The organism is Duganella sp. CF458, from assembly GCF_900113115.1.
Lineage (GTDB): Bacteria > Pseudomonadota > Gammaproteobacteria > Burkholderiales > Burkholderiaceae_D > Rugamonas.
The window spans coordinates 220461-335145 of sequence record NZ_FOOF01000002.1 but is presented as its reverse complement, the minus strand read 5'-3'; the positions used below and the strand labels follow the sequence as shown (position 1 = coordinate 335145).

Genomic DNA, 114685 nt, shown 5'->3' with positions numbered 1-114685 from the left:
TTTCAGCAGGGCCTTGTCTTCCTCGCTGTTGGCCGTGACGTCGGCTTGCAGCAGTACCGCGCCTTCCAGCGCGGCCTTCACCGGCGCAGCGCTGAAGGTGAACTTCTCCATCTCCTTGCATGACACGCACCAGTCGGCGTAGAAGTCGAGCATGACGGGACGGCCTTTTGCCAGTTCGGCTTCGAGCTGCTGCACATTGGCGACGCGCTTGAACGGTAGCGCGGAGACGTGGCGGTTCGGCAGCAGCGGCAACGCCATCCACGCGGCCAGCGCCAGCAGCACGGCGCCGAATCCACGCTTGACCCACACCATCCAAGCGCCTGCCCGCGGCAGCAGACTGCCTGCGGATACACCGACCAGCACCAACGGTACGCTCATGCCGGCCGCCATCGCGAACAGGGCGCTGCCGCCGACCAGCACGTCGCGCGTCTGGCTGAGGTAGACCAGCGCACCCGCCAGCGGCGCGGCCACGCAGGGGCCAACCATCAATGCGGAAATGGCACCCATGCCGAACACGCCAGCCAGCCTGCCGGCTTTGCGGCGGTTGGCGCTGCCGGCCAGGCGCGATTGCAGGGCTGCCGGCAATTGCAGTTCATAGAGGCCGAACATCGAGAACGCCAGCGCGGAAAGCAGCAATGCAAACGCGCCGATCACCCACGGTTTTTGCAGTGAAGCGGCCAGCCCTTCGCCTGCCAGTCCGGCTGCAATGCCGAAAGCGGTGTACACCAGTGCCATGCCGAGAGAATAGGTGCCCGACAGCAGCAGGCCGCGCTTGCGGCTTGGCTTCGCACTGTCGCCGACGATGATCGAAGACAGGATGGGAACCATCGGCAGTACGCAGGGCGTGAAGGCCAGGCCGAGGCCGAGCAGCAGGAACAAGGGCACGATCGTGAGCAAACGGCCGCCCTGCAGCGCTTGCGCCAGCGGAGCTGCCGCTTCCAGCGTGATTCCCGAATCCATCGGCGCGTAGCACAGGCCCGCATCGGCGCAGCCCTGGCTCGTCACGCGCAGCACGAACGGACCTTCTCCCTGCACCGGCACGCGCACGGTAACGCGGCGGCGGTAGGTCTCCATTTCCTTGCCGAAGGCTTGGTCGAACTTCACTTTTCCCGGCGCCAGTTCGGGCGCACCCAGCCTGGCCCCGTCCGCGCTGAAGCGAAAACGGTCGCGATACATGTAATAGCCGTCGGCGATCTCGAAACTGACTTCCGCAGTGCCGCCATCTGCCATTCGCGCGGAGAAGCGGAAGGCCGCTTCCGGCTCGAGGAAGTCTTGCGCCACCGCCCGCGCCAGCCCGAGCGCTGCGAGCAGCAGCGCCAGCAACAGGCGCCGCATCATTGCACCTGCAAGGCTTGCACGGCCTGCGCCAGGCCGCGTTCTTCGGGGCCCATCACGCGTGCCACGCGGCCTTGCCGGTCGAGCAGGACGATGCTGGGAATCTGGCGGATGCCGAAGGCATTGAACAGCGCGCCGTCCTGGTCCAGCCGCATGGCCATGCGCGACTTCTTGCTGCGCGCGAATTCGGCGACTTCCTTGTCCGACGACCATACCGGCGAGGCCACCGCCATCCATTCGATGCCCGGCGTTGCGGCCAATGCTTGAGCTTCTTCGCGCACGCGTTGGCAGGCCTGTGCAATCGCTGGACGGCTTTCGCGCAGGTAGGATTCGCACCAGGGCGAGAAGAACATCAGGGCGCGTGGTTTGCCCTGCGCCGCGGGCAGCGGCAGGCCTTGCGCGAGGTCGCCGACTTTCAGGGGCGCCCGCGCAGCCGCTGCGGCGGGCGCCAGCGCCAGGGGAGCCGCGACCGCGCGTTCGTTCACGGCGTTGTACAGCGCTTTCTCGAGTTCCTTGTCATGCAAATGGCCGACGTGCCGGATGCGGCCGTCGCGGCCAATCACAATGTGCTGGGGCGTGACGCGCAGGTTCAGGCTGGCCGCCAGCGCACCGTCATCGATGACGATGGGCATGTGCAGGCCGGACCGGGCGCGGTAATTCTTCACTTCCGCCTCCGTGTCGCTGTAGCCGGCATTGACCGCGACCACGGCCAGCTTGTCGCCGTACTGCTGGAAGGACTTCTCGAACGCGGGCATCTGCTCGCGGCAGGGCACGCACCATGTGGCCCAGAATTTGAGGTAGACCGGCTTTTTGCCGTAGAACGAGGCGAGGTCGATGCGTTGTCCGTCAATCGTTTGCAGTACGGCGGCGGGACCTGGCTGGCCTACCAGCGCCTTGCCGGCCAGCCTGGCGCGGCTGGCGCCGCTGCCTGCTTCGTCGGCATGGGCGGGGACGGTGGAAAGGCTCATTAGCAGTGCGGCGATCAGGGGCTTGAACATGATGACTTTCGTGGATTGGTATGAAAACCATGGTACCTTTGCCTTGGTTCACCCAAAAGACGCAAGAATGCACTGGATTTATGTACCATTCGCTTGACCTCTCCATCGACCGCAAGGCCGCCGCCACGCTGGCGGACCAGATCTTCCTCGGCCTGCGCGGCGCGATCGGCGATGGGCGGCTGGCCCCTCAAGCGCGGCTGCCATCCTGGCACGACCTGGCGGCGCAATTGGGCGTGGCGCGAGGCACGGTGCGGCAAGCTTATGAGCGGCTGCGCGATGAGCAACTGGTCTACACCGCCGGCGCGGCCGGCACCTTCGTCTACGCGGGCGCTCCGGCGGCAGTCGCGGGCCGGCAAGGCAGCGAGGCCGCCCGTACGGCGCACGGCGCGGCGGCGCTGGAAGTCGTGCAAGCCTTCCCCGGCCGGGCCGTCGGCACCAGTCCTTTCCAGGTCGGGGTCCCGGCGCAGGATGCCTTTCCCTTCAAGACCTGGTCGCGCGTGATGGGCAGGGCGGCGCGCACGGCAGCGGCGCTGCCGCTCTCCTATCCCGATCCGCGTGGCGAGTATGCCTTGCGCGCAGAGATCGCCGCTTACCTGTGCGTGGCGCGCGGGCTTGATTGCACGCCCGGGCAGGTGTTGGTCTGCAACGGCTACGCCGGGGCGCTCGGCCTGGTCCTGCGGGCGCTAGGATTGAAAGGCGAACAGGCGTGGATCGAACAACCGGGGTATATGGCCACCCGCGATGCGCTCGCGGCGGCAGGCCTCCATCTCGTTCCTGTGCCAGTCGATCCCGAGGGGTTGGACGTGGCGGCCGGCATGCGGCAAGCGCCGCACGCCAAGCTGGCGGTGGTCACGCCGGGCCAGCAGGCGCCGCTCGGCGTGACCTTGTCGCTGCGCAGGCGCCAGGCTTTGCTGGAGTGGGCGATGCAGGCCGGCGCCTGGGTCATCGAGGACGATTACCTGGGCGAATTGCAGCCGCAGGGCCGCGCTGCACCGGCGCTGGCCTCGCAGGACCGCTACGGCCGCGTGCTTCACCTTGGCACGTTCAGCAAGACGCTGACGCCGTCACTGCGGGTGGGTTTCCTGGTGGCGCCGCCGGAGCTGGCGGACTTGCTGGCGCAAACTGCTTCCACCTGCGGCAGCGCTCCGCCGCCGGTGGTGCAACTGGCGGTCGCGGAATTCCTGCATAGCGGCGCCTACCTGCGCCATTTGCGCCATATGAAGCGGCTGTACCAGGAACGCAGGAGCGCATTGGGTGCTGCGCTCGATCGTTTGGGTGCGGTCCATGCGCCGGCGGCGCTGGGCGTGCTGCTGCAATTGCCGCAGCACGCCAGTGATGTGGAAGTGGCGGCGCGGGCGCGCAGCCTGGGCATGGCGCCATCCGCCTTGTCGGGATGGTATGCCGGGGCAGAGCCCGCCAACGGCGGGCTGCTGCTTGGGGTGACCAATGTGCCCGAAGACACGGCCCCGGGCTATTGCGAACGCCTGCTGGCGCTCACGCGGACGTAGCGCGGCCTTAGGCTTTCGCTTCGCCACCGAGGGCGTCAACCACGTCCTGCAGCAGCTTGGACAGCTCGCCGGTCATCAGCATGAAGTCGCCGTCGAAGCGTTCGTCGTCGTTACGGGTAACGGCGTCGTTTTCCTTCATCACGTCCAATGGCTTGACGCCCTTGATGGCCAGCGCTTCGGTCAGCACGAAGCTGATCTTGCTGTCCCAGGTCATCGCCAGGCGGGTGCACTGCTTGCCGGCCGCGATGTGGCGGCGCACTTCTTCCGGCTCCAGGGTGTGGCGCACGTAACGCACGGCCGCCTTGCTCTCGCCGGTGGCGCGCAGCTCGGTGTCCATGTCGACGGTGAAGCCGGCCGGCGCTTCGTCATCCTGCAGCCAGGCGGTCATCACGCCGACCGGGGAACGCTGCACGCGCAAGCTTTCGATCGGCATGCGGTCGACGGCTTTCAGCAGCATCTTGATGATGTCGTCGGCCTTGGCCGGGCTGGCGGCATCGACCACCAGCCAGCCATTGACCGGGTCGATCCAGCACCAGGTGTTGCTGCGGATGGTGAAGGCGCGCGGCAGCAGTTCGTCGTGCACGCGCTCCTTGAGTTCCTTCATGGCTTTCTTGCCAGGCGCGAAACCTTGCTGCTCTTCCAGCTCGGCGGCGCGCGCCTTGGCAACCTGGTTGACCACGGTCGATGGCAGCAGCTTTTTCTCGGTGCCCAGCACCATCAGCATCTGCTTGTTGACGACGTGCACCAGGCCGCCGTTCGGACGCGGTTTGTCCCAGCCCTGGCGCATCAGCTCATTGCTGCTGGCAGGCGAGAAGGCTTGCGACTGGAGGGCTTCTTCGAGTTGTTCTGGAGTAAATGCCCAAGGGGCAGGCAGGCGGTAAACCTGGAGATTCTTGAACCACATAAACGTTATCGACCTTGATCAGCTTTTTCCACGGGAACGACATTTTACATGGCTACTCATGGGCAAGTCATGACCTTTGTTTTGTTGTTGTCGCGGAACGGATCCTGCCCCCGTGCGCCGACCAGGTTGGTGTATTCGCAATACTCCTGGTTACCCCTGCGGTAGCGCTTCATGGTGACCCCATCGCTATTCTGCACCGTCTGCTCGAGCACCCACTCCTTCTTCTGCGCCTTGGCGATCGCCATTCCCAACTTCGTGTCCGGCAGGATGTAGGTGGTGAACTTGTTCAGGCTTTCCTTGCGTAGCTGGCGGTCGATGCCGGCGACCGATGAACGCGCCTTGTCCAGCAGGGTGTCCGGCGCCGGGGCAGGCTTGGCAAATGGGTCGGCGGGGTCGCCCGCCACGGGCGCCTGCAAGGTAATACTCTGGGCCGTCGATGCAGTCGAGGCGGCGGGCGCTTCGGGATGGGCAATGTCGGTGGCGACTGGCGGTGGCGCCGGACGGACGGCTAGCGTGGCTGGTTCGGCCGCGCGTGGTGGCCGCGCCACCTTCGGCGGATCCGGCAGGGGTTCGGCGGGGCGGGGCCGGGCAACAGCGGGTAGTGTCAGGAAAACAAGTTCACCGCCGGGCCGGACCACCGGTTCGGCAGCGTTGCGCAGCATGGGACGCCAGGCCATCAGCAGCGCCACGTGGCCGAGCGCGATAAGCACCAGCCAGGCGCGCCGCGCCGGGCGGAAATCTGCTTGGGCTTGCATAGGTATTCCGGGTTTGCAGCCGGACTCGGTTTGCCGGCTCGCGCGGGAAAGTTATCACAAATTGGTAAAAAGATCACCCTGCGCCGGCTGGGCTTTGGCGGCCTCTTCAAGCGTGCACAGGGCCGACATGCGCACGCCGAGCAAGCGCAGCCGGTCATCCAGCGGCACCCGGCGCAGGCATTCGCCGGCCGCGCGGCGGATGGCCGCGGCATCGGCCGTGGGCGACGGCAGGGTCAGGTCGCGCGTCACCGTGCGGAAGTCCGCATAGCGCAGCTTGATGCCCACGGTGCGGCCGGCGTAGCGCTTGCGCGCCAGGTCGTCCGCGACCTTCTGGCACAGGCGGGTGAAGATCTCGGACAGCTCGGCGCGGTCGCGCTTGACGTGCAAGTCGCGCGAAAACGTGGTTTCGCGGCTGACGCCTTTGGGTTCGCTGCGGGTGGCTACGGCACGCTCGTCGCGGCCATGGGAAATGCGTTGCAGCCATTCCGCATAGTTGAGGCCGAAATGCTCCTGCAGCAGGGCTGGATCGGCGGCGGCCAGTTGGCCGACGCTGTCGATGCCCAGCGCGACCAGCTTTTTTTCGGCCTTGGGGCCGATGCCGTTCACCTTGCGCACCGCCAGCGGCCAGATGCGTGCCGCCACGTCGTCGTAGCCGACCACCGTCAGGCCATTGGGTTTTTCCAGGTCGGAGCAGATTTTGGCCAACAGCTTGTTGGGTGCAACGCCGATCGAGCACGACAACCCGGTGGCGGCGCGCACCGCGTCCTTGATGCGCTGGGCCAATTCCTGCGTTTCGCCTGCCACCTCGGTCAGGTCAATATAGATTTCGTCGATGCCGCGGTCTTCGATCTGCGGGGCGATACTGGCCACGGCCGCCTTGAACAGGCGCGAATACTTGCGGTAGGAATCGAAATCCACCGGCAGCAGGATGGCGTCCGGCGCCAGGGCCGCCGCCTTCATGGTGCCCATGGCGGAAAATACGCCCAGCGCCCGGGCTTCATAGGTGGAGGTGGTGATCACGCCGCGTCCCACATAATCGCGCAGGCGGGAGAATTCGCGGCTGCCGTCCGGCAGCTGGCGCGGCTGGTGCCGCCCGCCGCCGCCGATCACCACCGGCAGGCCGCGCAATTCCGGATAGCGCAACAGCTCCACGGACGCGTAAAAGGCGTCCATGTCGAGGTGGGCAATGCGGCGCGGCCAGTCCATAACAAATTGTCGAGTTCGCTTGTGATACTGTAATTATATACAGCATTTCGAGCCAGGTGCCTGGCGGATATACTGCTGGGCATGCGCCTCCTTCCCCTGCTGTTCGCCCTGGCCGCCGCCCCGGCAATCGGCGGCCCGATTTGTCCCGCGCCCTTGCATGCCGGCGCCAGCGACCTGGGCTTGGCGTCGTTCCGCGAAAACGACAAGGTCAGGGGCGCCGCCATCGACGTATTGCGGGAACTGGCGCGCCGCACCAATTGTTCACTCAATATCAGTTGGTACCCGCGGGCGCGCCTGTGGGCCGAGTATGCCAACGGCCGCATCAACCTGACCGCCAGCTCCGCTCGCAGCGCCGAACGCGACCGCCTTGGCCAGTTCGTGCCTTTTGTGACGACGCGCTTTGACCTGGTGCTGTCGCGCCGTGTGCCAGGCAGTTTCACATCGCTGGCCCAGTTCGTCGATCAGGGCAGTGCCCGCCTGAACCTGGTGCGCGGCATCCTGTATCCCCCCGAAGTACTGGCCCAGGTCGAACGCCTGCGCCAGCAGGGCCGGGTGGAAATGGTGAACGACTTCGATATCGCCTTCAGGAAAATGGCTTCGCAGCGCGCCGAGGCGACACTGGCGCCGATGACCATCTACTCGCGCTACCTGCAAAGCAGCGGCCTGCAAGGGTTCGTCGCTGTGATGCCGGTAACGGAATCGGCGCCCGTGCTGGCCGGCGCCTACCTGTCGCGCGACGGCCTGGCGCCGGCGGTACGCAAGGTGTTCGCGGATGCCTTGCTCGGCATGGTGGCCGACGGCAGCGTGGCACGGATCTATGGCAAGTATGTTGGCGGGGCGCATGCCCGCGCCCTGGTGCCCGCCCCCCGCCGCGCCATCATTTCAGCCTACCAGCCACTACCCTGACGTTGCTGTGGCGTTGAGCGCCGCGCCGCGTTACCATGCCAGTGCGATCATCGAACAAAAACCACAACTTCTGGCGAGGCTGGCATGAGCTTTTCGAACATGAATATCGGTGTGAAGCTGGCGATCGGGTTTGCGCTGGCAATTGCAATCCAGCTTGCAATGTCGCTGACAGGGATCAGCCGCTTGAGCCACAACGCGGGCCTGACCGACCGCCTGATCAGCGATCGTTACCTCAAGGTGCAGTTGACCAACGAAATGCGCAGCTATTCCAACCGCTCGGCGCAGGCCTTGCGCAATGCCATGCTGGCACCGGACAAGATCAGCAGCGATGGCTTCCTGGCCAGCATGGCAGAGGCCGACAAGGCCGGCGCAGCTGCGGCGGAAAAGCTGCAGAAAGTCCTGGTCCTGGACGAGGCCAAGAAACTGTTTGCCGATGAAACCCAGGCCTTCGAAGCCTTCCGCGTCAAACGCGACGAAGTGCTCAAGCTGCTCAAGGACGGCGACCAGGACAGCGCCGTGCAAACGCTGTTCAAGCAAGCGATTCCTTTGCAGAACGCTTACTTCGGCAAGCTGGATGCCATCCTTGCGCAACAGAACAAGCTGATGACCGAGGACGGGGAGGAAGCGACCAAGTCCGCTTCCAATGCGACCATGCTGATGGTTGGCCTGCTGGTATTGGCAACGCTGCTGTCGATTGTGGCAGGCTACCTGATCACCCGTTCGGTGACGGGCCCCTTGCTCCAGGCCGTGGAGGTGGCGGAGACCGTGGCCCAGGGTGACCTGACCGCCGACATCGACACCAGCCGCCAGGATGAAACCGGGCGCTTGCTGCATGCACTGAAAGACATGGTGGCTTCGCTCAAAACCACGGTCGGCTCGGTGCGCGCTTCCACCGACACGATCAATACCGCCGCGGCGGAAATCGCGGCGGGCAACCTGGACCTGTCGCGCCGCACCGAACAGCAAGCCGCCAGCCTGGAGGAAACCGCATCCTCGATGGAGGAATTGACATCGACGGTCCGGCAGAATGCGGACAATGCGCGCCAGGCGAACCAGCTGGTGGTGTCGGCGGCCAGCCACGCCAGCGAAGGTGGTCAGGTGGTGGGCGAAGTGGTCGACACCATGGGGGGAATCAAAGCCAGCTCGGCGCGCATGGCCGACATCATCAGCGTGATCGACGGCATTGCGTTCCAGACCAATATCCTGGCGCTGAATGCAGCTGTCGAAGCGGCGCGCGCCGGCGAGCAGGGTCGCGGTTTCGCGGTGGTGGCGTCGGAGGTGCGCAACCTCGCGCAGCGCAGCGCGGCGGCGGCCAAGGAGATCAAGGAGCTGATCGACGATTCGATCGCCAAGGTCGACGCGGGTGGCGCGCTGGTGGATCGCGCCGGAGCGACCATGCAGCAGATCGTCGCTTCGGTGCAGCAGGTGGCGGACATCATGAACGAGATCACGTCGGCCAGCCAGGAGCAGTCTTCCGGGATCGAGCAGGTGAATACGGCGATCGTGGAAATGGATAACGCGACGCAGCAGAACGCGGCGCTGGTGGAGCAGGCGGCGGCGGCGGCGCGCAGCATGCAGGAGCAGTCGGAGCGGCTGGTCGAGGCAGTGGCGGTATTCAGGATGGAAGGTTCGGCAGGCGCGTATGCGGCTGCGCGGGCGCCGGCGGCCAGTACGTCCACCGCGGTCAGCGTACCGGTGCGGGCTACCGTGCCGCCATTGCGGGCAGCCCGTGGCACGGCGAGCGGCAGTGGCGGGCGGAACGCCGCTTCCCCAACGCGCAGGCCAGCGGCGGCCAGCAAGGAGGCGGCGGCCCGGGACGCGGTGGCGGAAGACATCGTGGAGGCGCAAGTTGCGGACACGCCAAGCGTTTCCACCGCGGCAGCGCGGTCGCGGGCCAGCGCAGCGGGTGCAGGCGGACGCGCAAGCGCCGCGCGGAGCGCCTCGGCCAAACCGGCGCCGGCACCGGCGCGCGCGACGCCGCCTGGCGACGACTGGGAAGAGTTTTAAGCCGACTGTTTGCGGAACCACGCCGCCGTCGCTTCGTCGGCGGGGAAAAACGCCTCCATGCGCAGCTCATGCACCGTCACGTCGTGCGGCGTGCCGAGCGTGGTGATGGTGGTGAACAGGTTGAGCTCCACGCCATCCTTGCGTACCGTGAACGGCAGGAAGGGTAGCGCGCGGCGATCCAGGTTGGCCGTCTGCGAAGCGGCCCGGATGCCGGGGATCGCCAGCAATTGCTCCAGCAGCAGCGTGGCCTCGCTGCCCGGACCATCGCCCATTGCCTCGCGCTGGATCCACTGCAGCAGGTCGACGCTGACATCCTCCCAGTTGACGATATATTTGCGCAAGCCATCCGGGTCCAGCGTCAGCTTGATGACGTTGCCGGTGGCGGGCGGGCCACCGAGCAGCCATTCGATCATCGTGCCGGCCGGGCCATTGCTCATCACCAGGTTCCATAAGCGGTCCACCACCAGCGCAGGATACGGCGCCTGTTGCCGCAGCATGAAGTCCAGCGCCTGCTTCACCGCCTTCATCTCGGGATCGGACAGCTTGCGCTCCTGGTAGGCCGGCGCATAGCCGGCTGCCAGCAGCATCACATTGCGCTCCCGTAGCGGGATGTCGAGCACGATGCCAAGCTTCAGGATCATTTCACGGCTGGGCTGCGAGCGCCCGCTTTCCAGGAAGCTGATATGGCGCTGCGAGATGCCGCTCTCGGTCGACAGCCGCAATTGGCTGAAACCGCGCTTGCCGCGCCAATAGCGCATCGCCGCCGCGTAGTCGCTGAAATACTGCCCTGGTGCTGACGCTCCCATATCGTTCCTCATCGCCCCTCATCGCTCCTCTCAAGACGAATCGGAAACATACCATGTTGCCACGGTTGGCTCCCATCCCTACTGTGCGAAGTAGTCGATGAAACCGGTGACGCTGCGCAGCCGGCCGTCCGCCGCGACGACGGCGAAGTCGGTGCCTTTGGCCACCGCCTCACTGCCCGGCTCCGCCAGCGTCCACGAGAAGCGCAGCACGTCGCCATGACTGTCCGGGGTGCCGGCCAATTCGAAACGGTGGCCGGGGAAGTGGCCTTGCGCGCCGGCGATCATCGCATCGATTGCTGCGTGGCCGGCGCCCTGCATCAAGGGATCCTGGTAGCTGGCTTCCGGGGCGAATGCGGCGACGACCCGGGTCAGGCGGGCTTCGGCGTTGCGTTCGTTCCAGGCGGCGAGGTATTGTTCGACGATCTGCATGGTGTTCTCCTTTCGTTGGTTGGTGAAGCCATTGTCAACAATTGCGCGCCGTGCGACGATTACCTCCCAGGTAATCAAACAGGAATCCACATGATGTTTCATCGCGGTCTCGCCTTGCTTTCCCTGCTGGCGGCCTGCGCCGCTGCGCAAGCGGACTGCCCGACGGCATTGCCGTTGAAAGGCGTGGTCAATATTGATAACTGCCATCCGATGCGCGAAGGCTGCGTGCCTGCCGCGGAGGCCCTATACCAATACACCAAAGCCATGCCGGACGTGGGCGACGAGGTGCTCCAGATCAGCATGCATGGCAGCCCGTGGCACCTGTACGGTCCCGACTCCCGCATCATCACCATCGAAGCCCTGGCCGGGATCGTCAAGCAACAAGGCAGCAAGATTCGCGAAGTGATCCTGTTGTCGTCGTGGAGCGGTGCCTCGCCCGGCAAGAAGCACGAGCCGCTGGCGCAGCAGCTATCCAATGCACTGGGTACCATGAAGGTGAGCGGCCCCGATGGTTTCCTGTGGTACGACAAGGACGGCAAGACTGCCGTCACGCAGCAAGCATTCACCGTCTTCGCCACGGGCCCCTACGCCGTCAAAAAAGACGAAAAAGTGATGGCGTCGCTGGTTGCGGGCTGGCATGCGCAGTTTGCGGATGCCTATGCGAAGCAAGGCAACGCCGACGGCTTGCTGCGCGCCGGTGTCGGCCACGAAGCGTTCAGCCTTTGTCCCGAGCGTGCCTGGAAGGCATTTGACGCCGCTGCCGCCCTGGGCAACCAGGTGGCGGCCTATAACGCCGCCATCCTGAGGCTTGAGCGCGGCGCCAGCGGGGATCGCGAGGCAGCGCTGGGACTTCTCAGGAAAGCGGCTGCCGCCGGCGACCAGCCGTCTGCCGTCCTGCTTGAACAAACAGCATTGCGCCGCAATGGGAAGCCGTGAGAGGATTACCGTCCCGGAAGTAGAAATGACAAACAGGAGTTCCAGTTGAAATCGATTTTGTTTGCGGCCAGCCTGGCCATCACCAGCGCCACCGCTGCGCCATCGGCAGCGGCCGCCGCACCATCACCATCGGCATCGGCGAAGGCGGCCAAGCCTGCCGCCGCCCCGGCCCCAGCCGCGGTGCAGGTACAGACGCGCGACGTGCCGGTCAATGACTTCATGCAGGGGCGCTTGCCGTTCCAGATCGCCCTGAACGTGCCGGTGCCTACGGAATTCCAGCAATCCAAGGTCAAGAAGATCGGCTACTCATACTGGATGCGTCCTGAGGATGCGGCAACAGCCACGGCAGCCAACCTGCCGACCCGCAACGGCTACATGTACGGCTCGACCGCCACCAACGTCACGTACGACGCGGCCCACCATGTGTTCTACGGCATTAACGATCCGGGCTCGCTGAACAAACTGCGCGGCGCGGCCACCAATATCCAGGTCCAGGAGTTCAAGGAAGCGAAGAACCCGGCCGTGATGATCTCCATGATCAGCGGCACCACGGGACAGCCGGCCTACTTCATGTACATGGCAACCGGCAAAAAGAAAGAGACGTTCTTCCTGTCCTATCGCGCACCGGACGGACGCAAGGACATTGGCGATGCGGTGTGGGCCAAGATGGCCGCCGCCATCAAATAAGCAGGATCGCCCGGAAATCGTTCACGTTGGTGCGCGTGGGGCCGGTGACCACCAGGTCGCCCAACGCTGAGAAGAAGCTGTAGCCGTCGTTGTTGTCGAGCAGGGCCTGGGCGTCGAGTCCCAGCGCGGCGGCGCGCTGCAGCGTTTCCGGCCCCAGCACGGCGCCGGCATTGTCTTCGGTGCCGTCGATGCCGTCGGTATCGCAGGCGATGGCGTGCACGCCCGGCGTGCCTTGCAGTGCGACGGCCAGCGCCAGCAGGTATTCCGCATTGCGTCCGCCACGCCCGGTGCCGCGCACAGTGACGCTGGTTTCCCCGCCTGACAGGATGACGCATGGCGGCCGCAACGGGCTGCCGTGATCGATCACGCCTTGCGCCAGCGCCGCGTGCGACACAGCCACGGTGCGCGACTCACCTTCCAGCCGGTCGCTCAAGATGAGCGGCCGCAGTCCCTCGGCGCGGGCGACATCGGCCGCTGCCTGCAAGGCGTGCCTGGCTGACGCAATCACGGCCACGCTATTGTTCGCCAGGCGCGGGTCGCCGGGCTTGGGCGTTTCCTGAGCCGGGTCTTCCAGCACGGCGCGCACGGCAGGCGCAATTCCGATGCCGTATTGCTGCAGGACGCGCAGCGCGTCCTGGGCCGTCGACGCGTCGGCCAGGGTTGGGCCGCTGGCCACCACGGCCGGATCGTCGCCCGGCACGTCCGACAGCACCAGCGTCACCACGCGCGCCGCGCCGCAGGCCAGCGCCAGCCGGCCGCCCTTGATGGCCGACAGGTGCTTGCGCACAATATTGATGTCGCCGATCGGCGCGCCGCTGCGCAGCAGGGCCTTGTTGATGTCGCGCTTCTGCTCCAGCGTAATGCCGGGCGCCGGCAGCGACATCAGCGCCGACCCGCCACCGGACATCAGGCACAGCACCATATCGTCCGGCCCCAGTCCGCGCACGGCGGCCAGCATGCGGCGCGCGGCAGCCTGGCTGGCGTCGTCCGGCACCGGATGCCCGGCCTCGATCACTTCCACCTGCTTGGTCGGCGCGCCATGCCCGTAGCGGGTCACCACCACGCCGCTGAGAGGACCTTGCCAGCGCCGCTCCACACCCTGCGCCATGCGCGCGGCAGCCTTGCCGGCGCCGACGATCACGGTGCGGCCTTGGGGAGGCGGCGGCAGGTGGGCGGCGATGGTTTCCAGCGGATCGGCCGCGCGCAGCGCCGCATTGAACAGTTCGGACAGCAGCTCGCGGCCGGTCTTCACAGCATTTCTCCTTTGCGGCCTACGCACAGCAGCACCAGCACACCGCCGGCCGCCAGGCTGGCAGCCACCAGCAGCATGCCGTTGGCCGTGCTGTGCGTTGCATCCTTGATCGCGCCCACCAGGTAAGGACTGACAAAGCCGGCCAGGTTGCCCAGCGAATTGATCATGGCGATGCCCGCTGCCGCTGCGGATCCGCCCAGCATGGCGGTCGGGATGCTCCAGAATACCGGGAAGGTGCTGAGAATGCCCGCTGTCGCCACGCTCAGCGCGGCCAGCGCCAGCACCGGGTTGTTGGCATAGTGCGTCGACGCCAGCAGCGCCGCGGCGCCGACCAAGGCCGCCAGCGCGACGTGCCAGCGCCGCTCACCCGTGTGATCCGAATGGCGCGCGGTCAGGATCATCGCCACCGCAGCGATGCCATACGGGATAGCCGTCAGCAGGCCGATAGTGAACACATCCTGCACGCCGCTGTTGCGGATCAGTTGCGGCAGCCAGAAGCCCACGCCGTACAAGCCCATCACGAGCAGGAAGTACACCAGCGCCAGTATCCACACCCGGCTGCTGCCGAAGACATGGCGCAGGCCCCACTGCGCGCGCGGCGCGCCGTCGCTTGCCAGCTCGTGTTTCAGCAGTGCCTTTTCCTCGTCGCTCAGCCAGTTGGCATCGTCGATGCCATCGTCCAGCAGTGCCAGTGTCAGCACGCCCAGCAGCACCGCCGGCAAGCCTTCCAGCAGGAACAGCCACTGCCACCCGGCCAAGCCGCCGTGCCCCGCGAAATGCGACATGATCCAGCCCGACAGTGGGCCGCCCACCACGCCGGCCACCGCCACACCGCTCATGAAGATGGCGACGATGCGGGCACGCCGCTGCGCGGGGTACCAGTAGGTCAGGTACAGGATCACGCCGGGGAAGAAGCCTGCTTCGGCCACGCCAAGCAGGAAGCGCATCACGTAGAAGCTGGTCGGGCTGGTGGTGAACAGCATGGCCGCCGACAGCAGACCCCAGCTGGCCATGATGCGCGCGATCCAGCGCCGCGCGCCAACGCGCAGCATGAGCAGGTTGGACGGCACCTCGCACAGGAAGTAGCCGACGAAGAAGATGCCTGCGCCCAGGCCGTACACGGTGTCGGAGAACTGCAAATCGGCCTGCATCTGCAGCTTGGCAAAGCCGACGTTGACCCGGTCCAGGTATGCCACCACGTAGCACAGGAACAGGAAGGGCAGCAGGCGCTGGCCGACGCGCGCATACAGCTTTTCGATAGTGATCATTCTTGTTGTATTTCTAACTATGGCACCCTAGAATCATTGCACATTTTCCCTCTTGGAGCTGAAGAAGTGAGCAAACGCCTTATTAGCAGCCTGCTGCTGCCCCTGATGGCCGCGCCGGCCTTTGCTGCGGACCTGCCGCAGCCGCCGCTTGCCGAAAAAACGCAGTGGATGGAAACCCGCCACGGCGAACCGGTGACCGACGATTACCGCTGGCTGCAGGAAAAATCCAATCCTGCCGTCATTGAATACCTGAACGCTGAAAATAGCTATACCGCCGCCATGACCGAAGGTATCAAGCCCTTCGCCGATGCCTTGTACAAGGAATTCAAGGACCGCACCATGCCGGCCGACCTGTCGGTGCCCGCACGCCGCGGTGAGTACTACTATTACAGCCGCGTGGAAGCGGGCAAACAGTACCCGCTGAACTGCCGCCGCCTGGCAGCCAAGGACGGCAGCTACGATGCCTCCGCTGCGGAAGAAATCATGCTGGACCAGAATGCGATGGCCGAGGGCCTCAAGTTCTTCCACGTGGGGATGATGGTCGCCAGCCCGGACGCCAGGCTGCTGGCCTACACCACGGACAACAACGGCTTCCGCCAATATGAACTGCACGTGAAGGAGCTGGCTAGCGGCAAAGTGCTGTCGATCAGCATGCCGCGCGTGACCAGCGTAGCCTGGGCCGCCGACAACAAAACCCTGTTCGTGGTGCAGGAAGATGCCACCACCAAGCGCGCCGACCGCTTGTTCCGCGTTGCGCTGGACGGCCAGCCGGAGCAGGTCTACCACGAGCCGGTGGAACAGTTCTCGCTGGACGTGATGGGCAGCCTGGATCGTAAACATATCTTCCTGGTGTCTGGTGCGACCGACACCACCGAAGTGTTCATGCTGCCGGCCAGCCAGCCGAAGGGCAGCTTCAAGTCCGTGCTGGGCCGCACCAAGGGCCACCGCTACTTCGTCAGCCACCGCGACGGCCAGCTGTACATCCGCACCAACAAGGATGCCAAGAATTTCCGCCTGGTCAGCGCTCCGGTCGCCAATCCGAAGAAGTGGACCGAGGTCGTCCCGCATGACAAGGACACGCTGCTGCAAGGCGTCACCTTGTTCAAAGGCTTCCTGGCGGTGAACGAGAAATCGCGCGCCCTGGGCCGCACCCGCATTTATGACTTCGGCAGCAAGAAGTGGCTGACCGTGAAGTTCGACGACGAGGTGTACGTGTCCATGCCGTCCACCAACCTGGAATACGGCCTGACCAAGTACCGCATCAGCTACCAGTCGCCGCTGGCTCCGCCTTCCACCATCGACGTGGACATGAAGACCGGCGAACGCACCGTGCTGAAAAAGCAGGAAGTAGCGGGCGGCTTCGACTTCAGCCAATACGAATCCAAGCGCCTGTGGGCAACCGCGCGCGATGGCGTGAAAGTTCCGCTGTGGGTGGCATACAAGAAAGGCGTGAAACTCGACGGCTCGGCGCCGCTGGTGCTGTACTCCTACGGCTCGTACGGCATTCCGCAGGAAGCAAACTTCTCGCTGACCCGATTGAGCATGCTGGAACGCGGCGTCATCTACGCGGCGGCGCACATCCGCGGCGGTAACGACCTGGGCGAGAAGTGGCATGACGACGGCATGCTGATGAAGAAGATGAACACCTTCAATGACTTCATCGACAGCGCCGAATACCTGGTCAAGGAGAAGTGGACTTCGCGCGATCGCCTGGCGATCCAGGGCGGCAGCGCCGGCGGCCTGTTGATGGGGGCGGTGGTGAATATGCGTCCGGACCTGTTCAAGGCGGTGCACGCGGCCGTGCCGTTCGTGGACGTGATGAACACGATGATGGACGCCAGCCTGCCCCTGACCACCGGCGAATACCTGGAGTGGGGCAACCCGAACGAGAAACCGGCTTACGACTATATGCGCAGCTATTCCCCGTATGACAACATCTTGTTGAAAGACTATCCGGCCATGCTGGTGACCACCGGACTGAATGACAGCCAGGTGATGTACTGGGAACCGGCCAAGTACGTGGCCAAGCTGCGCCGCAACAAGACCGACGGCAATCCGCTGCTGCTGAAGGTGAACATGGGGGCGGGACATGGCGGCTCGTCGGGGCGTTATAACGCGCTGGGCGAGAAGGCCTTCGAGATGGCTTGGCTGCTGTCGCAGATCGGGGTTTCCAGATAATTTTGAGGTTTTTTGGAAAAACCCTTGCGCGGCTTTCAAAATCCATCCTATAATGCGGCCTCTTCTGAACGTTGTGACAAACGTTCGACAGTGAAGGCAGGGGCGCTTAGCTCAGTTGGTAGAGCGGATCCCTTACAAGGATTAGGTCGGGAGTTCGAGCCTCTCAGCGCCCACCACTCACTGCAGAAGAATTGGAGCGGTAGTTCAGTTGGTTAGAATACCGGCCTGTCACGCCGGGGGTCGCGGGTTCGAGCCCCGTCCGCTCCGCCAATATTCAGAAAAAAGCCCCGAAGAAATTCGGGGCTTTTTTCATTTCCGTCGGCGAAAACCGGTAGACCAGTGTCAGGCACTTGTGCCTGACACTGGCTGCTCGGTGGCTAAAGGTTTCGATTGTGCGCTGTTGATCTTCGACGAAAGTCAAAAGCCTCGAACCAACGCCCGAGGCCTTCGCACACCCGGGGTCTGACCCTTGGGTCAGACCCCGCCTTACCGGTTTCAGGCCGCGATCGCCGCCGGCTCATCATCCGCCGACGAGCGGATCAGGTAATCGAAGGAGCCGAGAGCCGCTTTCGCGCCTTCACCCACCGCAATCACGATCTGCTTGTACGGCACCGTGGTCACGTCACCCGCCGCAAACACGCCGGTCTCCGACGTCTGCCCCTTGGCATCGACCTCGATCTCGCCATGCTTGGACAGGTCGATGGTGCCCTTCAGCCACTCGGTATTCGGCACCAGGCCGATCTGCACGAACACGCCTTCCAGGTCCACGCGGTGCGACTGGCCGGACTCACGGTCGGTGTAGCTCAAGCCGTTGACCTTCTTGCCGTCGCCATGGATCTCGTTGGTCTGCGCCGACTTGATCACCTTCACATTGCGCAGCGTGGCCAGCTTGCGCTGCAACACCGCATCCGCGCGCAGTTCGGCGCCGAATTCGATCAGGGTCACATGTTCAACGATGCCCGCCAGGTCGATCGCCGCTTCCACGCCGGAGTTGCCGCCGCCAACCACCGCCACGCGCTTGCCCTTGAACAGCGGGCCATCGCAATGCGGGCAGTAGGCAACGCCGTGGTTACGGTACTCCTTCTCGCCCGGCACATTGATTTCGCGCCAGCGGGCGCCGGTCGAAATGATCACGGACTTGGCTTTCAGCACAGCGCCGCTTTCAGTGTGGACTTCCTTGATCTTGCCCGGCACGATCTTCGACGCGCGCTGGGTGTTCATGATGTCCACCTCGTATTCCTTGACGTGCTGTTCCAGCGCGACCGCGAATTTCTGGCCGTCGGTTTCCTTGACCGAGACGAAGTTCTCGATCGACAGCGTATCGAGCACCTGGCCGCCGAAGCGGTCGGCGATCACGCCGGTGCGGATGCCTTTGCGCGCCGTGTAGATGGCCGCGGCAGCGCCTGCAGGGCCGCCGCCGACGATCAGCACGTCGAACACGTCCTTCTTGCTCAATTCAGCTGCAGCGCGGGCCGAAGCGCCGGTATCCAGCTTGGCGAGGATTTCCTCGACATTGGTGCGGCCCTGGCCGAAGTGCTGGCCATTCAGGTACATCATCGGCACGGCCATCACCTGGCGTTCCTCGACTTCTTTCGGGAACACGCCGCCGTCCACCGCCACCACCTTGATGCGCGGGTTGATCACGGACATGGCATTGAGCGCCTGCACCACTTCCGGGCAGTTGTGGCAGCTCAGGGAGATGAAGGTCTCGAAGACGTAATCGCCGTCCAGGTTGCGGATCTGCTCGATGACTTTTTCATCCAGCTTGATCGGATGGCCGCCGACTTGCAGCAGTGCCAGCACCAGGGAGGTGAACTCGTGGCCCATCGGGATGCCGGCGAAACTCACGCCGATATCGGAGCCTTTGCGGGTGATGTCGAAGGAAGGCTTGCGCGCCTTGTCGTCGCTGCCTGCCACCACGCTGATCTTGCCATGGCCGGCGGATACGATGTCCTGCAGCAGTGCGGACATTTCCTGCGATTTGGCGGAGGCGTCGGTGTGCGCCACGATCTCGATCGGGTGTACAACGCGCTCCAGGTAGGAGGAGAGTTGGGCTTTCAGGTCTGCGTCCAGCATGGCTATTCCTTTCTGATTAGTCGCTTGCGGTGGGTACCGCTTCAACGCCTCAAGGCGGCCCCGAAGGGCCGCCGGTTGCCTTCAGCAGTGCTGAATGCTTAGATCTTGCCGACCAGGTCCAGCGATGGCTTCAGGGTTGCCGCGCCTTCGGTCCACTTGGCTGGGCAGACTTCGCCTGGGTGGGAAGCCACGTACTGGGCTGCCTTCACTTTGCGCAGCAGTTCAGCAGCGTCGCGGCCGATGCCGTTGTCGTGCACTTCCATCACTTTGATGAAGCCTTCCGGGTTGATCACGAAGGTGCCGCGCAGTGCCAGGCCTTCTTCTTCGATCATCACTTCGAAGTTACGGGACAGGGTGCCGGTTGGGTCGCCGATCAGGGCGTATTGCACTTTCTTGATCGCGTCGGAGGTGTCGTGCCATGCCTTGTGGGCGAAGTGGGTGTCGGTCGAAATGCCGTACACGTCCACGCCCAGCTTGGCGAATTCTGCGTGGTGGTCTGCCAGGTCTTCCAGTTCGGTTGGGCACACGAAGGTGAAGTCGGCTGGGTAGAACACGAAAACGGACCACTTGCCTTTCAGGGATTCTTCGCTCAGGTCAACGAATTTGCCGTTGTGGTATGCGGTGGCCTTGAAGGGTTTTACTTGGGTGTTAATCAGGGACATTGTGGTTTCCTCGTGGGTTTGTGAATCAATGAGACGCCAGTGTAAGGCCTTCCCGGAGATTTGAAAATTTGATTGTTCAAATAGACTCAATAGTCTTTGCCTATGAGAACCGCGAAACGCGATCATTATTATCACCTTTTGCAGGCGAAATGGTTGCCTCATCACCAGCTTTGGCCGATTGTCTTGCGAAATTTTTAATAAGAGGAAATTAACGAGGAAACAAGTACGGTCACGCTGTCCTACCTCATCGATGTGGACGCGCCATCCTGGACAGCAAAATCGTTCGCTCTTCCGGCTTCCGCGAGCGGGACATGGCTGCCTATGCTGGCATCGCTAAATGCGGGTTCAAGTTGCCGGCGGATGCGAAGGAACCTCGCTGGATGCAGTTGCAGTATGTTTGGACACTAGACTAAGCGACCTGAGTGCGACGGCGTTGGCCAGTTGGACCGCGCTGCTGCAGCCGGAGCATGAATACACCAGCGGCAGCGTGTGTCAGCCATGGCGGGCTCTGGGCGGGGTCGGGATTTTAGGCAGAAGCTTGTGCCAGTCGAAGGCGCTGGCATCCAGGCCGTCCAGCGTATTCTTGAACAGCAGGCCCAGTTCCGTGTCGCCTTCCAGGATCAGGCGGCGGCCGAAGAACAGGGTGTCCGGGTCTTCCTGACGGCGCGCCATCAGCACCAGGTCGTGCGCGCAGGCGCCGATGGTCAGGTCGGGCTGGTCGCCGTGGCGGGCCATTTCAAAGCCCCTGCCCTGCCAGCTGAAGTCGATCGCCAGCCCGGCGTCTTCGACGCGCAGGCGCAGGCGGCGGGCAAATAGGGCCTGGCGCACGTCTTCAGGCAATTGCGGCGCCAGGATTCGGTTCAGCCCTTGCACGAAGAGCCAGGCGGGCGGCTGCGGCGGCAAGCGGCCCAGCAGGCGGCCGATGGCGGGCGGGATGCGGAATGGGGCGGTGCTCATTGCGGTATTCATGCTACGCGCTCCATGCCGGGTTGGCCGTACCAGAAACCGTCGCAGCTGCCGCCGGGAGCCAGCGGCTCCAGCATCACGGCCGCATGCGGCGCCTGCCATGCGCCGCGGCGCACCTTGTCGAAGGCCGCCACTACTTCCAGCGTATCGCGCGACTGCGGCGATATGCGCAGCACATGGATGCCCATGTCTGCCATCTCCGGCATCGCGCGCACCAGGTTGCAGCACAGTGCTGATTGGGTCTGGATGCCGTTCAGCACCAGGAAAGCTTTCTGTTCGCGGGTATCCATGATCAGGCCATCCGGATAGTCGATGCAGCTGAACTGGCAATCGTCTTTCGGCAGGTTGCGGTTGCGGGCGGTCATGCAGCGGGCAGAGAAGGCCAACGGCATGCGGCCCCAGGCAAACACCTCGCTTTCCATGCCGGCCGGCTGCGCCTTGACCAGCGTGCCGATGGCGCTGCGGTCCATCTCGAGCGGCGCTACCCAGCGGCGCGCACCCTGGCGGGCCAGTACGGCCAGCGTCGGTTCACTGTAGATGTTCAGGTGCGGCCCGGCGATGAAGCCGGCGCCTTCCAGGTTGCGCACGGCGCCAAAGTCATTGGCCTCCACCAGGAAGTCGCGGTGTTCACAGAGCTTGCGCATGGTGCCCAGTTCGGCCCCCGATTCGATCAGGGCCTGCGTGGACAGCACCACTTCCTTGCCCGCATCGCGCAGTAGTGCAGCGATATCGAGCCAGTCCGGCAGGCGCAATTCGTGGCGGCGCGAGCAGACGACCTCGCCGAGGTAGACGATATCGACCGGACTTTCGGCTACCTGCTGGTAAAACTCGAACATGGTCAAGCGCGGCCAGTAATACAACACCGGGCCAAGGGCTAGTTTCAACATATTCATTTCCATTTTCGGTGATAGGCGCCCAGGGTGTGCTGCTGGCCTTCCGCCACGCGGTCCAACGCTGCACTCCAGCTTGGATGGACGGCGAAGCGGCGCTTGCCGTCGCCGCAGGCGTCGATGGCGGAACGCCAGGCCTGCGTCACTTGCGCCACGTACGCCGGGCTGCGCTGGCGGCCTTCGATCTTGATCGCCTTGACGCCCATCTGCACCAGCTGCGGCAGCAGTTCCATGGTGTTCAGGCTGGCCGGCTCTTCGATGGCGTAATAGGTCTCCCCCGCCACCTCGAAGCGGCCCTTGCACAGCGTTGGATAACTGGCGTTCTCGTCCGGCTGGTAGCGGTCGATCAGCACGCCGTTCAGGCGCGACTCAAGGCCTTTCGGCGTTTGCTGCCAGCGTACCGCCTTGGCGGGCGAACAGACACCGGCCGTGTTGGGCGACTCGCCGGTGGCGTAGGAGGACAGTGCACAGCGCCCTTCCACCATCACACACAGGCTGCCGAAGCCGAATACTTCGATCTCGGTTTTTACGTGGCGCATCAGGTGCTCGACCTGCTGCATCGACAGCACGCGCGGCAGCACGGCGCGCGAAATGCCGAATTGTTCGTGGTAGAAGTTGATCGCTTCGTAGTTGGTGGCCGAGCCTTGCACGGACAGGTGCAGGCGCAGGCCGGGATGCTTGCTGCGTGCGTACGCCATCAGGCCGGGGTCGGCCAGGATAATGGCGTCGATGCCAGCGCCGGCGGCGCGGTCAACTGCTTCGCGCCAGAGCTGCCAGTTGCCGGCTTGCGGATAAGTATTCAGCGCCAGCAGGACTTTGCGGCCGCGCTGGTGGGCGTAGCGGATGCCTTCTGCGATTGCGGCTTCATCGAAATTGAGGCCGGCGAAGTTGCGGGCATTGGTGGCGTCGCGGAAGCCGAGGTAGACGCTGTCGGCGCCATTGTCGACGGCAGCTTTCAACGCCGGCAGGCTGCCGGCGGGGCAGACGAGTTCGATCATGCTTTGATTCCCTGCAGGCGGCGTACGCCGCTCACGAAGCGCGCCAGGGTGTCGGACTGGCCGCCGCGCGGCAGCATCACTTCCACCAACTGGAAGCGGCCGCGCTGCCGCACGGCGCTTTCCAGTGCCGCCGCCAGTTCGGCGCGCTTGCTGACGCGGTAGCCGTCGCCGCCCAGCGCTTGCGCCATGTCGGCAAAGCGCCAGTCGCTCAGGTCGCAGAAGCCGGATTGCGGCTGGAAGGCGCGCAGCATCTCCCAGCTGCAGTTGTTGAAGATGACCACGATAGGATCCAGGCCATAGCGCTGGCAGTTGCCCAGTTCCCAGCCGGTCATCTGGAAGGCGCCGTCGCCCACCAGCACCAGCGGGCGTTCGCCGCCGGCAGCCTGCAGGCCGAGGGCCGCTGGAACAGCGTAACCCATGGTGGCGTAGTAGCCGGGCGCCAGCAGGTCGGTATTCTCGATATCGAGCGCGGTGAACAGGCAGTCGCCGATGTCGGATGCGATGGTCATGCGGCCGTGCGTGCGCATCATGTCGTTGATGGCGCTTGCCACGTCGCGCGGCACCAGGGGGCTGTCGTCCGCAGGCAAGTCGCATGGATAGGCGGTCCGTTCGCCGCGCAGGGCGGCATCGGCGCGCAGCGGCTTGGCGCGGGCCAGCAGGCCGTCCACCAATGCCTCCAGCGGGACGTCGTGATAAGTGTGGTAGCCCAGGGTGACGTCGCCGTCCAGCGCCAGCATGCACTTGCGCAGGTCGATGCGCTCACGTTGCACGCCAAAGTTCGTATCGGACAGGATCACGCCCAGCATCAGCAGCGCGTCCGAGCCTTCCACGGCTTCGGTGACTTCCGGCGCGCCGGCAACACCGAGATAAGTGCCAAGCAGCGGTGCCTCCGGTTCGCTGGCCAGCAGGCCGCGCCCCATGAAACAAGTCACCACCGGCACCTGCAGCTTGGCAGCCAGCTGCGCGACCTTGCGCTCCAGGCTGAAGCGACGGATTTCGATGTCGACCATCAGCACCGGGCGCTCTGCACGCTCCAGCCGAGACAGCACCTCGTCCACGCAGGCGGCGAGTGCATCCTGGTCGTGTTTGGGCGGCGGCAACGCGCGCACCCGGCCGCAAGGCAGGTGCACCATATCGCGCGGTAGCTCGATGTAGACCGGCCGTGAATGCGTGATTGCGCTACGCAGTACGCGGGCGATATCTTCCGGCGCGCGCTGCGGGTCGTCCAGCACGCATTGGTCGCAGGTGATTTCCCGGAAGATCGCCATCTGGGAATCCAGGTGCTTGACCTGGTGGTGCAGCAGGAAGCCGTTGCGGCGCTCATTGGTGCCCGGCGCGCCGGAGATCACCACCAACGGTACTTTTTCCGCGTAAGCGCCCGCGACGGCGTTGACCATATTGAGTGCCCCCGCACCATAGGTCACCGCCGCCGCGCTAATGCGCCCGTGATAGCGTGCCGCCCCATCGGCTGCAAAGCCTACACCCGGCTCGTGGCTCAGCGTGTAGAGGGGCAGGACGCCAGACTTTTCAATTTGTTCGAAGAAGGCAAGGACGAAGTCTCCGGGGATACCAAAGACTTCCCGCGCGCCGTGATCAGCCAGCGCGTGCAACAGGGAGTTTGCTAGATTCATGCCCCGCATCTTGCGCGGGCGCGACTAAAAAATCCTTGAGCCAAGTCAAGTTTTGTCCACTTGGGGTCAGGAACAAGTCGGACAAAATTTGCTACGCGATAAAAAATGTCCGCTTCTGTTCCTGACCCCTAGGCGGACAATTAATTCCGCGCGGAATTCAGGCGGCAGTGGCGTGCGGGGTTGCTGCGGTGGGGATCGATTGCTGGCGCAGCATCACATCGAAGTCGGCGGCCGGCAGGGGACGGGCGAACAGGTAGCCCTGGCCGTAGTCGCAGCCGGCGCCGGCCAGCAGGTCGCGCTGTTCGGTGGTCTCTACACCTTCGGCAATCACGCTCAGGCCAAGCTTGTGCGCCATCACGATGATGGCGTCGGACAAGGCCATGTCGCTCGAATCGGGCGCCAGGTTGCGGGTGAAGCTGCGGTCGATCTTGAGGTAGTCGATGTCGAACTTCTTCAGGTAGGACAAGGAGGAGTAGCCGGTGCCGAAATCGTCCAGCGCGACCTGGATGCCGGCGTCGCGCAGTTGCAGCAGCTTGTCGGTGACGTTGGCGTTTGCGTCGAGCAGCAGGCCTTCCGTGATTTCCACCACGATGCTTTCGCCCGGCACGCCGAGCTGCTGCAGGTGGGCCAGCCAGTCGGCATAGCTGCCGCGCTCGCGCTGGAACTCCAGCGGTGACTGGTTCAGGCTGACCTGGAAGCCCGAGTGCACTTCCTCGCGCCAGCGCTTGACCCATTGCGCGGATTCGCGGAACACCCATTCGCCGATATCGACAATCAGGCCGCTTGATTCGGCCAGCGGGATGAACTCCAGCGGGCTGACCATGCCGCGCTGCGGGTGCTCCCAGCGGATCAGCGCTTCGGCCTTGTGTATCGCGCCGGTCGGGAGATGCACGATCGGCTGGAAGTACAGCTTGAGCTGGTTGCCTTTCAGGGCGCCGCGCAAGTCATTGGTCAGGCGCATGCGGTTCAACGCTGCCACCTGCAAGGCCGGCGTAAAGTAGCTGAAGCGGTTGCGGCCCGCGCCCTTGGCGGCGTACATGGCCTGGTCGGCGTGCTTCAGCAAGTCTTCCATATTGCCGGCATCGTCCGGGTAGATGGTGATGCCGATCGAGGCCGAGACGAAAGCTTGCTCCTGCCCGAGCTGGAACGGCGTGCGCAGGCTGTCGATGATGTGCTGGGCAATGTCTTCCACCCGGTCGACTTCAGACAGCTCCGGCAGGATCACGGTGAATTCGTCGCCGCCCAGGCGCGAGACGGTATCGGACTGGCGCACGCAGGCGCCGATGCGGCGCGCCGCTTCCACCAGCAGCACATCGCCCTGGTGGTGGCCCAGGGTGTCGTTGACTTCCTTGAAGTGGTCAAGGTCGATGAACAGGATGGCGATGCGGGTACCGTCGCGACGCGACTTCAGGATGTCGTGCTGCAGGCGATCCAGGAACATGCGGCGGTTCGGCAATTGCGTCAGCGTGTCGAAATTGGCCTGCTGCCAGATCAGGGCTTCGGTTTCCTTTTTCTCGGTGATGTCTTCGATCATGCACAGGTGGTGCGGCTGGCTTTCCGTGCCCACTGCATTGATCGAAACCTCCACCCACACGATGCGGCCATCGGGGCGCACCAGGCGCGTCTCCATCTTGAAGCCGGCAATCTGCTGCGCCGCCAACTGCGCCATCTTTTCCTGTTCCGGCGCCACGTCGTCCGGATGGCAGATTTCCAGCCAGCGGCTGTGCCGCATTTCTTGCGCCGAACGCCCGGCAATCTCGGCAAAGCGCGGGTTCACATCGCGGAACTGGCCGCCGCTCGCATCGATCAGGGCGATACCCATCGGCGCCGCTTCGAACATGGTGCGGAAACGCTGCTCGCCCTTGCGGATGGTTTCCTCGGCACGCGTGCGTTCGCGCGTGAGCAGGGAGAAGTGAATCATGGCGCCCAGCACCAGCAAGCCCGCGGCGACGCCGAGCACGCGATAGAGCCAGGTCAAGTCCGAGCCGGGATCGGCGTTGTACAGGAAGCCGGCCCAGGTCGCGCCCTTCGGCATCATGCTCAATTCCGTGTAGATGTCGGCGATGTGCTGCCAGCGATCGGGATTCATGTAGCCGATTTCCACCAGCACCGGCTGCACCAGCGGCACCATCTGGCGCGCTTCGTAGAGCAGGTGCATGCGATCGTGCTGGCGTGAGTACTTGCTGAGGATCAGGTCGACGATTTCTTCCTGGTGGCTCATGGCGTACTGCCAGCCGCGCATGCTGGCAGCGCGGAAGGCACGCACACGGTCCGGATGATTCTTGATTTCCGCTTCGCTGGTGAACAGGTTGTCGCCGTAAAAATCGATGCCTGCTGCACGCGGACTGTAGATGTCGTAAGGGAAGCCGAGGCGATCCAGGTAATCCGGTTCGTTGCTGACGAAGATCGACATGGCATCGACCTTGCCCTTCACCAGGTCGTCCGGGTTGAAGCTGTGCTCCACCCGCACCAGCTGGTTGGTCGGGATGCCCTCCTTGCGCAGGTAGGCCATGATCTCGTCAGCCTGGGTCAGTTCATCGGTCAGGGAGCCGATCATCACACGCTTGCCGATGATGCTGCGGATATCCGGCGCCGGACCGGTCTGGCGCATCGCCAGGGCGTAGGGGGAATGCTGGAAGATAACCGCTAGTACCACCACCGGCTTGCCGGACAGTCGCGCCAGCAACAAGCTGCTGCTGCCTACGCCGTACTGGGCGCGGCCATCGAGCACGGCACGTTCGGGCTCATTGCCGTCGCTGCCTTCCAGCAGTTGCACATCGAGGCCGGCATCGCGGTAGTAGCCCTTCTCCAGCGCGGCATAATACCCGGCGAACTGGAACTGGTGGCTGTGCTTCAGTTGCAGCGTGACGCGTTCCTGCGCCTGCGCCCAGGGCGCAGGTGTCGACAGCAGCAGAAACATGAACAGGCCAGCCAGGAATTGGGGCACGTTATCTTCCGGATACAAAGTTGGCAGAGTCTACAAGCCGATTGTATCCGCTTCGCCGCACGCGGCGCGCCGAAGTGTGGCATTCCTGCTGCAAAATCCTATGGATTTGCAGCAGGTGATAGCACGTGAGCCTTACTTCCGGCCTGGGCGGCCGCCAGTCTTGGCCGGAGCGGCCTTTGCTTTGACTTTGATCGTATCGAGGATGGATGGACGGACCTTGGTTTCCACCGTGGCGCGCGCCGTCATCGAACCGGTCAAGGCATTCGGCTTGCCACCGCGGCCGGCGTGGGCCGGAGGTGGCAGGCCGGCGCCGCGCTTCTGCTGGCCCGGAGCCAGCATCGGCATGGCACGCTTGCCTGAGGAGGCCTTGAAGTTCTCTTCGCCGACGCGGTATGGCGGGATCAGGTGGCGTTCGCCATCGCCGATCAGGTCGCCACGGCCCATGCGGCGCAGGGTTTCGCGCAGGATCGGCCAGTTCTTCGGATCGTAGTAGCGCAGGAAAGCCTTGTGCGCCTGGCGCTGTTTCAGCGTGCGCGGCGTCTCCACGTTTTCCGACGTCTCGGTCACCTTGTGCAAGGGGTTCTTGCGCGAGTGGTACATGGCGCTGGCCATGGCCATCGGCGTTGGCATGAAGGTCTGCACCTGGTCCAGGCGGAAGTTGTTCTTCTTCAACCACAGCGCCAGGTTCAGCATGTCCTCGTCCGACGTGCCCGGGTGGGCGGCGATGAAGTAAGGGATCAGGTACTGCTTCTTGCCCGCTTCCAGCGAAAACTTCTCGAACATCGCCTTGAATTCATCGTAGGCGCCAATGCCCGGCTTCATCATCTTGCTCAGCACGTTGGTTTCGGTGTGCTCAGGCGCGATCTTCAGCAGGCCGCCCACGTGGTGGGTCACCAGTTCTTTCACGTATTCTGGCGAACGCACGGCCAGGTCGTAGCGCAGGCCGGACTGGATCAGGATCTTCTTGACGCCCTTGATCTCGCGCGCCTTGCGATACAGCTGGATCAGCTTGCTGTGGTCGGTGCCCAGGTTGACGCAGATCGAAGGATAGACGCAGGACAGGCGGCGGCAGGTTTCCTCGATCTCTTTTTCCTTGCACGACAGGCGGTACATATTGGCGGTCGGGCCGCCCAGGTCGGAGATGATGCCGGTGAAGCCCTTGGTCTTGTCGCGGATATGCTCGATCTCGCGCAGGATGGACGGTTCCGAACGGCTCTGGATGATGCGGCCTTCGTGCTCGGTGATCGAACAGAAGGTGCAGCCGCCGAAGCAGCCGCGCATGATGTTGACCGAGAAGCGGATCATTTCCCAGGCCGGGATATTGGCGTTGCCATAGCTCGGGTGCGGCGCGCGCGAGTACTCCATGTCGTACACGCCGTCCATTTCGTCCATGGCCAGGGGCAGCGGCGGCGGATTCATCCACACGTCGCGGTCGCCGTGCTGCTGCACCAGCGCGCGCGCATTGCCCGGGTTGGATTCAAGGTGGAACACGCGCGAGGCGTGGGCGTACATCACCGGGTCTTCCTTCACCACCTCGTAGGATGGCAGGCGCACCACGGTCTTGTTGTGCTTTTCCTTGGCGGCGGCCAGGCGCTCTTCGCGGGTCATGATGATGACCGGCTTGACCACCGGTTCCGGCGCGGCGTTCTCGGTGGCGCATTCCTTCTTGTCTTCCTTCGCCATGGCGTAAGGATCTGGATGCGGGTCGACCCGGCCCGGCACATCGACGCGATTCGAGTTGTGCACCGCCCATTCGTCGGAAGGCAGCCAGCCGTGCGGCACCAGGAAAGCGGTACCGCGCAGGTCCTTGATCTCCTTGATCTTTTCGCCCATGTCGAGGCGGCGGGTCAGGTCGACCAGCGCGCGTTCGGCGTTACCGAAGATCAGCAGGTCGGCCTTGGACTCGGTCAGCACCGATTTGCGCACCTTGTCCGACCAGTAGTCGTAGTGGGCGATGCGGCGCAGCGAAGCTTCGATGGAGCCGACGATGATCGGCGTGCCGGGGAAGGCTTCGCGCGCCTTCTGGGCGTATACGGTCACCGCGCGGTCAGGGCGCTTGTTCGGCTCGGCGTTCGGGGTGTAAGCGTCGTCGGAACGGATCTTGCGGTCGGCCGTATAGCGGTTGACCATCGAATCCATGTTGCCGGCGGTGATGCCATAGTACAGGCGCGGCTTGCCCAGCGCGCGGAACGATTCCACGTTGTGCCAGTCCGGCTGGGCGATGATGCCGACGCGGTAGCCTTGCGCTTCCAGCAGGCGGCCGACCAGGGCCATGCCGAAGCTTGGATGGTCGATATAGGCGTCGCCGGTCACCAGGATGACGTCGCACTGGTCCCAGCCCAGGGCGTCCATTTCGGCGCGGGACATGGGGAGGAAAGGCGCAGCAGAAGCACGCGCAGACCGCTTGGCGACGGTCGCGAAAAGATTGGCTGGGGAATTCATCCCGGCATTGTACCGGAAATCACTGGCTTTGGCCCATCGCCGCCCACAAAAAACCTTTAAGTTTCAGTAACTTGTGACGTTCCAGCAAGGCGTTTCCGCGAAATACCCATTGAACATCGTGACATTTTTGCTATAACGGGTATACAACGTCTTCCATGGAGTGTAATCATGCGACGCAGACTGTACTACATGCTTCCCAATGTCAAAGCCGCCCGCGCAGAACTGGACGAACTGCTGCTGGCACGCATCGAAGAACGGCATATCCACTTCATGGCAAAAGAGGGCACCCTGCCCGATGACATGCCAGATTGCAATTTCCTGCTAAGAACGGACCTGATCCACGGCGCCAAGCTGGGGATTGCCATTGGCGGGATTGTGGGGCTGTGCGCCGGCATCTTCCTGGTCGTTTTCCCACCCGAAGGGCTGACCCTGCGCACCATGACCATCTTGCTGGTCACGCTGGGCGGTGCACTGTTCGGCGGCTGGGCCAGCGGCATGAATGCGGCGGCCGTCCCCAACAAGAAGCTGGAGCAGTTTTCAGAGCGTATCGAACAAGGTCAGGTTCTGATGATGGTAGACGTGCCGGTGCGGCGCATGAAGGAGATCGAGGAAATGATCGCCAAACGTCATCCTGACTTCAACTTTGGCGGTGAAGAACCGCCCATGCTGGCCTTCCCATAAGGCTAGCCTCCCGGGGGCCGGCGGACAGCCGGTAAAACCCCGGGTTCTACACCGAAAGGCGAGCTGCGGCCCGCCTTTTTTTGGCCAGTGGCACGTCAGGGCCCATTGATTTTAAATTCCCATATTGCCGAGGATACGGGTAAGTTCGCGTAAGGTCGGCTCCAATGCCGGATGTTTGGCGGCAAATTTGGCGGTGATTTCCTGAGTGCGTTCGGCCAGGCCGTAGGTGGAGGTGCCGCCTTCGGGCTGCGGCGGCTGGTCGAGGATCAGCTTGATGTCGCCATCGAGCTGGCGCAACAGGCTTTGCAATTCCTCATCGACCGGGCCATGATGGGCCAGCGTGGCGTGCAACTGACGCAGAGTCTCCTTCAGCTTGGTGTCCATGATCCCTTTCCCCGTTGAAGTGGCTATTCCCCTTTATACACCCATCCGCCGTGACCAGCTACGGATGTGCTTAAATCGATGTTCGTCGTCCATGGCAGCAAGCTTAAAGCTGACTACCATGGACAGGTCAAGCGCCCGCCTGGCGGCTTACTTCAAACCGCGGCGTTCCAGCAACGGATCGATCTTCGCATCGCGGCCGCGGAACTCGCGGTACATCTGCATCGCATCCATCGTGCCACCCTTGGACAGCAGGGCCTTGCGGAAATGGTCGCCGTTCTTGCGCTGCATGCCGCCATTCTCGGTGAACCATTCAACGGTGTCGGCGTCCAGCTTCTCCGACCACAGGTAGCCATAGTAGCCCGCCGAATAACCGCCCGCGAACACGTGCGAGAAGTAGGTGGTGCGGTAGCGCGGGGGCACCGGTCCGAAATCGACGCCGGCATCCTTCAGCACCGACGACTCGAAGCCCAATACATCGGTCGGGATCTTGTCGGACGGCAGTTGGTGCCAGCGCTGGTCCAGGATCGATGCGGCCAGGTATTCGGTGGTGCGGAAGCCTTCATTGAACTTGGCCGAAGCCTGTACCTTGTCCAGCAATTCCTTCGGCATCGGCGCGCCGGTCTGGTAATGCTTGGCGTAGTTGTTCAGGATCTCCGGCCAGGTCATCCACATCTCATTGACCTGCGACGGGAATTCCACGAAGTCGCGCGGCACGCGGGTACCGGCAAAGCGCGGGTACTTCACGTCGGAGAACATGCCATGCAAGGCGTGGCCGAATTCGTGGAACAGGGTGCGCGCTTCGTCGTAGGTCAGCAAAGTCGGCTCGCCGGCCGCCGGCTTGGGAATGTTGAGGTGGTTGGCCACGACCGGCTTGGTGCCCATCAGCTTCGACTGCGACACGTAGGCATTCATCCATGCGCCGCCTCGCTTGTTGCTGCGCGCGTAGAAGTCGCCCAGGAAGATCGCCAGTTGCTTGCCGTCGGCATCGAACACGTCGAACACGCGCACGTCTTGCTGGTACACCGGCAGGTCCTTGCGTTCCTTGAAGGTGATGCCATACACCTTGGTCGCGGCGTAGAACACGCCGTTCTGCAGCACGTTGTCCAGTTCGAAGTATGGCTTGAGCTGGTTCTGGTCGAAGGCGTAGCGGGCCTGGCGCACCTTGTCGGTGTAGAAGGCCCAGTCCTGCGCAGCGTTGGCAAAGCCGCCCTTTTCCGCATCGATCACGGCCTGGATGTCGGTCGATTCCTTGCGCGCGTTGTTCACGGCCGGCTTGGACAATTCGCCCAGCAGCTTGTTCACGGCGTCGGTATCATGCGCGGTCTGGTCTTCCAGCTGGTAGGCAGCGTGCGAGGAATAGCCCAGCAGCGCAGCGCGTTCGGCGCGCAGCTTGGCGATCTTCAGCACGATCTCGCGGTTGTCGAAATCGCCGCCATGGCTGCCGCGCGCCAACGAGGTGGCCAGCAGGCGTTCACGGGTGGTGCGGTTGGTCAGCACTTCCAGCGGCGCCTGGCCGGTGGTGTTGGCGATGGCGATCAGGAATTTGCCGTCCTTGCCTTTGGCCTTGGCGGCTGCCGCGGCGGCGTCGATGGCCTTGTCGGACATGCCGGCCAGCTCTTCGCGGGTGTCGACCACCAGTGCGGAAGCATTGGCTTCCTTCAGCACGTTCTGGCTGAAGGTGGTGGACAGGGCGGCCAACTGCGAGTTGTAGGCTTTCAGCTTCTCCTTGTCGGCCGCGGACAGCTTGGCGCCGGCGCGTACGAAGTCGGTGTGGTAGCGTTCCAACAGGCGCTTGGATTCAGGATCCAGCTTCAGCTTGTCGCGCTTGTCGAACAGGTTTTTGATGCGGGCGTACAGTTTTTCGTTCAGGCGGATAGCGTCGCTGTGCGCGGACAGCTTCGGCGCCAGTTCGCGGTTCAGCGCTTCGAAAGTGTCATTGGTGTTGGCGCCGGACAGGTTGCCGAACACGGAGCTCACGCGGTCCAGCAGGCGACCGGAACGTTCCATCGCCACGATGGTGTTGTCGAAGGTCGGCGCGGCCTTGTTGTTGGCGATCTTGGCAATTTCCGCAGCCTGCTGCTTCATGCCTTCTTCGTAAGCCGGACCGTAGTCCTCATTCTTGATCTTGTCGAAGGCAGGGTAGTTCAGCGGCAGTTTGGATTCGGCTGCGAAGGGATTGGATGCCGGCAGTGCGGCATTGGCGATACCTGCGACAGCCAGGCTGGCTGCGATCACCAACAGTTTTGGACGGAACATTCTCTCTCCTGTTTTGTAATGTTTCGAGGCGCACGATAATAGCAACCCTTCAGTGCAAAGTCATGCTGCACTGCGTATCGTAAAGTGTCAGGAATCAGTAGTGCGGCGGCCGCTCGTTGAGCGGGGTCTGGTTCGCCAGTGTGGATGTGCGCACGCGCTCGGCAAGCGCGCGCACCAGGTCTTCCAGCATATCGATCTGCTTTTGCTGCTCGTAGACGCGCTGGTTCAGCGAGTCCACCAAGTCTTCCTGGTGCACCAACTTCAGTTCAATATTGACAAAACGATCTTCGCTGCTCACGGCCTGCTCCTGCTGTCGGGAAATCCGGCATTTTACTGGAGCGGCATTCCATAGCGCAGCTTGCGCTGCCCAGCGCTACTTCAGGTAGACGCCGCCGCAAAGAATCATGTCGTCTTCCGGCATGCAGTACATGGTCTTCGGCTCGATCTTGCCGGAGACCGGATTGTTGAATTTGTAGTCCTGCCAGAACGGGACTTTTTTCTTCGCCATTTCGACGCGTTCTTTGACGAAAGGCTTGCCGTCGACGTCTTTCAGTTCCATCAGGTTCTTGCCGATCATCTTGGCGTTGGCGCCGTGGGCGCGCACTACGCCGTCGGTGCCGTAGACCACAAGATAAAGGTCGCGATCGACGAACTGTCCGTCTTTCTTGTCGATTTCGGCAAACGTCTTTTCGCGGCCGTTAGACTTCAGGTAGCCCAGGGCTTTCTTCACCATGGCCTCGGCTTCAGGCTTGGTCACCACATCGGCAGCTGATGCAAAGGGCGCCGCGCCCGCCAAGGCGGCAAGCAGGCAAATGCGTACAAACATGGGAGCCTCCTGTTTGAAGGAAGAGCACCCATGCTAGCACCAATTACGCCGGATTAATGTCGCGCGGAGCCGACAGCAGCTCCTTCATGCGCGCCAAGCGCTCGCGCGGCGACAGTACTTCCGATTCCGTCGGCGGAGCGGTGCCCACGTCAAGCGCCATCTCCGCGATGAAGCGCGATATATCGCACTGCACATGTTCGCCGCCACGCTTGCGCTTCTTGCACCAGGTGAGCTGCAAGGTGCGCTGCGCGCGCGTAATCCCCACGTACATCAGCCGCCGTTCTTCTTCAATGCGCTGCGCCAGCAATTCCACCGGCGCATCCGGATCGCCCTTGTGCGGCAGGATGCCTTCTTCCACGCCGACCAGGAACACATGCGGGTACTCCAGGCCTTTCGACGCATGCAACGTCGACATGCGGATCGCATCCGGCTCCTCGTCCTTACCATCCAGCATGGACATCAGGGCCACCATCTGGGTCAGCTCCAGCACGTTCTTCTCTTCGCCATCGCGGTCCTTGCCGCCGCGGCCCCGGTCCTTCAGCCAGTTGACGAAGTCCATCACGTTTTCCCACTTGCCTTGCGCCGCACGTTCTTCGAAGGCGTCGTACAGGTAGTGCTCGTAATGCATGCCTTCCATCAGGTCGTCCAGCACCTGCGCGGCGTTGTCGCCGCTGCCCGACGGGCCGGGACGCGTGGCACGCGATTCCAGTTCGAGGATGAAATTGCAGAAGTCCTGCAACGGCTTCAGTTGGCGGTCGTTGAGCACCGCTTCGATGCCGCCCTTGAAGACTGCTTCGAACAGCGAACATTGCCACTTGCCCGAGAAGGAGCCCAGCGCTTCGAGCGTGGACTGGCCGATGCCTCGGCGCGGCGTGGTTGCAGCGCGGATGAAGGCGGGATCGTCGTCCGGGTTCGCCATCAGGCGCAGATAGGCCATGATGTCCTTGATTTCCGCCTTATCGAAGAAGCTCTGGCCGCCGGAAATCGTGTACGGGATGCGCTGGGTGCGCAGCGCCTGTTCGATCACGCGCGCCTGGTGGTTGCCCCGATACAGGATTGCGTAGTCGGCCCACTTGTTCTTGCGTTCGAAGTGGTCGGCCGAGATCATGATCGCCACCTGCTCCGCCTCCTGCTCCTCGTTCGGCATCGAATGCACCTTGATCGGCTCACCGATGCCCAGCTCGGACCACAGCGACTTTTCGAACAGCTTCGGATTGTTCTGGATCACCGCGTTGGCCGCCTGCAGGATGCGGGTGGTGGAGCGGTAGTTCTGTTCCAGCTTGATCAGGCGCAGGTCGGGGAAATCGACCTGCAGCAGCGCCAGGTTTTCCATGGTCGCGCCGCGCCAGCCGTAGATCGCCTGGTCGTCGTCGCCCACCGCGGTGAACATCGGCTTCTTGCCCAGGCCCGTCACCATCAGTTTCACCAGCTCGTACTGACAGGTGTTGGTGTCCTGGTACTCGTCGATCATCAGGTAGCGCAGGCGGCGCTGCCATTTGTCGCGCACGATGTCATGGTTGCGGAACAGCTCCACCGGCAGGCGGATCAGGTCGTCGAAGTCCACCGCCTGGTATGCCGCCAGCGTGGCGATATAGCTGCCGTAGATCCGTGCCGATTGCGCTTCATCCTCGGTCTGGGCCTGCTTCAGCGCTTCTTCCGGCGTCACCAGGCCGTTTTTCCACAGTGAGATGTCGTTCTGGATGCTGCGGATCAGGTGTTTGTCGGTGGTGATGGCCAGATCCTGGACCAGCGAATAACAATCGTCGCTGTCCATGATTGAAAACCGGTCTTTCAGCCCCAGATGGTTGCATTCCTGGCGCAGGATGCGCACCCCGAGGGAGTGGAAGGTACAGACGGTCAGCTGCTTGGCCTGGCGCGGCTGCTTGAGCATCTTGCCGACGCGTTCCTGCATTTCCAGCGCGGCCTTGTTGGTGAAGGTGAGCGCGGCGATCGTGCGCGGGTCATAGCCGCGATCCTCGATCATATGGGTGATTTTTTGCGTAATGACGCGCGTCTTGCCCGAGCCGGCGCCCGCCAGTACTAGCGCAGGGCCGTCGAGATAGAGCACGGCTTCGCTCTGGGGCCCGTTAAGGCCGAACTGGGGTGCATTGGACATCCCGGCATTGTACAGAATATAGTGGTATCAATCCCCGATTTAGGCAGGCAGACGTGTTATGAAATTTGAACATTTGATAGAAGTGAACGACATCCTCAACCCGCTGATGGACACCATCACCCACCAGCAGTTATGGCGCGGCCTGGTGCTGCGCGCGGAGTCGCCCAAGCTGTTCGTCCCGCACCTGGACGAGGCGGAAATCTCGGCCCGCACCGATGCCGGCTTCAGCCGCCGCCTGCGCTACGGCGATGTTGTCATCGAAGACAACGTGGTGCTGCACGAGCCGTATGTGGTGCGCTATGACGTGCCCGCGCAGAAAGACATCAGCGCCTCGAGCCTGACAATGACGATCGAGATGCCGCAACCGGAGCGCTTGTACGTGCGCTTCCAGTACGACGACGGGCATGACGCGGCAACCGACGCCGCCAACGCCATGTACGACGATTTCCGCCGCTCCGCTTACCAGGAGTCGGACCTCGATACCGTGCGCGTGCTGCGGGAACTGGCAAGCCAGGGTCGCCTGGATTCGAGCCTGAACTGAGCTAGCAGCCGGGCGTGCAATCGTTCGGCATCGGCTTGGACGGGGGCGGCGGTTTTTGCAGCTCCAGCGCCAGGTCGCGCAGGGCGGTACGCAAGCCTTCCTCCACCACCGGGTGATAGAAGGGCATGTCCAGCATTTGCGCCACCGTCAGCTTTGCCTGGTGCGCCCAGGCCAGCAGGTGGCCGATGTGCTCCGCCCGCGGCCCGACCATCTCGGCGCCGAGAAAGCGCCCGCTGCCGTACTCCGCATACACGCGCAGCATGCCCTTGTTCTGGCGCATGACGCGGCTGCGTCCCTGGTCGTCGAAACTGACGGCGCCGATCGCGAAGTGCTCGCGGCCATTCGATAGTTCCTGGTAGCCCTGGCCCACCGTGGCGATCTGCGGTTCGCTGAAGGTGATGGCGAGCGGCGTGCGGCGCAGGCCCGGCTTCACCTCGGGATAGCTGGCGGCGTTGGCGCCGGCGATCTTGCCCTGGTCGGCGGCCTCCGGCAGCAGGGGAATCTCGGCGCTGGCATCGCCGGCGATGAAGATGCAGCTATCGCCGCATTGCATGGTGTGGCGGTCGAATTTCGGCACGCCGTTCTTATCCAGCGCCAGAGCGGCGTGGTCAAGACCAAGGCCGGAAACGTTCGGCGTGCGGCCGATGGTGACCAGCGCGTACTCGAAATGCTCGACGCGCTCCTCGCCTTCGGTATCGCGCGTGCGCAGCTCCAGCCCGTCGCCGGCGCGCGCGATCCCTGCCACCTCGGTACGGAAGCGGATATCCATCTCTTCGCCCAGCGCTTGCGATGCGGCTGCCAGCACATGCGGGTCCTTCAATTGCGCCACGCTGCTACCGCGCGCGATGATGGCAACGCGCACGCCGAGGCGGTGCAAAGCCTGCCCCAGTTCCAGGCCGATCACGCCGGCGCCGATCACCGCCACCGAGCGCGGCAAGTCAGTCCATTCGAAGACGGCGTCGCTGTTGATGACGCGCGGGCCGGCGGCGGACCAGTCGGAAGGAATGTCGGGGCGCGAACCGGTGGCGATGACGACCGCTTTTGCCGCCACCTCCAGGTTGGCGCCGATCTGCACACGGTTAGGCGCAGTGAATCGCGCGCGCCCATGCAGCTTGTCCTCGGCCGGCATGGCGGCCACGTTCGCCAGCACGAAGCCGACAAAGCGGTCGCGTTCACTACGCACACGCTCCATCACCGCCTTGCCGTCGACCTTCAGGGCGCCCGGCTGAATGCCGAAACCCGGCGCCTCGCGGACCGCATGCGCCGCCTCGGCCGCGGCAATCAGCAGCTTGCTCGGCATGCAGCCGACGCGCGCGCAGGTAGTACCGTGCGGACCGTCTTCGATCAACACCGCACGCTTGCCGGCGTTGCGCGCCGCCCGGTAGGCGCTTAGCCCAGCCGTACCGGCACCGATCACCGCCACATCGCACTGGATGGTTTCCATCTTGCCTCCGTCATTGGGAATGCATTAGTATGACTTATCTTTTCGCGCTTTTATTAAGCATAACTTATGGAAAATCTGGACTACCGCGCGCTGGCGGTGCTGGATGCCGTTGCCAGCCAGGGCAGCTTCGACAAGGCGGCCAATGCGCTCGGCATCAGCCAGCCGGCCGTATCCCAGCGTATCAAGGCGCTCGAGGACGCGGTAGGCAGGCTGCTGATCGTGCGCGGCTCCCCCGCCGAAGCGACGGGCCTGGGCCAACGCCTCATCTCGCATTACCGTAACGTCAAACTGATGGAGGCAGCGCTCGACATCGACTTGGGCCACCAGACCAGCATGCCTGAAATCGCGATGGCCGTCGACGCGGCCAGCCTGGCGACCTGGCTGCCCTTGGCCCTGCGGCCATTGCTGTCGCCACCGCGCTGCCAGCTTGATGTGGAATGCGCGGAGCGCGAAGTGGCGCTGCACCTGATGCGCGAAGGTGCCGTGTTCGGCTGCGTTGCTGCGCGCGCCGAGGTACCGGCACCCGCGGCTGCCGGTTCATCCGCCACACCGCTCGGCGCCATGAGGTTTGTCTGCGTGGCCACGCCATCTTTTGCAGGGCATTGGTTCGGTGACGGATTCGGTATCGAGGCTTTGGCGCTGGCGCCAGCCGTGGTGCACGACCGCGACCTGATGGCACGCTTCCTGGCGCGCGAGGCGGGCTATGTCCGGCCCTTTCCGCACCATACACTGCCGCTATCGACGGCCTTGAACGATACGGTGTTCGGCGGGATGGCTTATGGCCTGCTGCCTTACCTGCAGGCGGCGCAGGCCTTGTCGCAGGGTGCGCTGGTGGACCTGCTGCCGGGACGCTATATCGACGTGGAGCTGGACTGGCATGCGTGGGAGCTCGATACGCCGTTCACGCATGCGCTCAATGAGCAGATTATCAGCACTGCAAGGCGGTATCTTGTGCAATCCTGAAAACCGGCAAGCCGGTTTCAAATATCGACCGGATCGACTTCAAGCGACCACTTGATGCGGGCTTTCTGCTCGCGCAGCGCCTGCATCCACTCTTTCAGGAATGCCTGCAGCGCCGGGCGGGAGGGCGACTCCACCAGCAACTGCGCGCGCTCCATATTGTGCACGCGCGCCATGCTCATCGGGATCGGGTCGTTGATCGTGATGCCGCCATGCTGCACCAGGTCGCGCGCACCGCGCAGGAATTCCAGCGCCAGCGCCAGCTCGCGCGCCTCCGCGCGCAGGATGGCCTGGTACAGGTAGGGCGGCAGGCCAGCCACTTCGCGCTCGCCAAGCAGCGAGTTGGCGAAGTAGTCGTAATCATGCGCCACCAGCGCCGAGAACAGCGGATGTTCCGGATAGCTGGTCTGCACCAGCACCTCGCTCTCGCTACCGCCCTGTCGTCCGGCGCGGCCCGCCACCTGCATCAACTGCGCGAACAGGCGCTCGCTGGCGCGGTAATCCTGCGAGAACAGCGAGCTGTCCGGATTCATGATGCCCACCAGCGTCAGGTTCTTGAAGTCGTGCCCCTTGGCGACCATCTGCGTGCCGACCAGGATATCCACTTCCTGCCGGTGCACGCTGTCGAATGCTTCTTGCGCGCTGCCCTTGCGGCGCGTGCTGTCGGCGTCGATGCGCAGCACCCGCGCTTGCGGGAACAGTTCCTGCAAGCTTTCCTCGATGCGCTGCGTACCGCGCCCCAGCGGCTGCAGGTCGATATTGCCGCACGTGGGGCAATGGCGCGGGATGCGCATCTCCAGGCTGCAGTGGTGGCAGCGCAGGCGGTAATCCGATTTATGCAGCACCATCAAAGCCGTGCAGCGCTTGCATTCGCTGACCCAGCCGCATGATTCGCAGGTGATCACCGGCGAATAGCCGCGCCGGTTCAGGAACAGCAAGGATTGCTCGCCGCGCTCCATGCGCAGCCTGATCGCCTCCACCAGTTGCTCGGTCAAGCCTTCCTGCCCGCGACGGCGCGAGGTGTCGATCAGCTTCACCGAAGGCAGCACCGCCTGCTGCACCGCGCGTTGGCGCAATTCCAGCTTGCGGTAGCGGCCTTTCAGCGCGTGGTGCCAGCTTTCCAGGGACGGCGTGGCGGAACCCAGCACCACAGGAATCTGGAGCTGGTGGGCGCGCCACACGGCAAGGTCGCGTGCGGAGTAGCGCAAGCCTTCCTGCTGCTTATACGAAGGATCGTGTTCTTCATCGATCACGATCATCTTCAGGTGCGGCATCGAGGCCAGGATGGACAGGCGCGTGCCCAGCACGATGCGCGCCTTGCCTTCGTGCGCAGCCAGCCAGTGCAGCATGCGCTCGCCTTCCGACAGGCGGCTGTGCAAGGTGGACAGCATCACGCCGGGGAAGCGGTTGCGGATATTGGTTTCCAGTTGCGGCGTCAGGTTGATCTCGGGCACCAGCACCAGTACCTGGCCCTGCGGCTCGCGCGCCAGCACTTGCGCGCAGGCCTGCAGGTAAACCTCGGTCTTGCCGCTGCCAGTCACCCCATACAGCAGGAAAGGCGCGAAGCCCTGCGCTCCGACGATGGCGTCGGCAGCCGCCTGCTGGCCCGCATTCGGCGCCGGCACATTGGCCGGCGCCGGGTCGTGCGGCTGTTCCAGCTTGGCCAGCTTCTTGATCGCGCGGTCCAGCGCAACAGTGCTGCTCACCCGCAGGTTCTTGGGCAGGCCGGGCAAGGCAACTTCGCCCAGTGGACGCTGGTAGTACTCGGCGGCAAAGCCGGCCAATGCCAGCCATTGCGGGGAGAGCGGCGCCAACTGGCTGCGCACGGCCAGCGCGGCTTTCAGCTTTTCCTCGGGAACATCTGTTTCTTCGAGGATATCCACGATCAGCCCGACTACTTCGCGCGGACCAAAGGGCACCATTGCCAATTGTCCTACACGCGGCCGGTTTGATTTTTCGCAAACCCAGCGGTAATCAAAAACCGCGTCAAGCGGCGTGTCCAAGGCAATTCGGAGAATGCAGTGCGCCATCCAGGGCCATCAATTGAGGGTTTTTCAACTATCCACAGAATCTGGGGATAACTTTGTGAACAAAGGGGCTGGAATCCTGAGCAAGCACTAACCTCCAGCTTGCAATCCGGGGGAGTCCACCCAAATAGGCCGATTTTTCCCCTTTTAATTCAATTACTTACGAGAGCCATCCTAGGAGGGCCAGAAAGTGCATATTTTTCCGCGCTCTGTGTATAAGTGCACCATTTAAGGAGCAGTTTTTCCTCGAAATCAAGCAGTTTTTTTCGCTTTTTGCGTGGAAAACGTGCCTGGTGCGCCACAACATCAAGCCAAGCATTGTACACAGGCATGCGGGACAGGGTTTGTGTTTCCTCAACTGCTTTCACCACTGAAAGTCTTAGCGAAATATCATGCAATGCAACATGACGCTAAGACAATTCCTACAAATTCCTACTAAGTGCCGGTTTACAAAGTACTTTTGACTTTTTTCCACAGTTTTTGTGGATAACTTTGTGGAGAATGACCCGACAAGCTCGCTTGCACCTTGGGATAAGGTTTACAAAACCCAAAACATTGACAAAAGCAGTGAAAAATAATCTGTTTAAAATCAATAGCTTGCGAATACGCTGAGAGGAGGGCATTTGTGGCTGCCTCTTATTTCCGCAGTAAAAATTTTTGTGCATAAGTCGCTTCTGCACGAAATAAAAAAGGGCGCCGCAGCGCCCTTTGGACCGGGACGACAGGTTTCAGCCGCCGCGCAGCTTGCGGCTGTGGCTGTGGACCGTCTCCACCAGCACCGTCACCGATTCCGGCGGGGTGAACTGGGAAATGCCGTGGCCCAGGTTGAATACATGGCCCGTATTGTGCGGGCCGTAGCAATCGAGCACGCGGCGCACTTCGGCAGCGATCTGTTCCGGATTGGCGAACAGGATGGACGGATCGATATTGCCCTGCAGGGCCATCTGGTGGCCCACCAGTGCGCGGATCTTGCCGAGGTTGGCGGTCCAGTCCAGGCCCATGGCATCGGCGCCGATCGCGGCGATTTCCTCAGCCCAGTGGCCGCCGCCTTTGGTGAACACGATGGCCGGGATCTTCACACCATCTTTTTCGCGCTTCAGCAGGCTCACGACCCGCTGCATGTATTGCAGGGAGAACTGCTGGTAGGCGCCGTCGGCCAGCGCACCACCCCAGGAGTCGAAGATCATCACGGCTTGCGCGCCGGCGTCGATCTGGGCGTTCAGGTAGGCGGCGACCGCGCGGGCGTTCACGTCCAGGATGTGATGCATCAGGTCCGGGCGCGCATACATCATCTTCTTGATGGTGTGGAACTCGCGCGAGCCCTGGCCTTCCACCATATAGCAAGCCAGCGTCCATGGGCTGCCGGAGAAGCCGATCAGCGGCACGCGGCCATTCAGCTCGGTGCGGATCTGCGTCACGGCATTGAATACGTAGTCCAGCGAACCTGCCGGCGGCAGCTGCAGTGCCTTGACGTCTTCCTCGGTCTTCAGCGGGCGCTCGAATTTCGGGCCCTCGCCTTCCACGAAATACAGGCCCAGGCCCATCGCATCGGGCACCGTCAGGATGTCGGAAAACAGGATGGCCGCGTCCAGTGGGTAGCGGTCGATCGGCTGCAGCGTGACTTCGGTTGCCAGGTCCGGATTGGTTGCCAGGCCCATGAAGGAGCCCGCCTTCTGGCGCGTCGCGCGGTATTCAGGCAGGTAGCGTCCTGCCTGGCGCATCAGCCACACCGGGGTGTATTCGGTCGGCTGGCGCAGCAGCGCACGCAGGAAGGTGTCGTTCTTCAGCGGGGCAAATTGTGGCATGAAAGACAATCTAAAGCAGGGAGAAAGGCGTTATTATCGCATCCCTGCCCTGTTTTTACGCGTTTCGGAGCGCCCATGACATCCTCCTCCACCGCGCCTTTTGGCGCCTGGCCATCACCGATCAGCGCCGAGATGGTCGCTGCGGGCGCCACGACGCTGTCGTCGGTGATCCTGGACGGGACCGACATCTATTGGCTGGCCGGACGCTCGGCCGAAGCGGGACGGACCACCCTGATGCGCCGGCCGGCTCTTGCCGCCACCGCCGAAGTGACGCCGATGCCGTTCAACGTGCGTAACCGCGTCCATGAATATGGCGGCGGCGCCTACGCCGTTGCCGACGGCGTGCTGGTGTTCTCGCACCATGCCGACAACCGCCTGTACCGCCTTGCGCCGGATGGCGCAGCGCAGGCATTCACCTCGCCGGGCCGCCAGCGCTTCGCGGATTTCATATTTGACACCGCCCATGCGCGGCTGATCGCGGTGCGGGAGCAGCACCCGGAGCATGACGGCTCGCATGCGCAGCCGGTGAATACGATTTGCGCGGTGGGCTTCGATGGCGGCGAGCGCGTGCTCGTGATGGGGAATGACTTCTATTCTTCGCCACGGTTGTCGCCGGACGGCCGTCGTCTGGCCTGGATCTCGTGGGACCACCCGCGCATGCCGTGGCAGGGCACCGAGCTGTGGATAGCCGATGTCGAGGCCGATGGCCGGCTCGGCACGCCTTCACGCGTGGCCGGCGGGCCGCAGGAATCGATCTGCCAGCCTGAATGGTCGCCTGCGGGGGTGCTGCACTTCGTTTCGGACCGCAGCGGCTGGTGGAACCTGTACTGCCTGCGCGAGGCTGCGGGCGGCGCGGCCAGCGCGGTCGAGGCGCTGTGCCCGATGGCGGCGGAGTTTGCGACCCCGCACTGGACCTTCGGCAATTCGCTGTACGGCTTCGGCGCGGGTGGTGCAATCGTCTGCAGCTATATTGAGCAAGGCGTCAGCAAGCTGGCGCGCCTGCGCGCCGGCAGCACGGTCCCGGAGCCGATCGCCACGCCATACCAGGAAATCCGCGAACTGCGCGTAGGCGAGGGATACCTGGTGGTGCTGGCAGGCAGCCCGACCATCGCCCCGGAGATCGCCCGCATCGACCTGGCGAGCGGAGAGCGCGAAGTACTTGAATGCTCGATCTCCAGCTTGCCGGCGCCGGGCTACCTGTCCGTCCCCGAAAGCATCAGCTATCGAAGCGCCAACGGCCGCACGGCTTATGCCTTTTTCTATCCACCCACCAACCGGGACGTGCGCGCACCGCAAGGCGAAAAACCGCCGGCCATCGTGATCAGCCACGGCGGCCCAACCGGCATGGCGGCCAGCACCCTCAACCTGAAGACGCAGTTCTGGACCAGCCGCGGTTTCGGCGTGCTGGACGTGAACTACGGCGGCAGCACCGGCTTCGGCCGCGCCTTTCGCGATGCGCTGCAGGGCCAGTGGGGCATCGTCGATGTGGAAGACTGCATCGCCGGCGCGCGCCACCTGCTTGCGCAAGGCCTGGCAGACGGCGAACGCCTGATCATCCGCGGCAGCAGCGCTGGCGGCCTGACCACGCTGTGCGCGCTGACCTTCCACGATGTATTCAGGCTGGGCGCCAGTTATTACGGCGTGTCCGACCTGAAAGGACTGGACGACGACTCGCATAAATTCGAATCGCATTACAACGAATACCTGATCGCTCCCAAGGCGCGGGCCGAGGCGGTGTATGCCGAGCGCTCCCCGATCAACCATACCCATCGCCTGTCGCGCCCGATGATCTTTTTCCAGGGCCTGGACGACAAGGTCGTGCCGCCGCAGCAATCGCAAGCCATGGTGAACGCATTGCGCCAGCGCGGCATTCCGGTAACGTATGTTGAACTGGAAGGCGAAGGCCACGGCTTCCGCAAGGCCGACACCATCGTACGCACGCTGCATGCGGAGCTGGACTTCTACCAACACATGTTTGGCTTGCGCGGATGAGCGACACCCTGCTGGCGGAATTCGAGGTCCTCGAACAGCCTGAAAAAGCCATCCTGGCGTTGCTGGCGCTGGTGGGCGACCCGCTCGGCCGCACCGCCATCCTCGATCACATTGTCGCTGCCGGCGTCCGCGACGCAAACGGCCAGCCGTTCAATACGCTGACGCTGGACGACCCGCTGCTCAAGCTGGAACGGCTGGCCTTCACCAGCGCCGTGATGGGGCGCGGCTATGTCTGCAACGCCCGCCTGCGCTGGCCGGCGATCCGCGCCGCCATCGGCGCCCACCTGCTGGACGATATCTGCCAGGCCTACGAGTCGCTGAACCCGATGCGCCAGAACTGGAACGGCGCCTACGAGCCGCGCAGCTACCGCCACGGCGTGGCGCGCCTGCGCATGGCCATGTTGCGCGGCCGCCCGCCGCAGGACGTCATGCCGTTGCTGGCCGCCTGCATGGTGTGCTACGAGGCGGCGCAACTGCACCCGATTGTCGACATCTTCACGCGTCCCTTTGAAGCAGGCATGCTGCTCCTGGTGCATCCGTCCCTGCAGGACGATGTGCTGATGCTGCTGGTGCAGCACACCCAGCGCGAGCCCGGCCTGGCGCCGCTGGTGCGCGGTTACGCGGAGCGCCACGTGCAGCGCCGCCAGGCTGCCGAACAGCCGGTCGGCCCCGCATTGCGGCTGGCAATGGCGGAACATGCGATCGTGTGCGGCAGGCTGGCCGACGCCATGCGTTACCTGGAAGGCATGGAGGGCGCGCTGGTGCAATGCTTCTCCAGCGCCGTGCTGCTGCTGCGCGGCGACGTGGCAGCCGCGGTGAGCGGCTTTGAAGCTGCCCTGAAATCGATCCGCCGCGAATCCGGCAAGCGCAAGCACCTGTTCCAGGGTATTGCCGGCCACCTGTACATCGTGGCGCTGCTGCGCAGCGGCGATGCCAAGCACCTGAAAGGGGCGGAAAGCTACCTCGACGTGGCGGTGCATGCCCAGCACAGTGCCGACAGCGCGGTCTACCAGCAACTGAGCATGCTGCGCCAGATCCGCGCCGGTACCATGCAGGCCGACCTGGTGGCCCAGCGCGCCTGGGAGGCGTCACTGCAGGCGCAAATGTTCCAATGCATGCTGTATTACTGGCTCGCGCTGCCGCATTTGAAGCAACGCCGCGCGGAACTGCAGGACCTGGCGCAGGCGGCGGAAGCGGCCGGCTTCATGCTGCTGGCAGCCGGTGCGGAAAGCTTGCTGGGGCATCTTGGCGACGAGGCCGCGGCGGGACGCGCAGCGGCCTTGCGCGAGCAGTTTGGTTTTGGCGACATGGCCACCTGGTTCGAGCGGCAGGAAGCATGGCAGCGCCAGTTGGCAGCCCTGATCAACCTGCAGCAGGGCGGCGCCGAGGCGGGCGGCGAAATGCGCCTGGTCTGGACGATCAGTTACGGCGAACGCCAGGGCGTCGCCGAAATCGAAGCGCGCGAACAGAAACGCGATATGCGCGGCGCTTGGGGCAAGGCACGCCCGGTAGCATTCAAGCGCTTGCGCGACGACGCTGCGCAGATGGAGTTCCTGACACCGCAGGACATGCGCATCAGCAGCGCCATCATGCCGTCGCGCCAGGCTTATTCTTCCGGCCTGCGCTACGACATCGACATCGACCAGGCGGTGCTCGCCCTGGTCGGCCACCCGCTGGTGTTCTGGATGGATGCGCCGGATACCCGCGTCGAACTGCTGGCAGGCGCGCCGGAATTGCTGATCCGTACCCACCAGGGCCAGTTGCACCTTGCGCTGCACCCAGCCATCGAAAACGTGAACGCCAATGTGATCGTGGTCAGAGAGGCGCCCAACCGCCTGCGCGTGGTCAGCGTGCAGGACGAACATCGCCGCATCGCAGCCATCGTCGGCGATGGGCTGACGGTGCCCGAGCATGCAAAGGACCAGGTGCTGCAGGCCATTGGCGCCGTGTCCTCGATGGTGACCGTGCAGTCCGATATCGGCGGCGGTGCGGCGAACACGGAGCAGTGCGATGCCGATCCTCGCCTGCATATCCACCTCCTGCCTTACCAGCAAGGCCTGAAGATGCAGGTCCAGGTACGTCCACTGCGCGATGCGGGGCCTTATTACGCACCAGGTGCCGGCGCTGAAAACGTCATTGCGGACGTCAATGGCCGCTCGGTACAGGCACGCCGCAGCCTGGCCGGCGAACGCGATGCCGAGCGCCAGCTGGTACTCAAGTGCGAAGTGCTGGAACAGGCCACCGAGGAGCATGGCGAATGGCTGCTGGGCGAGCCAGCGCTCTGCCTGCAGTTGCTGGCCGAGTTGCAGGAGCAGGGCGCCGACAAGGTGGTGCTGGCATGGCCTGAAGGTGAAACCTTCCGTCTCACCAAGCCGGTGTACAGCAAGCAGCTGCGCCTGAACATCAAGAGCAAGAAGGACTGGTTCTCCGCCAGCGGCCAGTTGGTGGTCGACGAGGACCGCGTGCTGGACTTGCGCTCGCTGCTGGACATGATCCGCGCCGGCAAGAGCCGCTTCATCGCGCTGGGCGACAAGGAATTCCTCGCGCTGTCGGAGGAGCTGCACCGCCGCCTGTCCGAATTGGCCGGCTATGGCGAGGACGACGACGCCGGCGTGAAGGTGCATCGCCTGGCCGCCTTCGTGCTGGAAGAACTGGCCAACGACGTGGGCATGGTGGAGGCGGACGCCATGTGGCGCGAGCACCTGCAACGCATCGAAGCCAGCGCCAGCTACACGCCGCAATTGCCAAGCACCCTGCAGGCCGAGTTGCGCGACTACCAGTTGGCAGGCTTCGAATGGCTGGCCCGCCTCGCGCACTGGGGCGTTGGCGCCTGCCTGGCCGACGACATGGGCCTGGGCAAGACTTTACAGGCCTTGGCCCTGGCCCTGCTGCGCGCACCGCAAGGACCGACGCTGGTGGTGGCCCCGACTTCGGTGTGCCTGAACTGGGCCAGCGAAGCTGCGCGCTTTGCACCTACGCTCAACGTGAAGATGTATGCCACCGGCGACCGCGACGACATCGTCCGCAACGCCGGCCCGTTCGACCTGGTGATCACCAGCTACGGCCTGCTGCAACTGGAATCCGAGCGCTTCACCAAGCCGACATGGCACACCATCGTGCTGGACGAAGCGCAGAACATCAAGAACGCAGCCACCAAGCGCTCGCAGGCGGTGATGGCGCTGAAGGGCGACTTCAAGATGGTGGCCACCGGCACGCCGCTGGAAAACCACCTGGGAGAGCTGTGGAACCTGTTCCGCTTCATCAATCCGGGCCTGCTGGGCAGTCATGAACAGTTCAACCTGCGCTTTGCCGGGCCGATCGAACGCCAGCAGGATCACCGCGCGGAAGTCGGCGCCCGCAATCGCCTGCGCCGCCTGATCGGGCCATTCATACTGCGCCGGACCAAGGCGCAAGTGTTGACCGAACTGCCGGCGCGCACCGAGATCGTGCTGGAAGTCGACCTGTCGCCGGAAGAAACCGCGCTGTACGAATCGTTGCGCCGCGAAGCGCTTGAGAACCTGGCTTCCATTGAAGGACCGGCGGACCGGAAGTCGATGCAAATCCTGGCGGAGATCATGAAGCTGCGCCGCGCATGCTGCAATCCGAACCTTGTAGCGCCTACGCTGCGGCTGGAGTCGAGCAAGCTGGCTGCCTTCGCGCGCCTGCTGGAGGGCTTGCTGGAGAACCGCCACAAGGTGCTGGTATTCAGCCAGTTCGTCGACCATTTGTCGCTGATCCGTGCCCACCTGGACCGTAACGGCATCCGGTATCAATACCTTGACGGCAGCACGCCGATGGCCGCGCGCAAGCAGTCGGTGGACGCTTTCCAGGCCGGCGAAGGCGACGTGTTCCTGATCAGCCTTAAAGCTGGAGGCGTCGGCATCAACCTGACCGCAGCCGACTACGTGATCCATATGGACCCGTGGTGGAATCCTGCGGTGGAAGACCAGGCGTCCGACCGCGCGCACCGCATGGGACAACTGCGGCCGGTCACCATTTACCGCCTGGTGGCACGCAATACAATCGAGGAAGGCATCGTAGAACTGCATGGCCACAAGCGCGAACTGGCCGACAGCCTGCTCGATTGCAGCGACACCGCGGCACGCATGACCGCGGAAGACATGCTGGCGATGCTGAACGAAGGCTTGCGCCGCTTCTGATAGGAGACGCTATGCGACTGACATCATTTTCCGTCCGTGCCGCGATGAGCGCCGCGCTGGCGGCGACCTGCCTGGCCGCCGCAATGGGCCACGCGGCGCCGGCTTCCGCCATCACCTGCCCCGCCGCCGAACTGCGCGCCGCCAAAGCCGCCAAATGGCAGGTCGACGACAGCGCCCGCCGCCAGGTGTTGGCCCTGCAAGCGCTGTCCTGCCTGTCGTCGCCCGATCCCGTCGAGCGCGATGAACTGGCCTTCGAAGGCCTGCAAGCCTGGATGCGCGCCGACAAGCTGGAAACCGCCACGGTGCAGGAGCTGCGCGCGCGCCTGACAGCGCAACTGCAGGCTCCCGACCCGCAAGGCTTCGCGCGCCCCTTTGCCGCACTGGTGCTGGCAGACGTGGCGCGAATGGACCGCGTCAAGCCTTACCTCTCCGCAGAACAACGCTCGCAACTGGTAGGCGCTGCGACGGATTACCTGCGCGGTGTAAGCGACTACCGCGGCTTCGACGAAAAGGAAGGTTGGCGCCACGGTGTCGCCCACGCCGCCGACATCATGCTGCAGCTCTCGCTCAATCCGGCGCTTGGCCGCGCCGAGCACGATCAGATGCTGGCCGCCATTGCCAGCCAGGTTGCGCCTCCTGGCGAGCATTTCTATCACTACGGCGAAGGCGAACGCCTGATGGCCCCCATCTTCTACCTGTCGCGCGCCAAGACGCTGGAATGCAGCGATTGGGACGCCTGGTTCGCGCGACTGGCAGCGCCACGTACACCCGCCAGTACGCAGCAGGCGCTGCTGGCGCGCAAGCACAACCTGAACGCTTTCCTGCAGCCGCTATTCATCAACATCAGCGAAAGCAGGCACGAGGCCCAGCGCAACTGCCTCAAGCCACTGCTGCTGCGCACCATGAAGCAAGCGGCCGGATGAACGCGCAACAGGCGTTGACGTTCGTCGAACAGCGAGGAGTCGTGCTGGCATCGGCGCGCGGCAAGGCTCCTACGTTGACGGAGGCCATCGTCGGCGCCCCCATCAAGGGCAGCTGGTGGGGCCACCCTGAAGGCAAGCGCATTTTCGCGGTGTTGAGCGAAGTGCAGGAGCACGACGACATCCTGGTCTGCCGCCTGTTAGGGGGCAAGCTGACGCTGGTCCATCGCCGCCTGTGGCCTGCCGTTGCGGCATTGGCGGGCGAACTGCCGGCCAACGCGCTGGCGCGCGTGCGGCAATTGCACACCGCATCCGGCAAGCACGTTAACCAGGAAGTCCCTTTTCCACAATGGCTGCCGCCCGATGCGGCCGCGCAAGCCAGGGGCCTGGACCCCGTCCGGGCGCGGGAGGCACTTGGCTTGTGATACTCTCCCACGCTGCACTAGCAATAGGTTGAAACATGATGAAAACCAAAATCGCCCTCGCCGCGATGATGTTGAGCCTGGCCCTGTCGCCGGTCGACGCCGCGACGAAGAGCAAGAAATCCAACGCGCCGGCCAAGACGGCCGTCAGCAAGAAGTCCAGCAGTAAAGGCAAACCCGGCAAAACCGGCAAATCGTCGTCCAAATCCACCCGGGGCGGCAAGTCCTCTGGCAAGAATGCCGGCAAATCCAGGGCAGGCAATGCCAAATCGGCAGTCGCCAGCAAGCCGATGCCGGCCGAACGCCGCCAGGACAAGGCTTTCGACAGCCAGGCCAACCAGTTCCTCGGTGCCCTGTGGCGCATCGATCCCGAGACCGCCATCTCGGTCGGCAAGTACGACACCGCCGCCCAACTGACCGTTCCCGACCAGGCTTACCGCGACCAGCAGCTTGCCTTCATCAATGAATGGCTGGAAAAATTCGGCAAGATCGACGCCAGGCAGCTGTCGCCGAAACAGCGCAGCGACCTTGGCCTGCTGCAGAACAAGCTGAACTCGGACCGCTGGTACCTGACTACCTTCCGCGAGTGGGAATGGAACCCGGCCATCTACAACGTCGCCGGCCCGATCGATTTCGTGCTGAACACCGAATACGCGGCCAGGCCGCAGCGCTTGCGCACCCTGCTGCGCCGCATCGGCAGCGTGCCGGCGTATTACGAAGCGGCACGCAACAACATCACGAACCCGACCCGCGAGCACGTGAAGCTGGCCATCGACCAGGCGCCGGGCGTACTGGCGGTATTGTCCGACCTGGACAAGCAGGCGCAGGATTCGATCCTCAACGCCAATGAAAAGAACCTGTACGCGCAGCGCATTGCGGCCGCCAAGGTAGCCGTGCAGGCGTATGCCGCCTGGCTCGGTGAACTGGACAAGTCGCTGGCCGTCAGCGGCGCACGCTCCTTCCGCATCGGCAAAGAGCTGTACGAAGCGAAGTTCGGCTACGACATCCAGTCCGGCAGCAACGCCGAACAGACTTACCAGAAAGCGCTGGCGACCCGCGAACAACTGCTGTCGAACATGGACCGCATCTCGGACGACCTGTGGCCGAAGTACCTGGCCGACAAAGCCAAGCCTTCCGATCGCTTCGCCAAGATCGGCATGATGATCGACAAGCTCTCGTCCAACCATGTGCCGCGCGAGGAATTCTTCCCCGAGATCCGCCGCCAGATCCCCGTGCTGCAGGACTGGGTGGTGAAGAACGACCTGCTGACGCTGGACCCGAACAAGCCGCTGGTGGTACGCGAGACGCCTGCCTACCAGCGCGGCGTGGCCGGCGCCAGCATCGAGGCTCCCGGCCCGTACCGCCCGCAAGACCGCACCTACTACAACGTGACGCCACTGGACGACGTCACGCCCGAGCAGGCCGAATCCACGCTGCGCGAGTACAACCACTGGATCCTGCAGATCCTGAACATGCACGAAGCCATCCCCGGCCATTATGCGCAGCTGGTGTACGCCAACAAGTCGCCGTCGATCGTGAAGTCGATCTTCGGCAATGGCGCGATGGTGGAAGGCTGGGCGGTGTACAGCGAGCGCATGATGCTCGAATCAGGCTACGGCAACAACGATCCTGAAATGTGGCTGATGTACTCGAAGTGGAACCTGCGCAGCGTGACCAACACTATCCTCGACTACAGCGTGCATGTGCAGGGCATGACGGAGCAGGAAGCGATCGACCTGCTGACCCGCCAGGCCTTCCAGACCGGCGCCGAAGCCAAAGAGAAGTGGCGCCGGGCGCAGCTCACCTCGGTGCAGCTCACCAGCTATTTCTCCGGCTACTCCGAAATCATGGAGCTGCGCGAACAGCGCCGCGCCGCCCTGGGCAGCAAGTTCTCGCTCAAGGAATTCCACGAAGACTTCCTGAGCTATGGCAGCGCACCTGTACGCGTGATCAAAGAGTTGATGCAGTAAGCGGTCTAAGCTGCCCTATGCCCCGCGCGCGCCGCGGGGCGATTCTGCTAACATGAATCAAGGGAGTGGCCATGACCATGCCGGTCCGGTTTGATACAGCCCAATTCGTGAAAACGCTGGTCGATGCAGGTGTGCTGCGCGAGCATGCCGAAGCACATGCCGACGCGTTGAAACTTGCGCTAAGTCAACCTGTGGCGAATGATGCCGATCGGGCAATCTCGCGCGCGGAAATGCGTACTTTGCTTGCAGAACTTGAATTGCGGCTGACGAGGAAAATGCGGCCGCTCTGGGTTTTGAATATCATTACCCTGATACTCGTCAGTGCAAATACGGTAAAGATCTTCTTTTGATCCTTAATCAGCTTTTTCTTCCGGCGCCGTGGTGGCCTTGACGAACATCGGCGACAGGATCACGCCAATTTCAAACAGCAGCCACATCGGGATAGCCAGCGAGAACTGGCTGACGACATCGGGCGGGGTCACAATCGCGGCGATCACGAAAGCGGCCACGATCACATAACCGCGCCACTCCTTCAGCTTGGCGACGGACACCAGCCCCATGCGCACCAGCACCACCACCACCACCGGCACTTCAAACGCGCAGCCGAAGGCCAGGCACATCGACATCACAAAGTCGAGGTAGTTCTCGATATCCGGCATCACCGCAATCGAGGTCGGCGAGACCTGGTTGATGAAGGCGAACACTTTGCCGAACACCAGGAAGTAGCAGAACGCCACGCCCGCCATGAACAGCGACGAGGACGCGATCACCAGCGGCGCCACCAGGCGCTTTTCGTGCTGGTACAAACCGGGCGCCACGAAGGCCCACATCTGGTACAGCACCCATGGCAGCGACAGGATGAAGCCGAACAGCAGCGTCACCTTCATCGGCACCAGGAAGGGCGAGATGACGCTGGTGGCGATCATCTTCGAGCCTACCGGCATGGCGGCAATCATCGGCGCTGCGATCAGGTCATAGATCCGGGACGGGCCGATGCCGAAGCCGAGCAGCGCCGTCACCACCGCGATGCCGATGCTGGCCTTGACCAGGCGATCGCGCAGCTCAACCAGGTGGCTGATGAAGGTTTCTTCGACGGGTTGTTGTTGACTCATTTAGAAAAACGATGCGTTCTTGCGGCTGCCGGGGCGGTGGCGCTTCATGCGCGCCGCGCCGGAGATGACGTGGGTGCGGACGCCAGCCTGCTGCTTGTACCACAGCGGCACGGCCGCACTGCGCACCACGCGCTTGCGGCGGAAATCCTTGGCCTTGCGCGCCATGTCTTCGTTGGTCGGGGTGTACAGGTCCAGCGCTGGCGTGGCCATCGGCTGGTCGCGCAGCGCCGCCTCGACTTCCGCCATATCCTTGCCGATGGAGTTTTCCATCTCGTCCTTGAAGGTGCTGGCGGCTTCTTCGGCCTGCTTGCGCAGGTTCTTCAGCTCGTCCAACTCCATCTCGCGCGAGACTTCGGATTTGACGTCGTTCAGGTAACGCTGGGCGCGACCGTACAGCGTCCCGGCCATGCGCGCCACCTTGGGCAGCTTTTCAGGACCGATGACGACCAGGGCCACTACCCCGATGACGGCAATTTTGGTAAGACCGAGGTCGATCATTGCTGATTACTGCTTGGTCTTTTCCTTGGCTTCGACTTCGATGGTGCCCTTGTCGGTCACCTGGGCCGCCGGCGGAGCCGGCTGTGCCGGCTTCTCTTCCTCGTTGCCCTTGACGCCATCCTTGAAGCCCTTGACGGCCTTGCCCAGGTCGGAGCCGATATTGCCCAGTTTCTTGGTGCCGAATACCAGCATGACGACTACCAGGACGATCAGCCAGTGCCAAATGCTCATAGAACCCATTACAAAACCCCTAAAAGAATCATTCGTTGGGACAGTATACGCGAAGCGCCCCTGTCATGTGCTTGTCATAATCTCAAGTCCGCATGCCGCGCCATGGCCGCGGCCCGCCGTACAGGTGCATATGCAGGTGGTACACCTCCTGGCCGCCATCCGGACCGCTGTTGATCAGGGTCTTGTAGCCGCGGGTCGGCGTGCCATCCGCCTCGTAGGCAACGGCAATCTCATGCTGCTCAGCCAGTTGCGGCACCAGCGCCAGCATCTTGCCCAGCAAGGGCGCGTGCTCCGGTTTGCAGTCGGACAAGGTCGACAGGTGCTGTTTCGGGATGATCAGCAAGTGTACCGGCGCGGCCGGGTGGATGTCCTTAAACACCATCAAGTCCTCGTCTTCATGCACCACGGTCGACGGGATCTGTTTGGCTGCAATCTTGCAGAACAGGCAATTTTCCACAATTATTCCTTACGGGATGCTTTTTCTTCCAGGCCGGACAAGCCTTCGCGGCGCGCCAGCTCATCAAGTACCTGCTGCGGCGACAACTCGAATTGCGCCAGCAGCACCAGCGAATGGAACCACAGGTCGGCGCATTCGTACAGCACTTTCGACGCATCGCCGCTGACGCGGGCGTCTTTCGCCGCCATCACGGTCTCGGTGGCTTCCTCGCCGATCTTTTTCAGGATCGCATCGTCGCCCTTGGAAAACAGCTTGGCGACGTAGGACGACGACGGGTCGCCGCCCTTGCGCGCTTCGATGGTGGCCGCCACGCGGTCCAGTACATTGCTCATTTTTTCACTTCCGCGTAAATCTCTTCAGGGTCTTTCAGCACCGGCTCGGTGTTCTGCCAGTCGCCATTCTCGAACTTGTTGAAGAAGCAGGAATGGCGGCCGGTATGGCAGGCGATATCGCCTGCCTGCTCGATCTTCAGCAGCACCACGTCTTCGTCGCAATCGAGGCGGATTTCCAGCACTTTCTGCACGTGGCCCGACTCTTCGCCCTTGTGCCACAGCTTCTTGCGCGAGCGGCTCCAGTAAACGGCCTCGCCCAGCTCGACGGTTTTGTAGAGCGCATCCCGGTTCATCCACGCGAACATCAGCACATCATTGCTGCCGGCTTCCTGTGCGATGACCGGCACCAGGCCATGCTCGTCCCACTTCACCTTGTTCAGCCATTTGGCTTTGGCGACATTCGCTGCAATTGCGGTGGCCATTGTGTGTTCCCCGAAGTTTAAGAAAGGCGCATGGGGATGCCCTGCGCCGCCATGAATTGCTTGGCTTCCTGTACGGTGTGCTGGCCGTAGTGGAAGATGCTGGCCGCCAGCACCGCATCGGCGTGGCCCAGTTTGACGCCGTCGGCCAGGTCTTGCAGGCCGCCCACGCCGCCCGATGCGATCACCGGGATGTTGACCGCATCGCTCACGGCCCGGGTCAGGCCCAGGTCGAAACCGGACTTGGTGCCGTCGCGGTCCATGCTGGTCAGCAGCAGTTCGCCGGCGCCCAGCTCGGCCATCTTGCGCGCCCATTCGACCGCATCGAGGCCGGTCGCGTTGCGGCCGCCGTGGGTGAACACTTCCCACTTGCCGGGCGCGACGTTCTTGGCGTCGATCGCCACCACGATGCATTGGCTGCCGTGCTTTTGCGATGCTTCGTACACCAGTTGCGGATTGGTTACGGCGGAGGTGTTCATGCTGACCTTGTCGGCGCCGGCATTCAGCAGGCGGCGCACATCGGCCACCTGGCGCACGCCGCCGCCCACGGTCAGCGGGATGAACACTTGCGACGCCACGGCTTCGATGATGTGCAGGATCAGGTCGCGGTTGTCGCTCGAGGCGGTAATGTCGAGGAAGGTCAGTTCGTCCGCCCCTTGCTCGTCGTAACGGCGTGCGATTTCCACCGGGTCGCCGGCGTCGCGCAGTTCGGTGAAGTTGACCCCTTTCACAACGCGGCCATCGGTCACGTCGAGGCAGGGGATGATGCGTTTAGCCAGCATATTTTGTTTACTCTGAAAGTTCGTCGGCACGTTCCTGCGCCGAAGCCAGGTCCAGCGTGCCTTCATAGATCGAACGGCCGCAGATCACGCCTTCGATGCCTTCGTCTTGCACGGCACACAGGGCTTCCACGTCGCCCAGGTTGTGCAGGCCGCCGGAGGCGATGACCGGGATGCGCACCGCCTGCGCCAGGCGCACGGTGGCCTCGATGTTCACGCCGCCCATCATGCCGTCGCGGCCGATGTCGGTGTAGATGATCGATTCGACACCGTAGCCTTCGAACTTCTGCGCCAGGTCGATCACCTCGTGGCCGGACAGCTTGCTCCAGCCGTCGGTCGCCACCTTGCCGTCCTTGGCGTCCAGGCCAACGATGATGTGGCCGGGGAAGGCGCCGCAGGCATCGTGCACGAAGCCGGGGCTCTTCACGGCGGCAGTGCCGATGATGATGTAGCTGATGCCGTCATCGAGGTAGCGCTCGATGGTGTCGAGGTCGCGGATGCCGCCGCCCAGTTGCACCGGGATTTCAGGCAGGTCGAATTCTTCCGCATAGTCTTGCACGGCCCGCAGGATGGACTTCACGGCGCCTTCGTTCTTCGGCTTGCCGGCAAAGGCACCGTTCAGGTCCACCAGGTGCAGGCGGCGCGCGCCTTGCTCGAGCCAATGGCGGGCCATCTTGCCGGGGTCGTCGGAAAAGACGGTTGCAAGTTCCATATCGCCCTGTTTCAGGCGAACGCAGTGACCATCCTTGAGGTCGATAGCAGGAATGAGCAGCATGATGTTGTTCTTGAGGTTAAGGATTCCAGTGGATGAAATTTTTGTACAGTTGCAGGCCGGTGGCGGCACTCTTTTCAGGGTGGAACTGTGTGGCAAAAATATTGTCGCGGGCGACCGCGCAGCAGAATGGCTGGCCGTACACGGTTTCCGCCGCGCTGTGCTGCGCCTGGGCGGGCTGCGCGAAGTAACTGTGCACGAAGTAGAACCACGCATGGTCGGGAATGCCTTCCCACATCGCGTGCGGCGCACGTTGGCGCACCTGGTTCCAGCCCATCTGCGGCACCTTAAAGCGCGAACCGTCTTCCTGCAGCATGCCGTCGAGCTGGAAGCGCACCACCTTGCCGGGCAACAGCCCCAGGCCCGGCGTATTGCCGCCTTCTTCGCTGACGTCGAACAGCATCTGTTCGCCCACGCACACGCCCATCATCGGCTTGCTGGCCGCGGCGCGCATCAGTGCATCGCGCACGCCCGATTCGTCCAGGCTGCGCATGCAGTCGCGCATGGCGCCCTGGCCGGGCAGCACGATGCGTTCGGCGGCATCAATCGCGGCCGGATCGCCGGAAATCAGCACTTCGGCTTCGGGTGCCACTGCGCGCAATGCCTGCGCTACGGAGCGCAGGTTGCCCATGCCGTAATCGACTACTACGATTTTTTTCATGTCAGTCAGCCGTAGTGTCGTTACAGGCTTCCTTTGGTGGACGGGATGGCGCCGGCAGCGCGCGGGTCAAGCTCGCTGGCCATGCGCAGGGCGCGGCCGAAAGCCTTGAACACGGTTTCGCACTGGTGGTGCGCATTGGTGCCGCGCAGGTTGTCGATGTGCAGCGTGACGCCCGCATGGTTGACGAAGCCGCGGAAGAATTCCAGCGTCAGGTCGACGTCGAACGCGCCGATCATCGCGCGGGTGAACGGGATATGGTATTCGATGCCCGGGCGGCCGGAAAAGTCGACGACGACGCGCGACAGCGCTTCATCCAGCGGCACATAGGCGTGGCCGTAGCGGCGGATGCCCTTCTTGTCGCCAATCGCCTTGGCGACCGCCATGCCCAGCGTGATGCCCACGTCTTCCACCGTGTGGTGGTTGTCGATCTGGGTGTCGCCGGTGGCTTCGATATCGAGGTCGATCAGGCCGTGGCGGGCGATCTGGTCCAGCATATGGTCGAGGAAAGGCACGCCCGTGTTCAGCTTCTGGGCGCCGGTGCCATCGAGGTTGATGGCAACGCGGACCTGGGTCTCGCTGGTGTTGCGAGTGATTTCTGCGGTGCGGTTCATGAAAAGCTCTTGGTTTTCGCTTCAGGATGCCAGGGCGGCTTTCAAGCCGTCCAGCATGATTGCGTTTTCCTCGGGCGTGCTGACCGTGATGCGCAGGCAGTTGGCCAGTACATTGTGCATTCTACCCACATTTTTGATCAATACCTTGCGCTCCAACAGTTTGGCATGCGCCTGCTCGGAGTTCGGTACGCGAATGAGGATGAAGTTTGCCGCCGAGGGGAAAACATTGACACCCGGCAAGTTCGCCAGTGCCGCCGACAGCTCGCTGCGCTGTTGGCGCAGCAGGGCGGCTTGCTGATTCAGGACCTCGAGGTGGTCGAGGCAGAATTCGGCGGCGGCCTGGGTCAGGACGTTGACGTTGTAGGGTGGGCGGATCTTGTCGAATTGTTCCAGCAGGGCTGGTGCGCACGACATATAGCCAAGGCGGATGCCCGCCAGGCCAAGTTTCGACAATGTGCGCATGACGATCAGGTTGGGGAATTCCGGCAGGCGGCCCATGAAGCTCTGTTGCGCAAATGGCTCATACGCTTCATCGACGACACACAGGCCCTTGTCGCCCAACGCTCTGATGACTTGCTCGATATCGCCGGCCGGGAACAGGTTGCCGGTCGGGTTGTTCGGGTAGGCCAGGAACACCAGCGCCGGCTGGTGCTGCGCGATCGCCGCCAGCATGGCAGGCAGGTCGAGCGTCAAGTCGGCCGCCAGCGGCACGCCGACGAAGTCCATGCCAGCCACCATGGCGGAGCGCTGGAACATCACGAAGGAAGGCGCGGGCGCCATCATCACGGCGCGGCGTCCTTCCGCCGGTTGCAACGCGCAGGCTTGCGCCATGATGGCGATCAGCTCGTCCGAGCCGTTGCCCAGCATGACGTCATAACCGGCGGGCACGCCGAGCTTGGCGCGCATGCGCTGCTTGATGGTTTCGTAGCTGGCGACCGGGTAGCGGTTCAGCGCAACGCTGGCAATGCGGTTGGCCAGTTCATGATGCAGGTGGCTCGGCAGCACATAGGGATTCTCCATCGCATCCAGCTTGATAAATCCGCTGGCATCCGGCACATGGTAGATGTGGTCGGAACGCACATCCTGGCGGATCGTCTTGGCGATAAGGCTGTCGAGGGACATCTGCATTACTCCTGTTCTAAAACCTCGTTCGGGACAGGCGCCATTTTCGGCCTGCGCCCTCTGCGTGGCGTGGATTTCTGATCCTGCGGGTCAGACGGGACGGCCAACCCGGGCGGGTTGCCGGTTTCGGCAAGCGCCTCCAGGCGCCTCCGCGCTATGTCGCAATACTCGGGATTCAATTCAAAGCCGACAAAATTCCGGCCGCAACGACGGGCGGCAACAGCGGTTGTCCCGCTGCCCATGAACAAGTCCATCACCACGCCATCGGGCGGGCAACTGGCCTTGACCATGCGTTCGATGATTTCCAGCGGCTTTTGCGTCGGGTGGTCGACCCGCTCCGCATGTTCCCGGTGCAGGCGCGATACGCTCCACAGGTCCTTGGGGTTGTAGCCCACTTCCAGCCACTTCGCACCGACGAAGATCGAGCGCGAACGGGCCTTCTTGGTTTCGGCGTCGTACGGGATACGCACGGCGTCGAGGTCGAAGTAATAGTCTTTACGGCGCACGAAGAAACCGATGGTGTCGTGCACCGACGAGAAGCTGCGGGTACTGCCGCCCATGGAAGGCACGCGGCGGTCCCAGATGATTTCGTTCATCATCGTCATGCGCTTTTTCAGCATGACGAAGATCTCCGGCGAGTAGCGCCAGGTCAGGAAGATGTACAGGCTGCCGCTCGGCTTCAGCTTCGGCAGCGCGGCGTCGATCCATGCTTCGGTCCAGGCCAGATAGTCTTCCATCGACTGCTGGTCGGAGGTGTTGCCGTAATCCTTGCCCAGGTTGTAGGGCGGATCGGTCAGGATCAGGTCGACGGCACCATCCGGCACGCGTGCCAGTCCGGCCATCGCGTCCTCACAGTAGACCTGGTTCTTCCAGTCGGTCATTTCAGGCGCAGCTCCGCGCTGCGGGCGTGCGCTTGCAAGCCTTCACCGTAGGCCAGTTCGGCCGCGATCTTGCCCAGCGTCTGCGCGCCGGCTTCGCTGACGTGGATCACCGACGAGCGCTTCTGGAAGTCGTACACGCCCAGCGGCGACGAGAAACGCGCGGTGCGCGAGGTCGGCAGCACGTGGTTCGGGCCGCAGCAATAATCGCCCAGCGATTCGGACGAGAAGCGGCCCAGGAACATGGCGCCGGCGTGGCGGATCCGTTCGGCCCACTGCTGCGGGTTCTCGGCTGAAATTTCCAGGTGTTCGGCGGCGATGCTGTTGGCAATGGCGCAGGCTTCGGCCATGTCGCGCACTTTCACCAACGCGCCGCGGTCGCGCAGCGAGGTCTCGATGACGGCCTTGCGCGGCATGGCCGGCAGCAGCTTGGCGATGCTGGCCTCGACTTGCGCGATGTACCCGGCGTCGGGGCACAGCAGGATGGCTTGCGCCAGTTCGTCGTGTTCCGCTTGCGAGAACAGGTCCATCGCCACCCAGTCAGGGTCGGTGGTGCCGTCGCAGATCACCAGGATCTCGGACGGGCCGGCAATCATGTCGATGCCGACGGTGCCGAACACGCGGCGCTTGGCCGCTGCCACGTAGGCATTGCCCGGGCCGACAATCTTGTCGACCGGCTGGATGGTTTCGGTGCCGTGCGCCAGCGCGGCCACGGCTTGCGCGCCGCCGATGCCGATCACGCGCGTTACGCCGGCAATCGCGGCTGCGGCCAGCACCATCTGGTTCTTCACGCCATCCGGGGTCGGCACCACCATGATGATTTCTTCGACGCCGGCAACCTTGGCCGGCACGGCATTCATCAGCACCGACGAAGGATAGGCGGCCTTGCCGCCGGGAACATAGATGCCGACGCGGTCCAGTGGCGTAATGCGCTGGCCGAGGATGGTGCCGTCGGCTTCGGTGTAGGTGAAACCTTGCAGCTCCTGCTTCTGGCGTTGGTGGAAGGCGCCGATGCGGTCGGCGGCGGTTTGCAGCGCGCTGCGCTGCGCGGCAGGCAGGGCGGCCAGTGCCGCGTCCAGCTCCTGCTGGCCGATGTCGAAATCGGCCATGCCGGCGGCGCTCATGCGGTCGAAGCGGTTGGTGTATTCCAGCACCGCCTGGTCGCCGCGTGCGCGCACGTCCGCGATGATTTTCGCGACGGCGCTTTCAATGGCGTCATCGGTTTCAGCCTCAAAGGCCAGCAGCGCGTCGAGCGTCTCCTGGAAGTCGTCTTGCGTGGAGTCGAGTTTGCGGATCATGTGCGGGACGCCGAAGCGCGTTCGAAAGCTTCAATAATCGGTTGCAAGCGGGCGCGCTTCAGTTTCATCGCGGCCTGGTTCACGACCAGCCGCGAAGAAATTTCCATGATCTCTTCCACTTCCACCAAGTGGTTGGCGCGCAGCGTGCTGCCGGTCGAGACCACGTCGACAATCGCGTCGGACAGGCCGACCAGCGGCGCCAGCTCCATCGAGCCATACAGCTTGATCAGGTCGACGTGCACGCCCTTCTTGCCGAAGTGCTCGCGCGCGATCGAGGTGAACTTGGTGGCCACGCGCAGGCGCGCGCCCTGGCGCACCGCGGTCTCGTAATCGAAGCCGGCCCGCGTCGCCACCGACATGCGGCATTTGGCGATGTGCAGGTCCACCGGCTGGTACAGTCCTTCGCCGCCGTGTTCCAGCAAGACGTCCTTGCCCGCCACGCCGAAATCCGCCGCGCCATGCTGCACATAGGTCGGCACGTCGGATGCGCGCACGATCAGTACGCGAATGCCAGGGTCCGAAGTAGGCAGGATCAACTTGCGGGAGGTTTCCGGATTTTCGGTGACGGTGATGCCGGCCGCTTCCAGCAGCGGCATCGTGTCTTCAAAAATCCGGCCTTTCGACAGGGCGAGGATAAGGTCCATGGTTACTTAAGTCGGGTGATATTGGCGCCAACGGCGGACAGCTTCACTTCCATGCGGTCATAGCCGCGGTCCAGGTGGTAAATGCGGTCCACCAGGGTCTCGCCCTTGGCAGCCAGGCCGGCGATCACCAGCGAGGCCGATGCGCGCAGGTCGGTCGCCATGACAGGCGCGCCAATCAGTTGCTCGACGCCGTCGATGTAAGCGGTGTTGCCGTCGATGGAGATCTTCGAGCCCAGGCGGTTCATTTCCTGCACGTGCATGAAGCGGTTCTCGAAGATCGTCTCGGTCACCTTGCTGCTGCCCCCGGCGATCAGGTTCACCGCCATGAATTGCGCCTGCATATCGGTCGGGAAGCCCGGGTATTCGGTGGTGCGGAAGGAAACCGGTTTCGGGCGCTGGTCCATCCTGGCGCGGATCCAGGTGTCGCCCACGGTCAGCTCCACGCCCATTTCGCGCAGCTTGTCCAGCGCCACGTCGAAGATGTCGGTGCGGGTATTGCGGATGGTGATGTCGCCGCCGGCGGCTGCGACCGCGCACAGGAAGGTCGCCGCTTCGATACGGTCGGAGATCACATCGTGCTTGGCGCCATGCAGTTCCGGCACGCCCTGGATCACCAGGCGATCGGTGCCGATCCCTTCGATTCTGGCGCCCATCGCCACCAGCATGTTGGCCAGGTCGGTCACTTCCGGCTCGCGCGCGGCGTTTTCCAGGACGGTCTCGCCTTCGGCCAGGGTGGCCGCCATCAGCAGGTTCTCGGTGCCGGTCACGGTGATCATGTCGGTGACGATACGCGTGCCCTTCAGCTTCTTGCACTTGGCGTAGATATAGCCGCCGTCAATGGTAATGTCCGCGCCCATCGCGCGCAGGCCCTTGATGTGCTGGTCAACCGGGCGCGAACCGATCGCGCAGCCGCCCGGCAGCGACACCTTGGCTTCGCCGAAACGCGCCAGCAGCGGACCCAGTACCAGGATCGACGCGCGCATGGTCTTCACCAGTTCGTACGGCGCTTCGCACTTGTCGATCTTCGAACCGTTCAGCGTAACCTTCTCGCCGTCCTGCTGGACCGACAAGCCGGTCTGGCGCAGCAGCTTGAGCATGGTCGCCACATCGTGCAGCAGTGGCACATTGGTCAGCTCCAGGTCGCCTGCGGTCAGCAGGCCGGCGCACAGGATAGGCAAGGCAGCGTTCTTGGCGCCGGAAATCTTGATGTCGCCGACCAGGCGTTTGCCGCCGGTGATGAGCAGTTTGTCCATTTTGTTCTTATCCTTGGAATTCTTCTGGAGTCAGGGTTTTCATCGACAGGGCATGAATCTCTTCGCGCATGCGGTCACCCAGCGCGGCATACACCAGCTGGTGGCGCTGGATCGGGCGCTTGCCGGCAAAGGCGGGCGACACGATCACGGCCTGGAAGTGCTGGCCGTCGCCTTCCACTTGCAGGTGGGTGCATTCAAGGCCGGCAGCGATGTAGCTGTGGATTGCTTCTGGAGTTGTGGTCACTTTGAATTCCTCAATAAATCAGTGGCGCAGGCGATAGCCGCTGCGCAGAAGTTTGATGGCGAGCAGCGCCAGCACCACCAGGAAGGCGGAGACGATGGCGACGCTGATCCACGGGTTCACGTCGGACTGCCCGAAGAAGCCATAGCGGAAGCCGTCGATCATGTAGAAGAACGGGTTCGCGTGCGATATGGCCAGCCAGAACGGCGGCAGCGAATGGATCGAATAGAACACGCCGGCCAGGAAGGTCAGCGGCACGATCAGGAAATTCTGGAAGGCGGCCAGCTGGTCGAACTTCTCGGCCCAGATACCGGCGATCAGGCCCATGGTGCCGAGGATGGCCGCGCCCAGCAGTGCGAACACCAGGATCCACAGCGGCGCTGTAAAGCTCAGGTGCGCGAACCAGGCGGTAATCGCGAACACGCCGAAACCGACCGTGATGCCGCGCACCATCGAGGCCAGCACGTAGGCGGAGAAAATTTCCCAATGCGACAAGGGCGTCAGCAGCACGAACACCAGGTTGCCGGTGATCTTGGACTGGATCAGCGAGGACGAGGAGTTGGCGAAGGAATTCTGCAACACGCTCATCATCACCAGGCCCGGGATCAGGAAGGCGGTGTAGGTCACGCCCGGATACACCTCGACCCGGCCCGACAGCACATGCCCGAAGATCAGCAGGTACAGCATGGCGGTCAGGATTGGCGCGGCAATCGTCTGCGTGGCGACCTTGTAGAAGCGCAGCGTCTCTTTGTAGACCAGGGTGCGGAAGCCGGTGGTGATCATACGATGTTCTCGTCCATGATTTGCAGGAAGATGTCTTCCAGGTCGGCTTGCTGCAACTGCATCTCGTCGATGCTGATGCCGCCCTGCCGCAGGCGCGCCAGGATGCCTTCCACTTCCGCATAATCGTTGATGCGCAGGCTGTACTTGTTGTCTTCCGGCGGATGGTTCAGCAGCGGCCGCAGCTCTTCCGGCAGCGAGTTGTGCGGCAGGTGCAGCACCAGTTGCGAACCGGAGATGCGGCGGATCAGCTGCGACATGGTATCCAGCGCCACCACCTTGCCCAGCTTGAGCATGGCGACGCGCTTGCACATGGCTTGCGCCTCTTCCAGGTAGTGCGTGGTCAGCACGATGGTGTGGCCTTCGCGGTTCAGGCGCGAAATAAACTTCCACAGCGTCTGCCGCAGCTCCACGTCGACGCCCGCGGTCGGTTCGTCCAGCACGATGACGGGCGGCTTGTGCACCAGCGCCTGCGCGACCAGCACGCGGCGCTTCATGCCGCCGGACAGGGCGCGCATATTGGTGTCGGCCTTGTTGGCCAGGCCGAGTTCCTCCATCACCTCGTCGATCCACTTGTCGTTGTTGCCCAGGCCGAAGTAGCCGGACTGCAGGCGCAGCGTTTCGCGCACCGTGAAGAAGGGATCGAACACCAGTTCCTGCGGCACCACGCCCAACTTGCGCCGTGCTGCGCGGAAGTCGGACACCACATCGTGGCCATGGATCTTCACGCTGCCGGCATCGGCGCGGATCAAGCCGGCGATGATGGAGATCAGGGTCGTCTTGCCCGCGCCATTCGGTCCAAGCAGGCCAAAGAACTCACCCTCTTCGATTTTCAGTGACACGCCGCCAAGCGCCTGCAGCGCCTTGTAGCGCTTCTGGACGTTGCTGATTTCGATTGCTGTCATGCTTACTTGTATAGATAACTGGGACAACGATGACCGTTGTAAAGGCGCGCGCTCAACAAGCGCGGTAGACGGTCAATTATATTGGAAATTTGGTCCGGGCTCGCCGAGTCGGCGATTTCCGGTGTCAGGTGCTGACAGGCGCAGCCTGTTGGCCCCTGATACCGGCTAGATACGGCGGGCCAGATACGAGGATTAGGCGGGGGTCAATGATGATGCAGGTCGGCGGGCGACACGAGCGTGCACACGCCGTAGAGCTTGGTCAAGCTCTGGAGCTGTCCTGGCAGGTTGCGCAGTTCCAGCTTGATGCCGTGTTGAACGGCAGCGCGCTGCCATGCCAGCATGACTGACACGGCAGCGGAGTCCACTGCTTCCACCTGGCCCAGGTCGAACACGGTTTGGCCCGCGCGCAGCGCAGCCAGTCCGTGAGCCAGCGCCTCCGTGGCGTTGGCCACGGTCAGCGATTTCAGCGCGAGCTGATTGGAAGCAATGGTATCAGGCATTATTTACCTGCAGTCTTCAGTGGCTTGGAAGCCAGCTTCTTGTTCTTTTCGGACAGGGTCTTGATCAGGCCGTCGATGCCGCCTTTCGAGATTTCCGAAGCGAAGGTGCCTTTGTAGGCTTCCACCAGCCAGGCGCCCAGCACATTGATGTCATAGATCTTCCAGCCGGCATCGGTCTTGGCGACGCGGTAGTTCAGCTGGATCGGCTCGCCGCGTGCCTGGTTCACCTGGGAACGCACTTCCACTTCGGTGTCGCCTGGGGACGAACGCATCGGCTTGAAATCGACGGTCTGGTCTTTCACCTGGGACAGGGCGCCCGAGTAGGTGAAGATCAGCAGGGTGCGGAATTCGGCAGCCAGTTGCTTTTGCTGGTCCGGGGTCGCTTCACGCCAGTAGCGGCCGGCGGCCAGCGAAGTCATGCGCTGGAAGTCGACGTAAGGCAGGATCTTGGTTTCCACCAGGTCCATGACTTTCTTCTGGTTGCCGGCCTGGATCTCCTTGTCGGACTTGGCGGTTTCCAGCACTTCGGAGCTGATGCGCTTGACCAGTGCGTCCGGCGCTTCGTTGGCAGGAGCAGGAGCGGCAAATGCGCTGGTGGCGAAAGCTACCGTTGCGACCGCGATCAGTTGTTTGATCAGTTTCATTGTTCTTTACCTATGTAGGGTTGTGTTCCGGATCACAGGCTGGGTTTGGTTTCAGCCGGTTCCGGCATTATAGCCTGAGGCTGCTTTGGCGCCTCGTCCTCCACTTCAGGCTGCTTTTGCTTGTCCTGCGGACCGTCTTCACCATCGTAAACCTGGCTGTTACGGCGTTGCATCCAACCGTCACGGATGAACTCGTAGCGGTCGAGGGCGGCATCTTCCAGCAGCGTGGACGCGTCCAGCAGGGCTGCGCGCTGGTCCACAACACGGGTAACGGTGCCGATGTTGCGCACGTTGACAGGATCTTTGTATTGCCATGGATCGGCGGAGATATCGGCCGGCAGGGCGACCGTGTCGCGCACCGTGGACGGGCCCAGCAGCGGCAGCATCACGTAAGGGCCGGACGGCACCCCCCACGAACCCAGGGTCTGGCCGAAATCTTCTTTGTGTTTTTGCAAACCTGCTTCGGAAGCAATATCGAGCACGCCCAGCAGGCCGAAGGTCGAGTTCATCGCCACCCGCATCAAGTCGGACATGCCATCGCCAACCTTGCCTTGCAGCAGGTTGTTGGCGGCGGTCCAGACGTCGGCCAGGTTGCCGAAGAAATTGCTCACGCCGGTCTGGAAGAAGCCCGGGGTGACGTTCTTGTAGACGGTGGCGGTCGGCTTCAGCGCGTACTCGTCCACCTTGTCGTTGAAGTTGAAGACGGCGCGGTTATAGCCTTCGTACGGGTCGCGCGGGTTGGGACCGGCACAGCCGCCCAGGGTACCAACTACGGCCAGGCTCACGGCAAGGGTACGGAATTTGCTCATTGGGAGTCCTTTCCTTCGGCTGCCTTGCTATAGATGAACTGGTTGATCAAGTCCTCCAGCACGGTTGCGGACTGGGTGCGGGCAATGCGGTCGCCGGCGACCAGGTTCTTGTCGTCGCCACCGGCTTCGATACCGATGTATTGCTCGCCCAGCAGACCGGCGGTCAGGATCTTGGCCGAGCTGTCCTTCGGGAATTTGAAGCCTTCTTCCATGTCCAGCGTCACCACGGCTTTGTACACCTTGTCGTCGAAGCCGACCGATGCAACGCGGCCTACCACCACGCCGGATGCCTTGACGGCAGCCTGCGGGCGCAGCGAACCGATATTGTCGAAGCGGGCGGTCACCTGGTAGGTCTTGCCCATGGTCATGGAACCGAGGTTGCCTGCCTTCAGGGCCAGGAACATCAGCGCGGCAGCGCCCATAACGATGAACAGGCCAACCCAAACGTCGAGAGATTTACGTTGCATATCAAATCCTATAATCAGCGAGCTACTTTATTACTTACTAAACATCAGCGCCGTCAGCATGAAGTCGAGCCACCAGATCATCAGGGAAGAGATGACCACCGTGCGCGTCGTCGCACCGGAAACGTCTTCCGGGGTGGGCTGGGCTTCATAGCCCTGGTACAGCGCGATATAAGTGATGGCTACGCCGAACACCACACTTTTCACGAATCCATTGAATACGTCTTTCCACACGTCTACGCCGCCTTGCATCTGCGACCAGAACGCGCCTTCGTCGACACCGATCAGCCCAACGCCGATCAGGTAGCCACCGAGGATACCGACCGCGCTGAACATGCCGGTCAGCAGCGGCACCGAAATCACGCCTGCCCAGAAGCGCGGCGCCAGCACGCGCTGGATTGGATTCACGGCCATCATTTCCATGGCGGACAGTTGTTCTCCGGCCTTCATCAGGCCGATCTCCGCGGTCAGCGAAGTCCCGGCGCGGCCGGCGAACAGCAGGGCCGTGATCACCGGGCCCAGTTCGCGGGTCAGGCCCAAGGCTACCAGCAAGCCCAGCGACTCTGACGCACCGTATTTATTGAGCGTGTAGTAACCCTGCAGGCCCAGCACCATGCCGACGAACAGGCCGGACAGGATAATGATCAACAGCGAATAGTTACCGATCACATGCAGCTGCTCAACCAGCAGGCGCGGGCGGCGCAGCAGGCCGGGCGACAGCCCCAGCATGGTAAAGAAAGTACGGGCGGAAAGGCCAATGCTTTCCACGTAGTCGCGTGCGCCACCACCCACGCTCAGCAGGAAACGGCGCATCATTTGCGGACTCCCAGGCCCAGGTCTTCGGCCAGCGTTTTGCCCGGATAGTGGAAGGGCACAGGGCCATCCGCTTCCGCGTGCACGAATTGCTTCACGTAAGGATCAGTCGAAACCATCATGTCAGCCGGTGTGCCGTGGGCAACGATCTTGCCCTGCGACAGGAAATACACATAGTCGGCGATCATGAACGACTCTTTCACGTCGTGCGACACCAGGATCGTGGTCGAACCGAGCGCATCGTTCAGGTTGCGGATCAGGTTGGCAGTCACGCCCATCGAGATCGGGTCGAGGCCGGCGAACGGCTCGTCATACATGATCAGTTGCGGGTCCAGCGCGATCGAACGCGCCAGCGCCACGCGGCGCGCCATGCCGCCCGAGATTTCGCCCGGCTTCAGCTTGGCAGCGTTGCGCAAGCCCACCGAGTGCAGCTTCATCAGCACCAGGTCGCGGATCAGTTCTTCCGGCAGGTCGGTATGTTCGCGCAGCGGGAAGGCGACGTTTTCGTACACGGTCAGGTCGGTGAACAGCGCGCCATGCTGGAACAGCATGCCCATTTTGCGGCGCAGCACGTAGAGTTCCTTGGTCTTCAACTGGTGAACGACCTGGCCCTCCACGCTGACGGTACCTTTTTGCGGACGGATCTGGCCGCCGACCAGACGCAGGACGGTGGTTTTGCCGCTGCCGGAACCACCCATGACAGCAACGACTTTCCCTCGAGGAAAGTCCATATGGAGACCGGACAGGATCGCCCGCTTTCCATAGCTGAAGTGTAAGTCACGGATTTCGACTAAATTTGGCACAGATGTCGCTCTTTGTTCTTGAGGCCACATTGTAATTCAGAAACGGTTCTCTCTGCTTGGAGCCCCGTAGCGGCCCAGGTGGCACGGCTAAAGAGGCAAATTTTACAACACTAATAACCGGCAGGTCAGCAATTTACAAATTGAAACGCATGTTGACCGGTGTTCAGTGCTGCAAGGCAGCAAATTCCTGCTATTTTAATAACTTTGGCTCATTAAGAGGAAAAAAGGCATGAAAATTCGTCGGACGGTTCTTGCGTGTTCCCTGGCGGCTATCTCGGTCCAGGCCTGGGCGGAAAGCGACAAGATCGAAGTTGTCACCGTGACCGCGCAAAAGCGTAAGGAAGATCCGAACAAGGTGGCAATGAGTATCTCCGCCATCAGCGGCAACTCCCTGCAGGCGCAACAGGTGGACGATTTCACCGACCTGACGCGCGCCGTGCCGAATATTTCCTTCACCGCCGCCACCGGCAATGGCGGCGCCGGTCCGGGCACCTCCAATATCGAGATTCGCGGCATCAGTTCCGCAGCCGGCCAGGCTACCGTCGGCATCTATCTGGGCGACGTCTCGCTGACCGTGGGCAACCTGTACACCATGGGGACGGTGGAACCCAAGTTCTTCGACATCGACCGGGTGGAAGTGCTGCGCGGCCCGCAAGCCACGCTGTATGGCGCCAGCTCGATGGGCGGCACCATCAAGTTCGTGCCGAACGAGCCGGACCTGAAAGAGCGCGAAATCAGCGCCTACGCCGAAGCCTCCGCTACCAAAGGCGGCAGCCCAGGCTACTCCACCAACGTGGTCGGCAACTTCCCGCTGGTCGCCAATGAACTGGCACTGCGCATCGGCGCCCAGGCCCAGCGCTCCGGCGGCTTCATCGACCAGGTGGACGGCGACGGCAATGTGCTTGCCAGCGACATCAACAAGATCAAGGACCAGGAATTGCGGGTGGCGCTGAAATGGGCGCCGACGCGCGACCTGACCATTACGCCGTCCATCTACTATCAGCGCGTGGACGCCAAGGATATCGCCGCCTTCAACCTGGACCGCCCGCCATACCACGCGCAGAAGCAGGTGCGCGAGCCTTCCATCGACAAGCTGCTGACACCGAACCTGGCGGTCAACTGGGACCTGGGCGGGGCTGACCTGACTTCCAGCACCAGCTACTTCCAGCGCAAATTCGACCGCCAGCAGAACGGCTCGGCCTATAACAGCTATTCCCTCTCCACGTTCCTGACTTCGACCGACGACGGCGGCAAAGCGCCGCCGGAACTGATCGAAGCCATTGCCGGCTTGCCGTCCACGGTCTATTTGAACAATGCCGTGCGCCAGATTTCGCAGGAGTTCCGCCTCGCCTCCAAACCCTACGATGCCGCACGCTCGCCGTGGACCTGGCTGGGCGGCTTCTATTTCTCGAACCAGCACACCAACCTGAATGAGAACGATCCTATTCACGGCGTGACGTCGACGTTCGAGAAATTCGGCTTTTCCATCGACGATCCCGAGCTGCTGCCGGACGCTTATCCCGGCGCCTTCCCGAACGACAATTCCTTCGCCGGGGAGTTCCACTATCGCGAAAAACAGAGCTCAATCTTCGGCGAAGTGAATTACTACTTCTCGCCGACGTTGCACGCCACGGTCGGCGCTCGTTACCTCAAGGCGAAATCCGCACTGGCCCAACGCAACAGCAACTATCTGGCAGGTGCCGGAAACAACAGCAGCACCAACCTGTCGTCGCACGCTTTCACGCCGAAGTATGCAGTGACCTGGGAAGCCGCGCCCGAGCACACCATTTACGGCTCGATCGCCAAAGGCTTCCGCCTGGGCGGCTCCAATGTCTTTGTGCCGCCGACCACCTGCGGCCCCGACCTGGAAGAAAACGGCCTCACCGAAGGCCCGGCTACCTATTCACCGGACAGCCTGTGGAGCTATGAAGTCGGCAGCAAATCGCGCTTCCTCGGCGGCCGCGTCGCTGTCAACGCCGATGTGTTCTATGTAAAGTGGAAGAACATCCAGCAGGGCGTCTACCTGCCTACCTGCGCCTATACCTACAACGCCAACGCCGGCAACGCCACCAGCAAGGGTTTCGAATTCGACATCAAGGCCAAGCCGATGGCAGGCCTGACCCTGAGCGCGGCGGGTGGCTATGTGAAGGCTGAACTGTCGAACGACGACGGCATCGCCAACGGCGTGGTCGGCGCAATCAATGGCGCACAAGTGCAGGGCGTACCGAAGTACAACGGCACCGTCAGCGCACAATACAACTTCTCGACTGCCAGCGGCCGCAGCGCCTTTGTGATGGGCGGCGTGCAGTGGGTCGGCCCAAGCAAAGGCTCGCTGAATCCCGAGCAGACCGACTACCAGCGACCGGGCTACCACACCGTCAACTTCAGCACCGGTATCTCGCTTGACCGCTACCAGTTGACGGCATTCGTCAAGAACGCCTTCGATGAAGACAAGGTAATCCAGCATCCGCAGGTCGCCTCGATCGTGCAGGGCTATCGACTGGCGCCACGCAGCATCGGCATGAGCATCGCCGCGAAATTCTGAAAAGCGACACCCGAATGTATAAGAAGATCATCCTTGGGGCCGTGATTACCGCCTGGTCCTCACTTGCATCTGCCGCCGATGAGCGCGCGCTGGAAAATGGTTTGGCAAACGCCCTTCGGCTCAAACCAGGAACAACTGAAAGAGCCGGCGACTCGGGCAAAGCTATCCAGGCCTATATGCGAGAAGGCGCCGTCAGCAAGAAACCCAACCAGCGCGCTGACTATACCGATTACTACCTCGTGAACAAGCCGGTATCCTTCATGGGGCACGAGCTCGTGGTCATCGAAGAAGAGTACATGACGAACTATGCGGGGTGCTGCGTTAACTCCGGAGCCGGAATCACGGTGAAGGTCCATGGCGACCCCAAAAACCTTGAAAGATTCGCGGAAGCCAATAAGTGCACCTTCACCGACAATGTCGACGTGCAGGGAGAAATGCGCAGCGTAAGCATCACGGCCACTTTTGCCAAAGGCCGGTACGCATCCCTGAGTTGCCGTGAAAATGACGCCGACCGCTGATCGATGTTTGCTTGATGCAATGCCGGAAGCTGAGGCTACAATGCGCACGGGGTCCCAACGCATAGCATTACATCATGGATGAAAAAGACGACGAAACCCGCTCAGCATACGCGTGGCCTTGCTGTCCTGATGCTACCCATGTTTGAATGAAAGGTTATTGACGTTCTTCCGATTGGCAGGCGCAGCTCGTATTCACCGGGGAGGTTGAGCAAGGGGAAGCGCACGTCGGTGACAGCCTTCTTCTGACTTCCTGCGAATCGGCGCGTGTTTGAGATATCAGCCGATGAAACAATTGAACTGGCAAAGTCGTGCGGCCTCGAGATGATACTGATTGCTCACACGCCGTCGGTACAGCCACTTAATTTCCAAGCTGGCGTTACTTGGTCTTGGTTGGCTTTTCAAGCGCAGTTATGCGCCATAGACTTTAGCCAGGATGGCAACCACCCCCAGCACAACAGTAAACAGCATGCCAGTGAGGATGCGAATTTCGACGCGGACGCCGCGAATTTCCGCCCTAACATCGCGGAAATTCTCCCTGGTCTCCTCCCTAAAGTCGCGGAAGTTCTCTCGTGTATCCTCCCTGAACTGGCTTAACATTTCTGACTGGCTTTCAGTGAAAATTTCGAGCCGCACTACTCGGTTTTCAACGTCGCCGTTGGGCTTATGCGTGGGATCGCCGTTCATTGACCACCTCCGTAGTTTGGCAATGATGGCCAACCCAGATGTCCTTCGAGATCACCGTCCGGCTTGCGTGATGGCCCGTTATGCATGGCTGCCTCGCATTGAAGTACGTGCACCGAGTTTACGCTCATGAGGCAGATCGTCAAGCGCACTGGGCTGTGCGCTTGACGGGTGCGAAGATCAGTTCACCGTGATCTTGCCAGTGCCTGCATTACTCAACACCGATGCCTTAACAGCCGACGCGGCCAATGGCGAAACCGAGTACGGCACGCTCCAGCCGACCTGGTTGCTGAAGCTGCACTTGGTCGACAGGTTGAGCGCTGCGCCATTCAACAGCGAGCCAGCATCCGTGATCGCGCCGGTTTTGCTGGACGAACCAGGATTGGTCACGACTTGCGGGCAGCTCGTGGCGCCGGCGATGTCAAACGCGTTGTTCTGCGAAATGATCTTGGCCTTGTAGGCGACGCCGATGCTGTAGTGGTTAGGGTAGACCGCGTGCGAACGGGAGCCCTCGAAGTAGTTGTTATACAGGTGCACCTTGCCGAATCGTACGCGTGGGCCACGCTCCGCCACATTCAGGAAGTGGTTGTTGTGGAAGGTTACGGTCAAGTGGCCGTCGTCGGTGGTCTTGCTGTCAGAAGAACCGATCAGGTTGTTCTTCTGGTGCAGTTCGAAGCGGTTGTTCGATACGGTCACGTAGTCCGAACCATTCTTCACGTCCAGCGCCCCGTCGTGGCATTGCTTGACCTTGCCGTTTTCGACTGGCAGCTTGTCGTCGGTGATCGAGCCATCGGTGAAGACGTTGTGGTCGACCCAGACGTTGCGGGAATTCGAAATGGTGATGCCATCGTATTCCGAGTTCCAGTTGCCGCTGCTGCCGTCGTTCGGATCACAGACCGGGTAGAGCGAGCATGGGTTCTGGATTGTTAGGTTGCGCACGATGACGTTTTGCACGCCGTTCAGCACGATATTGCCATTCACCAGGCGTGCGTCGTTGCCAACGCCAATCAGGGTGGTGTTGCTGCCCGGCTTGATCTGCAGGCGCAGGCCTTCGTCGGTGGCGCTGGTGAACGGGCCGCCGTTATCGCCTGCGGCCATATTGATCGTGCCCTGCAGCTTGATGATCTTCGGATTATTGCCTTGTGCTTTCAGGGCTGCGACCAGCTGCGATCCGCTGTTGACCAGGTAGATGGCCGAGGCGGGTGCTGCGGCGCCGCCAGTGGTGCCGCCGCCTTGGCCTGCCCAACCTGTGGACGGTGCGGCCTCCTTGGTGGCGTTACCCGCCGGCGCAGGCGTTGGGGTCGGGTCCGGCGTTGGCGTCGGGGTTGGCGTGGTGCTGGACAATGGGCCTACGGCGCACTTCTTGGTCACGCCGGGATAAGGATCGCTGCCAAACGTGCTGGTATCGCACAGGACGTCGCCAACAAGCGTCTTGACGACCCATTTGTCCTTGATGCCATACGACACCTGTCGACTGCTGGTCCCGACCTTGCAGGTGCTGCCCTGGTCAGCGCATTTGGAATAGCCACTGGGCCAATCGGCCGCGAACGAGCCGGCGGAATAGATCAACATCAGGGCGCCGCAAATGAAGCTTTTCTTCATAGCCTAGATATCTCCGGAAAATTGTTTAGGGGATTGACATGTAGGACAACCTTGTTCGAACAATCCATGTCATCAGACATCCTATAACATTACCGCCAGTTACGCAAAAATATTTCTATTGAACAACTACGAAAGATTGATTGCGGCCTTGCTTTCGCAAATGGGAAGGAGGTTTTCGCGATCCGGCTTGAAGCCACGCTATGAGCACCGGCATATTGGTTGCGGCACGCCAATTGGTTGGTGGACCATTTCCATGGCGTAGTTGTACGATGAGTTAAACAGTTCTCGGGAGCGACACGCTGTGGTCGACTTGTTCGACCCCGCCAGCTAGCTTCCGCCAAACACTTTCACAATCAACGCCGCAGTGCCAAGACCCACGGTGACGATCATGTCAAGCGTCGCGATTTGAAGGCCAATCACCATCCGGAAATCTGCCCGTAGTTCGCGGACATCGGCTACGAGATGCTCGGATGTCGCTTCGAGGCGGGCCAGGCGGCTTTCGGTATCGCCGTTCTGCTTGCGGGACGGTTCGTTTTGCATGGCTGCCTCGCTTGGAATGCGTGGAGCCAGTTTACGTTCGTGAGGAAGATCGTCAAGCGCACTGGGCTGTGCGCTTGACGTCAGGCGGGATTAACGCGGGAGGACGGAACTGCCCATCAGGTACTCATCGACAGCGCGGGCGCATTGGCGGCCTTCGCGGATCGCCCACACCACCAGCGACTGGCCGCGGCGCATGTCGCCTGCTGCGAACACGCCTGGCTTGCTGGTCTTGTAGCTGTTGTCGCCTTCGGTCTGCGCGCGGGCATTGCCGCGTGCGTCCTTGTCGACACCGAAGGCGTCCAGCACCTGCTGCACCGGCGAAACGAAGCCCATGGCCAGCAGCACCAGGTCGGCCTTCATTTCGAATTCGGAATTCGGCACTTCAGTCATCTTGCCGTCTTTCCATTCGACGCGGCAGGCGATCAGCTTTTCAACCTTGCCGTTCTTGCCTTCCAGGCGCTTGGTAGCGACCGCCCAGTCACGCTCGCAACCTTCTTCGTGCGAAGAAGAGGTGCGCAGCTTGGTCGGCCAATACGGCCACACCATCGGTTTGTTTTCCTGCTCCGGCGGCATTGGCATCAGTTCGAACTGGGTGACACTGGCAGCGCCGTGGCGGTTCGAAGTACCGACGCAGTCGGAACCGGTATCGCCGCCGCCGATCACGATCACGTGCTTGCCGCTGGCCTTGATCTGGTCCTTGATCTTGTCGCCCGCATTGACCTTGTTCTGCTGCGGCAGGAAGTCCATCGCGAAGTGGACACCTTTCAGCTCGCGGCCCGGCACCGGCAGGTCGCGCGGTGCTTCGGCGCCGCCGGCCATCACTACCGCGTTGAAATCCTTTTCCAGGTCTTCCGGGAAGATGGTTTCCTTGGAGCCGTTGGCCACCGTGGCAGGGAAGTCCTTGCCGATCAGGACGGAGGTGCGGAATTTCACGCCTTCGGCTTCCATCTGCTCGACGCGGCGGTCGATGTGGACCTTCTCCATCTTGAAGTCGGGAATGCCGTAGCGCAGCAAGCCGCCGATGCGGTCGGCCTTCTCGAACACGGTGACATCGTGGCCGGCCCGCGCCAATTGCTGCGCAGCGGCCAGGCCCGCAGGGCCGGAGCCCACCACCGCAACCTTCTTGCCGGTCTTGACTTCGGCCGGTTGCGGCACGACCCAGCCGTGCTCCCAGCCTTCGTCGATGATCTTGTGTTCGATCGACTTGATGCCGACCGGCAGCTCGTGAATGCCCAAGGTGCAGGCGCTCTCGCAAGGTGCCGGGCAGATGCGGCCGGTGAACTCGGGGAAGTTATTGGTCGAGTGCAGCGTATTCAACGCCTCGCGGTAGTGGCCGCGATAAACCAGGTCATTCCAGTCCGGGATGATGTTGTTGACCGGGCAGCCCGAATTACAGAACGGGATGCCGCAGTCCATGCAGCGCGCGCCCTGCACCTTGGCCTGGTCGTGGCTCAGGTGAATGACGAACTCTTTATAGTTCTTGAGGCGAGCCTCGGGTGCCAGGTAGCTTTCTTCCTGACGCTGGAATTCCATGAAACCGGTGATCTTACCCATGTCGATGATCCTCTCTTACGCTGCGATTGCTTGAGTTTCCGCTTCGATCGCGGCGTTGTCTGCCATTTCCACCAGGGCGCGTTTGTACTCGCTCGGGAACACTTTGACGAACTTGGCACGGCTCTCGTTCCAGTTGTCGAGCAACAGGCGCGCGCGCGTGCTGCCGGTGTGTTTGAAGTGGCGCTCAATCAAGCGTTTGAGGATGATTTCATCGGCCTCCGGTTCGCCATTGCGGTGCTGGCTGTGCCAGGTGGCTTTGTCGACCTGCTGGTCGCCTGCCGCCTTCACTTCTTCCAGGCTCACCATGGACATATTGCACTTGCTGTGGAATTCGCCGTCCGGGTCGTACACGTAGGCGATACCGCCCGACATGCCCGCTGCGAAGTTACGGCCGGTAGCGCCCAGCACGACCACGGTACCGCCGGTCATGTATTCGCAACCGTGGTCGCCCAGGCCCTCGACAATCGCGGTGGCGCCGGAGTTACGCACGGCGAAACGCTCGCCGGCCACGCCGTTGAAGAAGGCTTCGCCGGCGACCGCGCCGTACATGACGGTGTTGCCAACAATGATGTTATTCACAGCCCAGCCGCGGAATTCGGTGTTCGGGCGCACGATGATGCGGCCGCCCGACAGGCCCTTGCCGACGTAGTCGTTGCCTTCGCCCACCAGGTCGATGGTGATGCCGGCCGCCAGGAAGGCGGCGGCCGACTGGCCAGCGGTGCCTTGCAGCTGGATGTGGATGGTGTCGTCCGGCAGGCCGGCATGGCCGTATTTCAGGGCCACTTCGCCCGACAGCATGGTGCCGACGGTGCGGTTGACGTTCTTCACCGGCGAGATGAAGGACACACGTTCGCCTTTGTCCAGTGCGGGCTTGGCTTGCGCGATCAGCTTCAGGTCCAGCGCCTTGTCCAGGCCATGGTCCTGCTGTTCGCTGTGGAAGATCGACATGCCGTCGTCCACCTTCGGCTGGTAGAACACATTGGTGAAGTCCAGGCCCTGCGCCTTCCAGTGCGTGATGGCTTTCGACTTGTCCAGCAGGTCGGCGCGGCCGATCAGCTCCTGGAAGGTGCGGATGCCCAGTTGCGCCATCAGTTGGCGCGCTTCTTCGGCGACGAAGAAGAAGTAGTTCACCACGTGCTCAGGCTTGCCCTGGAACTTCTTGCGCAGTTCCGGGTCTTGCGTTGCCACGCCGACCGGGCAGGTGTTCAGGTGGCACTTGCGCATCATGATGCAGCCTTCCACCACCAGCGGTGCGGTAGCGAAGCCCACTTCGTCGGCACCCAGCAGGGCAGCGATCACCACGTCGCGGCCGGTGCGCATCTGGCCGTCGGCCTGCACCCGCACACGGCTACGCAGGCCGTTCAGCACCAGGGTTTGCTGGGTTTCGGACAGGCCCAGTTCCCATGGGGTACCGGCGTGCTTGACGGAGGACAGCGGCGAGGCGCCGGTGCCTCCGTCATGGCCTGCCACCACGATGTGGTCGGCCTTGGCTTTCGACACGCCGGCAGCGACGGTACCGATCCCGACTTCCGACACCAGCTTGACCGAGATCGAAGCGCGCGGGTTGGCGTTCTTCAGGTCGTGGATCAGCTGCGCCAGGTCTTCGATCGAGTAGATGTCGTGGTGCGGCGGCGGCGAAATCAGGCCCACGCCCGGCACCGAGAAGCGCAGTTGCGCGATGTACTCGGACACCTTGTGGCCCGGCAGCTGGCCACCTTCGCCCGGCTTGGCGCCCTGTGCCATCTTGATCTGGATCTGGTCGGCAGAGTTCAGGTACTCCGCGGTTACGCCGAAGCGGCCGGATGCCACCTGCTTGATGCGCGAGCGCAGCGAGTCGCCTTCCTGCAGCGGGATATCCGATTCAACCTGTTCCTTGCCCAGCTCGGAAGCCAGGGTCGCACCGACCTTGATCGGGATGCCTTTCAGCTCATTGCTGTAGCGGCGTGGATCTTCGCCGCCTTCGCCGGTGTTGGACTTGCCGCCGATACGGTTCATGGCGATGGCCAGGGTGGCGTGCGCTTCGGTCGAGATCGAGCCGAGCGACATGGCGCCGGTGGCGAAACGCTTGACGATTTCCTTCGCCGGTTCCACTTCGTCCAGCGGGATCGCTTTCGAAGGATCAATCCTGAACTCGAACAGGCCGCGCAGCGTCAGGTGGCGCTTGGTCTGGTCGTTGATCAGCTGGGCGTACTCTTTATAGGTCGAGTAGTTGTTGGAGCGCGTCGAGTGCTGCAGCTTGGCGATCGCATCCGGCGTCCACAGGTGGTCTTCGCCACGCACGCGGTAGGCATATTCGCCGCCCGCATCCAGCGCGTCGGCCAGCACCGGGTCATTGCCGAAGGCCAGCTTGTGCAGGCGCAGGCCTTCCTCTGCCACTTCGAACAGGCCGATGCCCTCGACGTTAGACTGGGTGCCGCGGAAGTACTTGTCGACCAGCTGGCGGTTCAGGCCAACGGCTTCGAAAATCTGCGCGCCGCAGTAGGACATGTAAGTGGAGATGCCCATCTTCGACATCACCTTCATCAGGCCTTTGCCGACCGCCTTGGTGTAGTTGTAGATGGCGGCTTCCGGAGTCAGGTCGCCAGGCAGCGAGTGGGCCAGTTCGGCCAGCGATTCCATCGCCAGGTAAGGGTGGACCGCCTCCGCGCCGTAGCCGGCCAGCAGGGCGAAGTGGTGGGTCTCGCGGGCCGAGCCGGTTTCCACCACCAGGCCGGTGGAGGCGCGCAGGCCCTTGCTCACCAGGTGCAGGTGGATGGTGGAGGTGGCCAGCAGGGCCGGGATCGCGACGCGGTCCGGACCGACGGTGCGGTCGGAGATGATCAGGATGTTGTGGCCGGACTTCACGGCGTCGACGGCTTCCGCGCACAGCGATGCCAGCGACGCCTCCACGCCTTCCTTGCCCCACGCCAGCGGGTAGCAGATGCTCAACTCATAGGACTTGAACTTGCCGCCGGTGTGCTGGCTGATAGAACGCAGGCGCGCAATGTCATCGAAGCCCAGCACCGGTTGCGCCACTTCGAGGCGCATCGGCGGGTTGACGTTGTTGGTATCGAGCAGGTTCGGTTTCGGGCCGATGAAGGACACCAGCGACATCACCATCGCTTCGCGGATCGGGTCGATCGGCGGATTGGTCACCTGCGCGAACAGCTGCTTGAAGTAGTTATACAGCGGCTTCAGTTTGTTGGAAGTGACGGCCAGCGGCGAGTCGTTGCCCATCGAGCCGACGGCTTCTTCACCGTTGACGGCCATTGGCGCCAGGATGAAGCGCATGTCTTCCTGGGTGTAGCCGAAGACCTGCTGGCGATCCAGCAGCGAGGCGGATTGCTTCTCGCCGGCGGCCGGGCCGTACTTGGCCACGTTGGCGGCGGTCTGGCTCTCGCTCATTTTGAGCTCGCCCAGCTTGATGCGCACCGCATTGATCCATGCCTTGTATGGCTTGGCGTTGGCGTAGGTGTCCTTCAGTTCCTTGTCGTCGATGATGCGGCCGGCTTCCAGGTCGATCAGGAACATCTTGCCCGGCTGCAGGCGCCATTTCTGGATGATCTTCGATTCGGGAATCGGCAGCACGCCCGATTCGGACGCCATCACCACCAGGTCGTCGTCGGTCACGATGTAACGCGCAGGCCGCAATCCGTTCCTGTCCAGGGTACCGCCGATATAGCGGCCGTCCGTGAAGGCCATGGCGGCAGGGCCGTCCCATGGCTCCATCATGGACGCATAGTATTCGTAGAAGGCTTTGCGGTTGTCGTCCATCAGCGTGTGGTTTTCCCACGCCTCAGGAATCATCATCATCATCGCTTGCGCCAGCGGATAGCCCGCCATCAGCAGCAGTTCGAGCGCGTTGTCGAAGCAGGCGGTGTCGGACTGGCCTTCGTAAATCAGGGGGAACAGCTTTTGCAGGTCGTCGCCCAGCACGGCGGACTTCATCACGCCTTCGCGCGCACGCATCCAGTTGAAGTTGCCCTTCACGGTGTTGATCTCGCCGTTGTGCGCGATCAGGCGGTAGGGGTGGGCCAGCGGCCATTCAGGGAAGGTGTTGGTCGAGAAGCGTTGGTGCACCAGCGCCAGCGCGGAGATGCAGCGCGGGTCCTGCAGGTCCTTGTAATACACGCCCACCTGGTCGGCCAGCAGCAGGCCTTTGTACACGACGGTACGGGCCGACATCGATGGCACGAAGAATTCCTTGCCGTGGATGAGTTTCAAGGCCTGGATCGCGTGGCCGGACGATTTGCGGATCACGTACAGCTTGCGTTCCAGCGCGTCGGTCACCATCACATCCTGGCCACGGCCGATGAAGATCTGGCGGATGACCGGCTCTTTTTCGCGGACGCGCGGCGACATCGGCATTTCCGAGTCGATCGGCACGTTACGCCAGCCCAGCACGACCTGGCCTTCGATGCGCACGGCACGTTCGATTTCTTGTTCGCAAGCGATGCGGGAGGCGTTCTCCTTCGGCAGGAACACCATGCCGACGCCATATTCGCCAGGCGGCGGCAGCTCGACGCCCTGCTTGGCCATTTCATCGCGGTAGAACTGGTCAGGAATCTGGATCAGGATGCCGGCGCCATCGCCCATCAGTTTGTCCGCACCGACCGCGCCCCTGTGGTCCAGGTTTTTCAGGATCAGCAGACCCTGTTCGACGATCGAGTGGCTCTTGTTGCCTTTGATGTGGGCGACGAAACCAACGCCACAGGCGTCGTGTTCGTTGGCTGGGTTGTACAAACCTTGCGCTTGCATGCGATTCTCCGCTGAATTTTTGGTCACGAAAAACCAGAGTAGTGCAATGCACAAAATCACGCAACAAAAACAATTAGGGTCGGAGTCGAATTAATTCAGCAACGGTCGCTGCAAAATTTAATTAGGGACAGAGTGAGCGCCAGAACCGGTTTTGGCCGGCCGCCCCCGCTTAGCCGGCAATACCTGTCGCTTCATGCGCCGTTCCAGCTCTGCCTTCCACTGGTCGCTACCCAATGGCCACCCCTTCAGCGCCGCGCTCTCGATCGCCCGCGTTTCCGCCCCCGCCAGCCCTTGCGCTGCCAGTTCTATATACGCAGCCTCGCGCTGGAACGGCGTATTCCCCAGCGCCCAGTAGATAGGATGGTCATTCACCGCGCCGTCCTGCCGGATCCCGGCATGGTGCGGATAGCTCGACCACTGGTAATGTTCCGGCCCTTCGGCCAAGCGCGCCCGCACCGCGGCAAATTCGATGTATTTGGAACAAGAAATGAGGTAACGCTCGGCTTCCACCACCGAGGTTTTGTAGCGGCCCTGCCATAAAGTGCCGGCACGCGCGTACTTTTGATTGAAATAAGGGACATAGTGCCGCCCGATCCATTGCATCATGCCGGCCAGGCCTTCTTCGTCGCCGGGAGAGGCTAACAGGTGCAATTCGCCCGGCAACAGGGTGTAGGCATGCACCGCCACCTTGTATTGGCGGGCGGCAGCGCGCATCCAGGCGATGAAACTGCTGAAATCTTCAGCATCCAGGAACACTTCCTGGCCATTCAGGCCGCGCTGGATGATGTAATGAGGCTGGTTGGGAACGACGAGGCGGGGCAGACGGGCCATAAAAGCAAAAAAGGGTAGGATCGGGAAACCCCGATTCTACCCAGTTCGCTTGACTCTGTCCCTATTAAGACAGGTTGAAGCTGGCGGACAGGCTATAGCCCTCGCCGTAAGCCGAACGCAGGGGCAAATCCTGGCCCAGGCCGCTACGCGCTTTTTTGCGTAAACGATACACCAGCATGTCGACGCGGCGGCCGGCATCCGGATCGTCGCCACCGATGCCGGCCACGATCACCTGCCGCGGCACCGGACGGGTGTTGATCGTCAGCAGGTGCAGGAAGTTGCATTCTTTCTCGGTCAGCGTGATGGCCTGGCCCTGCAGTTCCAACTGGCGGGCCGACACTTTCAAGGTCCACTTGCTGGGGACAGGGATGGCTTCCTGCGGGCCGACGCGGCGGTCCAGTGCCTCGATGTGGGCGGCCAGTTCCGGGAACTTGATCGGCTTGGTCAGGTAATGGTCGGCGCCGAGGCGCAGGCCCATGATGCGCGAATCGAAAGCGACGCGGCCGGTCAGCACGAGCAGGCCGATCTGCGGATAGAGCTGGCGCATGCGCGGGATGACATTGAAACCATCCTCGTCCGGCAGACCCAGGTCGAGCACGACAACGCCCACGGTGCCCTGGCTGAGGGCGGACCACATTTCCTGGGCATTGTTGGTGGTGTGAACTACATGGCCAAGTTCAGCCAGGAAATCCGCCATCTCTTCGGCGTATTCCAGGTTGTCTTCCACGATCAGTATTTGCGTCATTGATGCGCCATTTTCCATTCAGTCGCGAGCCGGGGTTTAGGGCTTGCGTCGAAGAATTATCACGGTTGGTCACGGGCTGCGCAAGGCTTAAGCAGCGATCGGGAGCCAAATCCGAAATTTCTTGCCGCTTTCAGGCAAATTTTCCACAGACAGCGTGCCGCCGTGGACCTCAACAACATTTCTGGCCATATACAGGCCGAGGCCGGAACCGGCATGCCCTGCGGCAGCCTTGCCTCGGTAACCCTTGTCGAAGAGTTTGCCTAGCTCATCATCCGGAACGGGAGTGCCGTGGTCGATGACGAGGAGTTCAACCCCGCCTTCGCTGGCTTTCCTTCCCTGTAATTCTATCGCAACGTTGTCATTCGTGTACTTGAGAGCATTGTCTAAAAGTATGTCGAGACATAAACGCATGCCTTGCGGATCGCAACGCATCCACTGCGGCAAACCTTCCGCACGCACCGTGATGGCGATGCGGCGCTGGCGTGCGTGCTCGGCCGCGGTTTCCAGCAAGGCTTCCGGCGACACCTCGTCGGCCTGGCGTTTGCGCCCAATGCTGGCCAGGCGCTCAGGGCTCAGGTACTCGTTGATCAACTCCAGCAAGCGGTCGACCGCAGTCTGAATCTTGCGGTAACGCTTCCTGGTGTTTTCATCGGCATTGGCCGACGTCATTTCCAGGCGCTGGATGGCGCCATCGATGGTCGACAACGGTGTGCGGAATTCATGCGACACCATCGACGCGAATTTCTTTTGCTGCCTCTCGCGTTCGACGCGCTCGCGGATGTCGCGCACGGTGCCGACCAGGCGCAGCACGCCGCTGTCCACATCGGGCACCAGGGTGGATTCGATTTCAACCGGGATCATCACGCCGTCGCGCCCCGCCATTTCGGTATCGCGCACAGTGTGGCGGCGGGTGGTGTCACCGGAGGCGTAGGCTTCCAGCCGTTCCGGCAACTCGCCCATCAGGTTCGCCGCCACCTGTTGCGCGCGGTCCGGCATGTAGCCGAACAGCTTCTCAGCCGAAGGGCTGACGTACAGCAGCTGGCCACTATCGCAGTCCAGCATCCAGTGTACGTCGCTGCTGTGGTCGAGGATCTGGCGATAGTGTTCTGCGTTCAGCATGGGATCAATCCTGTAGCGGTGCGAAGATCTGTTGCAGGTCTTCCTGGGTCAATGCCATCTTCTGCGATTCGCCTTCGGCCAGGACGGATTGCGCCAGGTCCGACTTCTTCTGCTGCAGCAGCTGGATCTTTTCTTCCAGCGTGCCTTTGGCGATCAGCTTGTACACGAACACCGGCTTGTCCTGGCCGATACGCCAGGCGCGGTCGGTGGCCTGGTTTTCGGCAGCCGGATTCCACCATGGATCGTAATGGATCACGGTGTCGGCCGCCGTCAGGTTCAGGCCCACGCCGCCCGCCTTCAGCGAGATCAGGAAGATCGGCACCGCGCCTTGCTGGAAGGCCGCTACCTGGGCGCCGCGGTCGCGCGTTTCGCCGGTCAGGATGGCATATGGAATATCGCGCGCTTCCAGTTCTTCTTCGATCAGTTCCAGCATCGAGGTGAATTGCGAGAACACCAGGATCTTGCGCTTCTCTTCCAGCAGGTCTTCCACCATCTGCATCAGGTCGATCAGCTTGGCCGAACCGGCATTGGCAGCTTTCTTGGTGGACTTCACCAGGCGCGGGTCGCAGCAGACCTGGCGCAGCTTGAGCAACGCTTCCAGGATCACGATCTGGGAGCGTGCCACGCCCTTGCGATCGATCTCCTCGCGTACTTTCTGGTCCATGGCCAGGCGCACGGTTTCGTACAGGTCGCGCTGCGCGCCGCTGAGTTCAACCTTGCGTACCATCTCGGTCTTTGGCGGCAGCTCTTTCGCCACGCTGTCCTTGGTACGGCGCAGCAGGAAGGGCTTGATGCGGCGGTTCAGCAGCATGCGCCGCTGCGGGTCGTCCTGGCGCTCGATCGGGTGGCGGAAATTGCTGTTGAAGATCTTCTCATCGCCCAGCAGGCCGGGCAGCAGGAAGTGGAATTGCGACCACAGTTCACCCAGGTGGTTTTCCAGCGGCGTGCCGGACAGGCACAGGCGGTGGCGTGCCCGCAGCAGGCCCGCGCTTTGCGCCGCCTTGGAGCGGGTGTTCTTGATGTAGTGCGACTCGTCCAGGATCACCAGGTGGAAATCGTGCTCGCGCAGCTTTTCTTCATCGCGCGGCAACAGGGCGTAGGTGGTCAGCACCAGGTCGACTTTCGGGATTTGGTCGAACAGCTCGGCGCGGTCCTTGCCCTGTAACAGCAGCACTTTCAGGCCAGGCGCGAAGCGGGCCGTTTCATCCTGCCAGTTGTTCATCAGGCTGGTAGGCGCGATGACCAGGGCCGGATGGTCGAGGCGGCCGGCTTCCTTCTCCACCAGGATGTGGGCAATGGTTTGCACAGTCTTGCCGAGGCCCATATCGTCGGCCAGGATGCCGCCGAAGTTGTACTCGCGCAGGAATTGCATCCAGCTCAGGCCATCGGTCTGGTAATCGCGCAGGGTGGCTTGCAAGCCGGCCGGAGTCGGCACCCGCTGCACGGAGGAGAACTGGTTCAGCTTGCGGCCCATTTCGCGCAGCGCTTCACCGCCGGTCCATTGGAAGTCGACATTGCGTGCCAGCTCGTCCAGGCGCGCCGCGTCCAGCGAGGACATGCGCACCGAATGCCGGATCTTGTCGCTGAAATACAGCTCGCCGATCGTGGCCAGGATAGGGCGCAGGCGGTTCCATGGCAGGGCCACGCGGGTGCCGTCCGGCAGGGCAGCCAGCATCTGGTCCGACTCGCCGTGGATTGCCAGCGCTTTCGGGCCGAAATCGTTGGGGAAATTGCGGATCATCTGCACCAGCACCGGCAGCAGCGGCACGCGCTCGCCGTTGACGGTGATGCCCAGTTCCAGATCGAACCAGGCGTTGCCGTTATCGGTGGTTTCTTCCTCGACTTCGGCATACCAGTCGTCGACCGCCACCATATCGTAGCGGTACTTCGGCGACTTCTCGACGCGCCAGCCGGCAGCCTGCAATTCATCGATGCCCGATTCGGCAAAGCGGATCCAGTCCGCCTGGTTGGCCAGCAGCAGGCCGCCGCGCACGCTCGACAGCGGCAGGGCGGTCGGCTTGCGGAAGCCAAGCTGGGACAGGATTTCCAGCGCCGCCGCTTCGGCGGCTTCATCGCGCTGGATGATTTCGGTCACTTCGCCGCGCTGGCGCACCACGCGCTGCGTCGGGTCGAAGGAAACCCGCTCGCCATCATAGTCATACGACAGCACGGCATAGTCGTTCCAGCGCTGCAGCGTGCCGTCGGCCAGCTGGGCCGAATCGAGCACCAGGATCGGACGCGGCTTGACGTCGGTGCGCACGCGCTGCGGCAGCGGCTGCGGCAGCGGCATCAACTGCTGCAGGCCATGCGCCAGCAGCAGTTGCGATACGCGCATCTTGTCGTTGGGCATCAGCAACGGCGCCTGCGCCACCAGGGCTTGCAGTTCCGCCAGCGGAATGGTGGTGCCGCCCTGGTTCAGCTGCAGCACGCCGGTCGACAGGTTGTCGATGTACCACGGCGGCTCGGTCGGCAACATGTAGTCGATCTGGTCCGCGCCATGGTGCTTGGCGCCTTCCTGCACATCGACCTGCCAGCCGAGGCGCAAGCCCTTGCCTTCTTCGCGCCAGGCCAGGCTGGCATTGCGCATGGTGCCCGATTTCATCGGGTAGACCAGGCCGTTGCCGACGTCGGACCAGGAATTCGCCCACAGCAGCTTGTCCTGCTCGGACAGCATCTGCAGCAGGGCCGCGCCGATCTTGCCGCGCGGCTCGGTCGCACTGCCGGTCTGGGAATTCGGGCCGCTGCGCATGGCAACGAAGAAGCGCACCAGGTCTTCATCGCCCGGCGCCAGGAAAGCGGGCGGGGCGGAGAGCAGGGAGAACACTTCGCTGACCGGCGTTGCCGCGGCCACGTCGCCGTTCGGCTTCATGCGCGCCTTGTACAGGCACAGCGCAACATGGCGCCCGCCGCTGGTCGGCGCCAGCACGTAAATCAGTTTGTAGTTGGTCTGTTTCGGGTCGATGTCGACCGGGGCCAGTTTGGGCTTGGGATGCGCGGCTGCATCCACCCGCTGCAACCACGTCGCCACAGCATAGGGCAGCTGGTTGGGCGGAGCGGCAGGTACAGGAGCAGATGAGGGGGCCGGTGCGACTGGAGTTTCGCGGGCTTCGTCGCGGGTAATATCCATTGGGCGCATTCTTTTAAATCAGCGGTTCAAAAACAGCAACATGCAATATTATCCGCCTTCCACGTTTTCGTGTTTGTGAAAATCCTAACTTAGTGCAACTACAAGTTAGACGGACAACATTAACTAATTAATAATAATCTATTCCGGCGCCCGTTGGCCATGCGGGCGTTGTATGATTTCGGCCTTCTACGTTTGGAACACCGCAATGCTGCCTTCTATCGAACAACGCCTCGCCCTCGAACTGGCCGCCAAGCCGGCCCAGGTCGCCGCCGCCATCGCCCTGCTGGACGAAGGCGCCACCGTCCCGTTTATCGCCCGCTACCGTAAGGAAGCGACCGGCGGCCTGGACGATATCCAGCTGCGCAACCTGGAAGAGCGCCTGCGCTACCTGCGCGAGCTGGAAGAGCGCCGCGAAGCGATCGTCAATTCGATTACCGAGCAAGGCAAGATGACGCCGGAGCTGCTAGATGCGGTCATGCACGCAGAGGACAAGACCCGCCTCGAAGACCTTTACCTGCCTTACAAGCTCAAACGCCGCACCAAGGCCCAGATCGCCATCGAAGCCGGCCTGGCCCCGCTGGCCGACGCCCTGCTGGCCGACCCGGCCCTGAACCCGGACGAACAGGCTGCCGGCTACCTGCGCGAAGCCTTCGAAACCGCCGACGGCAAGAATCCTGGCGTAGCCGACGCCAAAGCCGCCCTGGACGGCGCCCGCCAGATCCTGATGGAACGCTTCGCGGAAGACGCCACCCTGCTGCAATCGCTGCGCGAATATGTGCAAGATCATGGCGTAGTTGAATCCAAAGTTGTTGACGGAAAGCAAGAAGAGGGCGAAAAGTTCGCCGATTACTTCGATTATTCCGAGCCGCTGGCCGCCGTGCCGTCGCACCGTGCCCTGGCCTTGCTGCGCGGACGCCGGGAAGGCATGCTCGACGTCACCCTGCGCCTCGATTCCGAAGAGGAAAAGCCGAAATGGGACGCGCCGCATAATCCCTGCGAAAGCCGCATTTCGGCCCGCTTCGGCATCAAGCAAGCCGGCCGCCCGGCCGACAAATGGCTGGCCGATACCGTGCGCTGGACCTGGCGCGTGAAATCCTTCATGCACCTGGAAACCGAACTGATGGGCGCGCTGCGCGAAAAAGCCGAACTGGACGCCATCACGGTGTTCGCGACCAATCTGAAAGCCCTGCTGCTGGCCGCGCCCGCCGGCCCGCGCGCCACCATGGGCCTGGACCCGGGCCTGCGCACCGGCGTGAAAGTTGCCGTGGTCGATGCCACCGGCAAGGTTGTGGATACGGCCACCATTTATCCACACCAGCCGCGCAACGACTGGCACGGCGCGCTGCACACCCTGTCGCAACTGGCCGCCAAGCACAATGTGTCGCTGGTCTCGATCGGCAACGGCACCGCCTCGCGCGAGACCGACAAGCTGGCGCAGGACCTGATCAAGCAATGCCCGGAACTGAAGCTGACCAAGATCGTCGTGTCGGAAGCCGGTGCCTCGGTCTATTCCGCTTCCGAATACGCCTCGCGCGAACTGCCTGAGCTGGACGTGTCGCTGCGCGGCGCCGTGTCGATTGCGCGCCGCCTGCAAGACCCGCTGGCGGAACTGGTGAAGATCGATCCGAAATCGATCGGCGTGGGCCAGTACCAGCACGACGTATCGCAGACCCAGCTGGCGCGTTCGCTGGACGCGGTGGTGGAAGATTGCGTGAATGCGGTCGGAGTCGACGTGAATACCGCCTCCGCGCCGCTATTGGCGCGCGTCTCCGGCCTGTCGACCAGCGTCGCGCAGAGCATCGTGACGTACCGCGACATGAAGGGCGCCTTCGCCTCCCGCGCCGCGTTGAAGAACGTGCCGCGCCTGGGCGACAAGACCTTCGAGCAGGCGGCCGGCTTCCTGCGCGTGATGGGCGGCGAGAACCCGCTCGACGCATCGGCGGTGCACCCTGAGTCTTATCCGGTGGTCGAGAAGATCCTGGCCGACATCCAGAAGGACGTGCGCGGCGTGATCGGCGAGAGCAAGCTGCTGAAATCGCTGTCCCCAGCCAAGTACGCCGATGACAAGTTCGGCGTGCCGACCGTGTCCGACATCATCAAGGAACTGGAAAAGCCGGGGCGCGACCCGCGCCCTGAGTTCACCACCGCCACCTTCAAGGAAGGCGTGGAAGAGATCAGCGACCTGCGCGTGGACATGATCCTGGAGGGCGTGGTGACCAATGTGGCCGCCTTCGGCGCCTTCGTCGACATCGGGGTGCACCAGGACGGTCTGGTTCACATCTCCGCGCTGTCGAACACCTTCGTCAAAGACCCGCACACGGTGGTGAAAGCCGGCCAGGTGGTAAAAGTGAAAGTGCTGGAAGTGGACGCGAAACGCAAGCGTATCGCCCTGACCATGCGCTTGAGCGACAGCGCGCCGGCGGCCGGCTCCCGTCCGGAACAGCGCAGCGACCGCAACGACCGCCGCGCCATGGGCCAGCAGCAAAAGCAGCAATCGCGCGAGCCAGCCCAGCAAGGCTCGATGGCCGCCGCCTTCGCCAAGCTGCGCGGTTAACAGTCGGAGCCACGAGTCGGTGCCAGGTCTGTCAATCGGACAGCTGATATGATTTGATCTGCCTCAACACGCGATTTTGCCGCTTTTTGCGTATTGACCTAAATCAAAGGTTGGGGTTAGCTGTCCGAATGACAGACCTGGCACCGACTTGTAGGGCATTGGGGCATGACCTGAGTCAACTGGCCAATCGCCGTTTCGCGGTAAAATGGCGGGATTCCAATCCTTAGCAGTGAGAATGCAATGAGCGACGTACAAACCTGGATCAAAGAAACCGTGACCAACACCCCGGTCGTGCTGTTCATGAAGGGCACCGCCCAATTCCCACAGTGCGGCTTTTCCGGCCGTGCCATCCAGATCCTGAAAGCTTGCGGCGTTGAGAACATCGCCACCGTTAACGTGCTGGACGATGCGGAAGTGCGCCAGGGCATCAAGGAATACTCGAACTGGCCAACCATCCCGCAACTGTATGTGCGCGGTGAGTTCATCGGCGGTTCCGACATCATGTCCGAGATGTATGAATCCGGCGAACTGAAGGCCCTGCTGGACAACAATGGCTGATCGCCCGCAGCGGCTGGTCATTGCCATCACCGGCGCCACCGGCGCCGTGTATGGCGTGCGGCTGCTGCAGCACCTCCGCAATATTGCCGGCCTTGAGACGCATTTGGTCGTCTCCGACGCCGCAGTCCTCACCCTCCACCAGGAAACTGGCATGCAGCGCAAGGAAGTCGAAGCGCTGGCCCATGTCGTCCACAAGCAGAACAATATCGGCGCTTCCATCGCCAGCGGCTCGTTCCAGGCCGACGGCATGGTCATCGCTCCCTGTTCGATGAAAACCCTGGCTTCGGTCGCGCATGGCCTGTCGGACAACCTGATTGCCCGCGCCGCCGACGTGATGCTGAAGGAACGCCGCCGCCTGATACTGATGGTGCGCGAGACGCCGTTCAACCTTGCACACCTGCGCAATATGACGGCCGTGACCGAAATGGGCGGCATTATCTTTCCGCCATTGCCAGGTTTTTATCAGCAGCCGAAAACCATCGATGAAATGGTGGACCACAGCGTAGCCCGGGTGATCGACCTATTCGGCATATGTCACAATCTGGCCCCTCGCTGGAATGGCATGAACCCCTGAAAACATGCGCCTTTGCGGGCCAATGTATCAAGTTTGTTACAAACTGGTATGGTTGTTTGTGACATGGCAGGACACCATGCCGGCAGTGCCAAAAACATCATCTTGACACTTCGGGGTGGCGCGCCGGGAGTCGGCGCGCTAAGGGAAACTCGGACGTGACTTCGAAAGCTATTTGTCCTGTTTTGGGCAGGGCAAATGGTGTCGTTCTGTTACTTTTGGTAGTTGACCCGCACCAGCATACGAATAAATTCGCGCGCAATTTGCTTGTGATGATCGTCCAGCCGTTGCAAATCGGCGATCAATTTGACGTCCGCCGACTCGAAGCGGGCCAGGTTGCTACCGTTCGTGTCCCCATTATGGTGCTCGATTTCGGCACCGCCAAAGCGCAGCCATTCAGCAGGAACGCCAAGCCACTGCGCGATCATGCGCAGCTTTTCCTGGGTCGGAATCGCCTCTCCAACCAGCCATTTTCGGGCCGCGTGGACCGTAATCGGCCGCCCCTCGAACCTGATGTTGAACTCCCGCGCCAGCCGGGTTGGGCTGTCCGGAGAATAGTGGGCGTTTTTCAAAGCCTGCTGGAGTCGCTGGCTAAAGCTTTCACGTTCGTTTGAAGAATTCATAGTTGCACTATTTCATGTCACAACATGAATGTCAGTCTCTAGAATTATCAGACCAATTGTGACAATTGCAGATTACAACAATTAACAATTGGCGCTACAGACTGTCCGATTTCCCGCTCTGCTAACCCGAATTTCTTTTGGTAGAAACGGAAAAATTCAGCAGAATCTACTTGTCAGGACGACAAGCAATCGGTTACAACTTTAGAAATAAAGTTGATTTGCGACTACAAACCTAGGGGCGGTCTTTGTTGTCGACCGGTCGGCTGGTATTACAGACCGCCGGTAACTTTATGCGCCTTTATGAATTTGATGATGCCGTCATTCCCGGTATCCCGGCGCACGATACCATCCCGCCATAGCTTGTGAAGATGGGCCAGCGCTTCGCCCAACGCGAAGCTGAGCTGGTGCGCATCGAGCGGGCGGCGGAACATGATTGGTACTATCTCCGCCGCAGAACGCGGCTGGCCGGTGCAGGCCGCCAGCACCTCGGCCAGGCGGGCGTCGTGGTGATCGCGCAATTGCTGGATGCGGGTGTGCAGGCCGCGGAACGGCCGGCCATGCGAAGGCAGCACCAGCACGTCGTCCGGCAGGCTGGCGAAACGCTGCAAGGAATCGAGGTATTGCTGCAGCGGGTTGGCTTCCGGCTCGACGGCGAACACCGAGATATTGGTGGAGATGCGCGGCAACACCATGTCGCCGGAGATCAGCACATTGAGCTGCTCGCAGTACAGGGCGGCGTGCTCTGGCGAGTGGCCAAAACCCGTGATCACGCGCCAGCTGCCATCCCCCGCCGCGACCGACTGGCCGTCCTGCAGGCGCACGTAGGAAGCGGGCAGCGACGGCACCAGCGCAGGATAGTAGCTCTTGCGCGAACGCATTTTTTCCAGCATCTCGGGGTCGGCCAGGCCGTGGCGCTCGAAGTGCGGCACGGCCGCGGGGCCATCGACACCGGGCAGCCCGGCCGACATCATGCGCGCGAACGCATACTCGCCGGTCGTCATCCAGAGCGCGACACCGAAGCGTTGGCACAGCCAATCGGCCAGCCCGACATGGTCGGGATGACAGTGAGTGGCCACTACGCGCCGCAAGGGCTGGCCCGCCAGCGGCCCGGCCAGCACGGCATCCCAAGCCTCCTTGCTGGCATCCAATGCCACGCCGCAATCGACCGCGCTCCAGCCGCCGGCTTCGCGCAGCAGCCACAGGTTGATGTGGTCGAGGGCGAACGGCAACGGCAAGCGCATCCACGCCACGCCGGGCGCAACTTCGCGCACCGTGCCGCTGGCCGGCAGGGCGTCGCCAAACGGATAGCCCAGCTGGGATTCGAGCGGGTTCATGGCGTACAATAGATTGACGTTACGTAAACGGAAGATCCATTGTAAGCCATGCCGACCTACACCATTACCGAACTGGCCCGCGAGTTCGATATCACTCCGCGCGCCATCCGTTTCTATGAGGACCAGGGCCTCCTGGCGCCATCGCGCGAAGGGGCCGGCGGCCGCAACCGCGTGTATACGCCGCGCGACCGCACCCGCCTCAAGCTGACCCTGCGCGGCAAGCGCATCGGCCTGTCGCTGAGCGAGATCAAGAGCCTGGTCGACATGTATGAGTCGCCCAAAGACACCGAGGCCCAGATGAACCGTTTCCTGGGCGTGTTGTCGCAACACCGCGAGACGCTGGAACAACAGCGCGAAGACATCGAAATGTCGCTGCAAGAGATCGCTACCCACGAGGAAGAGTGCCGGCGCCTGCTGGCCGCACTTGCCGAAAAGCAAACATCTGCTTGACGTTTACGTTAACGTCACTCAGGCGTATCATTTGCGCTTCAATACCCAACACCAATAGAGGAAGACATGCTCCATCTCCCAGGCCTGACCTTTGATCACGGCGACGACATCGCCGCCCTGCGCGAAGCGGTACAGCAGTTCGCCGCCGCCGAAATCGCCCCGCGCGCCGCTGAAATCGACCGCAGCGACCAGTTCCCGATGGACCTGTGGCGCAAGATGGGTGAACTGGGCCTGCTGGGCATTACCGTCGGCGAAGAATACGGCGGCGCCAACATGGGCTACCTGGCCCACATCATCGCGATGGAAGAAATTTCGCGCGCCTCCGCCTCGGTCGGCCTGTCCTACGGCGCGCACTCCAACCTGTGCGTCAACCAGATCAAGCGCAACGGCACCGAAGAACAGAAGAAGAAATACCTGCCGAAACTGATCTCCGGCGAGCACGTGGGTGCGCTGGCCATGTCCGAGCCGAACGCCGGCTCCGATGTGGTGTCGATGAAGCTGCGCGCCGACTTCAAGGGCGACCGCTGGGTGCTGAACGGCACCAAGATGTGGATCACCAACGGCCCGGACGCCGACACCCTGGTGGTGTACGCCAAGAATGACATCGAAGCAGGCCCGCGCGGCATGACCGCCTTCCTGATCGAGAAAGGCTTCAAGGGCTTCTCGATCGCCCAGAAGCTGGACAAGCTGGGCATGCGCGGCTCGCACACCGGCGAGCTGGTATTCGAGGATTGCGAAGTGCCGGCCGAGAACGTGCTGGGCGGCCTGGGCAAGGGCGTCAACGTGCTGATGTCCGGCCTGGACTTCGAACGCACCGTGCTGTCCGGCGGCCCGCTGGGCATCATGTCGGCCTGCATGGATGCCGTGGTGCCTTACGTCCACGACCGCAAGCAGTTCGGCCAGCCGATCGGCGAATTCCAGCTGATGCAGGGCAAGCTGGCGGACATGTATTCCACCATGATGGCTTGTCGCGCCTACGTCTACGCGGTGGGCCAGGCTTGCGACCGCGCCACCTCGCCTGAGCAAGTGCGCGCACTGCGCAAGGACGCCGCCGGCGCCATCCTGTACTCGGCCGAGAAGGCAACCTGGATGGCCGGCGAGGCAATCCAGGCCCTGGGCGGCAATGGCTACATCAACGAATACCCGGTCGGCCGCCTGTGGCGCGACGCCAAGCTGTATGAAATCGGCGCCGGCACCAGCGAAATCCGCCGCATGCTGATCGGCCGCGAACTGTTCGCCGAGACCAAGTAAGCAAGGCTGAGCCCAAGGCCGCCATGATCCACGCCGCCTTCCCCAAGCTGCTGTCGTCGCAAATCGCGTTCGACATCGCGCGCACCATCCGCGAGGGGTTCGACAAGCACTACCGCCTGTTCCGGCAGGCGGCGCAGGCGGCCAAGCGGCATTTCGAGCAAGGCGACTGGGCGGTGGCCCAGGTCGCGGCGCGCGAACGGATCGACTTTTACGACAAGCGCGTGCAGGAATGCGTGCAGATGCTGGAGGACGAGTACGACCCGTCCGAACTGACCGACGAAGTGTGGCGCGAACTCAAGCTGCACTACATCGGCATGCTGTCCGGCCACAAGCAGCCGGAATTGGCGGAGACTTTCTTCAACTCCGTCTGCTGCAACATCCTGCACCGCTCCTACTTCCACAACGAGTTCATTTTCGTGCGCCCGGTCGTCTCAACCGAGTACATCGACACCGAAGAAGTTGCGCCGACCTACCGCGTGTACTACCCGGGCCAGGATGGCCTGACCTTCACGCTCAAGCGCATCGTCACCAATTTCCAGCTCAATACGCCGTTCGCCAACCTGTCGCGCGATGTCGCGCTGGTGGAGGAGCGGCTGTCCGACCTGTTCGGCGAGCTGGAGCCGAATGCGCAGATCCAGATTCTTTCGAGCCTGTTCTTCCGCAACAAAGGCGCTTACATCGTCGGCCGCGCCATCAACGGCAGCCGCGAGTTGCCTTTCGTGGTGCCGATCCTGCATAACAAGAACAGGCAACTGATACTGGATGCCGTGTTGACCGGGCAGCAGGACATCGTGCTGCTGTTTTCGTTCACACGCGCCTACTTCCTGGTCGACATGGAGGTGCCGTCGGCCTACGTGCAGTTCCTGCGCAACCTGTTGCCGCTCAAGCCGCGCAGCGAGATCTACACCATCCTCGGCCTGCAGAAGCAGGGCAAGAACGCCTTCTACCGCGACTACCTGCAGCACCTGAAACACTCGTCCGACCTGTTCGCGATCGCCCCCGGCATCCGCGGCCTGGTGATGCTGGTGTTCGCGCTGCCATCCTTCCCTTACGTATTCAAGGTGATCAAGGATTTCTACCCGGCGCCGAAGGAAACCACGCGCGAGCAGATCAAGGGCAAGTACCTGCTGGTGAAACACCACGACCGCGTGGGCCGCATGGCCGACACGCTGGAATACTCCAACGTCGCCTTCCCGCGCAACCGCTTCAGCGAAGAGCTGGTGATGGAGCTGAAACACTTCGCGCCATCGCTGATCGAAGAAGAAGGCGACCAGCTGGTGATCAAGCACCTGTACATCGAACGCCGCATGGTGCCGCTGAACATGTTCCTGTCGCACGCCGATGAAGTGGGCGACGACGCGGCCATGGAACACGGCATCATCGAGTACGGCAACGCCATCAAGGACCTGGTGGCGGCCAATATCTTCCCGGGTGACATGCTGTACAAGAATTTCGGTGTCACCCGTCACAAGCGTGTCGTTTTCTACGACTACGATGAAATTGAATACCTCACGGACTGCAACTTCCGTGTGATTCCGGCACCGCGCAACGAGGAAGACGAAATGTCCGCCGAGCCGTGGTACCCGATCGGAAAGCACGACGTGTTTCCCGAGCAGTTCGACAAGTTCTTGCTCGGCAACGCGAAAATCCGAAAATACTTTATGAAGCACCACGCCGACCTGCTCTCGCCTCACTGGTGGGCCAGGAAAAAAGAGCTGATCGCCAGTGGTGTCATTGAGGACGTGTTCCCGTATCCGCAGCACGTCCGTTTCCGCAACCGAGATTCGCTGCCAGAGGCAGCGAAGCAAGCACCTTCCCTTTTGGAGACCTTTGAAAATGAATGACCCTATCGTAATCGTCGGCGCAGCACGTACCCCAATGGGTGCATTCCAGAGCGACTTCGCCAGCCTGAGCGCCAATGACCTGGGCGCGGTGGCCATCAAGGCCGCCGTCGAACGCGCCGGCATCCAGCCGGAAGCGGTCGAACACGTCTACTTCGGCAACTGCCTGATGGCAGGCCAGGGCCAGGCTCCGGCACGCCAGGCGTCCATCAAGGCCGGCCTGCCGGTCTCCGCCGGCGCCGTGACCCTGTCCAAGATGTGCGGCTCCGCCATGCAGGCAGCAATCTTCGCCTACGACGCCATCGCCGCCGGTTCGGCCGAAGTGATCGTGGCAGGCGGCATGGAATCCATGACCAACGCGCCTTACCTGATTCCCAAGGCACGCGGCGGCTACCGCATCGGCCACGGCATGATGTTCGACCACATGATGTACGACGGCCTGGAAGACGCCTACACCCGCGACGCAAAGACCGGCGCCGGCCGTTCCATGGGCACTTTCGCCGAGCAGTGCTCCAGTGCCTACAAGTTCTCCCGTGAGGCGCAGGACAGCTTCGCCATCGAATCCGTCAAGCGCGCGCAGGCTGCACAGGCTTCCGGCGCCTTCAACTGGGAAATCGCACCGGTGACCGTATCCGGCCGCGCCGGCGACGTGGTGATCGAAAAGGACGAGGGCCCACTGAAGGCCAAGGTTGAAAAGATCCCTTCGCTGAAGCCGGCGTTCGCCAAAGACGGCACCATCACCGCCGCATCCTCGTCCTCCATCAACGACGGCGCCGCAGCCCTGGTCATGATGCGCGAATCCACCGCCAGGAAGCTGGGCGCCAACGTGATCGCCAAGGTCACCGGCCACGCCACCAACTCCCTGGTGCCGGAACAATTCACCACCGCTCCGGTGGGCGCGATCCAGAAACTGCTGGCCAAGACCGGCTGGAAAGTCAGCGACGTCGACCTGTTCGAGATCAACGAAGCCTTCGCCGTGGTTCCCATGGCAGCGATGCACGACCTGGACATCCCGCACAGCAAGGTGAACGTGCACGGCGGCGCCTGCGCCCTGGGTCACCCGATCGGCGCCACCGGCGCGCGCATCATCACCACCCTGATCGGCGCACTGAAAGCCAAGGGCGGCAAGAAGGGCGTGGCGGCACTGTGCATCGGCGGCGGCGAAGCCACCGCCATGGGCATCGAGCTGGTATAAGCACGATGGCGCTGGCACTCGTTATCGGCGCCTCGCGCGGCATCGGCCTGGAACTGGTCCGCCAGTACCTGGCCGACGGCTGGCGCGTGATCGCCACGGCCCGCAGCAAGGAAGACGTCGCCATGCTGGCCGACATGGGTGCCGAGGCCCATAGGCTGGACGTAACGAATGTGGAAGCCGTGGCGGGCCTGGGCTGGAAGCTGGATGGCGAACAATTGGACGTCGCCATCCTGAATGCCGGCGTATACGGCCCGCGCACCGACGGCTTCCCGCTGCAGGTGGATTTCGACGCCGTCATGCACACCAACGTGCTGTCGGCAATGCGGCTGCTGCCGATCGTCGCGCCGCTGGTCGGCGCCGGACGCGGCAAGCTGGCCGTGATGTCGTCGCGCATGGGTTCCCTCAGCGAACGCCAGGGCTGCACCGGCTCGCTGTACCGCGCCAGCAAGGCCGCGCTGAACTCGGTGCTGGTCGACACCGCGCACCAGTTCGGCCCCCAGGGCGCCACTTGCGTGGCCCTGCACCCGGGCTGGGTGCGCACCGACATGGGCGGCCCCGGCGCCGCGCTGTCGGTCGAAGAAAGCGTGCGCGGACTGCGCAAGGTGCTGGCCGAACTGCCGGCGTCCGAACAAGCCGTCTACCGAGACTACGACGGTTCCCCCATAGGCTGGTAACAGCCGAGCCCGTGTCCCACCATGGGGTCACACCCGAAACGGGACACGAGCCCAGCCGTAGAGAAAGATAATAATGATCCTCAACGAACAACACGAAATGATCCGCGATGCCCTGCGTGCGTTTTCGCAGGAGCGCCTGGCGCCCAGTGCGGCACGCTGGGACAAAGAGCACCACTTCCCGAAAGAAGAGCTGAAAGAGCTGGCGGCACTGGGCGCCTTCGGCGTCGCCGTGCCGGAAGAACTGGGCGGCGCGGGCCTGGATTACGTCTCGCTGGCGCTGGTGCTGGAAGAAATCGCGGCCGGCGATGGCGGCACCTCCACCGTGATCTCCGTGAACAACTGCCCGGTGTGCAGCATCGGCATGATGTACGCCAACGAGCAGCAGAAGCAGCAGTGGCTGCGCCCCCTGGCACAGGGCGAGATGCTGGGCGCCTTCGCCCTGACCGAACCGCACACCGGCAGCGATGCCGCCGCCCTGCGCACCACTGCCACCCTGGATGGCGGCGACTACGTCATCAACGGCACCAAGCAGTTCATCACTTCCGGCAAGCATGCCGACGTGGCGATCGTGTTTGCCGTGACCGACAAGGCAGCCGGCAAGAAGGGCATCAGCGCCTTCTGGGTGCCGACCGATACGCCGGGCTACATCGTGGCCGGCATCGAGCACAAGATGGGCCAGCACTCGTCCGACACCGCGCAGATCCTGTTCGAGAACTGCCGCGTACCTGCGGCCAACATGATCGGCGAAGCGGGCCAGGGCTACAAGATTGCCCTGTCCGGCCTGGAAGGCGGCCGTATCGGCATCGCCTCGCAATCGGTGGGCATGGCGCGCTCCGCGTTCGAGGCGGCGCTGAAGTACGCGCGCGAGCGCGAATCCTTCGGCAAGCCGATCTTCGAGCACCAGTCGGTGCAGTTCAAGCTGTCGGAAATGGCGATGCAGCTGGAAGCCGCGCGCCAGCTGATCTGGCACGCCGCCTCGCTGAAGGACGCCGGCCAGCCATGCCTGAAAGAGGCTGCGATGGCCAAGCTGTTCGCCTCCGAGATGGCGGAACGCGTCTGCTCCGACGCGATCCAGATCCACGGCGGCTACGGCTACACCGCCGACTTCCCGGTGGAGCGCATCTACCGCGACGTGCGCGTGTGCCAGATCTACGAAGGCACCAGCGACATCCAGAAACTGCTGATCGCCCGCGCACTGTAAGGGGCGCCCCGGCCGGGAGCGCAATCGATAACCGCTTCACAAAATGTATCGCTTTGTCGGATTTCAAGTGCATATATGCCATGTGCTTGTAGCTCTTATAAAATGTCCGCCATAAGGAGAAAGACATGGTTCAAGTGATGTTGGTGGAAGACGATGAGCGCCTGGCCGAACTGGTCACGGAGTATCTGGCGGGCTACGAGTTCAAGGTCGATGTGGTGCCGCGCGGCGATGAGGCCCTGTCGCGCTTCAAGGCATCCAGTCCCGACGTCGTGGTGCTGGACCTGATGTTGCCCGGCATGGATGGCATGAAGGTCAGCCAGCAGATCCGCGAAGTCAGCGACGTGCCGATCCTGATCATGACTGCCCGCGAGGATTCCTACGACGAGGTGTCGCTGCTGGAACAGGGCGCGGATGACTTCATCAACAAGCCGGTGCAGCCGCGCGTGCTGCTGGCGCGCCTGCGCGCCTTGCTGCGCCGCCGCCAGGGCAAGCCGGAGGTGGACCATCTGAGTTTCGGCCAGTTGAGCATCGCCACCAGCGACCGTTCCGTCACCTGGCGCGGCCAGCCGTGCCCCCTGTCGAATACCGAGTACAAGCTGCTCTTGGTATTGGCGGAATCGGCCGGTACCGTGCTGTCGCGCGATGCGCTGCTGAAGACCATGCGCGGCATCGAGTTCGATGGACTGGACCGTTCGATCGATAACTCGATCTCGAAATTGCGCCGCAAGTTCGACGATACGGATGGCGAGAAGATCAAGACCGTCTGGGGCGAGGGCTACCTGTTCTCGCCTTCGGCCTGGAACTGAAACCGCTTATTCAAACAGCGGGGCGATCGCCAGCGGCGTATTCTGGCTGACGACCTGGCCTTGCGAAGACCAGTCGGCGAAGCGGTAAGTAGCGGTGCGGTACGTGCCGAGCGTTTCGCCGTCGAAGGCCGGCCCATCCACCACCGGCAGGGGCGCTTCGCGCGGCCCATATTTCGCCTGCACCAGCGCATCGGCGCGATTGCCGAACACGAAACGCACCCCGCTGCACTTCTTCGGCCCATATGAGGAATCGATGTAGCGCTGGTAGGCCAGCGCTTGTTCGCATGCCGCCTGCAGGTCGGCCGATTCGTAAATGCCGTCGTTGCGCGCCATGATCGAGACGCGCGGGGCAAAGCGGTAGCCGGCCATGCGGCGGTTCAGCGCCAGCACGGCGTTATCGTCATAAGCCGCCTTCAGCAGCGGGAACACCGCGCGGCCGGTTGCATCCAGCGGCAGGTTAAGCTGGGTATTCTTGCCGGTCAGGGTCAAGTGCAAGCCTTCCAGCGTTGCCGACGGATCGCGCGGCCGGACTTCATAATGGATCTGCAGGAAGTTTTTCGGCTTGCCGTACTTGGCAAATACCACCATCTGCTTGTAGGCGTCGCGATAGCTGACCCATTCCTCTTGCGCCTGGGCGGCGCAACTCACCACCGCCAGGCATACAGCCGGGAGTGTGGTGCGGAGCAGGGTCAGGGTCTTCATCAGAATCGGTAAGCCAGGGCGGTTGAAATGGAATAGTTGGTGGACCGCTCGACCAGCGGGCTGTCCTTGGCGTCGCCGACCAGGCGGTTGACCGTGGCGCCGGACGTCAGCATCCAGCTCGGGCTCAGCGCCCAGTTCCAGCGCACGCCGGCGCGCACGTCCTGCACGCCGGCGCCGGGACGGTAGAAGTCCTTCACGCCGGAGCGATCGGCTTCTTCCTGGGTCACGCCGAACCAGGTCTCGTTGTAGGCGCGGTTGACCACCGATACCCCGGCCGACAGCACAAAGGTATGGTGGGGCACCACGTCTTCCATCATGTACTGCAAGGCGGTATGCAAGCGCGCGCCATTGTGTTCCCTGCCGCTGCCATAGGTCAGGGTATTGGTCAGGCGCAGCTTGGGCGACAGGTAATAGTTGAAGAAGCCGCCCGCCAGGACCCGGCGCTTGACCACGTCCATGTCGCGCAGCCGGTTGGCGTCGAGTTCCCCGCGTTCATTGAACTCGCCGGGGCGAAAGCTGGTGTGGGCCATGCGCGCGCCGGAACCTTCGGACACGCCGCTGAAACTGAAGGAGACGCCATCCTGGTCGCGGCGCGGCGACAGCGCCAGCATCGGGCCGAATTCCATCGATGGCGACTGCGACAGGTGCCAGCCCAGGGTAGTGCCGGACACGAAAACGCCGTTGCTCCACTGGACCTGGAGTACCGGCAGGGCCAGGGTGCGGCGATCACTCGCACCGTCATAGCGGGGAACGGACTGGGCGCCAACACCAATATACATATCCCGGCTGCCGTCCGGCATCGGGTTGGTGGCCGGCGTCTGCGCAGCTACTGTGCCGCAGACGCTGGCAATGACGAGGAACAGGTACTGTCGCATATCAAAGTTGTACGGTTGGGAATGGCGGACATTGTAATTGCAATACCCTCCCAGGCCGCTAAAACGCTCAGCTCCCTATCTCAAATTCGTTGCGAATTCACCCAAGCGGTAGCGTCATCATATAAAAGGCGGCGGCCGAAATCCGCCCTGAGCTGTACGCTTTTTGTCGGAAATTTGTACGCCCGGTTCGCGGCTGGCCCTTGTTTCTTATACAATGCGCCTTGATGAATCGCCTGTTCTTCCGTTTTTTCATACTGGTGATGCTGTCCATCAGTGCGGCGGCATTCATCGTCTATTTCGCCATCAACCGCCTGTTTGGCGACCCCCTCGACTCGATTGCGCGGCGCCAGGCCGCGGCCCAGATCTTCCTCCTCGAGCAATACATCGACCAGGCCCCGGCCGACCAGTGGCTGGACCGCCTGAACAAGGTGCGCGAAGTTTCCGGCGTGCGTTTCGAGCTGGTGCCGCTGGGCGACGTGCGCCGGCAGCTGAGCGGCATCGACGCGGCGGGCTTCGAGCGCGGCGACGTGGTGCTGGACATCAGGCGCAAGGCGTTCTACCGGCGGGTGGACCTGGTGGGCGAGCGCTATATCGGCAGCAACGAGGAGGCGCTGGTGGCGCAGGACCTGCCGATCGACATCGGTTTTGCGCTGTCGATGGAGGCGGTGCGCTACCTGATCGTGGCCCTGGTGCTGCTGATTCCGATCGCCGCATGGTCACGGGCCCACTGGCAGGGGCTGCAGCAGTTGTCCGGCGTGGCGGACCGCTTCGGCGGCGGCGAGCTGGGAGCGCGGGCACATATGGAGCCCAAGGACAGCATCTATCCGTTGGCGGAGCGCATCAACCACATGGCCGACCGCATCGAGCGCCTGCTCGATTCGCAGCGCAACCTGCTGCACTCGGTGGGGCACGAAATCCGCACCCCGATCGCGCGGCTGGAATTCGCGCTGGAGCTGCTGCGCGACGCGGCGGAAAACCCGGCGCTGGACAAGCGCATCAACGCCATGGAAGGCGACCTGCGCGAGCTGAAAGAACTGGTCAACGAGCTGCTGGGCATGACCCGCCTGGACGCCGACCCGCACCTGGAGCGCCGCGCCTTCGACCTGGGCTCGGCGCTGGCCCACTGCCGCGAGACCCTGCCGCCGTCCGAAGGCATGGTGCTGGAAATGGAGCTTGGCACCACCCTCGGCCAGTTCAGCGGCGACCAGCGCTTGCTGGAACGGGCCGTCGGCAACCTGCTGCGCAATGCGCTCAAGTACGGCACCCGCTCGGTGCGGCTGGGCGCGGCGCGGATGGGCAGCGTGGTACAGGTGGTGGTGGAAGACGATGGCCCCGGCATCCCGCACGCCGAGCGCGAACGCATCTTCGAACCGTTCTACCGGCTGGACCGCAGCCGCGACCGCAATACCGGCGGCTTCGGTTTGGGCTTATCCATCGCGCGCAAGGCGGTGCAACTGCACGGCGGCACCCTGGTGGCCGGCAGCTCCGCGCTGGGCGGGGCGCGCTTTACGATTACCTTGCCCGCTTAACAGGCAGTCTTGGTCTGCAGGCGGTGCGGCGCCTTGTTCTGCTCGCCGCGACCGACCCGTTCGAATTCCGAAATGACCTGTGCCCCGAACAGCAGCAGGGTGGCGCCGATTTCCAGGCTGAACATGACAACGATGGCCGTGGTCATCGAGCCATACACCAGGTTCACCTGCGACAGGGTGGTGAAGTACCAGACCAGCACATGGCGCGCGATTTCCCACAACGCGGTGGCGGTGGCGCCGCCGACCAGGGCATGCGAGAGGGACAGGCGGCCGACCGGCATCACCAGGTAGATGGAGCTCAGCATCAGCACTTCGCCGGCCAGGCCGAGCATGTACAGCAGCACACCGGACAGGCCGTGCAGCGACCATTCGTGGCCGAACAGGTGCACGCTTTCCTCGCCGATCACTTGCAAGCTGCCTGCAACGAGGGTCATGACCAGGGCACCGATGCCAAGGAACAGGATGTAGCAATAGGGCAAGATGGCCGACACCAGGTAATGGCGGCGGCGCACCTTGGCGCGGTGCAGGAAGATGAAGCACATGGCATTTTCCAGCACCGAGAACGCCAGGGAGCTGAAGAACAGCATCACCAGCACCAGCGCCCAGCCCACCAGTTCGCGGTGGTCGAGGAAGTGGCCGACCTCAGCCACCACAGCCTGCGACTGGCCGGGAATCAGCCATTCAAGGTAGCGGCCGATGATCTGCAGCAGTTCCTGCTGCGGAATGATGTGGGAAAGCGCCACCACCACCAGCATCAGCAGGGGGACGATGGACAGCAGCGAGTAATAGGCCACGGCGCCGGCCAGCAACAGCCCCTGGTTGGCCCGGAAACCCTTCAGGCATTGGAGGGCGAAGTCCAGGGGATGCGCCAGCACAAAAGCCACCGCCTTGTGCTTGAGTATTCGCATCGCCCCATTCTACGCCGAGTCACAAAACAGCGGGTTCGAGCAGGGTGAGGGTCTGGCGTTCGGTGTCGAGGCGGGCGCGGATGCCCATCGGAAGCGTGAACTGGTCGCGGATGTGGCCGAAACTGTAGCCCGTCACCGCGGGCACTTTCAGCGGGGTGAGGTGCTGGTCGGTGGTGGCGTCCAGCGTCAGGGAAATATCGCTGTCCTGAGGGCCGCAGTTGTCGCAGATGCCGAGCATGATGCCGGCGGCCTGGCCGAATTCCCGGTTGAGATGGAGCTGCATCAGCATGCGGTCGATCCGGTACGGCGCTTCGTTCACCTCTTCCAGGAACAGGATGCCGCCCGTGTAATTGCTGGCGTACTCGGTGCCGACCAGGGCACTGACCAGGCACAGGTTGCCGCCAGTCAGCGGGCCTTCGCACATTCCCGGCACTACCGTGCGCAGCGCGTAGTGAGGCTGTTCCTCCGCCTTGCGGCTGTTTTCCAGCGCCATCGGAATAGTGTATTGGTGTTCCGGATGCATCAGCACGTTCAGGAGATGGGTCAGCGTATAGTCGGACAAGGTCGCGGAGGCCACCGGGCCGTGGAAAGTCACCAGCCCCACCTTCTTCTGGATCGCCAGGTGCAGCGCGGTAATGTCGGAGTAGCCGATCAGGATCTTGGGATGGCGGCGAATCAGCTCATAGTCGAGATGCGCCAACAGCTGGATGCAGCCGGAGCCGCCGCGCATCGCCCAGATCGCCGCGACGTCGGGATCGGCGAACATGGCATGCAGGTCTGCCAGCCGTTGCTCGGGCAATCCGCCATAGTTGCCGTACACGGCTTCGAGGTTGCGGCCCAGCCTGACGTTGAAACCGAGCGCTTCGATGGTCTTGATGGCCTTGGCAATCGCCGCGGCGTCGGTATGGCCGCCAGGGGCGACCAGCCCCACGGTAGCGCCCGCTTTCAGGCGTGGCGGCTTGAGCAGGGCGGCTTTCTTCATGATTGGCTTTCCGGAAACAGGACGGCCGCCGGCCGCTGCCGCCACCCGGGGGAGCGCGGCAGCGGCCAGGGCGGCCGCCACGATGCGGCCAAGGCTGCGCCGGGTAATCACATCAGTAAAACTTGTATTTCAGGTTGAGTGCGAAGGAACGGCCACGGCCGTCCGCCACCCGCGGGTCCCAGCCGGCGCCTACCACCTCGTCCACATTGTGGGCCGTGAACGGCGGGTCGGTGTCGAACAGGTTCTGGATGCCGGCCGTGATGGTGGTGTTCCTGAAGCCCGTGTACGTGCCCGAGATGCCGAAAATACTGTAGTGCTTGACATTCGGCTCAAAGCCGGCCGGCACTGCGCCCTTGCCTCCGTTCGGCAACTGGTCGGCGTAGTGCGCGGCGAACTTGTTGTTGAACAGTACGCTCCAGTCGCCGCGTGCGACTGTCAGGCCGGCGTTGTGCTTCCAACGCAGGTACACGTCGCGGGTGGCAAACTGGCCGACTTGCTCGACAAACGGCTGGCCCTCGAATTCCGCAAACTTGAAGGATTGCATCCAGGTGCCGTCCAGAGTGGCGGTGGTCTTGTAGCCGCCAGCCTTGCCGTCGTGGCGCAGGCCGAGGTCCAGGCCGCGGGTTTTCAGGCCCGCCGCATTGATCCAGCCCGCCTCCACGTGGTCGATCGCGCCGGTCTGCGGGTTGCGGATGATGTAGTCGTTCAAAAATTGCCAATTCCTCAACACCACTTGCGGGGTGCGGTTCAGGATGCGGTCCCTGACGTTGATGGCCCAGTAGTCCAGCGAGGCGGTGAAGCCGGTGAACGGTGCCACCACCATGCCGAGCGTACCCTGCTTCGAGGTCTCGGGCTTCAGGCCCGGATTGCCGCCCGAGAAGTAGTTCAGGCGCGGAATCGCGCAGAAGGCCGGATCGCCCGGATGCTGGGCGCAGCCTTCCTGGTCGATGACGCCGTTTGGCAGCTCGCCCAGCAGACGGCCGGAATAGAGCTGGGTGAAGCTGGGCGCCAGGAAACCTTCCGAAGCCGAGCCGCGGAACATCAGGCTCTGCGACGGCTGCCAACGGAACGATACTTTCGGGTTGGTGGTCGAGCCGAATACCGAATAACGGTCGCTCCGCACCGCCAGCTGTACTTCCAGGTCTTTGACCACCGGAACGATCATCTCGGCGTACACGGCCCTGACATTACGGCTGACCCGGTCCTGGTTGGCATTGCCTGGCGCTAGCAGGATCTTGGCGGCGTCGACGTCCTGGGCAAACGCATAGCTCTCTTTACGCAGGTCCAGCCCCGCAGCCATCATCACGGCACCCGCCGGCAGCTGGAATACCTCGCCCGAGATCGAGCCGTCGAGCTGGGTCATGGTGGTCCTGCCGTGCTGCAGGCGGCCACGGAACTTGGTCGATTCGATCAGGCTCATGGCTTCGCCGGTCTGGCTCTGGCCGGGCAGCAACCAGGGGTTGATCTTGCCGCTGCCGAGGGCCGAGTAGATCTGGCTGGTCCAGCCGTAACCGTCGATCAGGTCGGTCTTGGTCGTGCTCTGGGCGCGCGACAGGCCGACCTTGTAGTCGTATTTGCCAGCCAACACGCCTTCCAGCCCGATCAGGCCGCGCAAGTTTTCGGTGACGTTCTCCTGGGTGCGCTTGCCCCATGGCGTCGAACGCCATTTATAGATGATCGGCTTGGTCTTGTCGTAGCTCGCGATGAACTGGCTCATGTCCAGGTAATACGGGCCATTGACCGGGTACGCGGCACCGTTGGCCAGGCTGGTCGATATCTGCACCGGTGTCAATTCTGCAGTCGCCTTGGTGCGCGAGCCCAACAGCTCGGCAAACAGCTTGTGCTGGGGGCTCAACTGAAAAGTCGCGCGCGATAAGGCATTGCTGCGTTCAACCGGGAAGCTGATCACATAGTCCGCGCCGTAGTCATAGGCGCAGGAAAACCTGGTGCGGGTCGGCGCGGTGACGTCTTTCCACAAGTCGGTCTGGTACTGCGACATGCCCGGAATGCTGTCGCACTTGCCCTGGAAGCTCAGTGGGCTGGCCTGCAGGTAGGTGGTGCTGTCGCCTGGGACGGTGAAACCGGTGCCCAGGGCGGTGCCGGCGCCGGTCAGCACGTTGGCGTAGGGCGTGCCGGTGGTATCCGGTGACAGGCCACGGCCCGGCTGGAAACCGTTGGCGAAACCGCGCTGGCTGGAGGACAGCTTGTCGTCGACATCATGCGTCACGCTGGCCATCAGGTTCCAGCCTTGTTCGCCCAGGCTGCCGACGCCGCCCAGCAAGGAGTAGCGGCGCTGCATGCCGCCGCCGGCTTCGGTGGCGTTGTAGCTCACGCTCGCTTCAATGCCGGTGTAATCGGTCCTGAGGATGAAGTTGACCACGCCGCCAATCGCGTCGGTACCGTAGATTGCGGAAGCGCCATCCTTCAGGATTTCCACGCGCTGGATCGCGCCCAGCGGGATCGAGTTCAGGTCGACCGCCTTGCCGGAGGCGCCATGGTTACCGACGCGACGGCCGTTCAGCAGCACCAGGGTGGCGTTGGGGCCCAGGCCGCGCAGGGAGGCGAACGAGGCGCCGCCGGAGACCCGGTCGGCATCGGCGCCGAATACGTTGTTCCCGGACGTCATATTGTCGGCGCCGGTCCCGTTGGCCGAAATGCTGCGCAACAGGTCTTGGGTGCTGGTGATACCGGCTTTCTGGATCGCGTCGAAGGTGATGACCTGGACCGGGAGGGCGCCTTCCGCCGCCACGCGTTTGATGCTGGAACCGGTGATTTCCACGCGCTGCATGGGCGGCGCGGCTTGCTGCGCCATGACTGGACTTGCTACCCCGATCAGCGCAATGAGTTGCGCCAGCTTGTTAATCTTCACTAGCCTCTCCCGAACAAGTGTGTATTTCAGATTAGCGCTATGGAAATCTTGTCATCCAATGAAAATTACTACTGCGTCCATAACTTAATGTAATGCGGGCGTCATACTGCTTTTTGGTTCAATGTCCAGGTAGCGCCAATTGGTCAGTTCAACCGGGTGTCGGTTGTAGTTTTTAAGCCACGGTTGCCGGATATCGGCCGAAATCGGGTGGATCAGCAATACCCAGGGGTTGTAGGCGTGGATCAACTGGTTCAGCTCGCGGTACAGGGCGTTGCGCTCCGGTCCATCGCGCAGCTGGCGGGCTTTCTCATAGCGGCTGTTGTAATCGGGCAAGTTGAAACGGGCATAGTTGGCGCGGCCGCTGTTGGGTCCATACAGCAGCTGGAAGAAGTTGTCGCCGTCCGGAAAATCGGCAACCCAATTGGTCTCGAACATCTGCACTTTGCCAAGGCGGCTGGCTTTGATGATCTCCGTCTTCTTGTCGGTCTTGAAGCTGACGCGGATACCGAGCGCATTCAGGTTCTTGCGCCAAAGCTCGTCGCGCAGGCGGCCCACCATGGTCGGCTCGCTGTGCATCAGCAGCGCCAGCGGCTGGCCATTGGGCAGGGTGCGGAAGCCGTCCTTGCCGGCCTTGTAGCCGAAGCGGTCCAGCAGCGCCTTGGCCAACTTGGGGTTGTAGCTGACAGGGCTGCGGTAGGCCGGGTCGTAGCCCAATACGTTCGGCGGCAAGGGACTCTGGGCGGGGATGGCCAGGCCCTTCTTCAACAAGGCAATGTCCTCGGGACCGTTATAGCCCAGTGCGATGGCCCGGCGCAGGGCGACCTTTTCCTTGCTGTAGCCGCCGATCAGCGGATCTTCCATATTCATCCACATGTAATAGGTCTGGAGCACGGGGAAGGGGGACAGCACCATGCCGCGCTTGGCCAGCTCCTGCTGCAGCACCGGCGTTGCCGACGACGGGTCGAGCACCATGTCGCGCATCGATTCGGGCACCTGCTCGATGTAATCGAATTCGCCATTCAGGAAGCCCAGCACGCGCGACTGGTATTCCTCCATGATCTTGACTTCGACCTTGTCGACGATCGGCAGGTGCTTGCCTTGCCAGACCTGGTGGTAGCCCTTGTTGGCAGTCAATGTGATCTTGTCGCTGCGCTTCCATTGTTCGATGGCGAAAGGGCCGCTGCCCACCGGGTGGTTGCCGACCTGGCTGCCGTAGGCATCGGTCACCTCTTTCGCCACCGCGCCGGTGGCCGGCAGGGCGAGGTAGAACAGCAGGCTTGGATCGGGCTCCTTCAGTGTCAGGCGCAGGGTGTATTTGTCGAGTGCACGCAGGTCGGCCAGCTTCCCTTCGAACATGAAGGACCAGGGCGATTTGAGCGCGGGATCAAGCAGGCGCTCGATGGCGAATTTATAATCCGCCGCCGTAACTTCGCGCTTCTTGCCGTTAAAAGCCGGATCGTCGCTGAAGAACATGCCGGGCTTCAGGTGGAAGGTCCAGACCGTGCCGCTCGCATCGCTGGCCGGCATTTCACGCAGTCCACTGGGGGCCAGCTTGACCGGGCGCGCCTCGTAGTCGTAGCGCAGCATCGGCTCGAACAGGTTCTCCAGCAGGCTCAGGCTGGCCAGGTCGGAGGCGACGGCGGGATCGAGGCCGGTTTCGCCAGTCGACAAGAAGGCGTGCAGCACTTTGTCGGCGGCCAGCGTTGCGGGAGCGACGACGGCCAGGGCAAGAGCAAGGGCGGCAGCGGGGACGCGAAGTTTTTTCATGCAGCGGAGCATAAGCCAGTGCTTGGCGATACGCCAGCTTATAACTTTTTTACATGAGCGCAGCGCATACTTTCATCCGCTGGCCCTATACTTTCGCTGCAAAATCGGTCATTCCACTAGAAGAAGTACGTCCATGTCCCTCAATTACATCTGGTCCGGGTTTTTCCTCGTCGGCTTCGCCGCCGCCATCATCCAATGGCTGTTCATGGGCGATACGGAGATCTTCAAGAAAATCATCGACGGCACGTTCGAATCCGCCAAACTGGGCGTGATGGACATTGCCCTGCCGCTGGCCGGCGTGATGACCCTGTGGCTGGGGATCATGAATATTGGGGAGAAAGCCGGCGCCATCGGCTGGCTGGCGAAGGTCATCTCGCCTTTCTTCTCGCGCATCTTCCCGGAAGTGCCGAAAGACCATCCGGCCACCGGCCACATGGTGATGAACTTCTCGGCCAACCTGCTGGGCCTCGACAACGCAGCCACCCCGTTCGGCCTGAAGGCGATGGAAAGCCTGCAGACGCTGAACCCGAACAAGGACACCGCCAGCAACGCCCAGATCATGTTCCTGGTGCTGCACACCTCCGGCTTGACGCTGATCCCGCTGGCGATCATGGCGCAACGGGCCATCCTCGGCGCGGCCGACCCGTCCGATATCTTCATTCCATGCATGATCGCGACCTACGCCGCGACCATGACCGGCATCATCGCGGTCGGCATCCGCCAGCGCCTGAACCTGTTCGATCCGGTGCTGCTGGCCTGGATCGGCGGCATGACGGCGGCGATTGCGGGGCTGATCTGGTATTTCACCGCCTTCCTGACGCGCGAGCAGATCGAGGTGGTGTCGAAAGTGGCGTCCAACCTGATCCTGATTTCGATCATCGCAGCCTTCATCATCGGCGCCCTGCTCAAGAAGGTGAATGTCTACGAAGCCTTTATCGAAGGCGCGAAGGGCGGCATCCAGACTTCGCTGACGGTGATTCCCTACCTGGTCGGCATGCTGGTGGCGATCAGCGTGCTGCGTAATGCAGGCGTGTTCGGGCTGGTGATGGACGGCTTCAACTGGGTGTTCAATGCATTGGGCTTGCGCACGGATTTCGTGCCTTCGCTGCCGACCGCACTGATGAAGCCTTTCAGCGGTTCCGGCTCGCGCGCCATGATGATCGATGCGATGAAGACTTACGGCCCGGATTCCTTCGTCGGCCGCCTGGCCTGCATCTTCCAGGGTTCGGCGGATACCACCTTCTATATCGTGGCGCTGTATTTCGGCTCGGTCGGCATCCGCAAGACGCGCTATGCGATCTCCGCCGGCCTGATTGCCGATCTCGCGGGGGTATTGACCGCAATTGCTGTAGCCTACGTGTTTTTCGGTTAAGGATTCAACGATGCGCCGCCTGTTGCTAGCTACCCTGTTTGGCGCCATCGGCGCTTGCGCCCAGGCGGCGCTACCGGAGCCGATCGCCAGGCTGGCCGCAGAAAAAGGCATTCCGCAAGACGCCATCGGGGCCGTGGTACTGCGCGGCGACCAGGTGCTGGTAGCGCACGAAGCTGCACGCACGTTCACGGCTGCTTCGACCATGAAGCTGTTCACCACCCTGGTGGGCCTGGAAGTGCTTGGGCCGCAATTCCGCGGCCGCACCGAATTGCGTACTTCCGGCGAAGTGGCGGGTGGCGTGCTGCACGGCGACCTGGTGCTGCGCGGCGGCGCCGATGGCGACTTCACCGCCGATGCCTTCACCCACATGCTGGAAAAGCTGCGCACCAAGGGCATCCGCCAGATCGACGGCAACCTGGTGCTGGACCGCCAGCTTTGGCAGCCGGCGCGTGCCGATGCCGGCGCAGCGCCGTTCGACGAGTCCCCCGAGGCTTACTACAACCTGATTCCCGATGCGCTGCTGCTGAACATGAACCTGCAGACACTCGACATCAGCTCCGACGCGAAGTCGATCAAGGCCAGCGTGCTGCCTGAGCTGGACAAGGTGCGGGTACGTTCGGAGCTGGCGCTGGTCGACCGCGACTGCGCCAGATGGGAGGACGGCTGGAAGATTCCGGAGTATGTGCGCGATGGCGCGTACCTGACCGTGGTGCTGAAAGGAACCTTCCCGCGCAATTGCAGCAAGACCAATGTGATCAACGTGCTGGACCGCACGGATTACGCCGAGCGGCTGTTCCGTGCGACTTGGGAGCGTCTTGGCGGCCAGTTCAACGGCCAGGCTTCCGAAGCGTCCGCCGAACAGTCGCGTGCCTTCAATAGTGGCGCATCCACGCTGCTGGCCGAGCACGTGAGCCGTTCTCTGCCCGAGATGGTACGCGATACCAACAAGCTCTCCGACAACGGCCTGGCCCGCACCATCTTCCTGAGCCTGGGCAGCCTGCAGGCCGATCCTGTGCAAGGCAGCCGCCCCTTGCCCGATGCCGCGCCGATGGAAATCCCCGGCGGCGCGGAAGCAGCGCCAGCACCGATGACCACCAACGCCCGCGCGGAAATGGTGATCCGCAACTGGCTGCGGGCCCACGGCATCGACGATACCGGCATGGTGTTCGAAAACGGCTCCGGCCTGTCGCGCATCGAACGCTTCAGCCCCGAGCAGATGGCAGGCCTGTTGAAAGCCGCGCAGAAATCGTTATGGGCGCCGGAATTCCTCACCAGCCTGCCGATTGCCGCCATTGATGGCACCATGAGGCGCCGCTTGAAAGACAGCCCTGCCGCCATGCAGGCTCGCATCAAGACCGGCTCGCTGAAGAACGTGGTCGCCATCGCCGGCTACGTCCCGGACGCCAGCGGCCAGCAATGCGTGGTGGTGGTCATGGTCAACCACGACCGCGCGGGCAACGGCAATGGCCGCGCGCTGGCGGACGGCTTGATCGACTGGGTCGCGCGCAGCGGAGGGCAGCAATAAATGGCAAAACAAAGTAAAGGCATTCCAACCGCGCTGCTGGCGGTCTTGGTTGCGGTGGCGGCGTATTGGTACTGGTCGCCGTTGCTCGTTGTGCACCAGATGAAAGAGGCGGTGCGGGCGCATGATGTGGCGGCGTTCAACAGCCACGTCGATTTTCCGGCGCTGCGCGAGAACATGAAAGACGATATCGCCGGCAAGCCCGGCGACGATGCACTGGCCGGCTTTGGGCGGCTGCTTGGCGGCGTGGTGGTGGATGCGCTGGTGCGGCCTGAGGCGGTGATGTTCGTGCTGGAGCATGGCGACTTTGCCAGGAAGCGCGGCGGGCACGAGGATCGCGACACGCGCGAGCGTGATCAGGAGCCACCTTCCGGCGAAGACAAGCCGAAGTGGATCACCGAGCGCGATGGCGTCAACCGCTACATCGTCCGCAACGACAAGGTCGCGCTGGTGTTCATCCGCAATGGCTTTGCGGACTGGAAGCTGTCCGAGTTCCGTTTATGACGCGCGATGCACCTTGCGCGTCGCCCACACGATCGGAAGGCTGAACAGGAAGATGTGCGACAGGATATCCATGCCCCATGAGAAGGCATTGAACGTCACCGGGCGCGGGAAGGCAGACAGCGGCAGCACCACCAGCCGCATGGTGAAGAACACCAGCAAACCGTAGCCGACAGCCGACAACAGCGGTTGCCGCGCCAGCGCCGGAATGCGCCGCGCGGCGAAGAAGAAGATCGCCATCCACCCAAAACTCAGGGCGAAATGGCAGGCCAGGCCGAATGCCGCAGCGGCTGCGCCGCCGGTGAAGGCCGCCTTGCCCAGCGCGCCGCTGGCCACCACTTGCAGCAGGCGTTCCGGCGGCAGGCCGTTATAGCCGGCGAAACCGATCGCAAACAGGATGTCCAGCAAGCCGCCCAGCGCGCCGCCGGTCAGGATTGCTCGTGTGGTAGACCAGGGCTGCTGCATGGCGGATGTCTCCTTATAGGACTTTGGTGTAATCGCGGCGCACCAGCACACGGTCGCCGCAGTCGAAATGCCACCATTCGCTGTTGATGCCAGCAAAACCTGCCTGGAACATGGCATCGCGCAGCAATTGGCGGTTGGCAATTTGCGCGGTGGTCAGTTCGCCGCTGGCGAGGTGCCGCGCCTCGAGCGCGGGATGGGACAATTCCGTCATGTCGTCGAATCCCGTGCCCATGTCGAGCTCCCGGCCGGAGGGGTCGAGGATGGTGATGTCGACCGCCATGCCGAAGGAATGGATCGAGCCGCGCTCCGGCGGCGCCAGGTACATCTGCAGGCTGGTGCCGGCCAGCGCATCCCACAGCTGCTCCTGCACACGGTGCGGGCGCAAGGCGTCGAGCAGCAGCACCTTGCAGCCTGGCGCCCGCCGCGCCAGATAAGCCACCACGCCTTCGATGGCGGCGGCCGCATCGCGATGCAGCCAGGCGCAATCCAGCGGCGAATACAGATCCCGCCCGACGAAGTTGTCCGGACCGGCATAACGCAGGTCGACCGCGATACCGTCGATAGTGCGCAGGTGGCGGAAATCGGGGCTGCCGGGAACATCTTCGCTGCGGATGATGTTGCTCATTACTTTCCTTGTTCGAGACAGGCGCGGGCCATGCTGGCGATCGAATCGGCCAGTTGGCGGGCGCCGTGCGACAGCGGTGCGTGGCTGTTCGTCAGCAGGAAAAGCTGGATCGGAATGCCCGGCGCCCACTGCCGCTTCTGGACTTTGGCCGGATCGGCCGATGCCGCCGTGAACGGATCGACCACGGCCAGGCC

100 protein-coding genes and 2 tRNA genes (2 of these 102 only partly in view) are annotated in these 114685 nt (G+C 62.8%); 33 read left to right on the top strand and 69 right to left on the bottom strand.

The genetic code is table 11. The features are described from left to right. Window positions 1-1338: the 5' portion of a protein-disulfide reductase DsbD gene (gene dsbD / locus BM269_RS04750; protein ID WP_090435871.1), read on the bottom strand. It extends 123 nt beyond the left edge of the window; only the first 1338 of its 1461 coding nucleotides appear in the window; its start codon is at window positions 1336-1338; its stop codon lies beyond the left edge, outside the window. Next, on the bottom strand, window positions 1335-2333 hold the full coding sequence (locus tag BM269_RS04745) for a redoxin family protein (RefSeq protein WP_090435870.1): 999 nt from the start codon (window positions 2331-2333) through the stop codon (window positions 1335-1337). Before BM269_RS04745 ends, dsbD begins: the two co-directional genes overlap by 4 nt. Window positions 2334-2413: 80 nt before the next feature. Between BM269_RS04745 and BM269_RS04740 the strand changes: the two genes are divergently transcribed. Further along, window positions 2414-3841: a MocR-like pyridoxine biosynthesis transcription factor PdxR gene (locus BM269_RS04740; protein ID WP_090435989.1), complete on the top strand. Its 1428-nt coding sequence runs from the start codon at window positions 2414-2416 to the stop codon at window positions 3839-3841. Between the two features lie 7 nt (window positions 3842-3848). Here the strand turns inward: BM269_RS04740 and BM269_RS04735 are convergent, their stop codons facing one another. Genes BM269_RS04735 through dinB form a run of 3 tightly spaced genes read right to left on the bottom strand, consistent with a single transcriptional unit; the run spans window position 3849 to window position 6706 of the window. Then, window positions 3849-4745, bottom strand: coding sequence for a recombination-associated protein RdgC (locus BM269_RS04735; protein ID WP_090435869.1), 897 nt, complete (start codon window positions 4743-4745; stop codon window positions 3849-3851). A gap of 56 nt (window positions 4746-4801) precedes the next feature. Beyond that, window positions 4802-5500 carry a hypothetical protein gene (locus BM269_RS29630; RefSeq protein ID WP_211482661.1) on the bottom strand — a complete coding sequence of 233 codons (699 nt, stop codon included), beginning with the start codon at window positions 5498-5500 and terminating at the stop codon, window positions 4802-4804. A 54-nt stretch (window positions 5501-5554) separates the two neighbouring features. Continuing rightward, window positions 5555-6706, bottom strand: coding sequence for a DNA polymerase IV (dinB, locus tag BM269_RS04725; protein WP_090435868.1), 1152 nt, complete (start codon window positions 6704-6706; stop codon window positions 5555-5557). 81 nt (window positions 6707-6787) lie between these two features. On the opposite strand from dinB, the gene BM269_RS04720 reads away from it, so the two are divergent. Together BM269_RS04720 and BM269_RS30035 are read left to right on the top strand one after the other, a co-directional pair. Beyond that, window positions 6788-7612: a substrate-binding periplasmic protein gene (locus BM269_RS04720; protein WP_090435867.1), complete on the top strand. Its 825-nt coding sequence runs from the start codon at window positions 6788-6790 to the stop codon at window positions 7610-7612. Between the two features lie 84 nt (window positions 7613-7696). Further along, the gene (locus BM269_RS30035; protein WP_090435866.1) at window positions 7697-9619 is read left to right on the top strand and encodes a methyl-accepting chemotaxis protein; all 1923 of its coding nucleotides are present in this window, start codon (window positions 7697-7699) and stop codon (window positions 9617-9619) included. Here the strand turns inward: BM269_RS30035 and BM269_RS04710 are convergent. After that, window positions 9616-10425, bottom strand: a complete 810-nt coding sequence (locus BM269_RS04710; protein ID WP_211482660.1) for a helix-turn-helix domain-containing protein — start codon at window positions 10423-10425, stop codon at window positions 9616-9618. The genes BM269_RS30035 and BM269_RS04710 overlap by 4 nt on opposite strands. Before the next feature lie 78 nt (window positions 10426-10503). Further along, complete coding sequence (locus BM269_RS04705) at window positions 10504-10854, bottom strand: nuclear transport factor 2 family protein (RefSeq protein WP_090435987.1); 351 nt, start codon at window positions 10852-10854, stop codon at window positions 10504-10506. Window positions 10855-10944: 90 nt separating this feature from the next. Here BM269_RS04705 and BM269_RS04700 point away from each other — a divergent pair, with 90 nt between their 5' ends. Beyond that, window positions 10945-11790, top strand: a complete 846-nt coding sequence (locus tag BM269_RS04700) for a hypothetical protein (protein ID WP_090435865.1) — start codon at window positions 10945-10947, stop codon at window positions 11788-11790. Window positions 11791-11835: 45 nt separating this feature from the next. Continuing rightward, window positions 11836-12477, top strand: coding sequence for a hypothetical protein (locus BM269_RS04695; RefSeq protein WP_090435864.1), 642 nt, complete (start codon window positions 11836-11838; stop codon window positions 12475-12477). Here the strand turns inward: BM269_RS04695 and BM269_RS04690 are convergent. Both BM269_RS04690 and BM269_RS04685 read right to left on the bottom strand, forming a co-directional pair. Then, window positions 12470-13729 carry a glycerate kinase type-2 family protein gene (locus tag BM269_RS04690; protein ID WP_229204503.1) on the bottom strand — a complete coding sequence of 420 codons (1260 nt, stop codon included), beginning with the start codon at window positions 13727-13729 and terminating at the stop codon, window positions 12470-12472. The genes BM269_RS04695 and BM269_RS04690 overlap by 8 nt on opposite strands. Further along, on the bottom strand, window positions 13726-14997 hold the full coding sequence (locus BM269_RS04685; protein WP_090435863.1) for an MFS transporter: 1272 nt from the start codon (window positions 14995-14997) through the stop codon (window positions 13726-13728). The genes BM269_RS04690 and BM269_RS04685 overlap by 4 nt, the downstream gene beginning before the upstream one ends. 66 nt (window positions 14998-15063) lie before the next feature. Here BM269_RS04685 and BM269_RS04680 point away from each other — a divergent pair, with 66 nt between their 5' ends. From BM269_RS04680 to BM269_RS04670, 3 genes are all read left to right on the top strand, one after another. Beyond that, a complete protein-coding gene (locus tag BM269_RS04680; protein ID WP_229204502.1) occupies window positions 15064-17175 on the top strand; it encodes a S9 family peptidase in 2112 nt (703 codons plus the stop codon). A gap of 100 nt (window positions 17176-17275) precedes the next feature. Next, window positions 17276-17351: transfer RNA gene (locus BM269_RS04675), tRNA-Val, on the top strand. A gap of 17 nt (window positions 17352-17368) precedes the next feature. Continuing rightward, window positions 17369-17445 (top strand) — tRNA-Asp (locus BM269_RS04670). A 225-nt stretch (window positions 17446-17670) separates the two neighbouring features. Here the strand turns inward: BM269_RS04670 and ahpF are convergent. The 8 genes from ahpF to BM269_RS04630 all read right to left on the bottom strand — a co-directional run bounded on the left by ahpF (window position 17671) and on the right by BM269_RS04630 (window position 29712). Further along, window positions 17671-19251: an alkyl hydroperoxide reductase subunit F gene (gene ahpF, locus BM269_RS04665; RefSeq protein ID WP_090435862.1), complete on the bottom strand. Its 1581-nt coding sequence runs from the start codon at window positions 19249-19251 to the stop codon at window positions 17671-17673. 98 nt (window positions 19252-19349) lie between these two features. Then, on the bottom strand, window positions 19350-19913 hold the full coding sequence (gene ahpC / locus BM269_RS04660) for an alkyl hydroperoxide reductase subunit C (RefSeq protein WP_057265746.1): 564 nt from the start codon (window positions 19911-19913) through the stop codon (window positions 19350-19352). Between the two features lie 492 nt (window positions 19914-20405). Continuing rightward, window positions 20406-20882: a ubiquinone anaerobic biosynthesis accessory factor UbiT gene (locus BM269_RS04655; protein ID WP_304443168.1), complete on the bottom strand. Its 477-nt coding sequence runs from the start codon at window positions 20880-20882 to the stop codon at window positions 20406-20408. Continuing rightward, window positions 20879-21766, bottom strand: a complete 888-nt coding sequence (locus BM269_RS04650; RefSeq protein WP_090435861.1) for a U32 family peptidase — start codon at window positions 21764-21766, stop codon at window positions 20879-20881. Before BM269_RS04650 ends, BM269_RS04655 begins: the two co-directional genes overlap by 4 nt. Window positions 21767-21768: 2 nt before the next feature. Beyond that, window positions 21769-22767, bottom strand: a complete 999-nt coding sequence (locus tag BM269_RS04645; RefSeq protein WP_090435860.1) for a ubiquinone anaerobic biosynthesis protein UbiU — start codon at window positions 22765-22767, stop codon at window positions 21769-21771. After that, a complete protein-coding gene (ipdC, locus tag BM269_RS04640; RefSeq protein ID WP_090435859.1) occupies window positions 22764-24398 on the bottom strand; it encodes an indolepyruvate/phenylpyruvate decarboxylase in 1635 nt (544 codons plus the stop codon). Before ipdC ends, BM269_RS04645 begins: the two co-directional genes overlap by 4 nt. Window positions 24399-24555: 157 nt before the next feature. After that, entirely contained in the window at window positions 24556-27345 is a 2790-nt protein-coding gene (locus BM269_RS04635) for an EAL domain-containing protein (protein WP_229204501.1), read from the bottom strand. Between the two features lie 132 nt (window positions 27346-27477). Beyond that, the gene (locus BM269_RS04630; protein WP_229204500.1) at window positions 27478-29712 is read right to left on the bottom strand and encodes a YgiQ family radical SAM protein; all 2235 of its coding nucleotides are present in this window, start codon (window positions 29710-29712) and stop codon (window positions 27478-27480) included. Between the two features lie 243 nt (window positions 29713-29955). Here BM269_RS04630 and BM269_RS04625 point away from each other — a divergent pair, with 243 nt between their 5' ends. Continuing rightward, window positions 29956-30468, top strand: coding sequence for a DUF1269 domain-containing protein (locus BM269_RS04625; protein WP_229204499.1), 513 nt, complete (start codon window positions 29956-29958; stop codon window positions 30466-30468). Window positions 30469-30579: 111 nt separating this feature from the next. Here the strand turns inward: BM269_RS04625 and BM269_RS04620 are convergent, their stop codons facing one another. From BM269_RS04620 to BM269_RS04600, 5 genes are all read right to left on the bottom strand, one after another. Continuing rightward, window positions 30580-30852, bottom strand: a complete 273-nt coding sequence (locus tag BM269_RS04620) for a DUF4404 family protein (protein WP_090435857.1) — start codon at window positions 30850-30852, stop codon at window positions 30580-30582. 147 nt (window positions 30853-30999) lie between these two features. Next, entirely contained in the window at window positions 31000-33108 is a 2109-nt protein-coding gene (locus tag BM269_RS04615; RefSeq protein WP_090435856.1) for a M3 family metallopeptidase, read from the bottom strand. Window positions 33109-33202: 94 nt separating this feature from the next. After that, a complete protein-coding gene (locus BM269_RS04610) occupies window positions 33203-33406 on the bottom strand; it encodes a SlyX family protein (protein ID WP_090435855.1) in 204 nt (67 codons plus the stop codon). 75 nt (window positions 33407-33481) lie between these two features. Then, window positions 33482-33934, bottom strand: a complete 453-nt coding sequence (locus BM269_RS04605) for a cache domain-containing protein (RefSeq protein WP_090435854.1) — start codon at window positions 33932-33934, stop codon at window positions 33482-33484. 43 nt (window positions 33935-33977) lie between these two features. Continuing rightward, the gene (locus tag BM269_RS04600; RefSeq protein ID WP_090435853.1) at window positions 33978-36050 is read right to left on the bottom strand and encodes a UvrD-helicase domain-containing protein; all 2073 of its coding nucleotides are present in this window, start codon (window positions 36048-36050) and stop codon (window positions 33978-33980) included. A 58-nt stretch (window positions 36051-36108) separates the two neighbouring features. Here BM269_RS04600 and BM269_RS04595 point away from each other — a divergent pair, with 58 nt between their 5' ends. Further along, window positions 36109-36591, top strand: a complete 483-nt coding sequence (locus BM269_RS04595; protein WP_090435852.1) for an SRPBCC family protein — start codon at window positions 36109-36111, stop codon at window positions 36589-36591. 1 nt (window position 36592) lies between these two features. Here BM269_RS04595 and BM269_RS04590 read toward each other — a convergent pair whose 3' ends face one another. Further along, window positions 36593-38035 (bottom strand): dihydrolipoyl dehydrogenase, encoded by a 1443-nt coding sequence (locus BM269_RS04590; protein ID WP_090435851.1) that lies wholly within the window; start codon window positions 38033-38035, stop codon window positions 36593-36595. A gap of 66 nt (window positions 38036-38101) precedes the next feature. On the opposite strand from BM269_RS04590, the gene BM269_RS04585 reads away from it, so the two are divergent. Next, window positions 38102-38998, top strand: a complete 897-nt coding sequence (locus BM269_RS04585) for an ArgP/LysG family DNA-binding transcriptional regulator (protein ID WP_090435850.1) — start codon at window positions 38102-38104, stop codon at window positions 38996-38998. Window positions 38999-39015: 17 nt separating this feature from the next. On the opposite strand, the gene BM269_RS04580 is transcribed toward BM269_RS04585, so the two are convergent. Beyond that, entirely contained in the window at window positions 39016-41025 is a 2010-nt protein-coding gene (locus BM269_RS04580; RefSeq protein WP_090435849.1) for a primosomal protein N', read from the bottom strand. Window positions 41026-41750: 725 nt separating this feature from the next. After that, complete coding sequence (hemE, locus tag BM269_RS04575) at window positions 41751-42827, bottom strand: uroporphyrinogen decarboxylase (protein WP_090435982.1); 1077 nt, start codon at window positions 42825-42827, stop codon at window positions 41751-41753. A 75-nt stretch (window positions 42828-42902) separates the two neighbouring features. Here hemE and BM269_RS04570 point away from each other — a divergent pair, with 75 nt between their 5' ends. From BM269_RS04570 to BM269_RS04545, 6 genes are all read left to right on the top strand, one after another. After that, on the top strand, window positions 42903-44819 hold the full coding sequence (locus tag BM269_RS04570; protein WP_090435848.1) for a dipeptidyl-peptidase 5: 1917 nt from the start codon (window positions 42903-42905) through the stop codon (window positions 44817-44819). Beyond that, complete coding sequence (locus BM269_RS04565) at window positions 44816-48979, top strand: DEAD/DEAH box helicase (protein ID WP_090435847.1); 4164 nt, start codon at window positions 44816-44818, stop codon at window positions 48977-48979. The genes BM269_RS04570 and BM269_RS04565 overlap by 4 nt, the downstream gene beginning before the upstream one ends. Before the next feature lie 11 nt (window positions 48980-48990). Further along, on the top strand, window positions 48991-49902 hold the full coding sequence (locus BM269_RS04560; protein WP_090435846.1) for a DUF2785 domain-containing protein: 912 nt from the start codon (window positions 48991-48993) through the stop codon (window positions 49900-49902). After that, complete coding sequence (locus tag BM269_RS04555; protein ID WP_090435845.1) at window positions 49899-50324, top strand: hypothetical protein; 426 nt, start codon at window positions 49899-49901, stop codon at window positions 50322-50324. The genes BM269_RS04560 and BM269_RS04555 overlap by 4 nt, the downstream gene beginning before the upstream one ends. A 35-nt stretch (window positions 50325-50359) precedes the next feature. Further along, entirely contained in the window at window positions 50360-52291 is a 1932-nt protein-coding gene (locus BM269_RS04550; RefSeq protein WP_090435844.1) for a DUF885 domain-containing protein, read from the top strand. Window positions 52292-52362: 71 nt separating this feature from the next. Beyond that, a complete protein-coding gene (locus tag BM269_RS04545) occupies window positions 52363-52641 on the top strand; it encodes a hypothetical protein (RefSeq protein ID WP_090435843.1) in 279 nt (92 codons plus the stop codon). 3 nt (window positions 52642-52644) lie between these two features. Here the strand turns inward: BM269_RS04545 and tatC are convergent, their stop codons facing one another. The 24 genes from tatC to BM269_RS04425 form a co-directional block, all read right to left on the bottom strand. Further along, window positions 52645-53403 (bottom strand): twin-arginine translocase subunit TatC, encoded by a 759-nt coding sequence (tatC, locus tag BM269_RS04540; RefSeq protein ID WP_090435842.1) that lies wholly within the window; start codon window positions 53401-53403, stop codon window positions 52645-52647. Continuing rightward, window positions 53404-53901, bottom strand: coding sequence for a Sec-independent protein translocase protein TatB (gene tatB / locus BM269_RS04535; protein WP_090435841.1), 498 nt, complete (start codon window positions 53899-53901; stop codon window positions 53404-53406). It abuts the gene before it with no gap. A 6-nt stretch (window positions 53902-53907) separates the two neighbouring features. Beyond that, entirely contained in the window at window positions 53908-54141 is a 234-nt protein-coding gene (gene tatA, locus BM269_RS04530) for a Sec-independent protein translocase subunit TatA (RefSeq protein WP_090435840.1), read from the bottom strand. A 73-nt stretch (window positions 54142-54214) separates the two neighbouring features. Continuing rightward, complete coding sequence (locus BM269_RS04525; protein ID WP_090435839.1) at window positions 54215-54589, bottom strand: histidine triad nucleotide-binding protein; 375 nt, start codon at window positions 54587-54589, stop codon at window positions 54215-54217. A 2-nt stretch (window positions 54590-54591) separates the two neighbouring features. Continuing rightward, window positions 54592-54921: a phosphoribosyl-ATP diphosphatase gene (locus BM269_RS04520; protein ID WP_090435838.1), complete on the bottom strand. Its 330-nt coding sequence runs from the start codon at window positions 54919-54921 to the stop codon at window positions 54592-54594. Beyond that, window positions 54918-55343 (bottom strand): phosphoribosyl-AMP cyclohydrolase, encoded by a 426-nt coding sequence (gene hisI, locus BM269_RS04515; RefSeq protein WP_090435837.1) that lies wholly within the window; start codon window positions 55341-55343, stop codon window positions 54918-54920. Before hisI ends, BM269_RS04520 begins: the two co-directional genes overlap by 4 nt. A 17-nt stretch (window positions 55344-55360) precedes the next feature. After that, window positions 55361-56122: an imidazole glycerol phosphate synthase subunit HisF gene (gene hisF / locus BM269_RS04510; RefSeq protein WP_090435836.1), complete on the bottom strand. Its 762-nt coding sequence runs from the start codon at window positions 56120-56122 to the stop codon at window positions 55361-55363. A 7-nt stretch (window positions 56123-56129) separates the two neighbouring features. Continuing rightward, on the bottom strand, window positions 56130-56894 hold the full coding sequence (gene hisA, locus BM269_RS04505) for a 1-(5-phosphoribosyl)-5-[(5-phosphoribosylamino)methylideneamino]imidazole-4-carboxamide isomerase (protein ID WP_090435835.1): 765 nt from the start codon (window positions 56892-56894) through the stop codon (window positions 56130-56132). 16 nt (window positions 56895-56910) lie between these two features. Next, a complete protein-coding gene (hisH, locus tag BM269_RS04500) occupies window positions 56911-57552 on the bottom strand; it encodes an imidazole glycerol phosphate synthase subunit HisH (RefSeq protein ID WP_090435834.1) in 642 nt (213 codons plus the stop codon). Between the two features lie 20 nt (window positions 57553-57572). Beyond that, window positions 57573-58163: an imidazoleglycerol-phosphate dehydratase HisB gene (gene hisB, locus BM269_RS04495; protein WP_090435833.1), complete on the bottom strand. Its 591-nt coding sequence runs from the start codon at window positions 58161-58163 to the stop codon at window positions 57573-57575. Window positions 58164-58184: 21 nt separating this feature from the next. Beyond that, window positions 58185-59285, bottom strand: a complete 1101-nt coding sequence (gene hisC / locus BM269_RS04490) for a histidinol-phosphate transaminase (RefSeq protein WP_090435981.1) — start codon at window positions 59283-59285, stop codon at window positions 58185-58187. Between the two features lie 5 nt (window positions 59286-59290). Further along, window positions 59291-60166: a DNA-methyltransferase gene (locus BM269_RS04485; RefSeq protein ID WP_090435832.1), complete on the bottom strand. Its 876-nt coding sequence runs from the start codon at window positions 60164-60166 to the stop codon at window positions 59291-59293. Then, a complete protein-coding gene (gene hisD / locus BM269_RS04480) occupies window positions 60163-61461 on the bottom strand; it encodes a histidinol dehydrogenase (RefSeq protein WP_090435831.1) in 1299 nt (432 codons plus the stop codon). Before hisD ends, BM269_RS04485 begins: the two co-directional genes overlap by 4 nt. Next, complete coding sequence (gene hisG, locus BM269_RS04475) at window positions 61458-62105, bottom strand: ATP phosphoribosyltransferase (protein ID WP_090435830.1); 648 nt, start codon at window positions 62103-62105, stop codon at window positions 61458-61460. The genes hisD and hisG overlap by 4 nt, the downstream gene beginning before the upstream one ends. 2 nt (window positions 62106-62107) lie before the next feature. After that, window positions 62108-63358 carry a UDP-N-acetylglucosamine 1-carboxyvinyltransferase gene (gene murA / locus BM269_RS04470; RefSeq protein WP_090435829.1) on the bottom strand — a complete coding sequence of 417 codons (1251 nt, stop codon included), beginning with the start codon at window positions 63356-63358 and terminating at the stop codon, window positions 62108-62110. A gap of 7 nt (window positions 63359-63365) precedes the next feature. Then, the gene (locus BM269_RS04465) at window positions 63366-63602 is read right to left on the bottom strand and encodes a BolA family protein (RefSeq protein ID WP_028103535.1); all 237 of its coding nucleotides are present in this window, start codon (window positions 63600-63602) and stop codon (window positions 63366-63368) included. An 18-nt stretch (window positions 63603-63620) separates the two neighbouring features. Continuing rightward, window positions 63621-64382, bottom strand: a complete 762-nt coding sequence (locus BM269_RS04460) for an ABC transporter permease (RefSeq protein WP_090435828.1) — start codon at window positions 64380-64382, stop codon at window positions 63621-63623. Continuing rightward, window positions 64379-65284: an ABC transporter ATP-binding protein gene (locus BM269_RS04455; protein WP_090435827.1), complete on the bottom strand. Its 906-nt coding sequence runs from the start codon at window positions 65282-65284 to the stop codon at window positions 64379-64381. Before BM269_RS04455 ends, BM269_RS04460 begins: the two co-directional genes overlap by 4 nt. Before the next feature lie 203 nt (window positions 65285-65487). After that, the gene (locus BM269_RS04450) at window positions 65488-65784 is read right to left on the bottom strand and encodes an STAS domain-containing protein (protein WP_090435826.1); all 297 of its coding nucleotides are present in this window, start codon (window positions 65782-65784) and stop codon (window positions 65488-65490) included. Beyond that, window positions 65784-66428 carry an MlaC/ttg2D family ABC transporter substrate-binding protein gene (locus BM269_RS04445; RefSeq protein ID WP_090435825.1) on the bottom strand — a complete coding sequence of 215 codons (645 nt, stop codon included), beginning with the start codon at window positions 66426-66428 and terminating at the stop codon, window positions 65784-65786. The genes BM269_RS04450 and BM269_RS04445 overlap by 1 nt, the downstream gene beginning before the upstream one ends. Before the next feature lie 32 nt (window positions 66429-66460). Next, the gene (locus BM269_RS04440; protein ID WP_090435824.1) at window positions 66461-67237 is read right to left on the bottom strand and encodes an MlaA family lipoprotein; all 777 of its coding nucleotides are present in this window, start codon (window positions 67235-67237) and stop codon (window positions 66461-66463) included. Further along, window positions 67234-67704 (bottom strand): outer membrane lipid asymmetry maintenance protein MlaD, encoded by a 471-nt coding sequence (mlaD, locus tag BM269_RS04435; protein WP_090435823.1) that lies wholly within the window; start codon window positions 67702-67704, stop codon window positions 67234-67236. The genes BM269_RS04440 and mlaD overlap by 4 nt, the downstream gene beginning before the upstream one ends. A 30-nt stretch (window positions 67705-67734) precedes the next feature. Next, window positions 67735-68517, bottom strand: coding sequence for a lipid asymmetry maintenance ABC transporter permease subunit MlaE (gene mlaE, locus BM269_RS04430; RefSeq protein ID WP_090435822.1), 783 nt, complete (start codon window positions 68515-68517; stop codon window positions 67735-67737). Beyond that, window positions 68514-69317: an ABC transporter ATP-binding protein gene (locus BM269_RS04425; RefSeq protein ID WP_090435821.1), complete on the bottom strand. Its 804-nt coding sequence runs from the start codon at window positions 69315-69317 to the stop codon at window positions 68514-68516. Before BM269_RS04425 ends, mlaE begins: the two co-directional genes overlap by 4 nt. 229 nt (window positions 69318-69546) lie before the next feature. On the opposite strand from BM269_RS04425, the gene BM269_RS04420 reads away from it, so the two are divergent. After that, a complete protein-coding gene (locus BM269_RS04420; RefSeq protein ID WP_090435820.1) occupies window positions 69547-71862 on the top strand; it encodes a TonB-dependent receptor in 2316 nt (771 codons plus the stop codon). 14 nt (window positions 71863-71876) lie between these two features. Further along, window positions 71877-72380 (top strand): hypothetical protein, encoded by a 504-nt coding sequence (locus BM269_RS04415; RefSeq protein ID WP_090435819.1) that lies wholly within the window; start codon window positions 71877-71879, stop codon window positions 72378-72380. A gap of 408 nt (window positions 72381-72788) precedes the next feature. Here the strand turns inward: BM269_RS04415 and BM269_RS04410 are convergent, their stop codons facing one another. The 9 genes from BM269_RS04410 to BM269_RS04370 form a co-directional block, all read right to left on the bottom strand. Next, window positions 72789-73064 (bottom strand): hypothetical protein, encoded by a 276-nt coding sequence (locus BM269_RS04410; protein WP_090435818.1) that lies wholly within the window; start codon window positions 73062-73064, stop codon window positions 72789-72791. A gap of 177 nt (window positions 73065-73241) precedes the next feature. Next, the gene (locus BM269_RS04405; RefSeq protein WP_090435817.1) at window positions 73242-74663 is read right to left on the bottom strand and encodes a pectate lyase family protein; all 1422 of its coding nucleotides are present in this window, start codon (window positions 74661-74663) and stop codon (window positions 73242-73244) included. 327 nt (window positions 74664-74990) lie between these two features. Next, window positions 74991-75203, bottom strand: a complete 213-nt coding sequence (locus BM269_RS04400) for a hypothetical protein (RefSeq protein WP_090435816.1) — start codon at window positions 75201-75203, stop codon at window positions 74991-74993. A gap of 90 nt (window positions 75204-75293) precedes the next feature. Continuing rightward, window positions 75294-76757 (bottom strand): glutamate synthase subunit beta, encoded by a 1464-nt coding sequence (locus BM269_RS04395; protein ID WP_090435815.1) that lies wholly within the window; start codon window positions 76755-76757, stop codon window positions 75294-75296. A 15-nt stretch (window positions 76758-76772) separates the two neighbouring features. Continuing rightward, on the bottom strand, window positions 76773-81494 hold the full coding sequence (locus BM269_RS04390; RefSeq protein WP_090435814.1) for a glutamate synthase-related protein: 4722 nt from the start codon (window positions 81492-81494) through the stop codon (window positions 76773-76775). Between the two features lie 117 nt (window positions 81495-81611). Continuing rightward, entirely contained in the window at window positions 81612-82325 is a 714-nt protein-coding gene (locus tag BM269_RS04385) for a transposase (protein ID WP_090435813.1), read from the bottom strand. 64 nt (window positions 82326-82389) lie between these two features. Then, window positions 82390-83070: a response regulator transcription factor gene (locus BM269_RS04380; RefSeq protein ID WP_055939590.1), complete on the bottom strand. Its 681-nt coding sequence runs from the start codon at window positions 83068-83070 to the stop codon at window positions 82390-82392. An 87-nt stretch (window positions 83071-83157) separates the two neighbouring features. Further along, window positions 83158-84189, bottom strand: a complete 1032-nt coding sequence (locus tag BM269_RS04375; protein ID WP_229204498.1) for a PAS domain-containing sensor histidine kinase — start codon at window positions 84187-84189, stop codon at window positions 83158-83160. Window positions 84190-84193: 4 nt separating this feature from the next. Next, window positions 84194-87316: a DEAD/DEAH box helicase gene (locus tag BM269_RS04370; protein WP_090435812.1), complete on the bottom strand. Its 3123-nt coding sequence runs from the start codon at window positions 87314-87316 to the stop codon at window positions 84194-84196. A 205-nt stretch (window positions 87317-87521) separates the two neighbouring features. Between BM269_RS04370 and BM269_RS04365 the strand changes: the two genes are divergently transcribed. The 3 genes from BM269_RS04365 (at window position 87522) to BM269_RS04355 (ending at window position 91002) form a co-directional block, all read left to right on the top strand. After that, window positions 87522-89870 carry a Tex family protein gene (locus BM269_RS04365; protein ID WP_090435980.1) on the top strand — a complete coding sequence of 783 codons (2349 nt, stop codon included), beginning with the start codon at window positions 87522-87524 and terminating at the stop codon, window positions 89868-89870. Window positions 89871-90110: 240 nt separating this feature from the next. Then, window positions 90111-90428: a Grx4 family monothiol glutaredoxin gene (gene grxD, locus BM269_RS04360; protein WP_090435811.1), complete on the top strand. Its 318-nt coding sequence runs from the start codon at window positions 90111-90113 to the stop codon at window positions 90426-90428. Next, the gene (locus BM269_RS04355; protein ID WP_090435810.1) at window positions 90421-91002 is read left to right on the top strand and encodes a UbiX family flavin prenyltransferase; all 582 of its coding nucleotides are present in this window, start codon (window positions 90421-90423) and stop codon (window positions 91000-91002) included. Before grxD ends, BM269_RS04355 begins: the two co-directional genes overlap by 8 nt. Window positions 91003-91211: 209 nt before the next feature. On the opposite strand, the gene BM269_RS04350 is transcribed toward BM269_RS04355, so the two are convergent. Both BM269_RS04350 and BM269_RS04345 read right to left on the bottom strand, forming a co-directional pair. Continuing rightward, a complete protein-coding gene (locus tag BM269_RS04350; protein WP_028103511.1) occupies window positions 91212-91622 on the bottom strand; it encodes a hypothetical protein in 411 nt (136 codons plus the stop codon). A gap of 269 nt (window positions 91623-91891) precedes the next feature. After that, window positions 91892-92956 (bottom strand): MBL fold metallo-hydrolase, encoded by a 1065-nt coding sequence (locus tag BM269_RS04345; RefSeq protein WP_090435809.1) that lies wholly within the window; start codon window positions 92954-92956, stop codon window positions 91892-91894. A 48-nt stretch (window positions 92957-93004) separates the two neighbouring features. On the opposite strand from BM269_RS04345, the gene BM269_RS04340 reads away from it, so the two are divergent. The 7 genes from BM269_RS04340 to BM269_RS04310 all read left to right on the top strand — a co-directional run bounded on the left by BM269_RS04340 (window position 93005) and on the right by BM269_RS04310 (window position 100374). Continuing rightward, window positions 93005-93406, top strand: coding sequence for a MerR family transcriptional regulator (locus tag BM269_RS04340; RefSeq protein WP_090435808.1), 402 nt, complete (start codon window positions 93005-93007; stop codon window positions 93404-93406). Window positions 93407-93472: 66 nt separating this feature from the next. After that, complete coding sequence (locus BM269_RS04335) at window positions 93473-94657, top strand: isovaleryl-CoA dehydrogenase (RefSeq protein ID WP_090435807.1); 1185 nt, start codon at window positions 93473-93475, stop codon at window positions 94655-94657. Between the two features lie 23 nt (window positions 94658-94680). Beyond that, on the top strand, window positions 94681-96501 hold the full coding sequence (aceK, locus tag BM269_RS04330; protein ID WP_090435806.1) for a bifunctional isocitrate dehydrogenase kinase/phosphatase: 1821 nt from the start codon (window positions 94681-94683) through the stop codon (window positions 96499-96501). Beyond that, complete coding sequence (locus tag BM269_RS04325; RefSeq protein ID WP_090435805.1) at window positions 96494-97693, top strand: acetyl-CoA C-acyltransferase; 1200 nt, start codon at window positions 96494-96496, stop codon at window positions 97691-97693. Before aceK ends, BM269_RS04325 begins: the two co-directional genes overlap by 8 nt. Before the next feature lie 5 nt (window positions 97694-97698). Next, window positions 97699-98367, top strand: a complete 669-nt coding sequence (locus tag BM269_RS04320) for an SDR family oxidoreductase (RefSeq protein WP_090435804.1) — start codon at window positions 97699-97701, stop codon at window positions 98365-98367. Window positions 98368-98440: 73 nt separating this feature from the next. Then, window positions 98441-99568 (top strand): acyl-CoA dehydrogenase family protein, encoded by a 1128-nt coding sequence (locus BM269_RS04315; protein ID WP_090435803.1) that lies wholly within the window; start codon window positions 98441-98443, stop codon window positions 99566-99568. Window positions 99569-99693: 125 nt separating this feature from the next. Further along, the gene (locus BM269_RS04310) at window positions 99694-100374 is read left to right on the top strand and encodes a response regulator (protein WP_090435802.1); all 681 of its coding nucleotides are present in this window, start codon (window positions 99694-99696) and stop codon (window positions 100372-100374) included. 6 nt (window positions 100375-100380) lie between these two features. Here the strand turns inward: BM269_RS04310 and BM269_RS04305 are convergent, their stop codons facing one another. After that, a complete protein-coding gene (locus tag BM269_RS04305) occupies window positions 100381-101076 on the bottom strand; it encodes a hypothetical protein (RefSeq protein ID WP_090435801.1) in 696 nt (231 codons plus the stop codon). Continuing rightward, a complete protein-coding gene (locus BM269_RS04300; protein ID WP_090435800.1) occupies window positions 101076-101951 on the bottom strand; it encodes a MipA/OmpV family protein in 876 nt (291 codons plus the stop codon). Before BM269_RS04300 ends, BM269_RS04305 begins: the two co-directional genes overlap by 1 nt. Window positions 101952-102175: 224 nt before the next feature. Here BM269_RS04300 and BM269_RS04295 point away from each other — a divergent pair, with 224 nt between their 5' ends. Next, window positions 102176-103480, top strand: coding sequence for an ATP-binding protein (locus BM269_RS04295; RefSeq protein WP_090435799.1), 1305 nt, complete (start codon window positions 102176-102178; stop codon window positions 103478-103480). Here the strand turns inward: BM269_RS04295 and BM269_RS04290 are convergent. From BM269_RS04290 to BM269_RS04275, 4 genes are all read right to left on the bottom strand, one after another. After that, the gene (locus tag BM269_RS04290; RefSeq protein ID WP_090435798.1) at window positions 103477-104388 is read right to left on the bottom strand and encodes a YihY/virulence factor BrkB family protein; all 912 of its coding nucleotides are present in this window, start codon (window positions 104386-104388) and stop codon (window positions 103477-103479) included. The two genes, BM269_RS04295 and BM269_RS04290, sit on opposite strands and share 4 nt — an antisense overlap. A 19-nt stretch (window positions 104389-104407) precedes the next feature. After that, a complete protein-coding gene (locus tag BM269_RS04285; RefSeq protein WP_090435797.1) occupies window positions 104408-105481 on the bottom strand; it encodes a S66 peptidase family protein in 1074 nt (357 codons plus the stop codon). Window position 105482: 1 nt separating this feature from the next. After that, window positions 105483-108239, bottom strand: a complete 2757-nt coding sequence (locus BM269_RS04280) for a TonB-dependent receptor (RefSeq protein WP_090435796.1) — start codon at window positions 108237-108239, stop codon at window positions 105483-105485. Window positions 108240-108323: 84 nt separating this feature from the next. Continuing rightward, a complete protein-coding gene (locus tag BM269_RS04275) occupies window positions 108324-110006 on the bottom strand; it encodes an ABC transporter substrate-binding protein (RefSeq protein ID WP_090435795.1) in 1683 nt (560 codons plus the stop codon). A gap of 133 nt (window positions 110007-110139) precedes the next feature. Here BM269_RS04275 and BM269_RS04270 point away from each other — a divergent pair, with 133 nt between their 5' ends. From BM269_RS04270 to BM269_RS04260, 3 genes are read left to right on the top strand one after another with little or no spacing between them, the layout of a single operon-like run. Further along, the gene (locus BM269_RS04270) at window positions 110140-111378 is read left to right on the top strand and encodes a nucleoside recognition domain-containing protein (RefSeq protein ID WP_090435794.1); all 1239 of its coding nucleotides are present in this window, start codon (window positions 110140-110142) and stop codon (window positions 111376-111378) included. Between the two features lie 10 nt (window positions 111379-111388). Beyond that, window positions 111389-112903, top strand: coding sequence for a D-alanyl-D-alanine carboxypeptidase/D-alanyl-D-alanine endopeptidase (dacB, locus tag BM269_RS04265; protein WP_090435793.1), 1515 nt, complete (start codon window positions 111389-111391; stop codon window positions 112901-112903). Further along, window positions 112904-113404, top strand: a complete 501-nt coding sequence (locus BM269_RS04260) for a DUF2939 domain-containing protein (RefSeq protein WP_090435792.1) — start codon at window positions 112904-112906, stop codon at window positions 113402-113404. Here the strand turns inward: BM269_RS04260 and BM269_RS04255 are convergent. The 3 genes in view from BM269_RS04255 to BM269_RS04245 are tightly spaced (at most 13 nt apart) and all read right to left on the bottom strand, a layout consistent with a single transcriptional unit that may run on beyond the window. Beyond that, entirely contained in the window at window positions 113399-113866 is a 468-nt protein-coding gene (locus BM269_RS04255; protein WP_090435791.1) for a hypothetical protein, read from the bottom strand. The two genes, BM269_RS04260 and BM269_RS04255, sit on opposite strands and share 6 nt — an antisense overlap. Before the next feature lie 13 nt (window positions 113867-113879). After that, window positions 113880-114491, bottom strand: coding sequence for a M15 family metallopeptidase (locus BM269_RS04250; RefSeq protein ID WP_090435790.1), 612 nt, complete (start codon window positions 114489-114491; stop codon window positions 113880-113882). Then, a protein-coding gene (locus tag BM269_RS04245; RefSeq protein WP_090435789.1) for a LysR family transcriptional regulator crosses the window boundary here: on the bottom strand, window positions 114491-114685 show its final stretch. 708 nt of this gene lie beyond the right edge of the window; the window shows 195 of its 903 coding nt (coding positions 709-903); its start codon lies off the right edge, out of view — the gene reads right to left on this strand; it ends in the stop codon at window positions 114491-114493. Before BM269_RS04245 ends, BM269_RS04250 begins: the two co-directional genes overlap by 1 nt.

Bases quoted from the DNA above. Each gene is read 5' to 3' on its own strand.
- aceK (WP_090435806.1), top strand. From the start codon at position 94,681: ATGATCCACGCCGCCTTCCCCAAGCTGCTGTCGTCGCAAATCGCGTTC.
- BM269_RS04420 (WP_090435820.1), top strand. From the start codon at position 69,547: ATGAAAATTCGTCGGACGGTTCTTGCGTGTTCCCTGGCGGCTATCTCG.
- hisB (WP_090435833.1), bottom strand. From the start codon at position 58,163: ATGAACCGCACCGCAGAAATCACTCGCAACACCAGCGAGACCCAGGTC.
- BM269_RS04685 (WP_090435863.1), bottom strand. From the start codon at position 14,997: ATGATCACTATCGAAAAGCTGTATGCGCGCGTCGGCCAGCGCCTGCTG.
- hisG (WP_090435830.1), bottom strand. From the start codon at position 62,105: ATGGACCTTATCCTCGCCCTGTCGAAAGGCCGGATTTTTGAAGACACG.
- tatB (WP_090435841.1), bottom strand. From the start codon at position 53,901: ATGATCGACCTCGGTCTTACCAAAATTGCCGTCATCGGGGTAGTGGCC.
- BM269_RS04630 (WP_229204500.1), bottom strand. From the start codon at position 29,712: ATGTCCCGCGCCGAAATGGACGCCCTGGGCTGGGACCAGTGCGACGTC.
- BM269_RS04440 (WP_090435824.1), bottom strand. From the start codon at position 67,237: ATGAGCAAATTCCGTACCCTTGCCGTGAGCCTGGCCGTAGTTGGTACC.
- dacB (WP_090435793.1), top strand. From the start codon at position 111,389: ATGCGCCGCCTGTTGCTAGCTACCCTGTTTGGCGCCATCGGCGCTTGC.
- BM269_RS04615 (WP_090435856.1), bottom strand. From the start codon at position 33,108: ATGTTCCGTCCAAAACTGTTGGTGATCGCAGCCAGCCTGGCTGTCGCA.
- BM269_RS04445 (WP_090435825.1), bottom strand. From the start codon at position 66,428: ATGAAACTGATCAAACAACTGATCGCGGTCGCAACGGTAGCTTTCGCC.
- tatC (WP_090435842.1), bottom strand. From the start codon at position 53,403: ATGAGTCAACAACAACCCGTCGAAGAAACCTTCATCAGCCACCTGGTT.
- BM269_RS04355 (WP_090435810.1), top strand. From the start codon at position 90,421: ATGGCTGATCGCCCGCAGCGGCTGGTCATTGCCATCACCGGCGCCACC.
- BM269_RS04560 (WP_090435846.1), top strand. From the start codon at position 48,991: ATGCGACTGACATCATTTTCCGTCCGTGCCGCGATGAGCGCCGCGCTG.
- BM269_RS04335 (WP_090435807.1), top strand. From the start codon at position 93,473: ATGCTCCATCTCCCAGGCCTGACCTTTGATCACGGCGACGACATCGCC.
- BM269_RS04600 (WP_090435853.1), bottom strand. From the start codon at position 36,050: ATGTCCAATGCACCCCAGTTCGGCCTTAACGGGCCCCAGAGCGAAGCC.
- BM269_RS04405 (WP_090435817.1), bottom strand. From the start codon at position 74,663: ATGAAGAAAAGCTTCATTTGCGGCGCCCTGATGTTGATCTATTCCGCC.
- BM269_RS04570 (WP_090435848.1), top strand. From the start codon at position 42,903: ATGACATCCTCCTCCACCGCGCCTTTTGGCGCCTGGCCATCACCGATC.
- dinB (WP_090435868.1), bottom strand. From the start codon at position 6,706: ATGGACTGGCCGCGCCGCATTGCCCACCTCGACATGGACGCCTTTTAC.
- BM269_RS04720 (WP_090435867.1), top strand. From the start codon at position 6,788: ATGCGCCTCCTTCCCCTGCTGTTCGCCCTGGCCGCCGCCCCGGCAATC.
- BM269_RS04550 (WP_090435844.1), top strand. From the start codon at position 50,360: ATGATGAAAACCAAAATCGCCCTCGCCGCGATGATGTTGAGCCTGGCC.
- BM269_RS04345 (WP_090435809.1), bottom strand. From the start codon at position 92,956: ATGAACCCGCTCGAATCCCAGCTGGGCTATCCGTTTGGCGACGCCCTG.
- BM269_RS04565 (WP_090435847.1), top strand. From the start codon at position 44,816: ATGAGCGACACCCTGCTGGCGGAATTCGAGGTCCTCGAACAGCCTGAA.
- BM269_RS04605 (WP_090435854.1), bottom strand. From the start codon at position 33,934: ATGTTTGTACGCATTTGCCTGCTTGCCGCCTTGGCGGGCGCGGCGCCC.
- BM269_RS04340 (WP_090435808.1), top strand. From the start codon at position 93,005: ATGCCGACCTACACCATTACCGAACTGGCCCGCGAGTTCGATATCACT.
- BM269_RS04415 (WP_090435819.1), top strand. From the start codon at position 71,877: ATGTATAAGAAGATCATCCTTGGGGCCGTGATTACCGCCTGGTCCTCA.
- BM269_RS04350 (WP_028103511.1), bottom strand. From the start codon at position 91,622: ATGAATTCTTCAAACGAACGTGAAAGCTTTAGCCAGCGACTCCAGCAG.
- ahpF (WP_090435862.1), bottom strand. From the start codon at position 19,251: ATGCTGGACGCAGACCTGAAAGCCCAACTCTCCTCCTACCTGGAGCGC.
- BM269_RS04595 (WP_090435852.1), top strand. From the start codon at position 36,109: ATGAAATTTGAACATTTGATAGAAGTGAACGACATCCTCAACCCGCTG.
- BM269_RS04275 (WP_090435795.1), bottom strand. From the start codon at position 110,006: ATGAAAAAACTTCGCGTCCCCGCTGCCGCCCTTGCTCTTGCCCTGGCC.
- BM269_RS04385 (WP_090435813.1), bottom strand. From the start codon at position 82,325: ATGGCCCGTCTGCCCCGCCTCGTCGTTCCCAACCAGCCTCATTACATC.
- BM269_RS04645 (WP_090435860.1), bottom strand. From the start codon at position 22,767: ATGATCGAACTCGTCTGCCCCGCCGGCAGCCTGCCGGCGTTGAAAGCT.
- BM269_RS04290 (WP_090435798.1), bottom strand. From the start codon at position 104,388: ATGCGAATACTCAAGCACAAGGCGGTGGCTTTTGTGCTGGCGCATCCC.
- BM269_RS04450 (WP_090435826.1), bottom strand. From the start codon at position 65,784: ATGCCTGATACCATTGCTTCCAATCAGCTCGCGCTGAAATCGCTGACC.
- BM269_RS04270 (WP_090435794.1), top strand. From the start codon at position 110,140: ATGTCCCTCAATTACATCTGGTCCGGGTTTTTCCTCGTCGGCTTCGCC.
- BM269_RS04260 (WP_090435792.1), top strand. From the start codon at position 112,904: ATGGCAAAACAAAGTAAAGGCATTCCAACCGCGCTGCTGGCGGTCTTG.
- hisD (WP_090435831.1), bottom strand. From the start codon at position 61,461: ATGATCCGCAAACTCGACTCCACGCAAGACGACTTCCAGGAGACGCTC.
- BM269_RS04410 (WP_090435818.1), bottom strand. From the start codon at position 73,064: ATGAACGGCGATCCCACGCATAAGCCCAACGGCGACGTTGAAAACCGA.
- BM269_RS04735 (WP_090435869.1), bottom strand. From the start codon at position 4,745: ATGTGGTTCAAGAATCTCCAGGTTTACCGCCTGCCTGCCCCTTGGGCA.
- BM269_RS04255 (WP_090435791.1), bottom strand. From the start codon at position 113,866: ATGCAGCAGCCCTGGTCTACCACACGAGCAATCCTGACCGGCGGCGCG.
- BM269_RS04520 (WP_090435838.1), bottom strand. From the start codon at position 54,921: ATGAGCAATGTACTGGACCGCGTGGCGGCCACCATCGAAGCGCGCAAG.
- BM269_RS04590 (WP_090435851.1), bottom strand. From the start codon at position 38,035: ATGGAAACCATCCAGTGCGATGTGGCGGTGATCGGTGCCGGTACGGCT.
- BM269_RS04545 (WP_090435843.1), top strand. From the start codon at position 52,363: ATGACCATGCCGGTCCGGTTTGATACAGCCCAATTCGTGAAAACGCTG.
- BM269_RS04365 (WP_090435980.1), top strand. From the start codon at position 87,522: ATGCTGCCTTCTATCGAACAACGCCTCGCCCTCGAACTGGCCGCCAAG.
- BM269_RS04745 (WP_090435870.1), bottom strand. From the start codon at position 2,333: ATGTTCAAGCCCCTGATCGCCGCACTGCTAATGAGCCTTTCCACCGTC.
- ahpC (WP_057265746.1), bottom strand. From the start codon at position 19,913: ATGTCCCTGATTAACACCCAAGTAAAACCCTTCAAGGCCACCGCATAC.
- mlaE (WP_090435822.1), bottom strand. From the start codon at position 68,517: ATGATGCGCCGTTTCCTGCTGAGCGTGGGTGGTGGCGCACGCGACTAC.
- BM269_RS04655 (WP_304443168.1), bottom strand. From the start codon at position 20,882: ATGAATACCGCAATGAGCACCGCCCCATTCCGCATCCCGCCCGCCATC.
- mlaD (WP_090435823.1), bottom strand. From the start codon at position 67,704: ATGCAACGTAAATCTCTCGACGTTTGGGTTGGCCTGTTCATCGTTATG.
- BM269_RS04585 (WP_090435850.1), top strand. From the start codon at position 38,102: ATGGAAAATCTGGACTACCGCGCGCTGGCGGTGCTGGATGCCGTTGCC.
- BM269_RS04400 (WP_090435816.1), bottom strand. From the start codon at position 75,203: ATGCAAAACGAACCGTCCCGCAAGCAGAACGGCGATACCGAAAGCCGC.
- BM269_RS04310 (WP_090435802.1), top strand. From the start codon at position 99,694: ATGGTTCAAGTGATGTTGGTGGAAGACGATGAGCGCCTGGCCGAACTG.
- hisA (WP_090435835.1), bottom strand. From the start codon at position 56,894: ATGCTGCTCATTCCTGCTATCGACCTCAAGGATGGTCACTGCGTTCGC.
- BM269_RS04580 (WP_090435849.1), bottom strand. From the start codon at position 41,025: ATGGCGCACTGCATTCTCCGAATTGCCTTGGACACGCCGCTTGACGCG.
- BM269_RS30035 (WP_090435866.1), top strand. From the start codon at position 7,697: ATGAGCTTTTCGAACATGAATATCGGTGTGAAGCTGGCGATCGGGTTT.
- BM269_RS04315 (WP_090435803.1), top strand. From the start codon at position 98,441: ATGATCCTCAACGAACAACACGAAATGATCCGCGATGCCCTGCGTGCG.
- hemE (WP_090435982.1), bottom strand. From the start codon at position 42,827: ATGCCACAATTTGCCCCGCTGAAGAACGACACCTTCCTGCGTGCGCTG.
- BM269_RS04390 (WP_090435814.1), bottom strand. From the start codon at position 81,494: ATGCAAGCGCAAGGTTTGTACAACCCAGCCAACGAACACGACGCCTGT.
- BM269_RS04555 (WP_090435845.1), top strand. From the start codon at position 49,899: ATGAACGCGCAACAGGCGTTGACGTTCGTCGAACAGCGAGGAGTCGTG.
- BM269_RS04460 (WP_090435828.1), bottom strand. From the start codon at position 64,382: ATGATCACCACCGGCTTCCGCACCCTGGTCTACAAAGAGACGCTGCGC.
- BM269_RS04320 (WP_090435804.1), top strand. From the start codon at position 97,699: ATGGCGCTGGCACTCGTTATCGGCGCCTCGCGCGGCATCGGCCTGGAA.
- BM269_RS04305 (WP_090435801.1), bottom strand. From the start codon at position 101,076: ATGAAGACCCTGACCCTGCTCCGCACCACACTCCCGGCTGTATGCCTG.
- murA (WP_090435829.1), bottom strand. From the start codon at position 63,358: ATGGACAAACTGCTCATCACCGGCGGCAAACGCCTGGTCGGCGACATC.
- BM269_RS04700 (WP_090435865.1), top strand. From the start codon at position 10,945: ATGATGTTTCATCGCGGTCTCGCCTTGCTTTCCCTGCTGGCGGCCTGC.
- BM269_RS04375 (WP_229204498.1), bottom strand. From the start codon at position 84,189: ATGCTGAACGCAGAACACTATCGCCAGATCCTCGACCACAGCAGCGAC.
- BM269_RS04325 (WP_090435805.1), top strand. From the start codon at position 96,494: ATGAATGACCCTATCGTAATCGTCGGCGCAGCACGTACCCCAATGGGT.
- hisI (WP_090435837.1), bottom strand. From the start codon at position 55,343: ATGGCCACCGCAATTGCAGCGAATGTCGCCAAAGCCAAATGGCTGAAC.
- BM269_RS04705 (WP_090435987.1), bottom strand. From the start codon at position 10,854: ATGCAGATCGTCGAACAATACCTCGCCGCCTGGAACGAACGCAACGCC.
- BM269_RS04620 (WP_090435857.1), bottom strand. From the start codon at position 30,852: ATGGACACCAAGCTGAAGGAGACTCTGCGTCAGTTGCACGCCACGCTG.
- BM269_RS04650 (WP_090435861.1), bottom strand. From the start codon at position 21,766: ATGTTGAAACTAGCCCTTGGCCCGGTGTTGTATTACTGGCCGCGCTTG.
- BM269_RS04455 (WP_090435827.1), bottom strand. From the start codon at position 65,284: ATGACAGCAATCGAAATCAGCAACGTCCAGAAGCGCTACAAGGCGCTG.
- ipdC (WP_090435859.1), bottom strand. From the start codon at position 24,398: ATGAATCTAGCAAACTCCCTGTTGCACGCGCTGGCTGATCACGGCGCG.
- grxD (WP_090435811.1), top strand. From the start codon at position 90,111: ATGAGCGACGTACAAACCTGGATCAAAGAAACCGTGACCAACACCCCG.
- BM269_RS04250 (WP_090435790.1), bottom strand. From the start codon at position 114,491: ATGAGCAACATCATCCGCAGCGAAGATGTTCCCGGCAGCCCCGATTTC.
- BM269_RS04300 (WP_090435800.1), bottom strand. From the start codon at position 101,951: ATGCGACAGTACCTGTTCCTCGTCATTGCCAGCGTCTGCGGCACAGTA.
- BM269_RS04485 (WP_090435832.1), bottom strand. From the start codon at position 60,166: ATGACCGACTGGAAGAACCAGGTCTACTGTGAGGACGCGATGGCCGGA.
- BM269_RS04710 (WP_211482660.1), bottom strand. From the start codon at position 10,425: ATGGGAGCGTCAGCACCAGGGCAGTATTTCAGCGACTACGCGGCGGCG.
- hisF (WP_090435836.1), bottom strand. From the start codon at position 56,122: ATGCTGGCTAAACGCATCATCCCCTGCCTCGACGTGACCGATGGCCGC.
- tatA (WP_090435840.1), bottom strand. From the start codon at position 54,141: ATGGGTTCTATGAGCATTTGGCACTGGCTGATCGTCCTGGTAGTCGTC.
- hisC (WP_090435981.1), bottom strand. From the start codon at position 59,285: ATGTCCCTCGACAGCCTTATCGCCAAGACGATCCGCCAGGATGTGCGT.
- BM269_RS04395 (WP_090435815.1), bottom strand. From the start codon at position 76,757: ATGGGTAAGATCACCGGTTTCATGGAATTCCAGCGTCAGGAAGAAAGC.
- BM269_RS29630 (WP_211482661.1), bottom strand. From the start codon at position 5,500: ATGCAAGCCCAAGCAGATTTCCGCCCGGCGCGGCGCGCCTGGCTGGTG.
- BM269_RS04295 (WP_090435799.1), top strand. From the start codon at position 102,176: ATGAATCGCCTGTTCTTCCGTTTTTTCATACTGGTGATGCTGTCCATC.
- hisH (WP_090435834.1), bottom strand. From the start codon at position 57,552: ATGAAAAAAATCGTAGTAGTCGATTACGGCATGGGCAACCTGCGCTCC.
- BM269_RS04625 (WP_229204499.1), top strand. From the start codon at position 29,956: ATGCGACGCAGACTGTACTACATGCTTCCCAATGTCAAAGCCGCCCGC.
- BM269_RS04380 (WP_055939590.1), bottom strand. From the start codon at position 83,070: ATGACGCAAATACTGATCGTGGAAGACAACCTGGAATACGCCGAAGAG.
- BM269_RS04370 (WP_090435812.1), bottom strand. From the start codon at position 87,316: ATGGATATTACCCGCGACGAAGCCCGCGAAACTCCAGTCGCACCGGCC.
- BM269_RS04740 (WP_090435989.1), top strand. From the start codon at position 2,414: ATGTACCATTCGCTTGACCTCTCCATCGACCGCAAGGCCGCCGCCACG.